This window comes from Burkholderia sp. WP9 (assembly GCF_900104795.1).
Taxonomy (GTDB): domain Bacteria; phylum Pseudomonadota; class Gammaproteobacteria; order Burkholderiales; family Burkholderiaceae; genus Paraburkholderia.
This window is the reverse complement of sequence record NZ_FNTG01000001.1, coordinates 2,934,153-3,049,495: the sequence shown is the minus strand read 5'-3', so window position 1 is coordinate 3,049,495 and position 115,343 is coordinate 2,934,153. Positions and strand designations below refer to the sequence as shown.

General features: G+C 63.8%; 97 protein-coding genes (2 of these 97 cut by a window edge). 53 read left to right on the top strand and 44 right to left on the bottom strand.

The genetic code is table 11. The features are described 5' to 3' along the window. Both BLW71_RS13490 and ilvA read right to left on the bottom strand, forming a co-directional pair. Positions 1-192, bottom strand: the beginning of a protein-coding gene (locus BLW71_RS13490) for a 5'-nucleotidase (RefSeq protein WP_091796754.1). The gene continues 711 nt to the left of window position 1, outside the view; the window shows 192 of its 903 coding nt (coding positions 1-192); it begins with the start codon at positions 190-192; its stop codon lies beyond the left edge, outside the window. Between the two features lie 23 nt (positions 193-215). Further along, positions 216-1,781 carry a threonine ammonia-lyase, biosynthetic gene (gene ilvA / locus BLW71_RS13485; RefSeq protein WP_502686827.1) on the bottom strand — a complete coding sequence of 522 codons (1,566 nt, stop codon included), beginning with the start codon at positions 1,779-1,781 and terminating at the stop codon, positions 216-218. Positions 1,782-2,242: 461 nt separating this feature from the next. Between ilvA and BLW71_RS13475 the strand changes: the two genes are divergently transcribed. The 19 genes from BLW71_RS13475 to BLW71_RS13385 all read left to right on the top strand — a co-directional run bounded on the left by BLW71_RS13475 (position 2,243) and on the right by BLW71_RS13385 (position 26,899). Further along, complete coding sequence (locus BLW71_RS13475; protein WP_091796752.1) at positions 2,243-6,337, top strand: DUF3683 domain-containing protein; 4,095 nt, start codon at positions 2,243-2,245, stop codon at positions 6,335-6,337. Positions 6,338-6,371: 34 nt separating this feature from the next. Continuing rightward, positions 6,372-6,800 (top strand): HIT family protein, encoded by a 429-nt coding sequence (locus BLW71_RS13470; protein WP_091796751.1) that lies wholly within the window; start codon positions 6,372-6,374, stop codon positions 6,798-6,800. 78 nt (positions 6,801-6,878) lie between these two features. Then, positions 6,879-7,292: a gamma-butyrobetaine hydroxylase family protein gene (locus BLW71_RS13465; RefSeq protein ID WP_091800814.1), complete on the top strand. Its 414-nt coding sequence runs from the start codon at positions 6,879-6,881 to the stop codon at positions 7,290-7,292. Between the two features lie 66 nt (positions 7,293-7,358). Continuing rightward, on the top strand, positions 7,359-8,090 hold the full coding sequence (gene ubiE / locus BLW71_RS13460) for a bifunctional demethylmenaquinone methyltransferase/2-methoxy-6-polyprenyl-1,4-benzoquinol methylase UbiE (protein WP_091796750.1): 732 nt from the start codon (positions 7,359-7,361) through the stop codon (positions 8,088-8,090). Positions 8,091-8,128: 38 nt separating this feature from the next. Beyond that, entirely contained in the window at positions 8,129-9,124 is a 996-nt protein-coding gene (locus tag BLW71_RS13455) for a Tim44 domain-containing protein (RefSeq protein WP_091796749.1), read from the top strand. A 153-nt stretch (positions 9,125-9,277) separates the two neighbouring features. Then, the gene (locus tag BLW71_RS13450; protein WP_091796748.1) at positions 9,278-9,922 is read left to right on the top strand and encodes a ubiquinone biosynthesis accessory factor UbiJ; all 645 of its coding nucleotides are present in this window, start codon (positions 9,278-9,280) and stop codon (positions 9,920-9,922) included. Between the two features lie 15 nt (positions 9,923-9,937). Beyond that, positions 9,938-11,515: a ubiquinone biosynthesis regulatory protein kinase UbiB gene (gene ubiB, locus BLW71_RS13445; protein ID WP_091796747.1), complete on the top strand. Its 1,578-nt coding sequence runs from the start codon at positions 9,938-9,940 to the stop codon at positions 11,513-11,515. 23 nt (positions 11,516-11,538) lie between these two features. Next, entirely contained in the window at positions 11,539-12,162 is a 624-nt protein-coding gene (locus BLW71_RS13440) for a class I SAM-dependent methyltransferase (protein ID WP_091796746.1), read from the top strand. Positions 12,163-12,344: 182 nt separating this feature from the next. After that, a complete protein-coding gene (locus tag BLW71_RS13435) occupies positions 12,345-12,731 on the top strand; it encodes an FmdB family zinc ribbon protein (protein WP_091796745.1) in 387 nt (128 codons plus the stop codon). 75 nt (positions 12,732-12,806) lie between these two features. Then, positions 12,807-13,460 (top strand): DUF502 domain-containing protein, encoded by a 654-nt coding sequence (locus tag BLW71_RS13430; protein WP_091796744.1) that lies wholly within the window; start codon positions 12,807-12,809, stop codon positions 13,458-13,460. A 63-nt stretch (positions 13,461-13,523) separates the two neighbouring features. Next, entirely contained in the window at positions 13,524-15,323 is a 1,800-nt protein-coding gene (aspS, locus tag BLW71_RS13425) for an aspartate--tRNA ligase (protein ID WP_091796743.1), read from the top strand. 169 nt (positions 15,324-15,492) lie between these two features. After that, positions 15,493-15,996, top strand: a complete 504-nt coding sequence (nudB, locus tag BLW71_RS13420) for a dihydroneopterin triphosphate diphosphatase (RefSeq protein ID WP_091796742.1) — start codon at positions 15,493-15,495, stop codon at positions 15,994-15,996. Next, positions 15,993-17,252 carry a cardiolipin synthase ClsB gene (clsB, locus tag BLW71_RS13415; protein ID WP_091796741.1) on the top strand — a complete coding sequence of 420 codons (1,260 nt, stop codon included), beginning with the start codon at positions 15,993-15,995 and terminating at the stop codon, positions 17,250-17,252. Before nudB ends, clsB begins: the two co-directional genes overlap by 4 nt. A gap of 284 nt (positions 17,253-17,536) precedes the next feature. Next, positions 17,537-19,105, top strand: coding sequence for a tetratricopeptide repeat-containing glycosyltransferase family protein (locus tag BLW71_RS13410; RefSeq protein WP_502686818.1), 1,569 nt, complete (start codon positions 17,537-17,539; stop codon positions 19,103-19,105). Between the two features lie 423 nt (positions 19,106-19,528). Beyond that, positions 19,529-20,128, top strand: coding sequence for a TetR/AcrR family transcriptional regulator (locus BLW71_RS13405; RefSeq protein ID WP_091796739.1), 600 nt, complete (start codon positions 19,529-19,531; stop codon positions 20,126-20,128). A 99-nt stretch (positions 20,129-20,227) separates the two neighbouring features. Next, a complete protein-coding gene (locus BLW71_RS13400; RefSeq protein WP_091796738.1) occupies positions 20,228-22,015 on the top strand; it encodes an acyl-CoA dehydrogenase C-terminal domain-containing protein in 1,788 nt (595 codons plus the stop codon). Positions 22,016-22,153: 138 nt separating this feature from the next. Then, positions 22,154-24,589, top strand: a complete 2,436-nt coding sequence (locus tag BLW71_RS13395) for a 3-hydroxyacyl-CoA dehydrogenase/enoyl-CoA hydratase family protein (protein ID WP_091796737.1) — start codon at positions 22,154-22,156, stop codon at positions 24,587-24,589. A gap of 185 nt (positions 24,590-24,774) precedes the next feature. After that, on the top strand, positions 24,775-25,974 hold the full coding sequence (locus BLW71_RS13390; protein ID WP_091796736.1) for an acetyl-CoA C-acyltransferase: 1,200 nt from the start codon (positions 24,775-24,777) through the stop codon (positions 25,972-25,974). Between the two features lie 154 nt (positions 25,975-26,128). Further along, positions 26,129-26,899, top strand: coding sequence for an enoyl-CoA hydratase (locus BLW71_RS13385; protein WP_091796735.1), 771 nt, complete (start codon positions 26,129-26,131; stop codon positions 26,897-26,899). A gap of 133 nt (positions 26,900-27,032) precedes the next feature. Here BLW71_RS13385 and fdhD read toward each other — a convergent pair whose 3' ends face one another. Beyond that, positions 27,033-27,872 (bottom strand): formate dehydrogenase accessory sulfurtransferase FdhD, encoded by an 840-nt coding sequence (gene fdhD, locus BLW71_RS13380; RefSeq protein ID WP_091796734.1) that lies wholly within the window; start codon positions 27,870-27,872, stop codon positions 27,033-27,035. Between the two features lie 149 nt (positions 27,873-28,021). On the opposite strand from fdhD, the gene BLW71_RS13375 reads away from it, so the two are divergent. Beyond that, positions 28,022-28,498, top strand: a complete 477-nt coding sequence (locus tag BLW71_RS13375) for a nitrate reductase associated protein (protein WP_091796733.1) — start codon at positions 28,022-28,024, stop codon at positions 28,496-28,498. Between the two features lie 217 nt (positions 28,499-28,715). Next, a complete protein-coding gene (locus BLW71_RS13370; protein WP_091796732.1) occupies positions 28,716-31,826 on the top strand; it encodes a sensor domain-containing protein in 3,111 nt (1,036 codons plus the stop codon). Between the two features lie 19 nt (positions 31,827-31,845). On the opposite strand, the gene BLW71_RS13365 is transcribed toward BLW71_RS13370, so the two are convergent. Beyond that, on the bottom strand, positions 31,846-32,460 hold the full coding sequence (locus BLW71_RS13365; protein WP_091796731.1) for a glutathione S-transferase: 615 nt from the start codon (positions 32,458-32,460) through the stop codon (positions 31,846-31,848). A gap of 160 nt (positions 32,461-32,620) precedes the next feature. Here BLW71_RS13365 and BLW71_RS13360 point away from each other — a divergent pair, with 160 nt between their 5' ends. Next, complete coding sequence (locus BLW71_RS13360; protein WP_091796730.1) at positions 32,621-33,553, top strand: LysR substrate-binding domain-containing protein; 933 nt, start codon at positions 32,621-32,623, stop codon at positions 33,551-33,553. Positions 33,554-33,839: 286 nt separating this feature from the next. Further along, positions 33,840-34,175 carry a DUF4148 domain-containing protein gene (locus BLW71_RS13355; RefSeq protein WP_091796729.1) on the top strand — a complete coding sequence of 112 codons (336 nt, stop codon included), beginning with the start codon at positions 33,840-33,842 and terminating at the stop codon, positions 34,173-34,175. 103 nt (positions 34,176-34,278) lie between these two features. Here BLW71_RS13355 and BLW71_RS13350 read toward each other — a convergent pair whose 3' ends face one another. Next, positions 34,279-34,674, bottom strand: a complete 396-nt coding sequence (locus BLW71_RS13350) for an acyl-CoA thioesterase (protein WP_091796728.1) — start codon at positions 34,672-34,674, stop codon at positions 34,279-34,281. 284 nt (positions 34,675-34,958) lie between these two features. On the opposite strand from BLW71_RS13350, the gene BLW71_RS13345 reads away from it, so the two are divergent. Continuing rightward, positions 34,959-36,848 carry an ABCB family ABC transporter ATP-binding protein/permease gene (locus BLW71_RS13345; RefSeq protein ID WP_091796727.1) on the top strand — a complete coding sequence of 630 codons (1,890 nt, stop codon included), beginning with the start codon at positions 34,959-34,961 and terminating at the stop codon, positions 36,846-36,848. Positions 36,849-36,971: 123 nt separating this feature from the next. On the opposite strand, the gene murU is transcribed toward BLW71_RS13345, so the two are convergent. Together murU and BLW71_RS13335 are read right to left on the bottom strand one after the other, a co-directional pair. Next, positions 36,972-37,697, bottom strand: a complete 726-nt coding sequence (murU, locus tag BLW71_RS13340) for an N-acetylmuramate alpha-1-phosphate uridylyltransferase MurU (protein WP_091796726.1) — start codon at positions 37,695-37,697, stop codon at positions 36,972-36,974. A 3-nt stretch (positions 37,698-37,700) separates the two neighbouring features. Beyond that, positions 37,701-38,792: an aminoglycoside phosphotransferase family protein gene (locus tag BLW71_RS13335; protein ID WP_091796725.1), complete on the bottom strand. Its 1,092-nt coding sequence runs from the start codon at positions 38,790-38,792 to the stop codon at positions 37,701-37,703. A 222-nt stretch (positions 38,793-39,014) separates the two neighbouring features. Here BLW71_RS13335 and BLW71_RS13330 point away from each other — a divergent pair, with 222 nt between their 5' ends. The 4 genes from BLW71_RS13330 (at position 39,015) to rsmA (ending at position 44,818) form a co-directional block, all read left to right on the top strand. Next, on the top strand, positions 39,015-41,384 hold the full coding sequence (locus tag BLW71_RS13330) for an LPS-assembly protein LptD (RefSeq protein ID WP_091796724.1): 2,370 nt from the start codon (positions 39,015-39,017) through the stop codon (positions 41,382-41,384). Between the two features lie 67 nt (positions 41,385-41,451). Next, the gene (locus BLW71_RS13325) at positions 41,452-42,813 is read left to right on the top strand and encodes a peptidylprolyl isomerase (RefSeq protein ID WP_091796723.1); all 1,362 of its coding nucleotides are present in this window, start codon (positions 41,452-41,454) and stop codon (positions 42,811-42,813) included. Between the two features lie 5 nt (positions 42,814-42,818). Then, positions 42,819-43,829, top strand: coding sequence for a 4-hydroxythreonine-4-phosphate dehydrogenase PdxA (pdxA, locus tag BLW71_RS13320; RefSeq protein ID WP_091796722.1), 1,011 nt, complete (start codon positions 42,819-42,821; stop codon positions 43,827-43,829). 158 nt (positions 43,830-43,987) lie between these two features. Beyond that, positions 43,988-44,818, top strand: coding sequence for a 16S rRNA (adenine(1518)-N(6)/adenine(1519)-N(6))-dimethyltransferase RsmA (rsmA, locus tag BLW71_RS13315; protein WP_091796721.1), 831 nt, complete (start codon positions 43,988-43,990; stop codon positions 44,816-44,818). A 50-nt stretch (positions 44,819-44,868) separates the two neighbouring features. Here the strand turns inward: rsmA and BLW71_RS13310 are convergent, their stop codons facing one another. After that, on the bottom strand, positions 44,869-45,804 hold the full coding sequence (locus tag BLW71_RS13310; protein ID WP_091796720.1) for a DMT family transporter: 936 nt from the start codon (positions 45,802-45,804) through the stop codon (positions 44,869-44,871). Positions 45,805-46,153: 349 nt separating this feature from the next. Between BLW71_RS13310 and BLW71_RS13305 the strand changes: the two genes are divergently transcribed. The 3 genes from BLW71_RS13305 (at position 46,154) to BLW71_RS13295 (ending at position 48,177) form a co-directional block, all read left to right on the top strand. Further along, positions 46,154-47,275: a porin gene (locus BLW71_RS13305; protein WP_091796719.1), complete on the top strand. Its 1,122-nt coding sequence runs from the start codon at positions 46,154-46,156 to the stop codon at positions 47,273-47,275. 87 nt (positions 47,276-47,362) lie between these two features. Beyond that, a complete protein-coding gene (gene gloA / locus BLW71_RS13300) occupies positions 47,363-47,749 on the top strand; it encodes a lactoylglutathione lyase (protein ID WP_091796718.1) in 387 nt (128 codons plus the stop codon). A gap of 29 nt (positions 47,750-47,778) precedes the next feature. Beyond that, a complete protein-coding gene (locus tag BLW71_RS13295) occupies positions 47,779-48,177 on the top strand; it encodes a hypothetical protein (protein WP_091796717.1) in 399 nt (132 codons plus the stop codon). 70 nt (positions 48,178-48,247) lie between these two features. Here BLW71_RS13295 and BLW71_RS13290 read toward each other — a convergent pair whose 3' ends face one another. The 8 genes from BLW71_RS13290 to BLW71_RS13255 all read right to left on the bottom strand — a co-directional run bounded on the left by BLW71_RS13290 (position 48,248) and on the right by BLW71_RS13255 (position 57,443). Beyond that, positions 48,248-49,150, bottom strand: coding sequence for a M48 family metallopeptidase (locus BLW71_RS13290; RefSeq protein WP_091796716.1), 903 nt, complete (start codon positions 49,148-49,150; stop codon positions 48,248-48,250). 43 nt (positions 49,151-49,193) lie between these two features. Then, complete coding sequence (locus BLW71_RS13285) at positions 49,194-49,952, bottom strand: lysophospholipid acyltransferase family protein (RefSeq protein ID WP_091796715.1); 759 nt, start codon at positions 49,950-49,952, stop codon at positions 49,194-49,196. Positions 49,953-49,992: 40 nt separating this feature from the next. Continuing rightward, entirely contained in the window at positions 49,993-50,547 is a 555-nt protein-coding gene (gene gmhB / locus BLW71_RS13280) for a D-glycero-beta-D-manno-heptose 1,7-bisphosphate 7-phosphatase (RefSeq protein ID WP_091796714.1), read from the bottom strand. Positions 50,548-50,557: 10 nt separating this feature from the next. Next, on the bottom strand, positions 50,558-52,657 hold the full coding sequence (gene glyS / locus BLW71_RS13275; protein ID WP_091796713.1) for a glycine--tRNA ligase subunit beta: 2,100 nt from the start codon (positions 52,655-52,657) through the stop codon (positions 50,558-50,560). A 20-nt stretch (positions 52,658-52,677) separates the two neighbouring features. Next, positions 52,678-53,685: a glycine--tRNA ligase subunit alpha gene (glyQ, locus tag BLW71_RS13270; RefSeq protein ID WP_091800811.1), complete on the bottom strand. Its 1,008-nt coding sequence runs from the start codon at positions 53,683-53,685 to the stop codon at positions 52,678-52,680. 217 nt (positions 53,686-53,902) lie between these two features. Continuing rightward, positions 53,903-55,513, bottom strand: coding sequence for an FMN-binding glutamate synthase family protein (locus tag BLW71_RS13265; protein WP_091796712.1), 1,611 nt, complete (start codon positions 55,511-55,513; stop codon positions 53,903-53,905). Between the two features lie 213 nt (positions 55,514-55,726). Continuing rightward, positions 55,727-56,872, bottom strand: a complete 1,146-nt coding sequence (gene mnmA, locus BLW71_RS13260) for a tRNA 2-thiouridine(34) synthase MnmA (RefSeq protein ID WP_091796711.1) — start codon at positions 56,870-56,872, stop codon at positions 55,727-55,729. A gap of 79 nt (positions 56,873-56,951) precedes the next feature. Continuing rightward, complete coding sequence (locus BLW71_RS13255) at positions 56,952-57,443, bottom strand: NUDIX hydrolase (protein ID WP_091796710.1); 492 nt, start codon at positions 57,441-57,443, stop codon at positions 56,952-56,954. Between the two features lie 241 nt (positions 57,444-57,684). On the opposite strand from BLW71_RS13255, the gene BLW71_RS13250 reads away from it, so the two are divergent. Genes BLW71_RS13250 through BLW71_RS13240 form a run of 3 tightly spaced genes read left to right on the top strand, consistent with a single transcriptional unit; the run spans position 57,685 to position 60,640 of the window. Continuing rightward, positions 57,685-58,827 carry a Re/Si-specific NAD(P)(+) transhydrogenase subunit alpha gene (locus tag BLW71_RS13250; protein ID WP_091796709.1) on the top strand — a complete coding sequence of 381 codons (1,143 nt, stop codon included), beginning with the start codon at positions 57,685-57,687 and terminating at the stop codon, positions 58,825-58,827. Between the two features lie 26 nt (positions 58,828-58,853). Continuing rightward, positions 58,854-59,186: an NAD(P) transhydrogenase subunit alpha part 2 gene (locus BLW71_RS13245; RefSeq protein ID WP_074763055.1), complete on the top strand. Its 333-nt coding sequence runs from the start codon at positions 58,854-58,856 to the stop codon at positions 59,184-59,186. Beyond that, entirely contained in the window at positions 59,186-60,640 is a 1,455-nt protein-coding gene (locus BLW71_RS13240; protein ID WP_091796708.1) for an NAD(P)(+) transhydrogenase (Re/Si-specific) subunit beta, read from the top strand. The genes BLW71_RS13245 and BLW71_RS13240 overlap by 1 nt, the downstream gene beginning before the upstream one ends. A 51-nt stretch (positions 60,641-60,691) precedes the next feature. On the opposite strand, the gene BLW71_RS13235 is transcribed toward BLW71_RS13240, so the two are convergent. From BLW71_RS13235 to BLW71_RS40885, 9 genes are all read right to left on the bottom strand, one after another. Continuing rightward, entirely contained in the window at positions 60,692-61,432 is a 741-nt protein-coding gene (locus BLW71_RS13235; protein ID WP_091796707.1) for a helix-turn-helix transcriptional regulator, read from the bottom strand. Between the two features lie 64 nt (positions 61,433-61,496). Beyond that, positions 61,497-61,880: a VOC family protein gene (locus BLW71_RS13230; RefSeq protein WP_091796706.1), complete on the bottom strand. Its 384-nt coding sequence runs from the start codon at positions 61,878-61,880 to the stop codon at positions 61,497-61,499. A 218-nt stretch (positions 61,881-62,098) separates the two neighbouring features. Beyond that, positions 62,099-63,391: a THUMP domain-containing class I SAM-dependent RNA methyltransferase gene (locus BLW71_RS13225; RefSeq protein ID WP_091796705.1), complete on the bottom strand. Its 1,293-nt coding sequence runs from the start codon at positions 63,389-63,391 to the stop codon at positions 62,099-62,101. Between the two features lie 130 nt (positions 63,392-63,521). Beyond that, positions 63,522-65,696 carry a site-specific recombinase gene (locus tag BLW71_RS13220; protein WP_091796704.1) on the bottom strand — a complete coding sequence of 725 codons (2,175 nt, stop codon included), beginning with the start codon at positions 65,694-65,696 and terminating at the stop codon, positions 63,522-63,524. A 1-nt stretch (position 65,697) separates the two neighbouring features. After that, a complete protein-coding gene (locus BLW71_RS13215) occupies positions 65,698-66,447 on the bottom strand; it encodes a PqiC family protein (protein WP_091796703.1) in 750 nt (249 codons plus the stop codon). Then, the gene (locus BLW71_RS13210) at positions 66,444-68,102 is read right to left on the bottom strand and encodes a PqiB family protein (protein ID WP_091796702.1); all 1,659 of its coding nucleotides are present in this window, start codon (positions 68,100-68,102) and stop codon (positions 66,444-66,446) included. The genes BLW71_RS13215 and BLW71_RS13210 overlap by 4 nt, the downstream gene beginning before the upstream one ends. Continuing rightward, positions 68,095-68,781, bottom strand: coding sequence for a paraquat-inducible protein A (locus tag BLW71_RS13205; RefSeq protein ID WP_091796701.1), 687 nt, complete (start codon positions 68,779-68,781; stop codon positions 68,095-68,097). The genes BLW71_RS13210 and BLW71_RS13205 overlap by 8 nt, the downstream gene beginning before the upstream one ends. Positions 68,782-68,788: 7 nt before the next feature. Continuing rightward, complete coding sequence (locus BLW71_RS13200; protein WP_091796700.1) at positions 68,789-69,541, bottom strand: paraquat-inducible protein A; 753 nt, start codon at positions 69,539-69,541, stop codon at positions 68,789-68,791. 217 nt (positions 69,542-69,758) lie between these two features. Beyond that, positions 69,759-69,968 (bottom strand): hypothetical protein, encoded by a 210-nt coding sequence (locus tag BLW71_RS40885; protein ID WP_143048331.1) that lies wholly within the window; start codon positions 69,966-69,968, stop codon positions 69,759-69,761. On the opposite strand from BLW71_RS40885, the gene BLW71_RS13195 reads away from it, so the two are divergent. The 4 genes from BLW71_RS13195 to BLW71_RS13180 all read left to right on the top strand — a co-directional run bounded on the left by BLW71_RS13195 (position 69,967) and on the right by BLW71_RS13180 (position 73,292). Further along, the gene (locus tag BLW71_RS13195) at positions 69,967-70,527 is read left to right on the top strand and encodes a cytochrome b (RefSeq protein WP_091796699.1); all 561 of its coding nucleotides are present in this window, start codon (positions 69,967-69,969) and stop codon (positions 70,525-70,527) included. The two genes, BLW71_RS40885 and BLW71_RS13195, sit on opposite strands and share 2 nt — an antisense overlap. 8 nt (positions 70,528-70,535) lie before the next feature. Further along, positions 70,536-71,099: a YceI family protein gene (locus BLW71_RS13190; RefSeq protein ID WP_091796698.1), complete on the top strand. Its 564-nt coding sequence runs from the start codon at positions 70,536-70,538 to the stop codon at positions 71,097-71,099. 67 nt (positions 71,100-71,166) lie between these two features. Beyond that, a complete protein-coding gene (locus BLW71_RS13185) occupies positions 71,167-71,736 on the top strand; it encodes a YceI family protein (RefSeq protein ID WP_091796697.1) in 570 nt (189 codons plus the stop codon). Positions 71,737-72,014: 278 nt separating this feature from the next. Then, positions 72,015-73,292, top strand: a complete 1,278-nt coding sequence (locus BLW71_RS13180) for an MFS transporter (protein ID WP_091800808.1) — start codon at positions 72,015-72,017, stop codon at positions 73,290-73,292. Positions 73,293-73,435: 143 nt separating this feature from the next. On the opposite strand, the gene secF is transcribed toward BLW71_RS13180, so the two are convergent. The 5 genes from secF to queA form a co-directional block, all read right to left on the bottom strand. Next, positions 73,436-74,386: a protein translocase subunit SecF gene (secF, locus tag BLW71_RS13175; protein ID WP_091796696.1), complete on the bottom strand. Its 951-nt coding sequence runs from the start codon at positions 74,384-74,386 to the stop codon at positions 73,436-73,438. An 18-nt stretch (positions 74,387-74,404) separates the two neighbouring features. Further along, positions 74,405-76,477 (bottom strand): protein translocase subunit SecD, encoded by a 2,073-nt coding sequence (gene secD / locus BLW71_RS13170; RefSeq protein ID WP_091796695.1) that lies wholly within the window; start codon positions 76,475-76,477, stop codon positions 74,405-74,407. A 118-nt stretch (positions 76,478-76,595) separates the two neighbouring features. Beyond that, positions 76,596-76,925 (bottom strand): preprotein translocase subunit YajC, encoded by a 330-nt coding sequence (yajC, locus tag BLW71_RS13165; RefSeq protein ID WP_013587151.1) that lies wholly within the window; start codon positions 76,923-76,925, stop codon positions 76,596-76,598. A gap of 210 nt (positions 76,926-77,135) precedes the next feature. Continuing rightward, positions 77,136-78,350 carry a tRNA guanosine(34) transglycosylase Tgt gene (gene tgt, locus BLW71_RS13160; RefSeq protein ID WP_091796694.1) on the bottom strand — a complete coding sequence of 405 codons (1,215 nt, stop codon included), beginning with the start codon at positions 78,348-78,350 and terminating at the stop codon, positions 77,136-77,138. Positions 78,351-78,459: 109 nt separating this feature from the next. Next, positions 78,460-79,518, bottom strand: a complete 1,059-nt coding sequence (gene queA, locus BLW71_RS13155) for a tRNA preQ1(34) S-adenosylmethionine ribosyltransferase-isomerase QueA (protein ID WP_091796693.1) — start codon at positions 79,516-79,518, stop codon at positions 78,460-78,462. A gap of 148 nt (positions 79,519-79,666) precedes the next feature. Here queA and recG point away from each other — a divergent pair, with 148 nt between their 5' ends. The 7 genes from recG to ubiA all read left to right on the top strand — a co-directional run bounded on the left by recG (position 79,667) and on the right by ubiA (position 87,697). After that, complete coding sequence (gene recG, locus BLW71_RS13150) at positions 79,667-82,081, top strand: ATP-dependent DNA helicase RecG (protein ID WP_286161993.1); 2,415 nt, start codon at positions 79,667-79,669, stop codon at positions 82,079-82,081. An 809-nt stretch (positions 82,082-82,890) separates the two neighbouring features. Then, on the top strand, positions 82,891-83,850 hold the full coding sequence (locus BLW71_RS13145) for a LysR substrate-binding domain-containing protein (RefSeq protein WP_091796691.1): 960 nt from the start codon (positions 82,891-82,893) through the stop codon (positions 83,848-83,850). 182 nt (positions 83,851-84,032) lie between these two features. After that, entirely contained in the window at positions 84,033-84,170 is a 138-nt protein-coding gene (locus tag BLW71_RS41640) for a hypothetical protein (RefSeq protein ID WP_177205027.1), read from the top strand. A 92-nt stretch (positions 84,171-84,262) separates the two neighbouring features. Further along, positions 84,263-85,717: a catalase gene (locus BLW71_RS13140; protein ID WP_091796690.1), complete on the top strand. Its 1,455-nt coding sequence runs from the start codon at positions 84,263-84,265 to the stop codon at positions 85,715-85,717. A gap of 23 nt (positions 85,718-85,740) precedes the next feature. Next, positions 85,741-85,965, top strand: coding sequence for a hypothetical protein (locus BLW71_RS41635; protein ID WP_091796689.1), 225 nt, complete (start codon positions 85,741-85,743; stop codon positions 85,963-85,965). A gap of 152 nt (positions 85,966-86,117) precedes the next feature. After that, positions 86,118-86,615: a Dps family protein gene (locus BLW71_RS13130; RefSeq protein WP_012431774.1), complete on the top strand. Its 498-nt coding sequence runs from the start codon at positions 86,118-86,120 to the stop codon at positions 86,613-86,615. Positions 86,616-86,833: 218 nt separating this feature from the next. Beyond that, on the top strand, positions 86,834-87,697 hold the full coding sequence (ubiA, locus tag BLW71_RS13125; protein ID WP_091796688.1) for a 4-hydroxybenzoate octaprenyltransferase: 864 nt from the start codon (positions 86,834-86,836) through the stop codon (positions 87,695-87,697). A 95-nt stretch (positions 87,698-87,792) separates the two neighbouring features. On the opposite strand, the gene proC is transcribed toward ubiA, so the two are convergent. The 6 genes from proC to BLW71_RS13095 form a co-directional block, all read right to left on the bottom strand. Then, complete coding sequence (gene proC / locus BLW71_RS13120; RefSeq protein ID WP_091796687.1) at positions 87,793-88,608, bottom strand: pyrroline-5-carboxylate reductase; 816 nt, start codon at positions 88,606-88,608, stop codon at positions 87,793-87,795. Between the two features lie 78 nt (positions 88,609-88,686). Further along, positions 88,687-89,385 (bottom strand): YggS family pyridoxal phosphate-dependent enzyme, encoded by a 699-nt coding sequence (locus BLW71_RS13115; protein WP_091796686.1) that lies wholly within the window; start codon positions 89,383-89,385, stop codon positions 88,687-88,689. Between the two features lie 37 nt (positions 89,386-89,422). Then, entirely contained in the window at positions 89,423-90,649 is a 1,227-nt protein-coding gene (glcF, locus tag BLW71_RS13110) for a glycolate oxidase subunit GlcF (protein ID WP_091796685.1), read from the bottom strand. Between the two features lie 8 nt (positions 90,650-90,657). Next, positions 90,658-91,746 (bottom strand): glycolate oxidase subunit GlcE, encoded by a 1,089-nt coding sequence (glcE, locus tag BLW71_RS13105; RefSeq protein WP_091796684.1) that lies wholly within the window; start codon positions 91,744-91,746, stop codon positions 90,658-90,660. Positions 91,747-91,895: 149 nt separating this feature from the next. After that, positions 91,896-93,389, bottom strand: coding sequence for an FAD-linked oxidase C-terminal domain-containing protein (locus BLW71_RS13100; RefSeq protein WP_091796683.1), 1,494 nt, complete (start codon positions 93,387-93,389; stop codon positions 91,896-91,898). Between the two features lie 71 nt (positions 93,390-93,460). After that, a complete protein-coding gene (locus BLW71_RS13095) occupies positions 93,461-94,876 on the bottom strand; it encodes an FAD-linked oxidase C-terminal domain-containing protein (RefSeq protein WP_091796682.1) in 1,416 nt (471 codons plus the stop codon). A 207-nt stretch (positions 94,877-95,083) separates the two neighbouring features. Here BLW71_RS13095 and BLW71_RS13090 point away from each other — a divergent pair, with 207 nt between their 5' ends. Beyond that, on the top strand, positions 95,084-95,638 hold the full coding sequence (locus BLW71_RS13090; RefSeq protein WP_091800805.1) for a cob(I)yrinic acid a,c-diamide adenosyltransferase: 555 nt from the start codon (positions 95,084-95,086) through the stop codon (positions 95,636-95,638). A 75-nt stretch (positions 95,639-95,713) separates the two neighbouring features. Here the strand turns inward: BLW71_RS13090 and BLW71_RS13085 are convergent, their stop codons facing one another. The 6 genes from BLW71_RS13085 to BLW71_RS13060 form a co-directional block, all read right to left on the bottom strand. Then, positions 95,714-96,046, bottom strand: a complete 333-nt coding sequence (locus BLW71_RS13085; RefSeq protein ID WP_091796681.1) for a helix-turn-helix domain-containing protein — start codon at positions 96,044-96,046, stop codon at positions 95,714-95,716. Between the two features lie 17 nt (positions 96,047-96,063). Further along, a complete protein-coding gene (locus tag BLW71_RS13080; protein WP_091796680.1) occupies positions 96,064-96,414 on the bottom strand; it encodes a type II toxin-antitoxin system RelE/ParE family toxin in 351 nt (116 codons plus the stop codon). Between the two features lie 188 nt (positions 96,415-96,602). After that, positions 96,603-97,676 carry a 3-deoxy-7-phosphoheptulonate synthase AroG gene (gene aroG / locus BLW71_RS13075; RefSeq protein ID WP_091796679.1) on the bottom strand — a complete coding sequence of 358 codons (1,074 nt, stop codon included), beginning with the start codon at positions 97,674-97,676 and terminating at the stop codon, positions 96,603-96,605. Positions 97,677-98,054: 378 nt separating this feature from the next. After that, entirely contained in the window at positions 98,055-99,521 is a 1,467-nt protein-coding gene (tldD, locus tag BLW71_RS13070) for a metalloprotease TldD (RefSeq protein ID WP_091796678.1), read from the bottom strand. Between the two features lie 129 nt (positions 99,522-99,650). Beyond that, positions 99,651-100,502, bottom strand: a complete 852-nt coding sequence (locus BLW71_RS13065; protein ID WP_091800802.1) for a carbon-nitrogen hydrolase family protein — start codon at positions 100,500-100,502, stop codon at positions 99,651-99,653. A gap of 129 nt (positions 100,503-100,631) precedes the next feature. Then, positions 100,632-104,828: a YhdP family protein gene (locus BLW71_RS13060; RefSeq protein WP_091800799.1), complete on the bottom strand. Its 4,197-nt coding sequence runs from the start codon at positions 104,826-104,828 to the stop codon at positions 100,632-100,634. 185 nt (positions 104,829-105,013) lie between these two features. Between BLW71_RS13060 and glnE the strand changes: the two genes are divergently transcribed. Then, positions 105,014-107,806, top strand: coding sequence for a bifunctional [glutamate--ammonia ligase]-adenylyl-L-tyrosine phosphorylase/[glutamate--ammonia-ligase] adenylyltransferase (glnE, locus tag BLW71_RS13055; RefSeq protein ID WP_091796677.1), 2,793 nt, complete (start codon positions 105,014-105,016; stop codon positions 107,804-107,806). Between the two features lie 58 nt (positions 107,807-107,864). On the opposite strand, the gene recN is transcribed toward glnE, so the two are convergent. Together recN and BLW71_RS13045 are read right to left on the bottom strand one after the other, a co-directional pair. Next, positions 107,865-109,535 (bottom strand): DNA repair protein RecN, encoded by a 1,671-nt coding sequence (recN, locus tag BLW71_RS13050; protein ID WP_091796676.1) that lies wholly within the window; start codon positions 109,533-109,535, stop codon positions 107,865-107,867. A 72-nt stretch (positions 109,536-109,607) separates the two neighbouring features. Beyond that, positions 109,608-110,510: an NAD kinase gene (locus tag BLW71_RS13045; protein WP_091796675.1), complete on the bottom strand. Its 903-nt coding sequence runs from the start codon at positions 110,508-110,510 to the stop codon at positions 109,608-109,610. 333 nt (positions 110,511-110,843) lie between these two features. On the opposite strand from BLW71_RS13045, the gene hrcA reads away from it, so the two are divergent. The 6 genes from hrcA to dnaK form a co-directional block, all read left to right on the top strand. Continuing rightward, a complete protein-coding gene (gene hrcA, locus BLW71_RS13040; RefSeq protein ID WP_091796674.1) occupies positions 110,844-111,863 on the top strand; it encodes a heat-inducible transcriptional repressor HrcA in 1,020 nt (339 codons plus the stop codon). Positions 111,864-112,042: 179 nt separating this feature from the next. Next, the gene (hemH, locus tag BLW71_RS13035; RefSeq protein ID WP_091796673.1) at positions 112,043-113,113 is read left to right on the top strand and encodes a ferrochelatase; all 1,071 of its coding nucleotides are present in this window, start codon (positions 112,043-112,045) and stop codon (positions 113,111-113,113) included. A gap of 8 nt (positions 113,114-113,121) precedes the next feature. After that, complete coding sequence (locus BLW71_RS13030) at positions 113,122-113,529, top strand: RNA-binding S4 domain-containing protein (RefSeq protein WP_091796672.1); 408 nt, start codon at positions 113,122-113,124, stop codon at positions 113,527-113,529. A gap of 521 nt (positions 113,530-114,050) precedes the next feature. Beyond that, positions 114,051-114,635 (top strand): nucleotide exchange factor GrpE, encoded by a 585-nt coding sequence (gene grpE, locus BLW71_RS13025; protein ID WP_091796671.1) that lies wholly within the window; start codon positions 114,051-114,053, stop codon positions 114,633-114,635. A 45-nt stretch (positions 114,636-114,680) separates the two neighbouring features. Then, positions 114,681-115,127 (top strand): thioredoxin family protein, encoded by a 447-nt coding sequence (locus BLW71_RS13020; protein WP_091796670.1) that lies wholly within the window; start codon positions 114,681-114,683, stop codon positions 115,125-115,127. A 153-nt stretch (positions 115,128-115,280) separates the two neighbouring features. Continuing rightward, positions 115,281-115,343, top strand: the 5' portion of a protein-coding gene (gene dnaK, locus BLW71_RS13015) for a molecular chaperone DnaK (protein WP_091796669.1). The gene runs 1,899 nt beyond the window's last position; the window shows 63 of its 1,962 coding nt (coding positions 1-63); it begins with the start codon at positions 115,281-115,283; the stop codon falls past the right edge of the window.

Here is a 115,343-nt window from a genome sequence, read left to right as displayed (position 1 = left end):
ATTCAACGCCAGCAGTTTGCGGATCAGCGGAAACGCCACGCCCGGTTTGGCGGGCACGGCAAGGCGATCGCGCTGCAATGCTTCATAGGCTTGCAGATCGCCTTCCTCGTACACGCGGTTCTCTTCCTCGAAGTCGAACAGCGCGCGCGACGAGATTGCCACCACCAGTTTGTCGACAAGCGAAAGAGCCATCTGCGCGTTTCAGTCCTAAAAGATCAGGCGAGGAATAAGCGATACACCGGGTTCTGCGTCTCTTCCCAGTTCGGATAGCCGAGCGTGGCGAGAAAGCGATCAAAGGCCTCGTTCTCGCTCACCGGCACCTGGATGCCGACCAGAATCGAGCTGTAGTCCGCGCCCTGGTTGCGGTAGTGGAACAGGCTGATATTCCAGTTCGGCGCCATCGACGAAAGGAATTTCATCAGCGCGCCCGGACGCTCGGGAAACTCGAAGCGGAACAGGCGTTCGTCATGTGCCAACGGCGAGCGGCCGCCCACCATATAGCGGATGTGTTGCTTGGAGAGTTCGTCGAACGTGAGGTCCACTGTGGCGAAGCCGTGCGCTTCGAACGCACCCGCGATCTGAGCCGATTCGCTGCGATTCCTGATCTGCACGCCCACGAAGATATGGGCGGAGTTCGCATCCGCAATGCGATAGTTGAACTCGGTGACGCTGCGCGTGCCCACCAGTTCGCAGAAACGCCGGAAACTGCCGCGCTCTTCGGGGATCGTCACGGCAAACACGGCTTCGCGCGCTTCACCCACTTCGGCGCGTTCGGCCACGAAGCGCATGCGGTCGAAGTTCATGTTCGCACCGGACGTGATCGCGATCAGCGTCTGGTTTTCGATGCCTTCGCGCTCCGCATACTGCTTGGCACCGGCTACGGCCAAAGAACCCGCGGGCTCCAGCACGCTGCGGGTATCCTGGAAGACATCCTTGATCGCGGCACATAGCGCATCTGTGTTCACGAGCAGCACGTCGTCGAGATATTCGCTGCACAGACGGAAGGTTTCTTCGCCGACCAGCTTCACCGCCGTGCCGTCCGAGAACAGACCCACTTCGTTCAGCGTAACCCGCTCACCGGCTTTCAGCGACGCGGCCATTGCGCATGAATCATCGGTCTGCACGCCGATTACCTTGATTTCCGGGCGCACCGATTTCACGTACGCAGCCACGCCCGCGGCGAGCCCACCGCCGCCGATCGGCACGAAGATCGCGTGAATCGGACCCTGATGCTGACTGAGAATCTCCATGGCGACGGTGCCTTGCCCGGCGATCACATACGGATCGTCGAACGGATGCACGAAGGTCAGGCCGCGCTCTTCCTGCAGCTTCACCGCGTGTCCATACGCATCGCTATACGATTCGCCAAACTGCACGACTTCGACGGTCGGGCCGCCGTGCGAACGCACCGCATCGACCTTCACCTGCGGCGTGGTGACCGGCACCACGATGATCGCCTTCACGCCCATGCGCGCCGCCGACAGCGCGACACCCTGCGCATGATTGCCCGCCGACGCGGTAATCACGCCACGTTCCAACGCCTCGGAAGGAATGTGCGCCATCTTGTTGTACGCGCCGCGCACCTTGAACGAGAACACCGGCTGGTTGTCCTCGCGCTTCAGGTAGACCGGATTGCGCAGCCGTGCCGACAGGTTCGGTGCGCGTTCGAGTTCGGTCTCGCGGGCCACGTCGTAGACGCGCGCGGTGAGGGTTTTTTTCAGGTAGTCGTGGGAGGCCATGCGGGTGGCGCGGTGCGCTTTGCGAGACGGGAAAGGGTCAATGATAGCGCCAACGGTGTACGCTCAGGCTTCCGGCTGATGCACCGAAGCGGCGCCGTGAAGTTTCGCCCGACCGTTCGGTCGGTCAATCGGGTGTTGCGGTTTCGTCGAGCGATTTACCGCGAAATTGCTCAAAGCCCCGGCGCAGATCTGATTTCACCCGTCAACGCGTGGTGGGATCATGCGGTAGAATTCCATTTTGGAATAAGGATCGGAAGATGCACTGGCAGCCTCGGATCGCCCACTTGATGCCCGCCCCGCGTGAGTCTTGCCCCGCGGCGGAGCGTCTCGTCCGCCACGCACGATCGTGTAGCTGTATCTGAGCGCCACGAAGCGACCGGTGTGGGTTGACCGTCGGTCGTGCTTCGCTCCCCTAGAAAATTTCCAGCATTGCGCGCCACGCGCACCGTCAGCCGGCGCCTCACCAATGAGCGCGCCGGGTTGACCCACCGAGTCGTCCAAACATGAACGCACCTCAAGTTTTCGATCCGCACGGGGCCGCCGCTGCGGTGGCCGCCGATCCCGAAGCGCGTCTGCGCGAAATTCCCTATAACTACACGTCGTTCTCCGACCGTGAAATCGTTATCCGCCTGCTAGGTGACGCCGCCTGGGCCGCGCTTGCCGAACTGCGCGCGGAACGCCGCACCGGCCGTTCGGCGCGGATGCTGTACGAAGTGCTCGGCGACATCTGGGTGGTGCGCCGCAATCCGTATCTGCAGGACGACCTGCTCGACAACCCAAAGCGCCGCGCGATGCTGATCGAGGCGCTGCATCACCGTTTGAGTGAGATCGAGAAGCGCCGCCGCGCCGATCTGACCGAACACGGCGATGAAGCGGGCGTGGATCGCGCCGCGCGCGTCGAAACGCTGGTTCAGGCCGCGCGCCGCGCCGTCGACGAATTCGCTAGCGAATTCCAGAAGACCTACGATCTGCGCAAGCGCGCGACCAAGGTGCTGGGCAAGGTCACGGAAAAGGACAACATCAAGTTCGACGGACTGTCCCGCGTCTCGCACGTGACCGACGCGACCGACTGGCGCGTCGAATATCCGTTCGTGGTGCTCACGCCGGATACTGAAGCCGAGATCGCCGGCATGATCAAGGCGTGTTTCGAACTCGGCCTGACCGTGATTCCGCGCGGAGGCGGCACGGGCTATACCGGCGGCGCGGTGCCGCTCACGCCGTTCTCCGCCGTCATCAATACCGAAAAGCTCGAACAGCTGGGCGCGGTCGAAATGACCGAATTGCCAGGCGTCGATCGTAAAGTCGCGACGATTTTCTCCGGCGCGGGCGTGGTCACGCGCCGCGTGACCGAGGCGGCCGAGCAGGCCGGCTTCGTGTTCGCCGTCGATCCGACCTCGCTGGATGCATCCTGCGTGGGCGGCAACGTCGCGATGAATGCGGGCGGCAAAAAGGCGGTGCTGTGGGGCACGGCGCTCGACAACCTCGCCTGGTGGCGCATGGTCGACCCGGAAGGGAATTGGCTCGAAGTCACGCGCCTCGACCACAACATGGGCAAGATTCACGACATCGAAGTCGCGCGTTTCGAGCTCAAATGGTTCGACGGCAATTACGCGCCGGGCGAAAAGCTGCTGCGCACGGAAGCGCTCGACATCAAGGGCCGCGTGTTCCGTAAGGAAGGTCTCGGCAAGGACGTTACGGACAAATTCCTCGCCGGTCTGCCGGGCGTGCAGAAAGAAGGCTGCGACGGGCTGATCACGTCCGCGCGCTGGGTGCTGCACAAGATGCCCGCGCATACGCGCACCGTCTGCCTCGAATTCTTCGGTCAGGCGCGCGATGCGATTCCGAGCATCGTCGAAATCAAGGATTATCTGTTCGAGACGTCGAAGCAGGGCGGCGCGATTCTCGCGGGCCTCGAGCATCTGGACGAGCGCTATCTGCGCGCGGTCGGCTACGCGACCAAGAGCAAGCGCAACGCGTTTCCGAAGATGGTGCTGATCGGCGACATCGTCGGCGACGATGCGGATGCGGTCGCGCAAGCCACCTCGGAAGTCGTGCGCATGGCCAACGGCAAGAGCGGCGAAGGCTTCGTTGCGGTCAATGCCGAGGCGCGCAAGCGTTTCTGGCTCGACCGCAGCCGCACGGCGGCAATCGCCAAGCACACCAACGCGTTCAAGATCAACGAAGACGTGGTGATTCCGCTCGACCGCATGGGCGAGTACACGGACGGCATCGAACGCATCAACATCGAGCTGTCGATCAAGAACAAGCTGCAACTGGTCGACGCGCTCGAAGCGTTCTTCCAGGCCGGCAAGCTGCCGCTCGGCAAGAGCGACGACGCCAACGAAATCCCGAGCGCCGAACTGCTCGAAGACCGCGTGCAGCAGGCTCTCGATCTGCTCAAGCGCGTGCGCACGCGTTGGGAATTCCTGCGCGACAAGCTCGATCTGTCGCTTCGTGAAGCGCAGCACTATCTGGTCGGTCTCGGTTACGAAGCGCTGGCGGAGAAGTTCGCCGACCGTGCGGACGCGCAGCCCGATGCCACCGTGTTCCATGTCACGCAGGACCGTACGATCCGCGTGTCGTGGAAGCAGGAAATTCGCGCCGAGTTGCGGCAGATCTTCAACGGCGGCGAGTTCAAGCCGATCCTCGAGGAAGCTCAGGCGATCCACAAGCAGGTGCTGCGCGGCCGCGTGTTCGTCGCGTTGCACATGCACGCGGGCGACGGCAACGTTCACACGAACCTGCCGGTCAACTCCGACAACTACGAGATGCTGCAGGACGCCCACACGGCAGTCGCGCGCATCATGAAGCTGGCGCGTTCGCTCGACGGCGTGATTTCCGGCGAGCACGGCATCGGCATCACCAAGCTCGAATTCCTGACGGAAGACGAGATCAGCGAGTTCCGCCAGTACAAGCAGCGCGTCGATCCGCATGGCCGTTTCAACGCGGGCAAGCTGCTCGAAGGCGCCGACCTGCGCAACGCCTACACGCCGTCGTTCGGCCTGATGGGCTATGAATCGCTGATCATGCAGCAGTCTGACATCGGCGCGATTTCCGAGTCGATCAAGGACTGTTTGCGTTGCGGCAAGTGCAAGCCGGTGTGCGCGACCCACGTGCCGCGCGCCAACCTGCTGTACAGCCCGCGCAACAAGATTCTCGCCACCTCGCTGCTGGTGGAGGCGTTCCTGTACGAAGAGCAGACCCGCCGCGGCGTGTCGATCAAGCACTGGGACGAGTTCAACGACGTCGCGGATCATTGCACCGTCTGTCATAAATGCGTGACGCCGTGCCCGGTGAAGATCGACTTCGGCGACGTCACCATGAACATGCGCAACCTGCTGCGCAAGATGGGCAAGAAGAAGTTCAATCCGGGCAACGCGGCCGGCATGTTCTTCCTCAACGCGACCAACCCGCAGACCATCAACCTCGCGCGCACCGCGATGATGGGCGTCGGCTACAAGGCGCAGCGCCTCGGCAACGAAGTGCTGAAGAAGTTCGCGAAGAAGCAGACGGCGCACCCGCCGGCAACGGTCGGCAAGCCGCCGGTCACGCAGCAGGTGATCCACTTCATGAACAAGAAGATGCCGGGCAACCTGCCGAAGAAGACCGCGCGCGCGTTGCTCGATATCGAGGACAACAAGATCGTCCCGATCATCCGCAATCCGAAGACGACCACCGCCGACACGGAAGCGGTGTTCTACTTCCCGGGCTGCGGCTCCGAGCGGCTGTTCTCGCAAGTGGGTCTCGCCACTCAGGCCATGCTGTGGGAAGCGGGCGTGCAAACCGTGCTGCCGCCAGGCTATCTGTGCTGCGGCTATCCGCAACGCGGGTCGGGCCAGTTCGACAAGGCCGAGCAGATCGTCACGGACAACCGCGTGCTGTTCCACCGCGTCGCCAATACGCTGAACTACCTCGACATCAAGACGGTGGTGGTGTCGTGCGGCACGTGCTACGACCAGCTAGCCGGCTACGAATTCGAGAAGATCTTCCCGGGCTGCCGGATTATCGACATCCACGAGTTTCTGCTGGAGAAAGGCATGAAGCTCGACGGCGTGAACGGCGTTCGCTACATGTATCACGACCCGTGCCACACGCCGATCAAGACGATGGACCCGGTCAAGCTCGTCAATCAGCTGATGGGCTCGGAGAAAGACGGCTACAAGATCGAGAAGAACGATCGCTGCTGCGGCGAGTCCGGCACGCTCGCGGTCACGCGTCCTGACATTTCGACGCAGGTCCGCTTCCGCAAGGAAGAGGAGATCCGCAAGGGCGCGGCGAAGCTGCGCGGCATTCCTTTGGTGGCCGAAGCCGGCGCGAACGGGATCAATCCGGCCAATGCGTCGGCCGGTTCGGCGGGCGCGCCGGACGGCTCCGTGCTGAAGGCCGGCGACGGTCCGCAGCCGAAGGGCGCCACCGACGTGAAGATTCTCACGAGCTGCCCGTCCTGCCTGCAAGGCCTGTCGCGGTACAACGAAGACGCGGGCATCGAGGCGGATTACATCGTCGTCGAGATGGCACGTCACGTGCTCGGTGAAGACTGGATGGTCGACTACGTGCAACGGGCGAACAATGGCGGAATCGAGCGCGTGCTGGTTTAATGGCACGACTGACGATTTTTGCCTGAGGACGACGATGGATTGCGTTTTTTGCCGTGAAGATGGCGGCGATGTGCTGTGGCACGACGACACCTTGCGTGTCGTCCTCGCCGACGAACACGATTACCCGGGCTTTTGCCGGGTGATCTGGAACGCGCACGTGGCCGAGTTTTCCGACCTCGACGGAAACGACCGTGATCGCGTGATGAAGGCCGTGTATGCGGTCGAGCGCGCGATCCGGCGCATCCTTCAGCCGGCGAAGGTCAACCTGGCGAGCCTCGGCAACCAGGTGCCGCACGTGCACTGGCATGTGATCCCGCGTTTTTCGAACGACGCGCATTTTCCACTGCCCATCTGGGCGCCGCGCCAGCGCACGGTGTCCGAAGCCATGCTGTCGTCGCGTCGCGCGCAAGCTACCTTGCTGCGTGAAGCGGTGCGGCAGGAAATCGAACAGGCTCTTGGTTGAGCGCCCCTGAACCTGTTGCGTCGCGCGAGGCTCCTGAAGGGCAAGAAAAGTCGCGGCGGCGTTCTCTATGAGGTCAACATGAGCGGATTGACTCCCGATACTCCGGTGCCGACCGGCGTCGTCGTCCATTCCAAATCGCGCGTACTCGAATTGCAGTACGCAAACGGCGAATCGTATCGCCTGCCGTTCGAACTGTTGCGCGTGTATTCGCCGTCGGCGGAAGTGATGGGCCACGGGCCCGGCCAGGAAACGCTGCAGACCGGCAAGCGCGAAGTGACCATTACGATGATCGAAGGCGTCGGCAACTACGCGCTGCAGCCGACATTCTCCGACGGCCACGCCACCGGCATCTATTCCTGGGACCTGTTGTACGACATGGCGGTGCGCCAGGATGAACTCTGGGGCGCGTATCTCGCCAAACTGCAGGCGGCGGGCGTCGATCGCGATACGCCCATGGTCCAGGCCGGCGCTGCGCACGGGCACTGTCACTGATACGATTCGCACCATCGCCGCACTGATGCGGCGCAACATTTCAGAATACGCGAAAGGACAAGCGCGATGAGCAAAACCCACTTCGGCTTTCAATCGGTCGACGAACAGGACAAGGCGCAGAAGGTGGCGGGCGTGTTCCACTCGGTTGCCGCCAACTACGACTTGATGAACGACCTGATGTCGGGCGGGTTGCACCGGGCGTGGAAGATGTTCACGATCGCCCAGGCCAACGTGCGGCCGGGCTACAAGGTTCTCGATATCGCGGGCGGCACGGGCGACCTGTCGAAGGCGTTCGCGAAGCAGGCCGGCGAAACCGGCGAAGTCTGGCATACCGACATCAATGAATCGATGCTGCGGGTGGGCCGCGACCGCCTGCTGGACAAGGGCGTGATCACCCCTGCGCTGCTGTGCGACGCCGAGAAAATTCCCTTTCCGGACAACTACTTCGACGTCGTGACGGTGGCTTTCGGTCTGCGCAACATGACGCATAAGGACGTCGCGCTGGCGGAAATGCGGCGCGTGCTGAAGCCGGCCGGGCGTTTGCTGGTGCTGGAATTTTCGAAGGTGTGGGATCCGCTCAAAAAGGTCTACGACGTCTATTCTTTTAAGGTGTTGCCGTGGTTGGGCCAACGCTTTGCGAAAGATGCGGAGAGCTATCAATACCTCGCGGAATCGATCCGGATGCATCCGGACCAGGAAACTTTGAAAACAATGATGGAACAAGCGGGCCTGGACGGCGTCAAATATTACAATTTGTCAGCTGGCGTGGTAGCTTTACATGTGGGGACCAAATACTAGGGTTCCTAACCCATCGATTTTTAAAGGAAAGTACGAAAATGTCCGATTCAGGTGCGTTATCTCCCCGTAAGGTTAAGCGGTCGCTGGTGAGAAGAATCGGACTGATCGCGATGGTCGGCCTGATCATGGCCGGCTCCCTCGCTTCGCTCGATGCGGAAGCTCGCCGCATGGGCGGTGGCCGCAGTATCGGCCGTCAGTCGAATAGCGTGACGCAGCAATCCGCTCCGTCGCAACCTTCCCAAAGCAATCAGGCCATGCAGCAGCGCGCGCAGCCCGCACCGGCGCCCGCGCCGACGCCGGCCGCGCAGCCTAACCGTTCGCGCTGGCTGGGACCGATCGCCGGTCTGGCGGCCGGTCTGGGCATCGCCGCTTTGCTGTCGCACTTCGGTCTGGGCGGCGCGTTTGCCGGCGCCATGGCCAACATCATCGTGATTGCGATCATCGCGATGATCGGTATCTGGCTGATTCGCCGCTTCATGGGCCGCAAGCGCGACGCGGCGCAACCGGCTTACGCGGGCAGCTCGCCGTCGTTCAATTCGAGCGGCACGGGCTACTCACCGCAGGAACCGCGTTATAACGCCCCGCCTACCGGCTCGTATCTCGAACCGCAAGGCAATCCGCTGAACACGCCGACCATCAACGCCGCGCCGGTCGTGCCGGCCGGCTTCGATTCGGAAGCGTTTCTGCGTAACGCGAAGGTCTATTTCGTGCGCCTGCAAGCCGCTTGGGACGTCGGCAACACGGAAGACATCCGCGAATTCACCACGCCGGAAATGTTCGCCGAGGTGAAGGTCGATCTGTCTTCGCGCGGTGCCGAGACGAATCAGACCGACGTGGTGCAACTGAACGCCGAGCTGTTGGGCGTGGAAGAGCGCGCCAACGAATACTTCGCTAGCGTGCGCTTCTCGGGCCTGATCCGCGAAGCGCCGGGCGCGGCGGCAGAGCCGTTCGTCGAAGTCTGGAACCTGTCCAAGGCGAACCGCCCCGGCGAAGGCTGGCTGCTGGCCGGCATCCAGCAGGTGGCGCAGCACTGAGACAACCGCGCACCGGGGCCGCGGCAGGACCACACCTCCTGACCGGGCTCCTCGCGTTGGCCGTTCGGCATAGCGAGCCGCGAAGCGAACGGACGTTACAATAGGAACCCGCGCGGGCACCTCGCTCGCGCGGGTTTTTTCTTGCCACTTTCAATGACCCTCGCCGCCAAGCCATTCGCTGCTGCTGTCAATCATCTGCTCGCCCGCGAATCGTGGGCTCGTGAGCGCCTCGCCCCCTACGCGGGCAAGACCGCGAAGCTGTCCTGTCCGCCGGTCGTGCTGATGCTGCTGGTGCAACCGGACGGCTATCTGAGCGCCGTCGCCGCTACCGAGGCGCAACAGTTCGACGTGACCATCTCGGTGCCTTCCGACGCGCTGCCCGCCTTCGTGCAAGGCGGCCAGGCGGCGGTGATGAAGCACGTCAAGATCGAAGGCGACGCCGAATTCGCCACCGTGATCGCCAAGCTCGCCGAACATCTGCGCTGGGAGCCGGAAGAGGATCTGGCGAAATTCATCGGCGACGGCCCGGCGTGGCGGGTGGCGTCAGTTGTGCGCACGGTCGGCGAACATGTGCAGCGCACCGGGCGCAACCTGCTCGACACCGCCGCCGAATATCTGCTCGACGAGAATCCGCAACTGGTGCGCCGCGCCGCGCTCGAGGACTTCAACGTCGAACTGGCCCGCGCACGCGACGCACTCGCGCGCGTGGAAAAACGCATCGAGCGTCTTGAACAGAAGGTCGAAGCCCGCGGCGCTCTTGCGCCGAGCGGCGCCGCCACGTCGCGCGGCACGCGCTAGTCACCGGGCACAACTATGCGTTTTCTGCGTTTCCTCAAGATTTTTTTCACGGTCATCCGCTTCGGTCTCGATGAGATGATGCTCAGCCGCGTCAATGACCGGCGCGTGCGTCTGTTGCTGCGTATCACGACCATCGGCCGCAAGTTCGACGCCCCGCCGGGCGTGCGTCTGCGGCTTGCGCTGGAAAGCCTCGGGCCGATCTTCGTCAAGTTCGGGCAGGTGCTGTCCACCCGGCGCGATCTATTGCCGGTGGATATCGCCAACGAACTGGCCAAGCTGCAGGATCAGGTGCCGCCGTTCGATTCGGCGGTGGCGATCGGACTGGTCGAAAAGTCGCTCGGCGCACCCGTCGACGTGCTGTTCGACGACTTCGAGCGAGTGCCGGTGGCGAGCGCCTCGATCGCGCAGGTGCACTTCGCCACAGTGAAGGCCGGCCAGCACGCGGGCAAGGCTGTCGCCGTGAAGGTGCTGCGCCCGAACATGCTGCCGGTGATCGATTCCGACCTCGCGTTGCTGCGCGACATCGCCGTATGGGCCGAGCGCCTGTGGGCCGACGGCAAGCGTCTGAAGCCGCGCGAAGTTGTCGCCGAATTCGACAAATATCTGCACGACGAGCTTGACCTGATGCGCGAGGCGGCCAACGGCAGCCAGTTGCGGCGCAACTTCGCCGGGCTCGATCTGCTGCTGGTGCCGGAGATGTACTGGGAGTTCTGCACGCCCACGGTGCTGGTCATGGAGCGCATGGTCGGCGTGCCGATCAGCCAGGTGGAAACGCTGCGCGCCGCCGGCGTGGATATTCCGAAGCTGGCGCGCGAAGGCGTCGAGATTTTCTTTACCCAGGTGTTCCGCGACGGCTTTTTCCATGCCGACATGCACCCGGGCAACATTCAGGTGAGTCTCGATCCGAAGCACTTCGGCCGCTATATCGCGCTCGACTTCGGCATCATCGGCGCGCTGTCGGACTTCGATAAGAACTACCTCGCGCAGAACTTTCTCGCGTTCTTCAAGCGTGACTACCATCGCGTCGCCACGCTGCATCTGGAGTCGGGCTGGGTGCCGCCCACTACCCGCGTCGAGGAACTCGAGAGCGCGATCCGCGCGGTCTGCGAACCGTACTTCGACCGCGCGTTGAAGGATATCTCGCTGGGCCAGGTCCTGATGCGGCTGTTCTCGACCTCGCGCCGCTTCAATGTCGAAATCCAGCCGCAACTCGTGCTGCTGCAAAAAACCATGCTGAACGTGGAAGGTCTCGGCCGTTCGCTCGATCCTGAACTGGATCTGTGGAAGACCGCCAAGCCCTACCTCGAACGCTGGATGAACGAACAGATCGGGCTGCGCGGCTGGTACGAGCGCCTGAAGATCGAGGCGCCGCAGTGGAGCAAGACGCTGCCGCAGCTGCCGCGCCTGATTCATCACGTGCTGGCCGAGCGCCACGACCACGCGCGCGGTGCAAACGACGAAATGATTCGCCAGATTCTTCTCGAGCAGAAACGCACCAACCGTTTGTTGCAAGGTTTGCTGCTGTTTGGCGTGGCGGTCGGCGTCGGCGCGGCGCTGGCGCGGGTATTTCTTGCGTTCGCCTACGGCGGTTGATTGCATTCTCAACGAGGTACTTGATGAGCGACCCGACCCAGCCTTCCGCGCCCGACTTCGAAACGCGCGATCCCAACTCGCCCGCTTTCTGGGACGAGCGATTCGAGCGCCGTTTCATGCCGTGGGATCAGGCGGGCGTGCCGTCCGCGTTTCAGGCGTTCGCCGCTCGCCATAGCGGCGCCGCCGTGCTGATTCCGGGTTGCGGCAGTGCATACGAAGCGCTTTGGCTGGCCGGGCAGGGCAACCCGGTGCGGGCCATCGACTTTTCGCCGGCCGCCGTCGCAGCGGCGCACGAGCAGCTGGGCGCGCAGCACGCGCAACTGGTGGAGCAGGCGGACTTCTTCGCGTATGAGCCGCCGTTTACGCCCGCGTGGATTTACGAGCGCGCGTTTCTCTGCGCGCTGCCACTGGCGCGCCGCATTGACTACGCACGCCGAATGGCGGAGCTGCTGCCTCACGGCGCGTTGCTCGCGGGATTCTTTTTCCTCGGCGCGACGCCCAAAGGGCCGCCGTTCGGCATCGAGCGCGCGGAACTCGACGCGCTGCTCGCACCATACTTCGACCTGATCGAAGACGAAGCCGTGCACGATTCGATTGCCGTCTTCGCGGGACGTGAGCGCTGGCTAACCTGGCGCCGCCGCGCTTGAGGGCGTAGCTGCGACGCTCCCCGGCGGCGCGGGCCGCACTTGATTCGACCGCGGCTGCCCCCACTTGACTGGGCGGCGCCTACGTCGGGCGCTCGACCCCAAAATCCGGGGGAGGGGCATCGTTTGCGGCTATAATTCAAGGCTTTGCAAGCGTTTACAAGATTTCAGTAGGGAAAAGGATCATGCCGATCTACGCTTATCGTTGCGAATCATGCGGCTTCGGGAAGGATGTGCTTCAGAAGATGAGCGACCCCCAGTTGACGCAATGTCCCGAGTGCGGGAAAGACACTTTTCGCAAGCAGGTCACTGCTGCCGGCTTTCAGTTGAAGGGCTCCGGCTGGTACGTGACTGATTTTCGCGGCGGCAATGGCGGCACGAGCGCGCCTGCCAAGCCCGACGCCAATGGCGCCTCGAATGGCGCCACCGGCGAAAATGCGGTCGCCAATAATGGCGCCGCAGCGCAAACCGACACGGCTTCGGCCGGTTCATCGAGCGCGGCCGCAACGCCGTCCGCGCCTGCTGCCGCACCGGCCGCTTCGGCGAGTTCGAGCGGTTCCGGCAGCGCCTAGTGGGACTGCCGCCCTGCGGGGCGGTGCACACGCCGCGCGTTGGGTTTCGGCCCGCGCGGCTTTCTGGCGGTACACATGACGACGAAAAAAACGACGCTCAAATCGGTGTTCCTGACTGGCCTGCTGGTGCTGGTGCCTCTGGCCATCACACTGTGGGTGCTCGGTCTGATCATCGGCACGATGGACCAGACCCTGCTGCTGCTGCCGCGCGCGTGGCAGCCGGAGCGCCTGTTCGGCTTCCGCCTGCCCGGCCTCGGGGCGGTGCTCACGCTGGCATTCATCTTTGTCGTTGGGCTGTTGACGCAGAACTTCATTGGGCAGAAGCTCGTGAAGTGGTGGGAAGTCGTGGTCGCCCACATTCCGGTGGTCGGCCCGATCTACACCAGCGTCAAGCAGGTGTCCGACACCCTGTTGTCGAGCAGCGGCAACGCGTTTCGCAAGGCGCTGCTGATCGAGTACCCGCGCCGCGGCTCCTATACGATCGCGTTTCTGACCGGTATCCCGGGCGGCGACGTGCTCAACCACCTGAAAGAAGATCACGTCAGCGTGTATGTGCCGACTACGCCGAACCCCACGTCCGGCTTCTTCCTGATGGTGCCCAAGAGTGAAGTGATCGAGCTCGACATGACGGTCGACGCTGCGCTCAAGTACATCGTCTCGATGGGCGTCGTGGCGCCGTCCGCGCCTCCGGCGCCGGTGCGCCGCACGACAGTCGAGCCTCCGCTGTAACGCGGCACGTAGCGTTTTAATGCCACGCGCCGTTCAACCAATGCAAAACGAAAGACAAACATCATGTCGATGAGATCTGAATACTGCGGTCTGGTGACCGAAGAACTGCTGGGCCAATCCGTCTCGCTGTGCGGCTGGGTGAGCCGCCGCCGCGACCATGGCGGCGTCATCTTCATCGACCTGCGCGATCGCGAAGGCCTCGTTCAGGTCGTGTGCGACCCCGACCGCGCAGAGATGTTCAAGGCGGCCGAAGGCGTGCGCAACGAGTTCTGCCTGCAGATCAAGGGCGTGGTTCGCGCTCGTCCGGAAGGCACTACGAACGCTGCGCTGAAGAGCGGCAAGATCGAAGTGCTGTGCCACGAGCTGATCGTGCTGAACCCGTCGATCACGCCGCCGTTCCAGCTCGACGACGACAACCTGTCGGAAACCACGCGTCTTACGCACCGCGTGCTGGACCTGCGCCGTCCGCAGATGCAGCACAACCTGCGTCTGCGTTACCGCGTCGCGATCGAGGCGCGCAAGTATCTCGACTCGCTGGGCTTCATCGACATCGAAACGCCGATGCTCACCAAGAGCACGCCGGAAGGAGCGCGCGACTACCTCGTGCCGTCGCGTACGAACCCGGGCCAGTTCTTCGCGCTGCCGCAATCGCCGCAGCTGTTCAAGCAGCTGCTGATGGTGGCGAACTTCGATCGTTACTACCAGATCGTCAAGTGCTTCCGCGACGAAGACCTGCGCGCCGACCGTCAGCCGGAATTCACGCAGATCGACTGCGAAACCTCGTTCCTGTCGGAACAGGAAATTCGCGATCTGTTCGAAGACATGATCCGTCATGTGTTCAAGGAAACGATCGGCGTCGCGCTGGACGAAAAATTCCCGGTCATGCTGTATTCGGAAGCCATGCGCCGCTTCGGTTCGGACAAGCCGGACCTGCGCGTGAAGCTCGAATTCACGGACCTCACGGATGCGGTCCGCGACGTCGACTTCAAGGTGTTCAGCGTGCCGGCCAACACGAAAGACGGCCGCGTCGCGGCCATTCGCGTGCCGAAGGGCGGCGAACTCTCGCGTGGCGATATCGACAGCTACACGGAATTCGTGCGCATCTACGGCGCGAAGGGTCTGGCGTGGATCAAGGTCAACGAAGTCGCGAAGGGCCGTGACGGTCTGCAAAGCCCGATCGTCAAGAACCTGCACGACGAAGCGGTCAAGGCGATCATCGAGCGCACCGGCGCGCAAGACGGCGACATCATTTTCTTCGCGGCGGATCGCGCGAAAGTGGTGAACGACAGCCTCGGCGCACTGCGTCTGAAGATCGGTCATTCGGAATTCGGCAAGGCGAACGGCCTGGTCGAGACCGGCTGGAAGCCGCTGTGGGTGGTTGACTTCCCGATGTTCGAATACGACGAGGAAGACAACCGTTACGTGGCCGCGCATCACCCTTTCACGAGCCCGAAAGACGAGCACCTCGAGTATCTGGAAACGGATCCGGCGCGCTGCCTCGCCAAGGCCTACGACATGGTGCTGAACGGCTGGGAAATCGGCGGCGGTTCGGTGCGTATTCACCGTGAAGAAGTGCAGAGCAAGGTGTTCCGTGCGCTGAAGATCAACGCGGAAGAAGCGCAAGCCAAGTTCGGCTTCCTGCTCGACGCGCTGCAATACGGCGCGCCGCCGCACGGTGGTATCGCATTCGGTCTGGACCGCATCGTCACGATGATGGCCGGCGCCGATTCGATCCGCGACGTGATCGCGTTCCCGAAGACGCAACGCGCGCAGTGTCTGCTCACGCAGGCGCCGAGCGAAGTGGACGAGCGCCAGCTGCGCGAGTTGCACATCCGTCTGCGTCAGCCGGAACCGAAGGCGTAATGGACTGAAGGCAGTCAGTGCTGTCTGAAAACGACAGCAGAAGCAACCGGAAAAGGCGCTCATGCGCCTTTTCCGTTTTTTGCGTTACAGTCGATGCAACTGTGTTCGACCGCTCGTCGAACCACTCTCCGACCTGTACCGCGCAAGCGTTGCTCCCAGTTTTTACGCCATGCCGAAACCGCCGAAGATTCCGCAATCCGTACTCGTCATCATTCATACACCCGCGCTCGACGTATTGTTGATCGAGCGCGCCGATCACGCCGGTTTCTGGCAGTCGGTCACGGGCTCCAAAGATCAACTCGATGAACCGCTCGTCGAGACGGCGGCGCGCGAAGTCGCCGAAGAGACCGGCATTGTGGTGGGCAGCGAGCGCGTGCCGCAGAGCGCGTTGTTCGACTGGCAGTATTCGATCGAATACGAGATTTACCCGGAGTTTCGGCATCGCTACGCCGAAGGCGTGATCCACAACACCGAACACTGGTTCAGCCTGCAGGTGCCCGAGCAACTCGAAGTCACGCTGGCGCCACGCGAGCACACCGCATTTCTGTGGCTGCCCTATGACGAGGCGGCATCGCGCTGTTTTTCCTCGTCGAATGCGGATGCGATCCTGCAGTTGCCTAAGCGGCTCGGTGCGCGTGCTGTCGCTGGGCATCCCACGGAGCGTGGCCGATGAGCGTCGGCGGCGCGCGCCGTTTCGCCCGACTGCGGCAAGCGCTGCTCGGCCGCCGCTATTGGCAACGCTACCGGTTCACCAGCGGTAACGACGTCAAGCTGCTGCGCTCCGGCGAAGAGTTCTTCAGCGCACTGATCGCGCGTGTCGATGCCGCGCAGAGCGACGTGGTGCTCGAAACGTATATCTTCTGCTACGACAACGCCGGGCAGGCGGTCAGCGCGGCGCTAAAGCGTGCCGCCGAGCGCGGCGTCAAAGTGCGCGTGATCACCGACGGCATCGGCACCGCGCGCTTGCCGATGTTCAACGAGTGGCCCGACGCCGGCATCGACCATCGCATTTACAACCCGCATCTTTTCGGCCGCTTCGGCTTCTCGCGCACGCATCGCAAACTCGCGGTGATCGACGATCAGTTCGCCTACTGCGGCGGGATCAACATCGTCGACGACTACGAGAACAACGGCGAGAAGCTGCCGTATCGGCGCTGGGACTTCGCTGTCGAATTGCACGGGCCGGTGGTCGGCGATATCCGCCAGGCGTTCGAGGTGCAGTGGCGCCGGATTCGCCTCGGGCATCGGCCGCTCGAGTCCATGGCGCCGGATCTCGGGCCGAACACCACGGCTTCGCTCGGCAGTCTGCGCCGTCGCCGCCGCCGTCGTAACGAGGAGTTGTGGGCGGGCGGTCAGCCTTGCGTGGCGTTCGTCGCGCGCGACAACCTGATCAATCGGCGCGCCATCGAGAAGGCCTATCTGGCGGCGATCGGGCAGGCGCGCAATGAAGTGCTGCTCGCCAATCCGTACTTCATGCCGGGGCGCAAGCTTCGGCGCGCGCTGGTGTACGCGGCGCGCCGCGGCGTGGAGGTGAAGCTCATTATCGGGCGCAAGGAATTCAAGGCGCTCGATTATGCGGTGCCGTTTCTGTATCGCTCGTTGCTCAAGGCCGGCGTGCAGATCGCGGAGTATGAGAAAACGCTGCTGCACGGCAAGGTCGCGGTGGTGGATTCGAACTGGGGGACGGTCGGCTCGTCGAACCTCGATGCGCTGAGCCTGATGCTCAACAACGAAGCCAATGTCGTGCTGGTGAACGACCCGTCGATCGACGCGCTGCGCGAGGCGATCCTCGTCGCCTTCAAGGACTCGCGCCGCATCGACGAGGCGCGCTACGACGCCCGCCCGGCCAGTGAGCGCGTGCTCAACTGGCTCGCCTACACGACCTACCGCGCGGTGATGAAGCTGCTCACGGTCGGCGGATATGACTGACTGCGTGGCAACGCGCTGAGCCACGCTCGGCAGGCTCAAGTGCAATGCTTGAGCCTTCTTGCCATGCATCGACGCACGGCATGCCACGTTTCGGAACGGTCCTAGAGACGGGCCGCCTCTCTGGCAAACATAATCTGCGCTCCTTATCGATCGGGCGACCCGGCGAATTGCACGCGCCACTCAACTCCCCCGCTCGTCAAGCCTCGCTGCCGTTTCGACTGCGCGCTCACGGCAACCGGATCGGCGGCGTAATGCTTACGCATCCGGATACGCATTCGCCAAACATGTCCACTTTCCCTTCATCGCAGGCAGTCGACCTTTCGAGTCTCCATGACGAGGCCGTGCACGCCTATCAAACAGGCCGCCACGATGTGGTGCAGACACTCGTCGAGCGGATCCTCGCCGAGGACGCGGAGCATGTCGGCGCCATTCACTTGCGAGGCCTGCTCGCGCTGGCGTCCGGCGAGGCGCACGACGCGCTGCGCTGGCTCGAACGCGCGATCCGGATTCGGCCGGAGCCGATCCTGTTCAACACGCTCTACGCGATTCGGCTGAACCTGGGAGATTTCGCCGGTGCGGTGCAGACTATTCGGCAGGGACTCGCGATCCAGCCTGACTTTGCCGCGTTCCACTACAACTTGGCGTTGACGCTGCAACATCTCGGTCATATCGAGGACGCCGCGGTGGGCTATCGGCGCACGCTCGAACTCGAGCCGGACAACTCGGCGGCGCATAACAATTTGGGTCGCGTTTGCGCGGACCTCGGCGCAATGGACGAAGCCGAGCGTCACTACCGGCGCGCGATCGAACTGGCGCCCGCCAACCTCGTCGCGCGTAATAACCTTGCTATGGCTTTGCTTGCGACCGGCCGCTACGACGAAGCGTGGCCGTATTTCGAGGATCGCTGGGTCAGTTTCAAGCTGCCCGATGGCCGCCCCGCGCCCGCGCCGGTGGAGGTGCCGCTGCCGCGCTGGTCGGGCGAGAGCGTCTCTCACATCCAGGGCGCGCAAGCGGCGGGCGCATCGGCGCAATGCCTTCTCGTGCTTCACGAGCAAGGCTTGGGCGACAGCTTGCAGTTCGTGCGCTACCTGCCGCTGGCGCTTGCGCACTTTGCCCGGGTCGGCTATGTGTGCCCGCCGGCCTTACGGCGCCTCTATGAACGGTCATTGTGTTCACGCTGGCCGGGCCTCGTGTTGCTCGACGCTGTGCCCGTCGATCTGGCGCAGTGGGACCGCCATATTCCGATGATGTCGCTGCCAATGGCGTTCGCCACGCAAGTGGCGACAATCCCGGCCGCGCTGCCCTACCTCCATGCCGACGCCCGGCTCGCCGCCGCCTGGCGCGCGCGGCTCGAAGCGCTGCCGGCCCCGCAGCTGCCGCGCGTTGGCGTCGTGTGGGCGGGCGGTCATTCCGGCATTGCCGTGGACCGTTTGCGCAGCCTCGCTGCCGCGCAAATCGCACCCTTGCTGGCGATGCCTCACGTGCGCTGGATCAGTCTGCAAAAGACCGACGATCCCGCCAAGCTTCCCAACGCCGCCGCACGGGCGCACTTGATCGACTGGACCGATGAAATCGACGACTTCGCGGACACCGCGGCGCTGATCGACAACCTCGATCTGGTGATTTCGGTCGATACCTCGGTCGCCCATCTCGCCGCGGCAATGGGCAAGCCGGTCTGGCTGCTCAACCGTTTCGCGGGTTGCTGGCGCTGGCTGTATGGCCGGGACGACAGCCCGTGGTATCCCGGATTGCGTCTTTTCACGCAGACGAGGCGCGCCGATTGGCATGACGTGCTGGCGCGGGTTGCCGTCGCTCTTATCCAGACTTTCCCACGGCAAGACAACGCGTCCTGATGCGGTGCATTCCCTTCCCGTATGGTCCTGGCGAGCGACCCTGAGCCGGCAGCCGAAGCAGCGGCAACACTGTGTCGGGCCGACGTCTCACGGAACGATCGCCGGTCGTTGCGCGCTGCGATTCACCCTGTCGCCGTGGCCTTCCTATACTCGTGATATGCCGAATCCTTCTGGATTCGCGCCGACTTGCTGCATGATATCGGCCGGCTGTACTGATCCGGGAAGCGAGCCTTTCGGTAGGCAAAGACCGCCTCAAGGCAAACGCCTCTAAAAAATCTCATTCCTCTGATTGACGGATGCCGCAGAATTGAAACCAGGTTAGAAACCGGTTTCTAATAAAGTCCTTGTTTCGCGGACGGCAGCACTCAATAATAGTACGGCCGTTCGATTTTCTTTCGGTCACATTAGAACGGTAAAAAAGCTATGCGAAAAGGCGAACAGACGCGAGCCGCAATTCTCGAAGCAGCACTTGATCTGGCCAGTCGCGACGGACTCGAAGGTCTGACGATCGGCTTGCTGGCTGAGCGCATGCAGATGAGCAAAAGCGGTGTGTTCGCGCATTTCGGGTCGCGCGAGGATTTGCAGGTTGAAGTCGTGCGCGAATATCACCGTCGTTTCGAAGACGAGGTGTTCTTCCCGAGTTTGCGCGAGCCTCGTGGATTGCCGCGCTTGCGCGCGATGATTTCCCGCTGGATCGAGAAACGCATTCAGGAAGTCACTACCGGCTGCATCTATATCAGCGGCGCCGTCGAATACGACGACCGCGCGGATAACCCGGTGCGTGAACAACTGGTGTCGAGTGTGACGATCTGGCGTGCGGCGCTCACTCGCGCGATTTCGCAAGCAATGGAAGAAGGGCATCTGCGCGCCGACACCGATCCGCAACTGATGCTGTTCGAACTGTACAGCTTCACGCTCGGTCTGCATCACGACGCGCGCTTCCTGCACTTGCCGGATGCGGTGCGTCTCACGTGGGCCGCGCTGGAAAAATTGATTGTTTCGTATCAGAGCGAAAGCCGTTAGCGGCGTCGCCGCCAACTAAGGCGGATTCAGCGGCGCAGAAAGTTCCGATCCACGGACTCAGCTAACGGCCTGGCTTCTTGTCAAACTTGGGAGAGAGTCATGGGACAGTACGCCGCGCCGCTGCGCGACATGCAATTCGTGTTGCACGAACTGCTTAACGTCGAAGCTGAAATCAAGCAGATGCCGAAGCACGCGGATCTCGATGCCGACACGATCAACGCGGTGCTCGAAGAAGCCGGCAAATTCTGCTCCGAAGTATTGTTCCCGCTCAACCACAGCGGCGACCAGGAAGGCTGCACATACGCCGGCGACGGCGTCGTGACCACGCCGAAGGGCTTCAAGGAAGCCTATGCGCAGTACGTCGAAGCCGGCTGGCCCGCACTGGGCTGCGATCCGGAATACGGCGGCCAGGGTCTGCCCGCGTTCGTCAATAACGCGCTGTATGAAATGCTGAACTCGGCGAATCAGGCGTGGACCATGTATCCGGGTCTCTCGCACGGCGCGTACGAATGTCTGCATGCGCACGGCACGCCGGAATTGCAGCAGCGCTATCTGCCGAAGCTCGTCGCCGGTGTGTGGACCGGCACGATGTGTCTGACCGAGCCGCATTGCGGCACCGATCTCGGCATTCTGCGCACCAAGGCCGAACCGAACAGCGACGGCTCGTACGCGATCAGCGGCACGAAAATTTTCATCTCCAGCGGCGAACACGATCTCGCGGAGAACATCGTTCACCTGGTGCTCGCGCGTCTGCCGGATGCGCCCAAGGGCACCAAGGGCATTTCGCTCTTCATCGTGCCGAAGTTCGTGCCCAACGAAGCCGGCGAACCCGGCGAGCGCAACGGCGTGAAGTGCGGCTCCATCGAACACAAGATGGGCATTCACGGCAACGCCACCTGCGTGATCAATCTGGACAACGCCAAGGGTTGGCTCGTCGGCGAGCCGAACAAGGGCTTGAACGCCATGTTCGTGATGATGAACGCCGCGCGCCTGGGCGTCGGCATGCAGAGCCTGGGTCTGACCGAAGTAGGCTATCAGAACTCGTTGGTATATGCGAAAGAGCGTCTGCAGATGCGTTCGTTGACCGGCCCGAAGGCGCCCGAAAAGGCGGCTGATCCGATCATCGTGCATCCGGACGTGCGCCGCATGCTGCTCACGCAAAGGGCCTACGCCGAAGGCGCGCGCGCTTTCTCGTACTGGTCCGCGCTGCACATCGACAAGGAACTGTCGCACGCTGACGAATCGGTGCGCAAGGAAGCCGCCGACCTCGTCGCGCTGCTCACGCCGATCCTGAAAGCGTTCCTGTCGGACAACGCGTTCGAAAGCACCAACCACGCCATGCAGATCTACGGCGGCCACGGCTTCATCGCCGAGTGGGGCATGGAGCAGTATGTGCGCGACGCGCGCATCAACATGATTTACGAAGGCACCAACGCGATTCAGGCGCTCGACCTGCTCGGCCGCAAGATCCTCGGCGACATGGGCGCGAAGATGAAGAAGTTCGGCAAGCTGGTGTCCGAATTCGTCGAAGCCGAAGGCGTGAAGCCGGAGATGCAGGAGTTCATCAACCCGCTCGCCGACATCGGCGAAAAGGTGCAGAAGCTGACGATGGAAATCGGCATGAAGGCCATGCAGAACCCGGACGAAGTCGGCGCCGCCGCCGTGCCGTATCTGCGCACGGTCGGCCACCTGGTGTTCTCGTACTTCTGGGCGCGCATGGCACGCATCGCGCTGGACAAGGAAGCATCGGGCGATCCGTTCTACAAGGCGAAGCTCGCCACGGCACGCTTCTACTTTGCGAAGCTGCTGCCGGAAACGGCCATGACGATCCGTCAGGCGCGTGCCGGCTCGAAATCGATGATGGAAGTCGACGAAGCGCTGTTCTAAGTCGCTGTTTTCAGGCGTCAGGCAATCCCATCAAGGCAGGCGCCGCGCGTGTCGAACTCGCGGCGTCTCTCCTCAAACACACAACGCGAAGCGTCCATCGAAGCTTCGCGACCTCGCATAACTCTCCGGAGGAACGACGTGAGCAATCTGATCATTCGCAAGGTAGCCGTGCTCGGCGCCGGCGTGATGGGCGCGCAGATCGCCGCGCACCTGATCAACGCCAAGGTGCCGGTGCTGCTGTTCGATCTGCCCGCAAAAGAAGGCCCGAAGAATGCGATCGCGCTGAAGGCGATCGAGAATCTGAAGAAGCTGTCGCCGGCGCCGTTCGGCGTGAAGGACGACGCGCAATACATCCAGCCCGCGAACTACGACGACGACATCGAGAAGCTCGCCGAATGCGACCTCGTGATCGAAGCGATTGCTGAGCGCATGGACTGGAAGCACGACCTGTACAAGAAGGTCGCACCGCATCTCGCGCCGAACGCGATTTTCGCGACCAACACGTCGGGTCTGTCGATTACCGCCTTGTCGGAAGGTTTCTCGGACGAACTGAAGGCGCGCTTTTGCGGCGTCCACTTCTTCAATCCGCCGCGCTACATGCACCTGGTCGAACTGATTCCGACCGCGACCACGCGTCCGGAAATCCTCGACCAACTCGAGTCGTTCCTGACCAGCGTGGTCGGTAAGGGCGTTGTGCGTGCGAAAGACACGCCGAACTTCATCGCCAATCGCGTGGGGATTTTCTCGATTCTCGCCGTCGTGACCGAAGCCGCGAAATTCGGCCTGCGTTTCGACGAAGTGGACGATCTGACGGGCGCACGTCTGGGCCGCGCGAAGTCGGCCACCTTCCGCACCGCCGACGTGGTCGGTCTGGACACGATGGCGCACGTCATCAAGACGATGCAGGACACGCTGAAGGACGATCCGTTCTATCCGGTCTACGAAACGCCGGCCGTGCTGGCCGAACTCGTAAAGAAGGGCGCGCTGGGTCAGAAGACCGGCGGCGGCTTCTACAAGAAGGAAGGCAAGGCGATCAAGGTGCTCGACGCGAAGACGGGCGAGTACGTGGACGGCGGCGCGAAGGCGGACGAACTGGTCGGCCGCATCCTCAAGCGCCCGCCGGCGGAGCGTCTGAAGCTGTTGCGCGAATCGCAGCATCCGCAGGCGCAGTTCCTGTGGGCGATTTTCCGCGACGTGTATCACTACATCGGCGTGCATCTGGAGTCGATCGCCGACAACGCGCGCGACGTCGATCTGGCGATCCGCTGGGGCTTCGGCTGGAACGAAGGTCCGTTCGAAGGCTGGCAGACGGCCGGCTGGAAGCAGGTCGCCGAGTGGGTGCAGGAAGACATCGCGGCGGGCAAGGCGCTCTCGAACGTGCCGTTGCCGTCGTGGGTGCTGGAAGGCCCGGTGGCCGAGAAGGGCGGCGTGCATACGAACGAAGGTTCGTGGTCGCCGGCTTCCAGGACGTTCGTACCGCGCTCGTCGCTGTCGGTGTACGACAAGCAGGTGTTCCGTGCGCCGCTGGTCGGCGAAACCGCGGCTGATCCGAAGACCTACGGCAAGACGCTGTTCGAAACCGACGCCGTGCGCGCATGGGTCGACGATCGCGCCGGCGAGAACGACGTGCTGATCGTGTCGTTCAAGAGCAAGATGAACACGATCGGACCGTCGGTGATCGACGGTCTGACGCAGGCGATCGAACTGGCCGAAAAGGAGTACAAGGGCCTGGTGGTGTGGCAGCCGACGTCGCTCAAGCTCGGCACGCCGGGCGGCCCGTTCTCCGCGGGCGCCAACCTCGAAGAAGCGATGCCCGCCTTCATGATGGGCGGCGCGAAGGGCATCGAGCCGTTCGTGAAGAAATTCCAGCAAGGCATGCTGCGCGTGAAGTACGCCAGCGTGCCGGTCATCTCGGCCGTGTCGGGCATCGCGCTCGGCGGCGGTTGCGAACTGGCGCTCCATAGCGCGAAGCGGGTCGCGCACATCGAAAGCTATATCGGTCTGGTGGAAGTCGGCGTGGGTCTCGTGCCCGCGGGCGGCGGCCTGAAGGAAGCGGCGCTGCGCGCGGCGGAAGCGGCGACGCAAGTCGGCGCGACCAACGACCTGCTGAAGTTCGTGCAGAAGTCGTTCGAAAACGCGGCGATGGCGAAGGTCTCGGCCTCCGCGCTCGACGCTCGCGCAATGGGCTACCTGAAGCCGTCCGACACGATCGTCTTCAACGTGTTCGAACTGCTCGACGTCGCGAAGAAGGAAGCGCGCGCGTTGTCGGCGGCGGGTTACCGTCCGCCGCTGCGGGTCACGCAAGTGCCGGTGGCCGGCCGCTCGGCGATCGCGACCATCAAGGCGTCGCTCGTCAACATGCGCGATGGCCGTTTCATCAGCGAGCACGATTTCCTGATCGCAAGCCGTATCGCGGAAGCGGTGTGCGGCGGTGACGTGGAAGCGGGCAGTCTGGTCGATGAAGAGTGGCTGCTGCAACTCGAGCGTCGCGCGTTCGTCGATCTGCTCGGCACGCAAAAGACGCAGGAACGGATCATGGGCATGCTGCAAACTGGCAAGCCGGTGCGCAACTGAGCGAGCGACCGCACTACGTGCATGGGACCGGAGTAAGCGCTGAAGCGCTAACTCCGGTCGACCGCGATAAGGCTGCATGGGACAGCAGTAAGCGCTAAAGCGCTAACTGCTGTCGACCGCGATAAGACTGCATGGGACCGGAGTAAGCGCTGAAGCGCTAACTCCGGTCGACAAAGGAGATTCAGATGGCAAAGCAACTGCAAGACGCATACATCGTCGCCGCGAGCCGCACGCCGATCGGCAAGGCGCCGCGCGGGATGTTCAAGAACACGCGCCCCGACGAACTGTTGGTGCACGCGATCAAGTCGGCCGTGGCGCAAGTGCCCGGCCTCGACACGAAGGTGATCGAAGACGCGATCATCGGCTGCGCGATTCCGGAAGCGGAACAAGGCCTGAACGTGGCGCGCATGGGCGCGCTGCTGGCCGGCCTGCCGAATACCGTCGGTGGCGTGACGGTGAACCGCTTCTGCGCGTCGGGCCTCACGGCGCTGGCGATGGCGGCGGACCGCATCCGCGTCGGCGAGTCGGACGCGATGATCGCGGGCGGCTGCGAATCGATGAGCATGGTGCCGATGATGGGCAACAAGCCGTCCATGTCGCCGCATATCTTCGATCGCAATGAAGACATCGGCATTGCATACGGCATGGGCCTGACAGCGGAGAAGGTCGCCGAGCGCTGGAAGATCAGCCGCGAAGCGCAAGACGCGTTCTCGGTCGAATCGCACCGCCGCGCGATCGCCGCGCAGCAGGCCGGCGAGTTCAACGACGAAATCGCCGCCTACACGATCACCGAGCGCTTCCCCGATCTCGCAACCGGCGAAGTCCGCGTGAAGACCCGCGAAGTCTCGCTCGACGAAGGTCCGCGCGCGGAAACCTCGCTCGAAGGTCTGGCCAAGCTGCGCGCGGTGTTCGCGAACAAGGGTTCGGTGACGGCGGGCAACAGCTCGCAGACCTCGGACGGCGCGGGCGCGCTGATCGTGGTGTCGGAAAAAATGTTGAAGGAATTCAACCTGACGCCGCTCGCGCGTTTCGTCAGCTTCGCCGTGCGCGGCGTGCCGCCGGAAATCATGGGCATCGGCCCGAAGGAAGCGATTCCCGCCGCGCTGAAGGCCGCCGGCCTGAAGATCGACGACCTCGACTGGATCGAGCTGAACGAAGCGTTCGCCGCGCAATCGCTGGCGGTGATTCAGGACCTCGGTCTCGATCCGGCGAAGATGAACCCGCTCGGCGGCGCGATCGCACTCGGCCACCCGCTGGGCGCGACGGGCGCGATTCGTGCGTCGACCGTGGTGCATGGTTTGCGCCGCCGTAACTACAAGTACGGCATGGTGACGATGTGCGTCGGCACCGGCATGGGCGCGGCGGGCATCATCGAGCGCCTGTGAGCGTGACCGGCCCGGTGTTCAGCCCGGCGTTCGCTTCGGTCCACACGGCGAGCTTCGGGGCGGCCCCCGGAGCGGCCCATTAGGCACCGCGCAACGGTTCGCAGGCCATCCGGCTTGCGAACCGTTTTTACATTCTGAGCAGGAGTACGAGGAGATGACGATGGATATTCTGGTCGAGCGTGCCGACGGCGTGCTGACGATTGCCTTCAACCGGCCCGACAAGAAGAACGCGATCACGGCAGCGATGTATCAGACAATGGCCGATGCGCTAGTCGAAGCGCAAGGCGACGCCGCGGTGCGCGCCATCCTGATTCGCGGCAGCGCGGGCATTTTCAGCGCCGGCAACGATCTCGAAGATTTCATGAAGACACCGCCGATGGGCGAAAACGCGCCGGTGTTCCAGTTCCTGCGCGCGATCAGTTCGGCGGAGAAGCCGGTGGTGGCGTCGGTGGCGGGCCCGGCGGTTGGGATCGGCACGACCTTGCTGTTGCATTGCGATCTGGTCTACGCCGCCGACACGGCGAGCTTCTCGCTGCCGTTCGCGCAACTCGGCCTGTGCCCGGAAGCGGCGTCGAGTCTGCTGTTGCAGCGTGTGGGCGGCTATCAGGCGGCGGCGGAAAAGCTGCTGCTCGGCGAAGCGTTCGACGCCGCCGAGGCACAACGCATGGGCTTCGTGAATCGCGTGCTGCCCGCCGCCGAAGTCGACGGTTTCGCCGCTTCGCAAGCCGCGAAGCTGGCCGCGCTGCCGGCCTCGTCATTGCGCGTGACGAAGAGCCTGATGAAGCGCGCGAGCCACCAGGAACTGCAAACGCAAATGTCGGAAGAAGCCGTGCATTTCGGCAAGATGCTGCTCGCGCCCGAAGCACGCGAGGCGTTCAAGGCGTTCTTCGAGAAGCGCAAGCCGGACTTCCGGCAGTTCGACTGAGCGACGCGCCGGAGCGCTTGAACCACTTCGGGCGCGAGCGCTGAGGCGTAGAACGGACTTGCCAGCTTGGGCGGCCTCCAGCTTTTTTGCACGGCTGGACCTTCGCCCGCTCGCAGGTCTGGCGCGTCGCCGTTCAAAGCTGCGTCGGCTGCAGCGTGTCGTAGTCGACGTAGCTCTTCTCGCGGCAGAAGCTCACCAGCCGCACGCCCGCCTTGCGGGCGATCGCAATCGCCAGCGACGACGGCGCCGAGATCGTCGCGACCATCGGCACGCCAACGCGCGCGGCCTTGCGCACCAGCTCATAGCTCGCGCGGCTCGACAGAAACACGAAACCCTCTTTGGTATCCACGCGATCGAGCACGAGCCGGCCGATCAGCTTGTCGAGCGCATTGTGGCGGCCCACGTCCTCGAACGCATAGCGGATCGCGCCTGCCGCGTCGCACCATGCGGCGGCGTGCAGGCCGCCGGTCAGCCGCGTCAATGCCTGATGCTCGGGCAGTTCGCGGGCGGCGCGCGCAATCGCATCGGGTGCGAGCCGTTGCAGGAAACCGGTGTCCGGCACGCGCTCCGGTTCCAGATCCAGCAGATCGATGCTTTCGATCCCGCACACGCCGCAACCGGTGCGCCCGGCGAGCGCGCGGCGCTTTTCCTTCAGCGCGACGAACGCCTGCTGCACGACCTGCAACTGCACTTCGGCGTGCGGCAATTCACCGTCGTCGTGCAGTTCGACCTCGATATCCTGAATGTCGCTACCGCGTTCCACGATCCCTTCGGAAATCGCGAATCCGACCGCGAACGCTTCCAGATCGCGCGGCGTGCACATCATCACCGCATGCGAAATGCCGTTGAAGACCAGCGCGACCGGCCATTCCTGACCGACGTGGTCGGTCACGGTCTCGACTTCGGCGCCGCGATGCCGGCGCACCTGGCGCTCCACCGCGCCCGGTTGCCCGCCTGTTTCCAGTTCGTCCAAGCTTGTCACTCCTTTGCCATGCCGCGCGCGCCTGAGCGGCAGGTGGGCTCGCGGGTTGCCGCCAGGCCGTGCCGCCGTCGCGCGAATAAGGTTCTAAAATACCTCAAGCTGGGCTTGAGCGTTGCCCGCCATCCACGAGGGACACTGTCATGGGACTCAACGAAGCGCCGCTTCTGTTCAACTTCGAGGTCGAGTCTTCGGAGAATTTCACTTACATCCCGATGTCGGTGCGCTTCAACCTCGACCGGTTCGGGCTGCGCATCTCGCTTCAACAATGGCAACTGCTGCCGCTGGAAGACCGCAAGCTGCTGGCGCGTTTCCCGGTCGAGGAAGACGCGGAGATCGAGCCGAACTTCGATCACGCCCTGTTCGAAATGCTGCGCACCCATGCGAACGTCGAGCCGGAGTGGTTCACGCCCGAGGAAGCGCCGGCCTGGCGCCGCACGGATAGCGTGCCGGAGGGCATCGCGCATCAGGCGCAACTGGCCGGCATGGTCGCGCCGGGTGTGGCCCGATGGGCCGAACTCGATCCGTTCAAGCGCTACGTGCTCGCCAAGCTGTCGCGCAAGCCGGAGGCCAACCACGACTTCGTCCCGGCCATGAAGGAGTTCGGTGCGGCCGGCTAGGTGCGGCCGGCTAGGTGCGACCGGCCCGGTTGCGGTCGGTCAACCGCACCGGCCACGAGTTGCCGGCCACGTTTTTTTCATTCGCCACCCTCAACCTGTTCCGAACGCTGCCGTTATCCATGGGTTGGCGCGTAAAGAAAATCCGTATCGATGCGGCCCGATGCATCGAAATCGACCGCGCGCTCCCCGCCCGCAGAACGATTGACGTTCGGAACCCATGACTCCTTTTCTATCGAAGCGGCTGCTGATCAACATCGCGGTCGTCGCCGCGGCGGTCGGCGCGAACGCGTTCGTCGCCTACACGCAGATTTGCGGCCAACGCGACGCGGACGCGCGCATGCTGCGTTCGACGAGCGTGCGCCAGAACCTCGACGCCTACCAGTCGGCGCTCGACGGCGGTCTCGCCGCGCTCGGCCGCTTCGAGGCGTCGGGCGAGTCCGCGCCGGCAGGTTCCGCTGCCGCGATGGTCACGACGCTTGCGCGTCTGGAGCGCGACCTGCGCAGTGAATTTGCCGGCGAACCCGCCATGCTCGACGCGCTCGCCAGGCTGAGCGCGGACAGTCATGCGTTGCAGCACGACATCGACGACGCGCTGCTCAGGAGCGCCGGTGCCGCGCCGAACGCCTCGCGCGCGTGGGCGGCTTCGACCTACACCCATCTCGGGCTCGGGCTGGATCGCGTGGAAGCCGCGCTGGCCTCGTTGCGCGGCGAGGAGAACCGCGCCTTGCGGGCCTCGCTCGCGGCGTCGGCAAGCGAAACCCAGCGGGCCATGTTCCTGCTGATCGTGACGATGCTGGCCGGCAGCGTGCTGCTGATCTACACGTTCGGCGTTCGCGAAAACAGCGCGCGCGAGAAGCTGCGCAGCGTGCGCGCGCTCGGCCGCAACGACGAACGCTTTCGCGGCCTGTTCGACGAACATCCGGTGCCGATGTACATCGTCGATCGGGAGACGCTGCGTTTTCTCGCTGTCAACGCGGCCGCGATCCAGCAATACGGCTATTCCGAAAGCGAATTTCTCGGCATGACGATTCGCGAGATCCGGCCGCAAGCGGAAATCTCGCGTCTCGAATCGCATTTGCAGCGCAGCGACGCCACCCAGCATGGCCGCACTATGGCGGGCATCTGGCATCACCGGCGCAAGGACGGCTCGACGATCAGCGCCGACATTTCGTATCACGCGCTGAACTTCATGGGCCGCGGCGCGTTCTTCGTGCTGGCCGACGACGTCACCGACCAGATCAACGCCGAAGCCGAAGCACAACGTTCGAACCAGATGCTCGAGGCGGTGATCGACAATATTCCGCAGCGCATTTTCTGGAAGGACATGGAGTCGCGCTATCTCGGCTGCAACATGGCGTTCGCGCGCGATGCCGGACTCGCGTATCCCGAGCAGGTGGTGGGCAAGAGCGACGCAGACATGCCGTGGCGCGACTTCTCCAGCCTGCTGGGCGACCATGACCGGGAAGTCGTGAGCACCGGCGTGCCGAAGATGAACTTCGAGGTCGATCTGGTGATCGACGGCGTGCATCGCACCACGGTCACGAGCAAGCTGCCGTTCACCGACGGCGATGGCCGCGTGATCGGCGTGCTCGGTTCATACACGGACATCACCGAGCGCAAGCGCGCCGATCTGGCCTTGCGTCTGCAAAGCCGCGCGCTCGATGCCAGCGTCAACGCGATTCTGATCACGGCGCCGTCGCCCACGGGCAATCTGATCGAGTACGTGAACCCCGCGTTCATGCGCATTACCGGCTACGACGCCGCCGAGGCGATCGGACACGATTGCCGCCTGCTACAGCGCGACGACCGCGACCAGGAAGGCGTCGCGCTGATCCGTCAGGCGCTCGCGGCGAACCGTGAGGTCAGCGCGGTGGTGCGCAACTATCGCAAGGACGGCGCGCTGTTCTGGAATCAGCTCTTCATCGCGCCGGTGCCGAATCAGGACGGGGTGATCACGCATCATATCGGCGTGATCAACGACGTGACGGACCTGATGCGCTATCAGGAGCAGCTCGAATATCAGGCCAACTACGACAGCCTGACGCGCCTGCCGAACCGCAATCTGCTGCGCGACCGTCTGCAGCATGCGTTGGTTGTCGCGCAACGGCATCACAAGGGCGTCGCGGTCGTGTTCATCGATCTGGACGGCTTCAAGAACGTCAACGACAGCCTCGGCCACAGTGTCGGCGATCGTTTGTTGAGCGTGGTTGCCGAGCGCCTCGCCCGTTGCACGCGCACGAGCGATACGGTGGCGCGGCACGGCGGCGACGAGTTCGTGATCGTGATGACCGATACCGTCGACGAACAGTCGCTGATCGCGTGGATGGAGCGCGTGCGCGTGTCGATCTCCGAGCCGGTCTGGCTCGACGGCACCGAACTGTATGTCGGCTGCAGCATGGGCGCGAGCCTCTTCCCGCAAGACGGCGAAGATGCGGAAACGCTGATGAAGAAGGCCGATCTCGCCATGTATCGCGCCAAGGACATGGGCCGCAACACGTTCCAGTTCTATCAGCCGGAAATGAACGCGAGCGCGGGCACGCGCCTGAATCTCGAGCGGCGTTTGCGCCGCGCGTTGCGCGACAACCAGTTTCTGCTGCACTACCAGCCGCAAGTGGATATCGAGAGCGGACAGATCGTCGGCACCGAGGCGCTGGTGCGCTGGTGCGATCCGGAAGTCGGCCTCGTGCCGCCTTCGTCGTTCATTCCGGTGGCGGAAGAAAGCGGGTTGATCGGGCCGCTTTCGGAGTGGGTGTTGCGTGAAGCGTGCCGGCAGAACAAGGCGTGGCAGGACGAAGGCCTGCCGCCGGCGCGTGTCTCGGTGAACCTGTCGGCGCGGGTGTTCCAGCAGCGCGATATCGCCAAGCTCGTCATGCAGGTACTGGCCGAGACCGGCCTCGCGCCGCAATATCTCGAACTCGAGTTGACCGAAAGCACCATCATGCGCAACGCCGAAGAAGCCGTGTCGATGCTCAACGAACTGCACGCACTCGGCATCGGCCTTGCCATCGACGACTTCGGCACCGGCTATTCGAGCCTCAGCTATCTGAAGCGTTTCCCGGTGGATCGCCTGAAGATCGACCGCTCGTTCGTCTCCGACATCGGCGTGTCGGGCGACGACGAGACCATCACCTCGGCGATCATCGCGCTCGCGCACTCGCTGAAATTGCAGGTGATCGCCGAGGGCGTGGAGACGTCCGCGCAACTCGACTTCCTGAAAGAGCGCGCATGCGACGAGATGCAGGGCTTTTACTTCGCGAAGCCGTTGTCGACCGACGCGATGTCGGAACTGCTGCAGGGTGGCGTAGGGCGCGAACTGGCGATGGTTTGAGCGTTCGCGCCCGGCGCGCTCACTGTGCCGGCGTGTCCAGGAAAACCGGCAGGTCTTCCGCCATGTCGGAAAACGACTGCAGGAAGGGATGGTCGGTCTTGCTCACCGTCCCTGGCAGCATCATCTGCGTGAATTGCCAGGCCACCGCCACGGTGACGTCGGCCGCATCGAACTGGTTGGCTTCGATCGGCAGCGCCGTTGCCGCGAGGTCGCGCTCGAGTTCGGCGTAAGCGGCGAACAACTGCGTGCTTACGCGGTCGATCCATGGCTCATGTTGCTTTTCCAGCGGACGCAGATTGCGCTCGTAGACGATCTGCACGGTTTTCTCGCACGCGGCAAGCGCGAGTCCAGTGAGATGGGCGGCGCGCAATGCCGCCTCGGGCCGGGTCGGGAAAAGCCGCTGGTCCGGCCCGGCGAGCGTGGCGAGGTACTGGAGAATCACCGTCGAGTCCATCACGGTCTGGCCGTTGTCGGCGATCAGCGTGGGCGCCTTGACGACCGGGTTGATTCTCGCGAACTGGTCATAGGTGCGGAACACCGAGATCGCCTCGTGCTCGAACTCCAGCTTCAGCAATTTGAGGCAGATAGCGACCCGGCGTACGTAGGGCGAATCCAGCATTCCGATCAGTTTCATCTCATTCCCGTTAGAACATCTATCATGAGGCGCCCGGCTCCGCGGGTCCCACGGTTCCCCCCGTCTGTAAGGGGCAAGGGCGCTTTGATCCAATAGATTAAGCATCTACGGGCAGCAAAAAAAGCGACAATTAACGACGATTTACGTCAGAATTTCTTACATGAAGCCAATCCCGCCTTTGACCGCGCTACGCTGCTTCGAAGCCGTCGCCCGCCTGGGCGGCGTGACGCAAGCCGCGCGCGAACTGCATGTCACGCATTCGGCGGTGAGTCAGCAAATCAAGGTGCTGGAAGATTCGATGGGCGTCGCGCTCTTCATGCGCGAGGCGCGCGGGCTGCGGCTAACCGAGGAAGGGCGGCTCTACGCGCTCGACATCCGCATGGCGCTGCGCGACATCACGCATGCCACGCGCCGTGCGCAGGCCCGCCCGCACGAAAGCGAACTGGTGATCACGACCTTGCCGTCGTTCGCTCAGCATTGGCTCGTGCCGCGCCTCGCCAGCTTTCGCGAGGCGCATCCGTACTACCGGATCCGGCTGATGACGAGTTTGCAGGTGGAGGATTTCCGCCAGGGCGTGAGCGATATCGGCATCCGCATGGGGCAGGGGCATTGGCCCGACGTCGCGCAACAGAAGCTGTTCGACGACGACATGGTGGTGGTCGCCGCGCCCCATTTCGCGCTCGCGCCGAACGGCCGCTTTCCCGTCACCGCCCTGGACGTGATGGCCTGTCCGTTAATCTCGAGTCCCGATACACCGTGGCATGACTGGTGTCAGGCGGCGCAGGTGGCGGAACCGGCCGACGGGGCCGTGGTGCTGTCGGCGAACGATTCGAATATCGTGATCGGCGCCGTGCTGCATGGCCAGGGTGTCGCGCTGGAACGGCGCAGCCTGGTCGCGAATGCGCTGGCGCGGGGCGAACTGCTGCAGATCACCGATATTCGCGTGCCCTATCGTTACCCGTACTGGCTGGTGTGGCAGCAACGCGAAATTCTCGATGCCTCGCAGGCGCATTTCGCGCAGTGGATCGAAGGGCAGGTCGACGTCTACCTGCGCGGTAGCGGGGCAGCGGTGGTGGCGAATCGTGCCGGTTAGCCCGCGCGGGTTCGCGCTGAGCAGGCCATGACGCCTGGGCTCTGATGCGTGGGCAGTGATGCGCGGGCTTCGACGCACCGCCTTCGACGCTGGCGTTTCGAAAATGCGACGCTTGCAACGACGTTTTCGAAAAGCGCCTCGTCGGATATATTGATGTTTCCCATCTCAGACCGCGCTGGGAACCACGAAGCACCGATTCACGTGGCGTTGCGCCCGCCTTTCGCTGCTTGCACCGGGTGATGGGCGTTTCGCCATCGACTATTCGCCAATCCGACTGGAGAGAACAATGACGTCGTCACCTGCAAAGAAACTGTCTGTGTTGCTGGCATCGGTTGTATTGAGCGTGGCGTGTGCCGCGCCGGCGTTCGCCCAAAGCGGCGGCGGTGGTGGCCCGGCGGGGAACGATTCCGACGCGGCGATACCGTCGGCCGCATCGAAAGCGGCTCCGTCCACCAAGGCTGAGCGCAAGGCCGCGCGCAAACAGGCGCGGGCGAAGAAAAACGCCGAGTTGAAAAAGTTGGAGGCCAACGGCTATCAGCCGTCGCGTAACGATCCGAACTATCCGAACGATATTCAGAACGCGCAGAAGAAGGCGGGAATCGGCGCGGCGGCGAGCCAGTAAGCAGGTTCAGCGCATGACGGTGCAGCCGAGGTAGAAGCCAAAGCCGAAGCCAAAAGACAACGAGGCGCTAAAAGCGCCTCGTTTTTCGTTTACCGCGAGCCGCTCAATCCAGCGCCGGCAACGCGCGCGGACGCCGGTCGCTGTCTGTCGCGACATAGGTCAGCGTGGCTTCGGTGACCTTCACGAGGTCTTCGGTCAGGCTCATGCGCTGCGCGTAGACCTCGACCTCGACGGTGACCGAGGTATTGCCCGTCTTGACGATATCCGCGTAAAAGCTCAGCAGATCGCCGACGAACACCGGCTGCTTGAACACGAACGAATTGACCGCGATGGTCGCCACCCGCCCGTTGGCGCGGCGGCTTGCCGGGATCGAGCCGGCAATGTCCACTTGCGCCATGATCCAGCCGCCGAACACGTCGCCGTGGACGTTCGCATCCGAAGGCTGCGGCACCACGCGCAGCGCGCAGTGCTTTTGCGGGAGTTGAAGAAGATCGGTCATCGGGGCACCCTTGAGAAACGTGTTGGTTCGGTCGGCTGGACCAGCGGGCGGGGCAATTCACGACAACGGTACGGCACGCACCGCGCGGCTAACGTGCCACCTACGGCCGGACAACCCATGAAAAGCGGCGCCAGCCGGCTTCTGCGACAATAGAAAGATCAGGAATTGTACGGGAAAGCGCCCAGCCGGGTCGCGCGACAAAATGCAGTGTGCCGGGTCGGCATGCGGCGGTCGGCGCGCCGCTGCGAACTCCGGCCTTTCCACACTCTCCCCAGCCGATCCCCATGCGCCGCTCACCCTCGTCCGAACCTTCTCCGATCTCCACCCAGCCGCGCAACGACTGGCAGACGATTCTTTCGCTGCTGCCGTACCTCGCCACGTATAAATGGCGAGTCGCCTTCGCGCTGAGCTGCCTGATCGGCGCGAAGGTCGCCAATCTGGGGGTGCCGATCGTCATGAAGCGGATCGTCGACAGCCTCGCCTCGGTGCAGCATCTCACCGCGCTCGGCCGCGCCAACGATTCGCCGGCCATCGTTCTGCTGGGCGGCGTCGGCCTGCTGGTGGTCGCGTATGCGGTGGTGCGGTTGTCCACGTCGCTGTTCACCGAACTGCGCGAGATTCTGTTCTCGAAGGTGACCGAGAGCGCGGTGCGCCAACTAGCGCTGAAAGTGTTCCGCCATCTGCATGCGCTGTCGCTGCGCTTTCATCTCGAACGACAGACGGGCGGCATGTCGCGTGATATCGAACGCGGCACGCGCGGCATCACGCAACTGATCTCGTATTCGCTGTACAGCATTCTGCCGACGCTCGTCGAAGTCGGCCTCGTGCTCGGCTTTTTCGTCGTCAAATACGAGGCGTATTACGCGGTGGTCACGTTCATCGCGCTCGCGGTGTACATCGTCTTCACGGTGAAAGTGACGGAGTGGCGCACGCATTTTCGCCGCACCATGAATGATCTCGATTCGAAGGCGAATTCACGCGCGATCGATTCGCTGCTGAACTACGAGACGGTCAAGTATTTCGGCAACGAAGAGTGGGAAGCGAGCCGTTACGACGAAAACCTGAAGCGCTATCGCACGGCGGCGATCAAGTCGCAGCGCTCGCTGTCGGCGCTGAATTTCGGGCAGCAGGCGATCATCGGTACGGGGCTGGTGTTCATTCTGTGGCGCGCCACGCAAGGCGTGATGGCCGGGCGTCTCACGCTGGGCGATCTGGTGTTGATCAACACATTCATGCTGCAGCTTTATATTCCGCTGAATTTTCTCGGCGTGGTGTACCGCGAGTTGAAGCAGAGTCTCACCGATATGGACCGCATGTTCACGCTGCTCGGCGCGGCGCAGGAAGTGCCGGACGTGGACGGTGCGCCCGCGCTCCGCGTGAACGGTGCGCAGGTGCGCTTCGAACATGTGAATTTCGCGTACGAGCCGGCGCGCCAGATTCTGCACGACGTGAGCTTCACGATTCCGGCGGGGACCACGACGGCGGTGGTCGGCCATAGCGGCTCGGGGAAGTCGACCCTCGCGCGGCTCATGTTCCGCTTCTACGATCTGGACCGCGCGACGGGCGGCGCGATCACCATCGACGGTCAGGATATTCGTGACGTCACGCAGGATTCGCTGCGCGCGTCGATCGGCATCGTGCCGCAGGATACGGTGCTGTTCAACGACTCGATCTATTACAACATCGCTTACGGCCGGCCGTCGGCGACGCGCGAGGAAGTGATCGCGGCGGCGCGCGCGGCGCATATCCACGAGTTCATCGAGGGGCTGCCGAAGGGCTATGAGACGCCGGTCGGCGAGCGCGGTCTGAAGTTGTCGGGCGGTGAAAAGCAGCGCGTGGCGATTGCGCGGACCATCCTCAAGAATCCGCCGATCCTGCTGTTCGACGAAGCGACCTCGGCGCTCGATTCACGTTCCGAGCGCGCCATTCAGCACGAGCTCGATCTGATCGCCCGCGAGCGCACCACGCTGATCATCGCGCACCGGCTTTCGACCGTCGTGCATGCACAGCAGATCATCGTGATGGACAAAGGGCGTATCGTCGAGCGCGGCACGCATGCGGAGTTGTTGCGCGCAAACGGCCTGTTCGCGCAGATGTGGGCTTTGCAGCAGCAGCGCGCAAGTGAGGCGCCGGAACAGGTGGAAACGGTCGATGCGGGAGGGCGTGGGCGATAGGCTTGGGTGACGCGTTTTGCGTGGCCGCCTGGCAATTGGCGCGGAGTTAAGGTCGAGAGTTGAGACCCGAACGCCGAACGCCGAACGCCGAACGCCGAACGCCAAACGCCAAACGCCAAACGCCTAGCGCCCCCCATCCAGCGCGCGCAAACGCTGATCCAGCTCGCCTAACTGCGCGGGCGTGCCGACGTTCTCCCACAGACCCTCGTACAGCTCACCGCTCGCCAGACCGCGTGCAATGGTGTCGCGATAATACGGCGTGAGCGCGCGCCGCGTGCCGTGCGGCAGATCGCGGAACATGCGGGTGTCATATAGCCCGATGTTGCCGAACGTGAAGCGCGGCTCGCCCTCGAGCGAGAGCGCGCCGTCGGCCAGGCCGAAGTCGCCGACCGGATGAAACGCTGGATTCGGCACCATCACGAGATGCATGCCCGGCTCGGGCAAGGCCGCGAGTTTTTCCGCGCGAGCATTCAGCGTGGCGTAGTCGAAGTCGGCGTACACGTCGCCGCTGACCGCGACGAACACTTCGCTCGCGCCGTTATCTTCGAGCAACGGCAACGCCTGCACGATGCCGCCCGCGGTTTCCAGCGCCTCGCGTTCGGCCGAGTAGCGCAACGCCACCTGCCAGCGCGAGCCGTCGCCGAGCGTGGCCTCGATCTGCTCGCCGAGCCACGCGTGATTGATCACGATGGTGCGAAAGCCAGCCTGCGCGAGCCGTTCGATCTGCCATACGATCAGCGGCTTGCCGCCCACTTCGAGCAAAGGCTTGGGACGCGTGTCGGTCAACGGACGCATGCGCTCGCCGCGGCCGGCGGCGAAAATCATCGCTTTCTTCAGGGACATCGTCATCGGTCAGAAGGTGTAGCCGACTTCATTCGCGCGGCCTTCGAGATCGTCGAGCAGCTTCGCGAACGGACGCAGTGGTGCATAACGATCGGCCACCTTGCGCGCATAGCCGATGAAACGCGGCAGGTCTTTCATGTAATGCGGTTTGCCGTCGCGGTAGTTGATCCGGCAGAAGAGGCCCAGCACCTTGATGTGCCGTTGCAAACCCATCCACTCCACCTGGCGGTAGAACTCGCCGAAATCGGCATCCACCGGCAGGCCGGCTTTTTTCGCCCGCTCCCAGTAGTACACGAAGCAATCCAGCTCGAACTCCTCGTCCCAGCTCAGGAACGCGTCGCGCAACAGCGAGGCGACGTCGTAGGTGATCGGGCCGTACACCGCGTCCTGGAAGTCCAGCACGCCGGGGTTGACCGCGGGGTGTCCAGGCTCCGGCACGGTTGCGATCATCAGATTGCGCGGCATGAAGTCGCGCAGCATGAACACCTGCGGCTGCGCGCGGGCGCTCGCGATCAGCAGCGCGAAGGTGCGATCCAGCACGCCGCGGGTCTTTTCGTCGGCCTCACGGCCCAGATGCCGGCCGAGAAACCATTCCGGCATCAACTCCATCTCGCGGCGCAGGAACGCTTCGTTGAAGGGCGGCAGCACGTCTTCGCGCGACGCGAGCTGCCAGCGGATCAACGCGTCGAGCGCGTCACGCATCAGCGTGCGGGCGCGGCGCGAGTCGCCAGCGCTTTGCGCTTCGGTCAGCGCGCCGAGGTACGACGCGGTGCCCAGATCCGTGACCAGCATGAGGCCGGCCTCGAAACCGACCTCCAGCACGCGCGGCACGTACACGCCGGCGGCCTCGAGCAACTGCGCGACCTGCACAAATTCGCGGCACTTTTCGGGCGGCGGGGCGTCGACGGCGATCAGGGTGGCGCGGCTTTCGCCTTCCGCCGCCTTACCGGCGAGCCGGAAATAACGCCGGAAACTGGCGTCTGACGAAGCCGGAACGAGGGTGTCGAGCTCGAGCGCATAGCGCGCCGCATGGCCTTTCAGCCAGGCTTTGAGCAGTTCGAGACGGGGATCGGTGGAGTCTTGGAGTGGGGGCAGCGTCATGAAAACCGGCGGCAAATTCAGAGGGGCAACGTCTTGCCATATAATACCCCACGACTTTTTTGACGCGGCTCACGCCGGCTTTCGCGACTTCCGCTTTACCGCCCGCCTCATCGTTCGACAGATTGTAAATATTGATGTGCAGCCGACTGTCACGGTCGGGGTGTGCAGGCGGTAGACCGTGACTGCAGAAGCTGACGGACGAGCCGATTCGCCAAACGATACATGCCGCCTAGACAGCTTTCCCAAACGATTCCCTCTTGTGCCCCAGCGCCGCGCAAAAGGCGGCTCGTCGCGGCGTTGATCGCCGTTCCGGGCCTGATGCCCGCGCTTGCGCACGCCCAGCTGGTGGGGGAAGCTGCGCAGCCGCAACCCATCGACGCGCCCTGGGGCATGCAGCTCGCCCCGCAGCTCGAAGAGCGTCCGTTGCAGCCGGGCCAGAAGCCGGCCACGTTCGTGCTCGGCGATACGACGAGCGGCACGACCGACCAGGACATGGCCGCCAAGGGTTCGGCCGAGGTGCGCCGCAATACGGTCGTGATCAAGGCCGACGCGCTGCACTATGACCAGGACACGGACATGGCCGACGCGTACGGCTCGGTCCACGTGGTCAACAACGGTAATTCCTTCGTCGGGCCGGAAGCGCATATGCGCGTGGATTCGAGCGAAGGCTTCATGACCGCGCCGAAGTACCACTTCAACGTGACGGGCGGCTCGGGCAGCGCGGAGCGCGTCGACCTGCTCGACAACGAGCGCTCGGTTTTCACGAAAGGCACCTACACGGCCTGCGCATGCGCGGACGATCCGGCCTGGTACATCAAGGGCAGCGAGTTCGATTTCGACACCGGCGCGGACGAAGGCGTCGCCCATAACGGCGTGCTGTTCTTCCAGGGCTTTCCGGTGTTCGCCTCGCCGTGGCTGTCGTTCCCGCTTTCGGGTGAACGGCGCAGCGGGATTTTGCCGCCCACGTTCTCGGTGAGTTCGTCGAACGGCTTCGAACTGTCGGTGCCGTATTACTTCAACATCGCGCCGAATCGCGATCTGACGCTCACGCCGCGTCTGATCTCCAAGCGCGGCGTGCAGTTGCAGTCCACGTTCCGTTATCTGTCGCCCACGTATTCCGGCTCGATCACCGGCGAATTCCTGCCTGACGATCACCTGACCAAGACCAACCGCTACGCGCTGTACATCCAGCACAACCAGAACTTCGGCAACGGGTTCGGCGGCTACATCTACTACAACAAGGTTTCGGACAACACCTATCCGGAAGACCTGTCGTCGTCGGTCAATCAGTTCATGAACGGCACCCAGCTCCTGTATCAACAGGAAGCCGGGTTGACCTACAACAACGGCCCGTGGTCGGTGCTCGCGCGCGAACAGCACTGGCAGACGCTCACGCCGTCCGTGGCGCCGTACGGCCGCGAGCCGCAGTTGAACGTGAAGTACGCGAAGTACAACGTCGGCGGCTTCGACTACGGCGCGGAAGCCGACTACACGAATTTCCGCATCACCACCGCGGACATGACCGAAGGTCAGCGGGTGATGTTCAACCCGTACCTGTCGTATTCGGTGGTCGGGCCGGGTTACTTCGTCACGCCGAAGGTGCAATGGCACTTTGCGTCGTACAACCTGAACCACCTGAGCGCCGCCGACGTCGCGGCCGGCACGCCGAAAAACTTTACCGAATCGATCCCGACTCTCTCCTTCGATACGGGACTGATCTTCGACCGCTCGGTGCGGCTCTTCGGTCAGGATTACATCCAGACGCTCGAACCGCGCCTGTACTACGTGTACACGCCGTATCGCAACCAGCAGTCGGCGCCGCTGTTCGACACGGCCGAGTCCGACTTCGGGCTCGCGGAAATCTTCACGCCGAACACCTTCGTCGGCAACGACCGGATCGCCGACGCGAACCGCCTGACGGCCGCCCTCACCACGCGTTTCATCGACGCGGCCACGGGCGACGAACGGGCGCGTTTCGTGATCGCGCAGCAGTATTACTTCCAGGATCAGCGGGTCACGCTGCAGTCGACCCAGACCAGCGCGCAGGCCACGCATTCGGACCTGATCGCGGGTGCGTCCTTCAAGCTCGGCGCGGGTTTCGCTTCGGAAACGGCGTTCCAATATAATGCCGACAACAACCAGTTGGTGAAAACGAGCGTCGGCTTCGGGTTCAGTCCGGCGACCGGCAAGGTGATCAACGTCGCGTATCGCTACACCCGCGCGAACACCACGCTGGACAACACGCCGATCAATCAGGTGCTGATTTCGGGGCAATGGCCGCTCGCCCACCGGGTGTACGGGGTGGGCCGTTTCAATTACGACCTCGGCGGACATCGGATCGTCGACGGTCTGGTCGGCCTGCAGTACGACGCCGACTGCTGGACGCTCGGCGCGGGGATTCAACGCTACGCGAACGGCCTGAACACCTCGGGGCAGAATCAGTCGAGCACGCGGTTTCTCGCGCAGTTGACGTTCAAGGGCTTGTCGAGCGTCGACAACGGGCTGATGACCGCATTCCGCAGCAGCGTGGCGGGCTATACGCCGTTGCCGCCGCCGCCGGCGCCGGAATCGCGTTTCACCAACTACGAATGACGCTCACCCGATCATTCATAAAATGCGAAAAGACGGGCCAGGCGCGCCCGACATCATTGGAGTATCTGTGGCAATCATGAAAAAGCTTCGCTTGGCAACGCTTGCGGCCGGTCTTGCCGCCGCGGCGTCTTTCCTGTCGGTTGCGCCGGTGCAGGCGCAGGCGCTCTCCGGCAGTGGCGGCCAGACGGTCGACACCATTGCCGCAGTGGTCAACAACGGTGTCATCACGCGGCGCGAACTCGACGAACGCATGGGCCTGATCACCCGCCGCCTGAATCAGCAGAACGCGCCGGTCCCGCCGATGGACCAGCTGCGCCAGCAGGTGCTCAACCAGATGGTGCTGGAGCGCATCCAGTTGCAGAAGGCGAAAGAAGACGGCATCAATATCGACGACGCCACCGTGCAAAGAACGCTCGAACGGCTTGCCGCGGCGAACAACCTGACGCTCGACGTGTACCGCTCGCGGATCGAGGCGCAAGGCGTGCCCTGGAGCACCTTCACCGGCGACGCGCGGACGGAGCTCACGCTCTCGCGCCTGCGCGAGAAGGAAGTGGACAGCAAGGTCACGGTCTCGGACGCCGAGGTCGCGAACTACATCGCCAGCCAGCGCGGCCCGAACGCCGGCCAGACGAGCGACCTGCATCTGCAGCACATTTTCATCAAGGCGCCGCTGAACGCGTCGGAGACCGATATCGAGGCGGCGCAGAAAAAGGCGCAGGCCCTGCTTGCCGAAGCCAAGGGCGGGGCCAACTTCGAAAAGCTGGCGAAGTCGAATTCGCAGGCACCGGATGCATCGAAAGGCGGCGATACGGGTTTCCTTTCGCCGGCCAAGTTGCCGCCTGAATTCGTCACGGCTGCCGCGACATTGCGCCCCGGCCAGATCAATCCGGATCTGATCCGCACCAACGACGGTTTCGAAATCGTGCGTCTGGTCGATCGCCGCGCCGGGCAGGGCACCAGTTCGGATGCGCCGAAGCTCGTGCAAACGCACGTGCGCCACATTCTGCTGCGCGTCGGCGACGGCATGTCGGAGCCGCAAGCGCGTCAGAAGCTGCTCGAAATCAAGAACCAGATCGCCGCGGGCGGCGACTTCGCCAAGTTCGCGCACACCTACTCGCAAGACGGTTCGTCGTCGCAAGGCGGTGACCTCGGCTGGATCAGCCCGGGCGAGACGGTGCCGGAATTCGAGCGCGCAATGAACAGCCTGCAGGACGGCCAAATCAGCGACCCCGTTCGCAGCGAATACGGCTACCATCTGATTCAGGTGCTGGGCCGCCGCGAATCCGAAGGCTCGGTCTCGCAGCAGATGGATCTGGCACGCCAGGCCATCGGTCAGCGCAAAGCGGAACAGGCCTACGCCGACTGGTTGCGCGCACTGCGCGACACTGCCTATGTGGAAGTGAAGCCCACGCTGTCGAGCACGCAATAACCGTTATGACAACCGCCGCCCAGTCCGCCCGCCCACCGCTGCAGATCGCGATCACGACCGGCGAGCCCGCTGGCGTCGGCCCCGAGCTGACGGCGCAGGCGCTCGCCGGCGCGGCGGCGCACTGGCCGCACGCGCAGTTCACCGTGCTCGGCGACGCGGACCTGCTCGCCGAACGCGCGCGCGCCGTGGGCGTCGATTGGAGCGCTTTGGTGGCGGATGGCAAGCGCGTGCGTCTGCAACACCGGCCGCTTGCGGCACCTGCTGTCGCGGGCAAGCTGGACGCGGCCAACGGCCGCTACGTGCTCGATCTGCTCGACAGCGCAATAGACGGAGCGCTGGCCGGCACGTTCGACGCGATCGTTACCGCGCCGCTGCAAAAGAGCACCATCAACGACGCCGGCGTGCCGTTCACCGGCCACACGGAGTATCTGGCCGAGCGCACGCACACGCCGCGTGTGGTGATGATGCTGGCCGGCACCGGCAAGCGCCCGTTGCGCGTCGCGCTGGCCACCACGCATCTGCCGCTCAAGGATGTCTCCGCGGCGTTGTCGATCGAAGGCGTTCTGGAGACGCTGCGCATCATCGATCACGATTTGCGGCATCACTTCGGTTTGCCGGCGCCGCGCATTCTCGTGACCGGGCTGAATCCGCACGCGGGCGAAAACGGCTATCTTGGCCGCGAGGAAATCGAGGTCATTTCACCGGCGCTGAAGCTCGCGAACGAGCAGGGCATCGACGCGCGCGGTCCCTACCCGGCTGACACGCTGTTCCAGCCGCGTTACCTTGAGCAGGCCGACTGCGTGCTGGCCATGTTCCACGACCAGGGCCTGCCGGTGTTGAAGTACGCCACGTTCGGCGAAGGCATCAATATCACGCTCGGTTTGCCGATCATCCGCACCTCGGTCGATCACGGCACCGCGCTCGATCTGGCCGGCACGGGGCGTGCCGACGCGGGCAGCCTGATTGCCGCGATCGAGACAGCGGTGTCGATGGCGCAGCACCGCCGCGCGGGCTGATCCGGCGCCACCGCACGGGCTTCTTGCGCGCGCCTGGCGCGTTTTTTACCATGTACGCTGCCGCCAGCCGCGGGCGCGGCATGGCGGGCGCCCGCGAGAAAGCGCGTCGGGCAGCAGGTTCCTTTTCTTAAGCAGTTCTCTTTCTTAGCGTTTCTTCGATGTCCACCAGCAGACAGCAACAGGGCCGGCACCAAGGTCATATCGCGCGCAAGCGTTTCGGTCAGAATTTTCTGGTCGACATGGGCGTGATCGACTCGATCGTCGACGTCATCCGGCCGCAGCGCGGCGAGCGCATGGTCGAGATCGGACCGGGCCTCGGTGCGCTCACCGAACCGCTGATCGAGCGTCTGGCGACGTCGGAAGCGCCCTTGCACGCGGTCGAACTGGACCGCGATCTGATCGGCCGCCTGAAGACGAAATTCGGCGACCTGCTCGAACTGCATGCGGGCGACGCGCTCGCGTTCGACTTCGGCTCGCTGGCCGCGCCGGGCGACAAGGCGTCGCTGCGCATTGTCGGCAATCTGCCGTACAACATTTCGAGCCCGCTGCTGTTTCATCTGACTTCGTTCGCGCATCGCGTGATCGATCAGCATTTCATGTTGCAGAACGAAGTGGTCGAGCGGATGGTGGCGGAGCCAGGCACCAAGGCGTTCAGCCGTCTCTCGGTGATGCTGCAATACCGTTACGTGATCGACAAGCAACTCGACGTGCCGCCCGACGCATTCAACCCGCCGCCCAAAGTCGATTCGGCGATCGTGCGCATGATCCCGTACGAACTGCATGAACTGCCGCCCGTCGACGAGCGTGTGCTCGGCGAAGTGGTGACGGCCGCGTTTTCGCAGCGCCGCAAGATGCTGCGCAACACGCTCGCTGCGTATCGCGATTCGGTGGATTTCGAAGCGCTCGGCTTCGACCTGCAGCGCCGCGCCGAAGACGTGCCGGTGGCCGAATATGTGCGCGTCGCGCAGATCGTGGCGGGTAAGGCCTGAGCGCCGAGCCCGAGGCTAAAGCCAGAGCCTGGCTTTGGTGAACTCGAACGCTAGGCCGTCACACGCTTTGCCGGTGCATTGACCAGCGCGATGCCGGTCAGCACCAGCACCGCGGCCATCAGAAAGCGCACGCTGAACGACTCGCCGAGCAGCAGCACGCCGAAGCTCACGCCGAACAGCGGCGTCAGAAACGAGAATACCGACAGGCGTGACGCGATATAGCGCGTCAGCAACCAGAACCACACCAGATAGCTGACGAACGCCACAATCACGGCCTGATACGCGAGGCTCACCACCGCCAGCGGCGTGACGGTTTCCACGCGCGCCTGGCCAAGCCCGAGGGCAAGCGCGAGCAGGACTACCGCCGACACCGTCAGTTGATAGAACAGCGTCTTGCTGGCGCTCGATTGAGCGAGGCGCGAGGCGCGCACCACCACGGTCGTCGCGGCCCACGCAATACCGGCCAGCACGCCGAGCGCGTCGCCGGCGACGCCCTTCAGCACCGAACCTTGCGCGGCGTGGCCATGCAGGAAGCCGTCCGCGAAAGCGAGCGCCATGCCCGTGAACGCGACGAAGATACCGAGCCACTGAATGCGCCGCATGCGCTCGCCGTCGACGAACCAGTGCAGGCCGAGCGCCGTGAAGCACGGCGCGGTGTAAAGAAAGACCGCCATGCGCGACGCACTGGTCAGCGTCAGGCCGAGAAAAATGCACACGAACTCACTGGCGAACAGCACGCCCGCGAGCACGCCGGCGCCCAGGGTGCCGTCGTCGCGAAAGAGCGGCGTGCCGCGTGAGCGCGCCCAGCCCCACACGAGCACGGCCGCGATCGCCGAGCGCACGCCGGCCTGAAAGACCGGCGGCAGCGCTATGTTGGTGCTCTTGATCGCGACTTGCTGAAGCCCCCAGATCGCGCACAGGCCGATCATCAAGAGGATGGCGAAGCTATCCGGGGCGCGACGTGCGGGCAGGGCGGAGGTGCTCATGGGCTGAGTGGAGGCGGGGACAGGTCGTACGATAGCAAACCCGTCCGCTCAGCCGCCCGATGACCCCACTGCCTACGCGTGCTTCTTACAGGCCGCAAGTTTTTTGCCGATTTCACGACGCCCGCGCAACACCCACGTCAGACTAATTTCGCACTATTGCCGTTTCGCGCTAAGGTTCAGCCACTACCGTTTCGTCAGGACATTCGCGCCGGCTGCATGCGGTGCGGTGCAAGGCTTCTCAGTACGAAGAATGCGAAGAACAGGCGGACAGCGTAACGGACTGATTCGTTGCTCCGCCGAAGCAGACTGACCCTCTCCGCGCAACGCGGGACCTGTACGAGGAAAAGCGATGAAGAACGTAGGCAGGTGGGCAGCGGGCGCAGTGCCCGCGGCGTTGGCGTCGTTGGCGTGCCAGATGGCGCACGCGCAATCCAGCGTGACGCTGTACGGCGTGGTCGATGAGAGCGTGCGCTATCTGACTCACGTCAACGCGGCCGGCGATTCGTCGATCGGACTCGGCAACGGTGGCATGACGCAAAGCCGTTGGGGCCTGAAAGGCGTCGAGGATTTGGGCGGCGGCTGGTCTACTTTCTTCAAGCTCGAAAACCGCATCTATATCAACAGCGGGCAAAGCGATCCCACGCTGCCGTTCTTCAACGAAGCGCAGGTCGGCGTGCGTTCGGACTCCTACGGCCAGATCATCCTCGGCCGTCAATACAACGTGGTGATCGAAGGCGTCACGGTGGCCGGCTACGGCAGCAACTCCTGGATCCCGTACGACTTCAGCTTTCAACCTGAAGTGACAATGACGGGCGGCATCTGGACCAGCAACCAGGTGCAATATCAGGCGAGATATAACGGCTTTACGTTCGCGGCCGGTTACGCATTCGGCGGCAACGCGGGCAATTCCTACGGCAGCCAGATCGGCGCGGCCGCGGCTTATAAACCGGAAGGGGGGCCGTTCAGCGTGGGCGGCGCGTACGAAGAGTCGAAGGACTCCGTCAACGGCGCGGCCGCGAAGACATGGACATTCGGCGGCGCGTACACTTGGAATCTCACGCGCTTTTCCGCCGGCTACATCGTCAACCAGAACGATGCGGGCTTTTCGAATTTCGCCAACGGGCCGTTCACCGCACCGGTGCTGGCAGCGCTCAAGTACACGGACTTTGCGCGGCGCCGCATGATCCTGGGTGGCATTACGCAGCAGGTCAGCAACAAGTGGCACTTCGCCGCGAATGTCTGGCGCACGTTGCAGGACGGCAAGACCGCCGCGCAGGACGGCTCAGCCTGGCAGTACCAACTGGTCGCCGACTACAACCTCTCCAGACGCACCGACATCTATCTGGAAGGCGACTATGCGATCTATCGGGGCGGTTTGATCGGAGCGCAACTGCAAGGCGTCAACGGCGTCGGGCTCGCGCAGAAGGGCACGCAGATCGGCTTGATGGCAGGCGTGCGGCATCAGTTCTGAGCATCGGTTCACGAGCGGCGCGCTCTGCAGCGGTGCGTGATTCCGGGTACATTGACGGTCTCGCTATCATGCAACAGGGAGTGCACCATGCGCCTGCTTCACACCATGCTCCGGGTCGGCGACCTGGATCGTTCCATTGCCTTCTACACCGAACTGCTCGGCATGAAACTGCTGCGCCGCGACGATTATCCGGACGGCAAATTCACGCTGGCATTCGTCGGTTACGAAGACGAGCGCGACGGCACCGTGCTCGAACTCACGCACAACTGGGACACACCCTCTTACGATCTCGGTACCGGTTTCGGTCACCTCGCCGTCGAAGTGGACGACGCCTACGCCGCATGTGACAAGATCAAGGCACAAGGCGGCACGGTCGTGCGCGAAGCGGGCCCGATGAAACACGGCACGACCGTGATCGCTTTCGTTACCGACCCGGACGGCTACAAGATCGAGTTCATCCAGAAGAAGAAATAATAGAGCAGGCCGTGGGGCGAGGTTAGACGATGAATAACAGCAATCCCTACTTCAACGAACTCGACGAGATCCACGTCGAAATCGAGGCCCTGTTCGACGGTTCCGCGGATGAAGGCGCGCTGCAAAGAATCATGGCGCGCTTCGCTCCGCAGTTCACGCTGGTCATGACTTCGGGTGCCGCACTCGATCACGCCGGTTTGCGCGAGACATTTTCGAAGCTGCGCGGCGCGCGCCCAGGCGCGCACATCACCATTCGCGACAAGGAGATCGTCGCCGAATACCCGTCAGGGGCGGTGGTGAAATATCGCGAGTATCAGCGCGACAACACCGGCAACGCGAACGTGCGGCGCTCCACGGCGGTGATGGATCTCGACGCGCACGGCAAGGTGACGTGGCGTCATTTGCAGGAAACTTTCTGCTCGGAGTGAGCGGAAGAATGTGACAAGCCGGCGCTTCAGTTTGAAACTGAAGCGCCGGTTTCAATGCGCAAGGAAGGGGCTAAAGCGTCGGCAGCAATTCCGGCGGATGCGACTTCAACGTCTGCCGCGCCTCGCGGAATTCCGGAAAAATCGATTCGACTGTTTGCCAGAAACGCGGGCTGTGATTCATTTCACGCAGATGCGCGAGTTCGTGAGCGACGACGTAATCGATGATGGAAAGCGGAAAGTGAATCAGCCGCCAGTTCAGGCGAATCTTGCCGTCACTCGAACAACTGCCCCAACGCGTGGCTGCTGAAGAAAGCGCATACGCGCGATAGTTCACGCCCAGCTTCTCCGCGTAGATCGCGAGGCGCTCGCCGAACAGGCGCTTCGCTTCGCCTTGCAGCCACCCTTGCACGCGGTCCTTGATCTGCTGCGGGTCCGCTTGCAACGGCAGCGGCACTTGCAGCGCCGCGTCGTTCGCGCTGAACGCGAGCGTGCCTTGCGGCGAGCCGAGCTTCACGCGAACGGGCTGTCCCAGATAAGGCACCTCGGCGCCATCTTTCCAGTCGACCTTCGGCAACGCGCGTTGCTCGACACGCGTTTGCCATTCGATCAGCTTCGTGAAAATCCAGCGCTGTTTTTCGGTGATCGCGGTTTCGATATCGGCGAGCGTAACCCAACGCGGTGCCGTGATCGTGAGACCCGTGCTGTCGATCGCAAAGCCGATCGAGCGTCGCGCCGAACGCTTGAGCACGTAATGCAGCGTGCGTGAGCCGATCGCGAGGCTGCGCAGCTTGCTGCCATCCGGCGCGAACAACACGGCCGGTTGCTGGCTCCCCGGCGAGCCCTGCAAAGAGCCAGGCGACGGTGCGGAAGGTGAAGGGGACGACGACGTCGACCCCGGCTCGGCAAAGAGCGGGAGATCGAGCTGCCGGTTATCGAGCGCCGCAGCGTGCTGCGGCGTAGGAGACTTCTGCATCGGATTCGGCTTCGCGCTAATACGCCTTCTAGGGCGTCGCGCGTCAGATTGGTGCGGCGGCGGAACTGCTTTCCGCCGCGCGGTACGCGGTAGGATCGATGCGACGCATTTCGGCTTCGATCCACCGTTCGACGCGCGTGTTCACTTCATCGGGCGTGAGCCCCGTCGTGTCGATCGGCTTGCCGATCGACACTGTGACTATACCCGCATATTTGAGAAACGAGTTGCGCGGCCACACGCGTCCTGCGTTGTGCGCGATCGGTACGACCGGCGCGCCGGTTGCCGTCGCGAAGCGCGCGCCACCGGTTTTGTACTTGCCTTGCTTGCCGGTCGGCGTGCGCGTGCCTTCCGGAAACATGATGACCCAAGCGCCTTCCGCCATGCGTGCCTTGCCCTGTTTGATGACCGATTCGAACGCGTACTTGCCTTCCTTGCGATCGATGTGAACCATCTTCAGCATGCCGAGCGCCCAGCCGAAGAACGGCACATACAGCAGCTCGCGCTTGAACACATAGCACAGCGGCCGGGGCATGAGCGCCGGAAACGCCAGCGTTTCCCATGCCGACTGATGCTTGGACAGCAGCACGGCGGGACCGTTGGGCAGGTTCTCCATGCCCTCGATCCGGTAGCGGATGCCGTTGAGCCAACGCACCGTATGCAGCGTCGCGCGGCACCAGCCGGCCGCCATCCAGTAGCGCTTGTCGGCGCGCATGAACGGAAACGCGATGAAGCATGCCGTCGCGTACGGCACCGTGAAGAGAACGAAGTAGATCAGCAGAAGCAAAGAACGGATGAAGCGCATCGGCGTGGTCAGTGAGGGATGGGGACGCGCGTGGCGCGCGTCACTCTTGAGCGTCGGCGAGGAAGTCGAGCGCGAAGGCACGCAGATCGTCGTGCACGATCGTGCCTTCAGGCAAGTTGCCGGCCGCGAGCGTTTTGCGACCCTTGCCGGTCAGCACCAGATGAGTCGGATGGCCGAGCGAAGCGCCCGCTTGCAGATCGCGTTTGGAGTCGCCGACCACCGGCGTATGTTCCGGATCGACTTCGAAACGTTCGGCGATCATCTTCAGCATGCCGGGCTTCGGCTTGCGGCACTCGCAGTGGTCTTCCGCCGTGTGCGGGCAGAAGAACACCGCGTCGATGCGCCCGCCGACCGCGGCCGCCATGCGGTGCATCTTCAGATGCATCGCATTGAGCGCGTTCATGTCGAACAGGCCGCGGCCGATGCCCGACTGGTTGGTCGCGATCGCCACGCGATAGCCCGCCTGATTCAGACGCGCGATGGCTTCCAGCGAACCGGGCAGGGCAACCCATTCGTCCGGCGACTTGATGAACGCGTCGGAGTCGACGTTGATCACGCCGTCGCGGTCGAGGATCACCACTTTTTTGGTCGGCATGGCGCGGTGCTCAGGCGGCGAGTCGGGAAATGTCGGCGACGCAGTTCATCTGCTGATGCAGTGCGCCGAGCAGGGCCAGACGGTTGGCGCGCAACGCCGGATCTTCGGCGTTGACCATCACGTCGTTGAAGAACGTGTCGACCGGTTCGCGCAACGCGGCGAGCGCAGTGAGCGCACCCGTGTAATCGCGTGCGGCCAGTTGCGATTGCACGCGCGGCGCGACCTGTTCGAGTTGCGCATGCAAGGCTTTTTCCGCCGCTTCGACGAGCAGCGTGACTTGCACACCGCCGGTCGCCGCGCCTTCCGACTTCTTCAGGATGTTCGAGATGCGCTTGTTGGCCGCCGCGAGCGAAGCCGCTTCAGCCAGCGACGCGAATTCGCGCACGGCATCCAGACGCGCGACGATGTCGTCCAGACGCGTGGGATTCAGCGCCAGCACCGCGTCGATCTCGCCGACTGCATAGCCGCGCTCGCGCAGCAGACCGCGCAGGCGGTCCATGCTGAACTCGTAGATCGCTTGCGTCGAATCGGCGACGTTCGGCACCGCGGCGAATTGCGCGTGAGCCGTGCGCAGCAGTTCGACCAGATCGACCGGCAGTTGCTTCTCGACGAGAATGCGCAGCACGCCGAGCGCGTGACGGCGCAGCGCGAACGGGTCTTTCTCGCCGGTGGGTTGCAGGCCGATACCCCAGATGCCGACCAGCGTTTCGAGCTTGTCGGCGAGCGCGACGACGGTGCCGGTTGCGGTGGTGGGCAACGCGTCGCCGGAGAAACGCGGCTGATAATGTTCCGAGCAAGCGAGCGCGACTTCTTCCGGCTCGCCGTCGTGGCGCGCGTAGTACGTGCCCATCGTGCCTTGCAGCTCGGGGAATTCGCCCACCATGTCGGTGATCAGGTCGGCCTTGGCCAGACGCGCGGCGCGCTTTGCAAGCGCCACGTCCGCGCCGATCAGTTCGGCAATCGCGCCGGCCAGCGCTTCAACGCGCTCCACGCGTTGCAGCGCCGAGCCCAGCTTGTTGTGATACACCACGTTCGCGAGCAGCGGCACGCGATCGGCGAGCGTCTTTTTCTTGTCCTGCTCGAAGAAGAACTTCGCGTCGGCCAGACGCGGACGCACCACGCGCTCATTGCCTTCGACGATATCGCCCGGCGTGGCCGTTTCGATATTCGACACGATCAGGAAGCGCGAACGCAGCTTGCCGTTCGCATCGGTCAGCGCGAAGTATTTCTGGTTGGTCTGCATGGTGAGGATCAGGCATTCCTGCGGCACTTGCAGGAATTCGTCCTCGAAACGGCACGCGTAGACCACCGGCCATTCAACCAGCGAGGTCACTTCGTCCAGCAGCGATTCCGGCATCACTACCTGGTCGCCGTTGGCTTGCGCGAGCAGATGCGTGCGGATGGCGGCCTTGCGGTCGGCGAAATTCGCGACCACGCGGCCTTTGTGCAGCAGCGTCTCGGCGTACGAATCCGCGTGCTGGATCTGCACGAAGCCTTCGGATAGGAAGCGATGGCCGAGCGTGGTGTCGTCGGCGTCGATGCCGAGCGCGCTCACCGGCACGACCTGTTCGCCATGCAGCGCGGTCAGGCGATGCGCCGGACGCACGAACTGCACATTGGTGCCGTCCGGGCGCTGATAGGTCATGACCTTCGGAATGGGCAGCTTGGCGAGCGTTTCGTCGAGCGCGCCTTGCAGGCCTTCGGCGAGCGTGGCGCCGGGCGCGGCGTAACGCAGGAAGAAGGCTTCGGCCTTGCCGTCCTGCGCGCGCTCCAGGTCGTTCACCGAGAAATCGGGGAAGCCGAGCGCGGCCAGTTTCTTGGCGAGCGGCGCGGTGGGCTGGCCGTCTTTATCCAGCGCGACAGAAACCGGCAGCACTTTTTCGCGCACGTGTTTTTCCGGCGCGACCGCGCGCACGTTTTTGATCGTGACTGCGAGGCGGCGCGGCGTGGCATAACGTTCGAACGACAGTTCGCCTTCGACCAGGTCGCGCGCCGCGAGGCGCTGCGCAATGCCTTCGGCGAAGGCGTCGCCGAGACGCGCGAGCGCTTTGGGCGGCAGTTCTTCGGTCAGCAGCTCGACGAGCAGGGTAGCTTGATGGGGTTGAGTCATTTCCTGGTGTTCTCGTCTCGTCAGTCTTGGTCGATCTTGCGTTCGACTTTCAGCGGCGGCGCCCATGCGGGCATCGCGGCGTCCTGTTCGTCAGTCGTGAGGCCGGGCACGCCGTGCACCGGATTGCCGAGCATCGGGAAGCCGAGCTTTTCGCGCGAGTCGTAGTAAGCCTGGGCGACCAGCTTCGACAGCGCACGAATGCGGCCGATATACGCCGCGCGTTCCGTGACCGAAATGGCGCCGCGTGCGTCGAGCAGGTTGAACGTGTGGCCGGCCTTCAGCACGAGTTCATATGCCGGTAGCGCGATCTGTGCTTCGATCATGCGCCTGGCTTCGGCTTCGTAGCTGTTGAAGATCGAGAACAGCAACTCGACGTTCGCGTATTCGAAGTTGTAGGTGGACTGCTCGACTTCGTTTTGATGGTAGACATCGCCATAAGTGAGGCGGCGCAGTTCCGGGCCGTTCGGGCCTTGCTCTTCCCACTCCGTCCAGACGAGGTCGTAGACGTTCTCGACCTTCTGCAAATACATGGCGAGGCGCTCGAGGCCGTACGTGATTTCGCCGAGCACTGGCTTGCAGTCGAGACCGCCGACCTGCTGGAAGTAGGTGAACTGGGTCACTTCCATGCCGTTCAGCCACACTTCCCAGCCGAGACCCCAGGCGCCGAGCGTGGGATTTTCCCAGTCGTCTTCGACAAAGCGCACGTCGTTCTGCTTCAGGTCGAAGCCGAGGGCTTCGAGCGAGCCGAGGTACAGGTCGAGGATATTTTCCGGCGCCGGCTTGAGCACCACCTGGTACTGGTAGTAATGCTGCAGACGGTTCGGGTTCTCGCCGTAGCGGCCGTCTTTCGGGCGGCGCGACGGTTGCACGTATGCCGCGCGCCACGGCTCGGGACCGACCGCGCGCAGGAAAGTATGGACGTGGGAGGTGCCCGCGCCGACTTCCATGTCGATCGGCTGGAGCAATGCGCAACCCTGCTTGTCCCAGTAGGACTGCATTGTCAGGATGATTTGCTGAAACGTGAGCATGAAGTGCCTTTCGGGCATGGGGCCGCGCCGTGAGCGCCGAAGCGCGCCGGGCTGGCCGTGGAGCGAAGTGCTAAACCAGAGATTTTAACGGAAAGGGAGGGGGGTGTCCGTTTTGCGGGGTCGGACGGGAGTTCAACGGTTCTCTGAATGACGAAGGGCCGCGTGGTGCGGCCCTTCGTCATTAGTGTGCGTCATAGCGCGCGCATCGGCAGGCCGATCACGTCGCCGCCAACTCCACCTTCGGCGAGAACGAATCGCTTTGCGCCACCGGCCAGTACTTTTCGAACAGCGAGTAACGGTAATTGCCGTTGAGCAGGTCGTTCGGATCGAGATACTTCAGCAAGTCCGACATGAGCCGCACCTCATGCGACGACACGCGCCGCACGATGTGATGCGCGCGCAGTTCCGCCGGATGCTTCAGCCCCGCGGCCTGAATGATTTCCTTCAGCGCATGCAGCGTGTTGTGATGAAAATTGAAAACACGGTCGGCCTTGTCCGGCACCACCAACGCGCGCTGGCGCACCGGGTCTTGCGTCGCGACGCCGGTCGGGCAACGCCCAGTGTGGCAGGTCTGCGCCTGAATGCAGCCCACCGCGAACATGAAGCCGCGCGCCGCATTGACCCAATCGGCGCCGATGGCAAGCGTCTTCGTGATATCGAACGCGGTGATCATCTTGCCGCTCGCGCCGATGCGGATGCGCTGGCGCAAGCCGATGCCCACCAGCGTGTTATGCACCAGCAGCAGCCCTTCTTGTAACGGCACGCCGACGTGGTCGGTGAATTCCAGCGGCGCCGCGCCGGTGCCGCCTTCCGCGCCGTCCACCACGATGAAGTCCGGCAGGATGCCCGTTTCCAGCATCGCCTTCGCAATGCCGAAAAATTCCCATGGGTGCCCGATGCACAGCTTGAACCCGGTCGGCTTGCCGCCCGACAGCGTGCGCAGACGGTCGACGAATTCGAGCAGACCGCGCGGTGTGGAGAACTCTGAGTGCGTGGCCGGCGAGATGCAGTCGCGGCCCATCGGCACGCCGCGCGTTTCGGCGATTTCCGGCGTGATCTTGGCCGCCGGCAGCACGCCGCCGTGACCCGGCTTCGCGCCTTGCGAGAGCTTCACCTCGATCATCTTCACTTGCGGCTCGGCGGCCTGTTTCGCGAACTTCTCCGCGCTGAAAGTGCCGTCGTCGTTGCGGCAGCCGAAGTAGCCCGAAGCGATTTCCCAGATGATGTCGCCGCCGTGCTCGCGGTGATACTTCGACATCGAACCTTCGCCGGTGTCGTGCGCGAAGTTGCCTTTCTTCGCGCCGAGGTTCAGCGCCATGATCGCGTTCGCCGACAGCGAGCCGAAGCTCATTGCCGAGACGTTGAAGATCGACATCGAATAAGGCTGTGCGCGGTCCGGTCCGACTACGACGCGAAAGTCGTGGTGATCGAGCACGGTGGGCGCGAGCGAGTGGCTGATCCATTCGTGCGAGACGGCCTTGACGTCGAGCTCGGTGCCGTACGGTCGGCTGTCGACGTCGTTCTTCGCACGCTGGTAGACGATGCTGCGCTGAGCGCGCGAAAACGGCTTTTCGTCGGTATCGCCTTCAACGAAATACTGACGGATTTCCGGCCGGATGAATTCGAACAGGAAACGGAAGTGCCCCCACAGCGGATAGTTGCGCAGGATCGCGTGACGCTGCTGCGTCAGGTCGAACAGGCCGAGCGCGACCAATGCAAGCGGCACGATGATCCAGAACCACGAGATGTGATGCGTGGCGGCGAGCGCCGCGCAGACCACGAGTAGCGCGGCTGCGCACCACATGGCGAGATAACGTCGAGAAAACATGGGGACTCCGTTGCAGTGAGGATCGTCACGGCGGGATCGCCAACGCCGTTGGCGCAGGCGGAATCCGTCGTGAAGGAAGACGGGCGACTGCTTGTCATGGCGAAGCGGGCTGCCGTTGGAAGTGCGAACGCATGAATGCCGCGACCGGGTTCAGACGTGAACGCGCGGCGCGTACGGCGACGCGCTGTATGACTCATCGATTGAAAGCATGGATCAGCGGGTGGTAAGCAATGCCGCTTGTTGCGGCTGGCGTGAGACCGGCTGGCCGGTTACCGCATGTTCGATGATGCCGCCGCCCAGGCACACGTCGCCATCGTAGAGCACGGCGGATTGCCCCGGTGTGACAGCCCATTGCGCCGTGTCGAAATTCAGCTCGAAGAGGCCTTCGCCGGCCCCCGCCGAACTGAACGTGCACGGCGCGTCCGCTTGCCGGTAGCGGGTCTTCGCGCCGCACGCGAAGCCGTCCGCCGGCGGCTCGCCCGCCACCCAGCTCGTGTTGCCCGCGGACAGCGTATGGCTCAGCAGCCACGGATGGTCGTGGCCCTGCGCAACGTACAGCGTGTTCGACGGGATGTCCTTGCCGGCCACGAACCACGGCTCGCCGCTGCCGTCCTTGCTGCCGCCGAGGCCGATGCCCTTGCGCTGGCCGAACGTGTAGAACGCGAGGCCGATGTGTTCGCCGACCACTTTGCCCTCGGTGGTTTTCATCGGGCCGGGCTTGGTCGGCAGATAGCGGTTCAGGAAGTCGCGGAACGGCCGTTCGCCGATAAAGCAGATGCCGGTCGAGTCTTTCTTCTTCGCATTGGGCAGCGCGATCTGTTCGGCGATTTCGCGCACCTTGGTTTTCGGAATCTCGCCGAGCGGAAACAGCGTTTTCGACAACTGCGCCTGATTCAACCTGTGCAGGAAGTAGGACTGATCTTTCGTATGGTCGAATGCCTTCAGCAGTTCGAAGCGGCCATTGTTCTCGCGCACGCGAGCATAGTGGCCGGTCGCGATGGTTTCCGCGCCGAGCGACATGGCGTGATCGAGGAACGCCTTGAACTTGATTTCGGCGTTGCACAGCACGTCCGGATTCGGCGTGCGGCCGGCCGAGTATTCGCGCAGGAATTCGGCGAACACGCGGTCCTTGTATTCGGAGGCGAAGTTGACCGCTTCGACGTCGATGCCGATCAGGTCCGCCACCGAAACCACGTCGATCCAGTCCTGCCGCGTCGAGCAGTACTCGCTGTCGTCGTCGTCTTCCCAGTTTTTCATGAACAGGCCGACCACGTCGTAGCCCTGTTCCTTCAGCAGCCACGCGGTAACCGACGAATCGACGCCGCCCGACATGCCTACTACGACTTTCTGCTTGCTCATAAGATGCTCACTGGGTGCTGCGTGACTTCATGGATCGTGGGTGGGCCGCTCGTGACGGCTGCCGCGATATGTACTGTTTTTACTGTTTGGGCCCGACCGAATGCGTGTGCACGAAGTCGAGCGGGAAACGCCGGCCCGCGAGGTAGTCGTCCAGACATTGCATGACGAGCGGCGTGCGGTGCCGTTCGGGACAGGCGCGCAATTCGTCGGCGCTCATCCACAACGTGCGGACGATGTCGGGGTCGAGCGCGCGCTCCGTGTCCGGTTCGCCGCCCGGGCCGCAATAGGTGAAGCGCAGGTAGGTCACCCCGCCTGCCGCGCCCTCGCTGCCGGGACGCTCGAAGTGGGTCATATACATGCCCACCAGTGCCACGGGCACGAACGGATGGGCGGTTTCCTCGAGCGTTTCGCGGATCACGGCTTCAAGCAGCGTTTCGCCCGCTTCCAGATGGCCCGCGGGCTGATTCAGGCGCAGGCCCTCGGCGGTATGTTCCTCGACCACGAGGAAGCGCCCGTCACGTTCGACGATGGCCGCGACGGTGACGTGCGGCAGCCAGGTTTCCGGTTTCATGGGTGCGCATTTTACCGTTTATGGGCTTCGCTTGCCGGGAAGCTGGCGGCGCGCGGCGCCCGGTCTTGGCCATTCGTGGCCCGCCACGACGCAGCCTGCATCCGCCAAGGCCCCCCGCATTGTCCCCGATTTCGGCGCGGCGTCCGTTTCGGTTAAAGTGAGGCGTTAGCCGTTGCACTTGCAAGCCGGCGTGCCTCGTCGGCGGATCTGTCGTAAAACAGGAAGTCGAGGAGGAACAACGATGCACATCGGAGTGCCAGCCGAGACGCGCGCGCACGAAACCCGCGTCGCCGCGACGCCCGAGACGGTCAGGAAGTATGTGAGCCAGGGCCACCGGGTCACGATCCAGAGCGGCGCCGGCACCGGCGCAAGCTTTCCAGACGATGCTTTTACGGCCGCCGGCGCGGAGATTGTCGACGCCGCGACCGCTTTCGGCGCCGATCTCGTCCTCAAGGTTCAGTCACCGACCGACGCCGAACTGCCGCTGCTGAAGCGCGGCGCGACGCTGGTCGGCATGCTCGATCCTTTTAATGCCGAAAACTCATCAAAGCTGGCGGCTGCGGGCATCACCGCGTTCGCTCTGGAGGCCGCGCCGCGCACGACTCGTGCGCAAAGCCTCGATGTATTGAGTTCACAGGCGAACATTGCCGGCTACAAGGCAGTGCTGCTGGCCGCCACGCTCTATCCGCGCTTCATGCCGATGCTGATGACCGCCGCCGGCACCGTGAAGGCGGCGCGCGTGCTGATTCTCGGTGCGGGCGTGGCCGGTTTGCAGGCTATCGCAACGGCCAAGCGTCTGGGCGCGGTGATCGAAGCGTCTGACGTTCGTCCAGCGGTGAAAGAGCAGATCGAATCGCTCGGCGCGAAGTTTCTCGATGTGCCTTACGAAACCGATGAAGAGCGCGAAGCCGCGCAAGGCGTCGGCGGCTACGCGCGGCCGATGCCGCCATCGTGGCTCACGCGCCAGTCGGCGCTGGTCCATGAGCGTGCGAAGCAGGCCGACGTGGTGATCTCCACCGCGCTGATCCCGGGCCGCGCCGCACCGACCTTGATCTCGGTCGACACCGTGCAGGCGATGAAACCCGGCTCCGTGCTGGTCGACCTCGCGGCAGGACGCGGCGCCGAGTACGAAGGCCGGCGCGGCGGCAACTGTCCGCTCACCGAAGCGGATCAGGTGGTGATCAGGCATGGCGTGACGATCGTCGGCTATACGAATCTGGCCTCGATGGTCCCCGCCGACGCGTCCTCGCTCTACGCGCGCAACCTGCTCGACTTCCTCAAGCTGATCATCACGAAGGAAGGCGCCCTGAACATCGATCTCGCGGACGATATCGTCGCGGCCACGCTGCTGGCCCGTGATGGTGAAGTCACGCGCAAGACCTGAAGCGACAACTACTCTGGAGAACGGCGATGGAAGTCATCAACCACACCGTCATCAACCTGATCATCTTCGTGCTGGCGATCTACGTCGGCTACCACGTGGTCTGGAACGTCACGCCCGCGCTGCACACGCCGCTGATGGCCGTGACCAACGCGATCTCTGCCATCGTGATCGTCGGCGCAATGCTCGCTGCGGGGCTGACTTTAGGCACGCCCGGCAAATTCTTCGGCACGCTGGCCGTCGCGCTCGCGGCGGTCAACGTGTTCGGCGGCTTTTTAGTCACGAGGCGAATGCTCGAGATGTTCCGCAAGAAAGAGCCGAAGAAGCTGATCGCAGACAAGACGGCCAAGGAGAACGCGTAATGAGTCTGAACGTCGTCACGCTGCTTTATCTGGTCGCGTCGGTCTGCTTCATTCAGGCGCTCAAGGGGCTGTCCAATCCTAAAACCGCACGCATCGGCAACACCTTCGGCATGGTCGGGATGGCGATCGCGATCCTCACCACCGTCGCGCTGATCGTCAAGCAGGCGAACGGGCTCGGCTCGAACCTCGGCCTGGGTCTCGGTCTGCTGCTGGTCGCGCTGGTGATCGGCGGCGCGGTCGGCGCGTTCGTCGCCGCGCGCGTCGAGATGACCAAGATGCCGGAACTGGTCGCGGCGATGCACTCGCTGATCGGTCTGGCCGCCGTATGTATCGCGTATGCGGTGGTGTCGGAGCCGTCCGCGTTCGGTCTGGTCGATCCGGAGAACACCGCGCCGGGCTTCCTGCCGTATGGCAATCGCGTCGAACTGTTCATCGGCACGTTCGTCGGCGCGATCACGTTCTCGGGTTCGGTGATCGCGTTCGGCAAGCTGTCGGGCAAGTACAGGTTCCGGCTGTTCCAGGGCGCGCCGGTCGTGTATGCCGGGCAGCATCTGATCAACCTGCTGCTCGCGCTCGCGATGCTCGGCTTCGGCGTGATCTTCTTTCTCACGCAGTCGTGGCTGCCGTTCATCATCATGACGCTGATCGCCTTCGTGCTCGGCGTGCTGATCATCATTCCGATTGGCGGCGCGGATATGCCAGTGGTCGTGTCGATGCTGAACTCGTATTCGGGTTGGGCGGCGGCGGGCATCGGCTTCTCGCTGAACAATCCGATGCTGATCATTGCGGGCTCGCTGGTCGGCTCGTCCGGTGCGATTCTGTCGTACATCATGTGCCGGGCGATGAACCGCTCGTTCTTCAACGTGATTCTCGGCGGCTTCGGCAACGAACCGGGCGCGGCTGCAGCGGGTGGGTCGGCTGAGCAGCGTCCGGTGAAATCCGGTTCGGCCGATGATGCAGCGTTCATGCTCGGCAATGCCGAAACCGTGGTGATCGTGCCGGGTTATGGCCTCGCCGTCGCACGTGCGCAGCATGCGTTGAAGGAACTGACCGACAAGCTGGTCGAGAAAGGCATCGAGGTGAAGTACGCGATTCACCCGGTGGCCGGCCGCATGCCTGGGCACATGAACGTGCTGCTCGCCGAAGCCGAAGTCGCCTATGACATGGTCTACGAAATGGACGACATCAACGGCGAGTTCGGGCAGGTCGACGTGGTGCTGGTGCTCGGCGCGAACGACGTGGTGAACCCGGCGGCGAAGAACGATCCGAAGTCGCCGATCGCGGGCATGCCGATTATCGAGGCGTACAAGGCGCGCACGGTGATCGTCAACAAGCGGTCGATGGCAGCAGGCTACGCCGGTCTCGACAACGACCTGTTCTACATGGACAAGACGATGATGGTCTTCGGCGACGCGAAGAAGGTGATTGAGGATATGGTGAAAGCGGTCGAGTAAAGCTGCTTGAAATGAGTTCGCGGTTTGCCTCGCCACGGCAAACCGCGCTCGTCACTTCGGCTTCGCATTCACATGCCGCAACAGATCCGCAAGCCGTCTGCCTTCCTGATCCGGATACTGTTCGCGCACCTGAAGATTCTGGATCTTCTCCAGTCCGAAATTGCGGAAATCCCCGCGCAGTTCGCACCATGCGCCGAGCGTCCAGCGCGCGCCCCAGTAGGCGAGCGCAAGCGGCCAGACACGGCGCTCGGTCGCCGCGCCGTTCACATCGACGTAAGCAAAGCTCACCACGTGCCGCGTGTCGATCGCGCGATGCAGCGCGTCGAGTTGCGCGGAAAAATCCCCCTTGATGTGAAACGACGGCGCGAAGACCGCCAGCCTTTCCAGCGCCGCGCGTTTGTCGGCGGGCATGGCCGAGGCGATTTTGGCGAGCGCCCCGCGCGCGCCGCCCGCGAAACCGGTGCCACCCCACGATTCGAGCATGCGCGCGCCCGCGGCGAGCGCGGCGAGTTCGTCGGCGGTGAAGGTGAGCGGCGGCAAACTCGCCGTGCGGCTCAAGCGGTAGCCGATGCCGGCTTCGCCTTCGATCGGCACCCCTGACAGTTGCAGATCGCGTACATCGCGATAGACCGTGCGCAGCGAGATGTTGAGCCAGTCGGCGAGCTGCTGCGCGGTGGTCAGACGCCGTCCGCGCAGCAACTCGGCGATCTGGAACAGGCGGTCGGCGCGGCGCGTCATCGTGGGCGTTGTGTAGAAGAGAACGGGGACAGTCCCGCGATGATAGCGCCGCATGCCGCGCTCCGGTCAGCGTCGGTGCGCGGCGCGTGGTGGCCACCGCGCAACGACGTCGAGTTGCTTAGCCGTTGGTCCGCGAATGCAGGCCGAGGCGGTTGCCCTCGGTATCGGTGAAGAACGCGATATAGCCGATGTCCTGCGGCAGCTTGATCACCGGGCCGTCGGTTTTGCCGCCGGCTTTCTCGACTCGCGCGAGCACGGCGTCGACGGTCGGCTGCGCGTTCAGGTAGACGAGCACGCCGTCGCCGGTCGGCGTCATCGACGGACTGTGGACGATCGCGCCGCCGGTGGCCGGTTCTTCATAGCCGAACACGGCGATCGGCTGGCCTCCGATGTCCTGCACGTTCAGTTTGACGTCGAGCGCGGCTTCGTAGAAACGAACGGCGCGATCGAAATCGACGGACGGAATCTCGAACCATGCAACAACTTTGGATGCTGCGGACATGTCACTCTCCTATGGATGGCGGGTAAGCCGTGCAAAGCGCCGGATGGCGTGAGAGGGAGTGTGCGGCGGTGCTACTGACAGCGTGGTGTCAGTAGGGGTGGCAGGAGCGAGCAAAGAAGTGGCGGGGCTAAAGCATACGGCAGGCGAAAAAAAGCCGCGAGGCCGGTTCACGGCTCGCGGTTTTTATCGCCTTGCAGCGGTGCTGGAAACGATCGGTCTCAAGCCGCCGGCGTATCGGTTTGCGGCCGCTGCCGCACGCTGCCCGCAATCAGGTCGAAACGGAACAGGCGGCATTCGAGCGCGCCGTTAAAGAGCGGCGTCTTGGTCGATTCACGCAGGCGCAACTGTCCCGGCAACTTGCGATCCGACGTCAGGATGAACGCATGCCAACCGGTGAAGCGTTGCTTGAGCGCGTCGCCGAGCGAATGGAAGAATTCGCTATCCGGCGTTTCTTCCTGAGCGCGGCGAAAGCCCTCATCTTCGCGGCTCTCACGATTGCCCCGGCCTTCGCGTAGCTCGCCGCGCGCGTTACGTCCGCGCACTTCGATCCGTTCGCCATAGGGCGGGTTGGCGACGAGAATGCCCGCGGCGGAACTGGGCGGCGTCATGTTGCGCGCGTCGATCTGCTTGAGCGGAATTGACGGCAGGCCGGCACGCTGGAAGTTGGCGCGCGCCTTGTCGAGCATGTCGCCGGAAATATCGCTGCCAAAGATCTGCAGATCGGCACGCGAGTTACGCGCGGCATGTTTCGCGTCGAGCGCGGCGGCCTTGAGCGCTTGCCAGGTCTTGGCCTCGTATTGCTTGAGCTTTTCGAAGCCGAAGCGGCGTTCCGCGCCCGGCGCGATATTCAGCGCCACCTGCGCGGCTTCGGCGAGGAACGTGCCGCTGCCGCACATCGGGTCGTACAGCGGCGTGCCGGCGGTCCAGCCGGTCAGACGCAGAATGCCCGCGGCCAGATTCTCGCGCAGCGGCGCCGCGCCCTTGTCGAGGCGCCAGCCGCGCTTGAAGAGCGGATCGCCCGAGGTGTCGAGATAAAGCGTGCAGTCGGTGGCGGTGAGAAACGCGAACACGCGCACGTCGGGCATGGCGGTGTCGATGCTCGGACGCGCGCCGCTGACTTCGCGCAGACGGTCGCAGATCGCGTCTTTCACACGCAGCGTGGTGAATTCCAGGCTGCGCAGCGGCGATTTGATCGCGGTGACGTCCACGCGCAGCGTTTCGTTTGCGGAGAACCACTGTTCCCAACGCTGTTCAACCGCGAGCGCGTAAATGTCCTGCTCGCTGCGATACGGGCGATGCGCGATTTTCAGCAGCACGCGGCTCGCGAGGCGCGAATACAGGTTGGCGGCCATGCCGGCAGCCCAGCCTCCGCGGAAATGCACGCCGCCCGGCACTTGTGCGCCGGCCGTGAACGGCGCGCCGTTCAGGTGCTGGGCGGCAATTTCGGCGAGTTCAGCCGCGAGCGAGGCTTCAAGGCCGCGTGGGCAAGGGAGGAAGAAATCGAAGGACATTGAGGTTGCCGGAAGGCGTTGAATAAGGCGCTATTGTACGCGGTCGGGCTGAGCCGCCATGCGCGATCGTCTGGCGGCAAGCCGCGCCCGCTTGCGCGGCGGCGCGGCGAGCGCTTGCCGGCGCGAGCCGCTAGCGGACTGCGCGGGCCGCGTTGGCCGTTTTTGCCGGCCAGACCAGCTCCAGCGGATGCCGGAATACCCGTTGCCAGATCGCGCCGCGCAGCGAGCGCACCGCGTTGCGTCGCAAGTCGCGCGATTTCACCGCCATATAGAAGGCGAGCGCGAAACTCACCGCCACATTGAGTATCGCCATGCTGCCGACACCCGCCACTGCCCACCACAACTCCGGCAGCTTCAGAGCGTCCTTGCCGAGCACGCCGAGCGCGACGCCGATCGAACCGGCGCTGAGCGTTACGTGCCGCACTTCGAAGGAGAACGCGAACGCGGTGAGAATCGCCGGCACCAGGCCGAGCATCAGCCCGAGCGTGATATTGCCGACGACTCCGGCCACATTCGCGCGGCAGAACCGTGCGATCCGGTTGGCGCCGGCCGCGCCGAGCGTCAGGCGCAGACGGCGGTTGTAGGCGAGGGCGTCGGCGACGCGATGCAGCACGAACCAGTTGTCCGCCCAACCCGCGAGCAGGCTGGACGACCACAGCAGCACGCCGGTCAACGCGGCATAGAACGGCGTGGGCCCCCAGAGCGAGAAGGAATGCAGCGTGGCGTGCGCCTTCGCCGGTGAAATGATGTCGGCGTGAAACAGCGCGTGCCACAGCAGTTGCACGCCGAGGCTCACGGGGAACACCAGCAGCACGTTGCCCAGCACCGCGGCGGCCTGGGTGCGCATCAGCGCGGTCACCGAACTGACGAAACTGTCGACCCCTGCCGGCGTGCCGACACCGTCGAGTTCCCGCGCGAGCGTCGGCGCGGTCATGGCCGGCTGCTTGGTGGCGAGCGAGAAATGCAGAAAGTGCATCAGCAGGAAGCTGGCCGCGTAGTTGATGCCGGCGAGCAGCCCTTCGAACATCGCCTGAAAATGCGCGCCCGTAATGGCGAATTTCACGCATACCGTGACGACGGTGACGAGGCCGCCGCCGGCCGCCATGCGCAGCATCTTCAGATATTCGGTGCGATCGCGGGCGATGTAGTGCTCACCCGTATCGGCGCTGTATTCGACGACCTTGCGCGCCAGCAGAGAAAAATTGCTGCGCATGAGATGCGCGACGCTCTGGCTCGCATGATTCGCGTCGACGAGTTCGGCGGTAAGACGCGCGCCGGCGTGCGGATCGTCGTGCGCCATCCATGCATTGAGCAGATGCTCGGCGCGCACGATCCGCATGCGCATCCGTTCGACCTGGAACACGATGTCGACGCTCACGCCGTTGCGATAGAGGTGCGCGAAGACGTTGTCGGTCGCGCCGCGGCATTCGTCGAGCAGCAGCCGCAGATAGTTGACCTCGTGCAGCAGCGGGTCTTGCGGGGCGCCCGCCACGAACGCCTGATGCGCGGCTTCGACGGCGAGCATCGCACGCGTGAGCCGGTAGAACGGCTGCTTTTCCATCGCGACGCGCATGTCGCTGGCCTCGTGGGCGTCATGGCCGTCGCGTCCACGGTGCGCGTGATCGAAGCCGTGCTCGTCCGGATCGGCTCCGCCCAAACGGCTGCGCACGGTTTGCGACAGGCCCGTCGAGCTGATCTGGCAGGTCAGGTTATGCAGCGCGGCCAGCAGGTCGAGCGAAAACGGCGTGGCGTCGCGTTGTTCGTCTTCGTCCGCCGCGTAGTCGAAAAGCGCGTGAATGCGGATCAGCAGATCGGTGGGAAGCGCGCCGATCCATTCGGCGTCCCGCTCCGAGCTGAACATGAGCGTGACGATCGCGGTGAGGTCGCGCCGGTTCGGCGCGGGCGGAATCAACGCTGCTTCGAGCCGCTCGAACAACGCACCGAAGAAGCCCGAATGCACGGGCATGCCGGCGTCGCACAGCAGCGAAAGGCCGTCGCTCTCGCGCAGCAGAGCACGCAGAATGCCGGCGACGTTGGCCTTCCAGACGGGGTTGCGATCCAGCACATGCAGGAGGTAGCGGATTCGCGTGTGCGCAGGGATCGAGTGGCTAGCGGTGTCTTCAGCGGTGGCGCCGGATTGGACCACGCGGCCCCGGCGAATCCAGTGAGCGAGTTCGATCAGCCACTCACTGCGCTCCGGATAGGGGGCAGTGCGGTCGGCGATCGCCAGCAGCGAATCGAGCTGGTGACCGCCGTCGCGCGAAGCGCGCCATTTCCTGATGAGTCGTTTGAGCGAGTCGAACACTTCAGGCGCCGGCTCCCGCAGCGCTGTCCGCTGAAGGACACGCCGGCACTGCCGCGCTCACAGTCGCTCCTTTGGCCGAGGAAGAGGTCGCCTTGGCGCCTTGACCTTGCGGAGCAGCGGCAGCCATGGCCTGTACCGCTGAAGCCACCTGCACGGAAATCCGCTGCAGCGCGCGCCGATGCCCGTCGACCAGCGCGTCATACCCGCCGCTCACCGGTTCGCTGACCACGCTGCGGCACGTCATCACCGTGTTGCTGCGTACCGCGCGAACGCTCCACACCGCGTCGATCAACGCATGCGAACCCGGCCATGACTCGAAGCGCTGCACGTTCATGCTGACCCGATACACCGGCGTGGCATCCGGGTGCGCGGTGCCGAACACGTCGATCGTGTTGAGCTGCTGCGTCAGACTCGTCGACAACGCACGCCGGATCTCGTCGCCGGGCAGTGAGGCCCAGCGCTCTTCCTCGAGCACTTTGACCTGCGTCGGTCCGGTTTGCACGACCAGTTGATTCTTCGACACCTGCGGCGGCACGTCGATCGGCGCGACTTCGATCAGCCACGCGGGCGCAGCCGCCGTGCGGGCGCTGACCGGCGCGGCGGCTCCGGCAGCGCTATCCGCTCCCAGCGTATAAAAGCGGCTCGACGGCGACGAGCACGCCGCGAGCGTCACCAGTCCGGCCAGAGCGCCGGCAAGAACGGCGCCGCGCGCGAACCCGCGCGGCGGGCGAGGAAGCCGGGCAAGCATCATGGTTTATCTCCTGTTTTACCGCGCAACAGCGATTCGGGATGGCGCTCCAGATAATCCGACAGCGCATTGAGCGACTGCAACGTGCGCGTCAGTTCCTGCAGCGCCTGATGAACATCGGACTGCAACGGCGAGTCCTGCTGCAACGTCGCCTCAGCCGAACCGAAGGTTTGCTTCGCCGCCGCGAGCGTATCGCGGGCCTGCGGCACCACTTCCTTGTCGAGTCGCGTGAAGAGCTGATCGGCATTCTTCAGCGCACTGTTGAGGTTGTTGCCGATCTGGTCGAACGGCACCTTGTCGAGCTTCTTCGCGATGTCGGCGACCTGGAGCTGCAACTCGTCGAGCGTGTTCGGAATGGTCGGCAGTTCGAGCGGATCGCTCGCCACGTCGACGGTTGCCGGCGGCGCCTTCGGGAAGATGTCCACCGCCACGTACAACTGGCTCGTAATCAGATTGCCGGTGCGCAACTGGCCGCGCAAACCGTGTTTGACGAGCTGTTGCAGCATGGTTTGACCCGCGAGGCTGCCCGGTGCCGGCGCGGTTTCGCGGAAGCGCCTGCCGAGGCGGTCCGGATAGAGGTTCATCGTGACCGGCATGGTGAAGCTGCGCGTCTTCGGATCGTAGTCGATGCCGATGTTGGTCACCTGCCCCAGCACGATGCCGCGGAAATCGACCGGTGCGCCGATCGACAGGCCACGCAGCGACTGGTTGAAGTTCATCACCACGCGCAGCGGCACGCCGTCCGGCTCGCGCATCGCATCGGCTTCATCCGAACCGAGGCGGAAGGTCATGTTGTTCGGCGCCTGCGCGCCCACGCCTTGCCCCGGCGGCGACTGGAACGACAGGCCGCCCACGATCACCGTGGCGAGCGACTGCGTGTTCAGCTTGAAGCCGCTGGAATCGAGCCGCAGATCGACGCCGCTCGCATGCCACCAGCGCGAATTGGTACCGACGTACTGGTCGAACGGCGCGGACACGAAGACCTGCATGGTCACGCCGGTGCCGTCCTTGTCGAGCGAGAAGCCGACCACCTGGCCGACCTGCACGCGCCGGTAGAAGATCGGCGAGCCGATGTCGATCGAGCCGAGCGAGTCGCCGTGCAGCACGAACTGGTGACCCTTCTGGTCGCCGGTAATCGGCGGCGGCGTTTCAAGGCCGACGAAGTCCTTCTCGGTATCCGGCGAGTGCCCGGCGTCCGCACCGATATACGCGCCCGAGAGCAGCGTGGTGAGACCCGACACGCCGCTCGCGCCGACGCGCGGCCGCACCACCCAGAAGCGCGAATCCTTGACCGCGAAGTCTTCGCCTTCCTTGGTCAACTGCACCTGCACCAGCACGTGCGACAGATCTTTCGACAGCGTGATGGTCTTCACGGAGCCGACGTCGACGTCCTTGTACTTCACCTTGGTCTTGCCCGGTTCGAGCCCCTCGGCGCTGACGAAGCTGATCGTGATGGTCGGGCCTTTCGCGGTGACCGATTTGATCACGAGCGCGATGCCGATCAGCGCGGCGATCAGCGGAATCACCCAGACGAGAGACGGCAGCCAGCGGCTGCGCGGTTCGATTTCCGGGTCTGGGAGTTGGGGCGGCAGCTTCGGTCCGTTCGAATCGTTGCGCGGCGCATCGGAGGCGGGCGTCGGTTCTTGCGGGCTAGTCATGTTTGAGGTCCTGAGGTTTTTGGGTATTGCGCTTCACGCCGCCTTGCACGCCGCCTTGAACGCCGCCTTCCACGTGATCCCAGATGAGCCGTGGGTCGAACTGCATGGAGGCCAGCATGGTCAGAATCACCACCGAGCCGAAGGCGATCGCCCCCGGGCCGGCCGTAATGACGGCAAGCGATTTGAAGCGCACCAGCGCGACGGTCAGCGTGACGACGAACACGTCCAGCATCGACCAGCGCCCGATCCGCTCGACCATCCGGTAAAGCGTGATGCGCTGGTCGGGCCGCCAGCGCGAACGGCGCTGCGCCGTGATGGTGAGCAGCACCAGCACGCTCAGCTTGAGCATCGGCACCATGATGCTGGCGATAAACACGATCACCGCGAGCGGCCAGTCGCCCGAGGTCCAGAAGTAGACGACGCCGCTCATGATGGTGTCGTCTTCGGAGCCGAGCAGCGACGCCGTGTGCATCACCGGCAGCAGGTTCGCGGGAATATACAGGAGCGCGGCGGCAATCAGCAGCGCCCACGTGCGCATCAGGCTGTCGGGGTTGCGCGAGTGAAGGTGCGCGCCGCACCGTGAACAGTGCTGCGCCGTGACGGAGCGAATGCGCGGCTCGACGCGTCCGCACGCGTGGCAACTGACGAGGCCCGCGCGTCTCGCGGTGATGTATTTCATGGCGTGCTCATCCTCGACGTGGCACCGGCGGCACCGGCGGCAACGCGGTTGGCTCCGCGCCACGCACGTCTGGCGGAGCGGGCGGTCCGGCGACCGAGTTGACGGCGGCGGCCGCGCTGTCGGCGGAAGTGCGCGGCAGCGGCCGTTGGTCGCGGGCGCCCAGTTCGTCGGCGAGGTCCCACAGAATGCGCGGATCGAACGTGACCACCACGGCGAGCATCAGCGTGAGCACGCCGAACGCAAACAACGCCGCCTCGGGAATCACGCGCGCGAGACTCACCATCTTCACGATGGTGATCAGTATCCCGAGCATGAAGACTTCAATCATGCCCCACGGGCGCACGAATTGAATGGCGCGCAGCACCCGGTTGAAGGCGCGCGGCACATAGCCGGCGCGTAACGGAATCAGCACATAGAGCAGTGCGACGAGTTCGGTCAGCGGGAACAGGATGGTCGAGCAGAACACCATGACCGCGACGATCTGCATGTCCTCGTCCCACAGCGCGACGAGCGCGCCGAACAGCGTAGTCTGCGACGTGATGCCGTTGGTTTCGAGTTCGACGATCGGGAAGCCCTGCGCGATCAGGAAGGTGATCAGCGCGCCCAGCGTCATGGCGCTGATGGCGTCGAGCTTGCGGGAGACGCCGCGATAAAGCGTAGCCCCGCAGCGCGGACAGCGCGCGAGCGTGCGCCCGACAAGCCGGGGTTTGTGGAACAGCGTATCGCACTCATGGCACGCGATCAGGTTGTCATGTTCCATAGGGCAAAGGGCTGACAGTGTGAGGGGAAGCGTGCAATGCCCGTTTCTTTGGCAGGTCTGATGAAAGTGTGGAGCAATAGTACCAAAGGCGCCCCGCCGTCGCACCGGCTGTTGCGCCGAGGTCGGATTGTGACGATTGTGAGCCAGGGCGCACGACGGCGGGCGGTTAATCCTACATTGCATCCGTCTAGCTCTGACAGCCTCCGTCCCTAATTGTTCAATGCGTGCGGCATGGGCGCTGAAACTCCGCGTGGGCGGCCTCCGGCAACGCTCTGCCAGTTTTTTCCGGTTCGGGTAGCATGGCCGCCTTGGCGCGTGTCGCCGCAGGCATTGTCCGTTCAGATGAACCGATGCCTTGCGCATCGGCATCCGGAATATTCACGCGGACTGCGCCGTTAACCTCTCTTAGCTTGCGTTGACCTGTCATGGCACTCAATCCTTCATTCAGTAGCCGGGAATCGTATTCGCCGACTGCCATTGCCCTGCATTGGCTGATCGCGCTGCTGATCGTATGCGGCTTCGCGCTCGGCTGGGTGATGACCGATATCCCGGGCTTCACGCCCACCAAGCTGAAGTATTTTTCGTGGCACAAGTGGATCGGCGTGACGGTATTCGCGCTCGCCGTCCTGCGCATTCTGTGGCGCGCCACGCACGCGGCGCCCGTGATGCCCCGCCGCATGCCGGTCTGGCAGCGTGGCGCGGCGCATCTCGTACACGTGTTGCTGTACGTGCTGATGATCGCGATTCCCGCTTCGGGCTACCTCTATAGTTCGGCGGCCAACGTGCCGGTGGTGTACCTCGGGCTGATTCCGCTGCCGCGCCTGATCGCGCCGGACCCGCACCTCAAGGAACTGCTGAAGAACGTGCATATCACGCTGAATTACACCCTGCTCGTGCTCGTCGCGCTGCACGTCGCGGCCGCGCTCAAGCATCAATGGCTGGATCGCGACGGTCTGCTTTCGCGCATGCTCCCTTTCCTCAAATAAGGACAACCATGAAGGTTTCGTTTTATCGCTACATGCTCGCCGCCTTTGCCGCGGCCTCGTTGACCGTGGCCGGCAGCGCCATGGCGCAAGTCGACGTCGCGAAGAGTTCGGTGACGGCCACGTCGAAACAGATGAATGTGCCGGTGGAAGGCAAATTCGGTAAATTCACCGCGCAGGTCAAGTTCGATCCGGCAAAACCGGCCGACGGCAGTGCGCAGTTCAGCATCGACGTGGCCAGCTACGATCTCGGCGACGAAAGCTACAACGACCAGGTGCGCGGCAAGGACTGGTTCGACGCGAAGACGTATCCGAGTGCCACTTTTGTCTCGAGCGCGATTGCGCCGGCCGGCGGCAACCAGTTCAAGGTGACCGGCAAGCTGACCATCAAGGGCAAGTCGCAGACCGTGGTGGTGCCGGTCACCGTGTCCCAGCAGGGCGCGGTGCAAACCTTCGACGGTTCACTCCCGATCAAGCGCTCGCAGTTCGATATCGGCACCGGCGAATGGAAAGACACCTCGGTGGTCGCCGACGAAGTGGTCATCAAGTTTCATATCGTTGCAGCACATAAGTGACGTTCGCCGCGCCGCTCGGGCGGGGCAGCTTTTTTCTGGAACCTGGGAGCACGAATTGAAAACATCCATGTTGATCGCCATCGGCGCGCTCGCTTCTTCTTTCTCATTGGGCGCGTTCGCGGCGGCCGATACCTATCAGCTCGACCCGACCCACACGTATCCGAGCTTCGAGGCGGATCACTTCGGCGGTCTTTCGGTGTGGCGCGGCAAGTTCACCAAGAGCTCCGGCACGGTCACGCTCGACCGTTCGGCTAAAACCGGTACCGTCGACGTGACGGTCGATCCTGCTTCGATCGACACCGGCAACAGCAAGCTCGACGAGCATCTGAAGACGGATGCGCTGTTCGATGTCGCCAAATATCCTTCGGTGACGTACAAGGGCACCGAGATCAAGTTCGACGGCGACAAGCCGGTCGAAGTGATCGGCAATCTGACGATGCACGGTGTCACCAAGCCGCTGAATCTGAAGATCGAGTCGTTCAAGTGCATGCCGCATCCGGTGCTCAAGCGCGAGGTGTGCGGGGTGGAAGCGAGCGCCCATTTCAACCGCGCTGACTACGGCATGGATTTCGGCGCCAAATACGGCTTCAATATGGATACCAAGCTGCATATTCAGGCCGAAGGCATCAAGCAATAAATGCTTAACCCGTCTGCCGCGTGCGGGTATTGAATCGCACGACCGTTGCGTCGCAACAAAAAAACCGCTTCGTTCGCTTTGGCGACGAAGCGGTTTTTTATTGGCCGCCTGAGACGCCGAAAGCCTTATGCAGCGGCATAGCGCAATTTCGCACTCGCGCCGTATTAATTTTTCGGGTACATAGAGCGCAGGCACCGCACTGGTTGTGCGCGCATCCAGTCGGGCATTCAGGGCGTCACGCCCACATGAATAATATTCCGCGCGAATTGGAGATCTGCATGAACGCAACGACAGCAGCAAGCCTCACGGAGAGCCGGCAAAGTTCGTGGCGCGCGGTGGTCGCGGCCTCGATCGGCAACGCGCTGGAATGGTTCGATCTGGTGGTGTACGGATTTTTCGCGGTGGTCATCGCGAAGCTGTTTTTTCCGGCCGGTAACGACACGGTGTCGCTCCTCCTCACCCTCGGCACCTTCGGCGTGTCGTTCTTCATGCGGCCGCTCGGCGCGATCGTGATCGGCGCCTACGCCGACCGCGCCGGCCGCAAGGCGGCGCTCACACTCTCGATCCTGCTGATGATGGCCGGCACGTTAATCATCGCGGTCCTGCCGACCTATCAGAGCATCGGCCTCGCCGCACCGGTGATTCTTGTATTGGCCCGTCTGATGCAAGGCTTTTCGGCCGGCGGCGAGTTCGGCAGCGCCACCGCCTTTCTCGCGGAACACGTGCCGGGGCGGCGCGGCTTTTTCGCGAGCTGGCAGGTGGCGAGTCAGGGGCTCACCACGCTGCTTGCCGCCGGCTTCGGTGTACTGCTCACCGGCAAGCTTTCGCCTGAGCAGATGGCCTCGTGGGGTTGGCGTGTGCCGTTCTTCTTTGGCCTCCTGATCGGGCCGGTCGCCTGGTACATCCGCACCAGGCTCGATGAGACGCCCGAATTCCTCGCCGCCGAAACGACCACGACGCCGCTGCGCGATACCTTCACCAGCCAGAAATTGCGCCTTCTGATCGCGATCGGCGTGGTGGTGCTCGGCACGGTATCGACGTATCTGGTGCTGTTCATGCCAACCTTCGGCGTGAAGCAATTGGGACTGGCGCCTTCAGTCGCGTTCGCGGCGATCGCACTGACCGGCGTGATCCAGATGGTGTTCTCGCCGCTGGTCGGCCATTTGTCCGACCGGCACGGGCGCACCACGATCATGCTGATCTCGGCGTTGCTGCTGCTCGTGCTGATCAACCCGGCCTTCGCGTACCTGGTCGCGCATCCGACTTTCGGCACCTTGATCGCCATGCAGATCGTGTTCGGATTTCTGATGACGGGTTATTTCGCGGCGCTGCCGGGTCTGCTCTCGGAGATGTTTCCGGTGCAAACGCGTACGACCGGCATGTCGCTGGCTTATAACATTGCCGTGACGATTTTCGGCGGCTTCGGGCCGTTCATCATTGCGTGGCTGATCAGCGCGACGGGTTCGAAGACCGCGCCGAGTTACTACCTGATTTTCGCCGCGGTGGTGAGCCTCGTCGCGCTGATGGCGGCGCGGCGCAAGCTCGGGTTCCGCTGAGGCGTATGCTTGCCGTTGCCGCAGCGGATGGGCGCGGCGCGGTGGTGAAGCAGGGCGACGGTAAGGCAGGGCGGCGGTAAACGCAAAAGGCCGGTTCATCATGAACCGGCCTTTTGCATTCCGAGGTCTGACCTAAAACAGGATCAGACTTGCGCGCCCGCGTTCGGATCGTCCGCGTCGCTGCGTTCCTTCTTGTCCTTGATCAGATCTTCGCGCTTCACGCCAAACCACATGGCGAGCGCGGCGGCGACGAACACCGACGAGTAGATACCGAACAGAATACCGACCGTCAGCGCGAGAGCGAAGTAGTGCAGCGTCGGGCCGCCGAACAGGAACATCGAGAGCACCATCATCTGCGTACAGCCGTGGGTGATGATGGTCCGCGACATCGTGCTCGTGATCGCGTGGTTGATCACTTCGATCACGCTCAGCTTGCGTTCGCGGCGGAAGGTCTCACGAATCCGGTCGAAGATAACAACCGATTCGTTCACCGAGTAACCGAGCACCGCGAGCACCGCAGCCAGCACGGAGAGTGAGAACTCCCACTGGAAGAACGCGAAGAAGCCGAGAATGATCACCACGTCGTGCAAGTTCGCGATCACGCCGGCCACCGCGTACTTCCATTCGAAGCGGAACGACAGGTAGATCACGATGCCGACCACCACGCAGGCCAGCGCGAGCAGGCCGTCGGTGGCGAGTTCCTTGCCGACCTGCGGGCCGACGAACTCGACACGCTGCAGTTGCACCTGCGGCGTTTCGGCCTTCAGTGCGGTCATCACCTGATCGCTCTGTTGCGCGGACGTATAGCCCTGCTTGAGCGGCAGACGGATCAGCACGTCGCGCGAGGTGCCGAAGTTCTGCACCTGAGCGTCGGCATAACCGAGCTTGCCTAGCGTGCCGCGCACCGGTTCGAGCGGCGCGGCGCCCGGATACTGCACTTCGATCACCGTACCGCCGGTGAACTCCACCGACAGATGCAGCCCGCGATGCAGCAGGAAGAACACAGCAGCAAGGAACGTCAGCAGCGAGATCGCGTTGAAGATCAACGCACGCTGCATGAACGGAATGTCTTTGCGAAATCGGAAAAATTCCATGGTCTTGTTCTCCGGGACTCAGCGGGATGAACCCGGTTTCTGCGGCGTATTCGACGTATTCGACGTAGTCGACGAACCCGGCGCGTTGCGGCGGCGTACGGTCGGCTTGCCGGCGCGAGCCTGCGCGACCGCAGCTCTCGCCTTCGACGGCTTGGCGGCGACCGCGGCGACGGCTTGCGCCGTGTCGGTCGCGGCGTCTTCGCTACCGAGGTAAGCCGCCGAGCCCGCGGGCGCCGTATCCGGACGCCACACCTGACCGATGGCCAGCGACTTCAGCTTCTTCTTGCCGCCGTACCAGAGGTTGACGATGCCGCGCGAGAAGAACACGGCCGAGAACATCGACGTGAGAATGCCGATACAGTGCACGATCGCAAACCCGCGCACCGGGCCCGAGCCGAACGCGAGCAGCGCGATACCGGCAATCAGCGTGGTGACGTTCGAGTCGAGAATCGTTGCCCAGGCGTGCGCGTAGCCGTTCTGGATCGCCAGTTGCGGCGGCGCGCCGTTGCGCAGTTCTTCACGCACCCGTTCGTTGATCAGCACGTTCGCGTCGATCGCCATACCGAGCGCGAGCGCGATAGCGGCGATACCCGGCAATGTGAGCGTGGCCTGCAGCATGGACAGCACGGCGATCAGCAGCAGCAGGTTGACCGACAGGCCGATCATGGAGATCACGCCGAACAGCATGTAGTACGCGATCATGAAGACGGCGATCGCCGCGAAGCCCCACACCACCGAGTGGAAGCCCTTCTTGATGTTGTCCGCGCCGAGGCTCGGGCCGATCGTGCGTTCTTCGATGATGTCCATCGGCGCGGCCAGCGAACCGGCGCGCAGCAGCAGCGCGAGGTCGGCGGCGCCTTGCGGCGTGGCCTGGCCGGTGATCTGGAAGCGGTCGCCCAGTTCCGACTGGATGGTCGCCACCGTCAGCACTTCGCCCTTGCCCTTTTCGAACAGCACCATGGCCATCGGCTTGCCGATGTTGTCGCGCGACACGCTGCGCACCGCGCGGCCACCGGCCGAATCCAGGCGGATATTGACCGAGGGGCGCTGGTGTTCGTCGAAGCCCGCTGACGCGTCGATAATCCGGTCGCCCGTGAAGATGATCTGCTTCTTCAGCAGCACCGGCGTCTGGTTGCCTTGCGTGAACAGCTCGTCGCCCGGCGGCACCGGATCGGACGGATTCGGATGCGTGTTGACCGGATCGGCGAGGCGCGCTTCGAGCGTTGCCGTACGGCCGATGATGTCCTTCGCCTTCGCCGTGTCCTGCACGCCCGGCAGTTCGACCACGATGCGGTCGGAGCCTTGCTGCTGGATCACCGGCTCGGCCACGCCGAGTTCGTTCACGCGGTTATGCAGCGTGGTGATGTTCTGCTTGAGCGCGGCGTCCTGCACGGCTTTCTGCACCGTCGGCGTGAACGTGCCGACGAGTTGCACGCTGCCGTCCGGGCTCGCTTGCGAGGCCCACTGGAGTTCGCTGATGCTGCGGCTCAGTTGCTTCGATGCGTTGTCTGCGGTCGCCTGGTCGGCGAAATTGATCACCACCGTCTGGTTGACGCGGTTCACGCCGCCGTCGCGGATATTGTTGTCACGCAGCAGCGTGCGCGCGTCCGAAGCGTCCGAGTCGAGCTTCTTGTTGAGCGCGCCGGCCATGTCGACCTGCAGCAGGAAGTGGACGCCGCCGCGCAGATCGAGACCGAGGTACATCGGCAGCGCGTGCAGGGCGGTCAGCCAGCGCGGCGACGCGCTTTGCAGATTCAGCGCCACGATGAACTGCGGGTCGGTCGGGTCGCTGTTCAGCGACTTCTGCAGCAGGTCCTTCACGCGCAGTTGCGTGTCGGTGTCCGGCAGACGCACGCGGATGTTCGCGTTGGTCGACGCGTTGTCGAACGTGACGTCGTCCGGCTTGATCTGATTCGCGGCGAGCGCGGCTTCGACAGCCGACAGCGTGGTCGAGTCGAGCTTGACCGTTGCCTTGCCGCTCGACACCTGCACCGCCGGCGCTTCGCCGAACAGGTTGGGCAGCGTGTACACGAGGCCGATGACCAGAGCCACCAGCATCACGGCGTATTTCCAGAGGGGGTAACGATTCATGAGTGGTCCAACGGGAAGGTTGGCTTGGAAGCGATGCGTCCGGCGATGAGCGCGGGCGATTCAGCGCTGGATTGCATGAATCGCGGGCGAGGCCGCGCCGGACGCGAGAGAGCAGGCCTTACAGCGACTTGATCGTGCCCTTCGGGAGAATCGTCGTGACCGACGCTTTTTGCACGGTGATTTCCGTGCCTTCCGAGATCTCGACGCCGACGTAAGCTTCACCCACCTTGGTCACCTTGCCGACGATGCCGCCATTCGTCACCACTTCATCGCCCTTGGCCATGGCGGCGAGCATGTTGCGATGTTCCTTCTGGCGCTTCATTTGCGGGCGAATCATGATGAAGTACAGCACGCCGAACATCAGGATCAGCGGCAGGAAGCTCATCAGGTTCGACTCAACGCCACCTGCTGCGGTGCCTTGGGCGAAGGCATTGGAAATGAACGACACGTTGGTCTCTCCGTTATAAGTCAAAACGATCAAAAAAATCAGCCGGTTATTCTACCACCGGCCTGACGCGCGTCGGCGCGGCGAATCGGCTTTGGGATCAACCGTTTAAAGGCTGGTTTGCCGTTTTTAGCGCCGTTCGCGAAAGTCGATTGTAAGGTTTTCCCGGCGAGGCCGACGGATTCTTCCGCTGAATCCGCGGTCCCCGCGCCGTCACGGCGCCTCGGCGGTGCCGCGCGCGCGGTTCTCGTGAAAGCGTTTGCGGAAGGGCTCGAACATTTTCGCGTCGATCGAATCGCGAATTTCCTGCATCAGTTCGAGGTAGTAGTGCAGGTTGTGGATCGTGTTCAACTGCGCACCGAGGATTTCCCCTACACGATGCAGATGGTGCAGGTAGCCGCGAGTGAAATTTCGGCAGGTGTAGCAGCCGCATTGCTCGTCGAGCGGGCGCAGCGAATTCTTGTGCGTGGCGTTGCGGATCTTGATGTCGCCAAACCGCGTGAAAAGCCAGCCGTTGCGCGCGTTGCGGGTCGGCATCACGCAGTCGAACATGTCGACGCCGGCGGCGACGCCCGCCACCAGGTCTTCCGGCGTGCCAACGCCCATCAGATAGTGCGGCTTGTTGGCCGGCAGCTTCGGGCCGATGTGGTTCAACACGCGCATCATGTCTTCTTTCGGTTCGCCGACCGACAGCCCGCCGATCGCCAGACCGTGGAAATCCTTCTCCGCGAGCCCTGCCAGCGACTCGTCGCGCAGGTCTTCGAACATGCCGCCCTGAACGATGCCGAACAGCGCGTTCGGATTGCCCAGCCGGTTGAATTCGTCAATGGAGCGCTGCGCCCAGCGCATCGACATGCGCATGGAATCGGCCGCTTCCTTGTGCGAAGTCGGCACGTTGTTAGTCGCGTACGGCGTGCATTCGTCGAACTGCATGACGATGTCCGAATTCAGCACTTTCTGGATCTGCATCGACACTTCGGGCGACAGGAACAGCTTGTCACCGTTGATCGGCGACGCGAACGTCACGCCATCTTCGGTGATCTTGCGCAGATCGCCGAGCGAAAACACCTGGAAGCCGCCCGAATCGGTCAGGATCGGCTTTTTCCAGCCCATGAAGCCGTGCAGGCCGCCGTGCGCCTCGATGGTTTCAAGGCCTGGGCGCAGCCACAGATGGAAAGTGTTGCCGAGAATGATCTGCGCGTGCATTTCCTCCAGCTCGCGCGGCTGCACCGCCTTCACGGTCCCGTACGTGCCCACCGGCATGAAGATCGGCGTTTCCACCACACCGTGATTCAGCGTGACGCGGCCGCGGCGGGCCTGGCCGTCGGTGCCGAGCAGTTCGAATTTGAGGCCGTTTTCGGGGCGAACGTGATCGCCGAGATAAGCGCCGTGGTCGGCGCGCGTGCTAACGGTGTGACCGTCGGTCATGAAATAACTCCTGTGCTACCGGAAAACAGTCCGGCGCAAATAATGAATGCCGCCGGAAGGGTTCTCGGCGGCTCCTGGAACTGCGAATTTTAAACGGCTGGTCTTGGGCTCAAACGTCGCGCCGGGTGAGCAGCATCGCGTCGCCATAGCTGAAGAAGCGGTAACGCTGCTCGATCGCATGGCGGTAAGCCTCGCGAATGGTTTCAACGCCCGCGAAAGCCGACACCAGCATCAGCAGCGTCGACTTGGGCAAGTGGAAATTGGTCACTAGCCGGTCAACCACGCGGAATTTATAGCCCGGCGTGATGAAGATGTCGGTTTCCGTGCTGGCGGCGGCGAGCGGCCGGCCCGCGGCTTCGGCGTCGCGCGCGGCGGCTTCGAGCGCGCGCATCGAGGTCGTGCCCACCGCGATCACGCGGTTGCCGCGTGCGCGCGTCGCCGCGATCTGGTCGGCGAGCGCTTGCGGCAGGTGATACCACTCGCTGTGCATCTTGTGCTCGGCGAGGTTTTCCACCCGCACCGGCTGGAACGTGCCCGCGCCGACGTGCAGCGTCAGCGTCGCGCGCTGCACGCCTTTTTCGTCGAGGCGTGCGAGCAGCGCCTCGTCGAAATGCAGGCCCGCTGTGGGCGCGGCGACCGCGCCGGGATTTTGCGCGAACACTGTCTGGTAGCGGGTTTCGTCGGTCGAGTCGGGATCGTGCTCGATGTACGGCGGCAGCGGCAGACGGCCGAACTGTTCGATCAGCGTCAGGCAGTCGTCCGGAAAATGCAGCGTGTAGAACGGCTCGACGCGTTCGCCGATCGTGACGTCGAAGGCATCCGCCAGCCGGATCGTGGTGCCGGGCTGCGGGCTCTTGCTCGCGCGAATCTGCGCGAGCGCTGTGCGCTCGCCGGTGAGGCGCTCCACCAGCACTTCGATCTTGCCGCCACTGGCCTTCTGGCCGAGGAACCGCGCCTTCAGGACTTTGGTATCGTTAAAGACAAGCAAATCGCCGGGCGCGATGCACTCGGGCAACTCGGCAAAGCGGCGGTCGATCAGGCGCGCCGCGCCGGTGGCGTCGGCCGGATTGTTCACCTCGAGCAGACGGCTGGCGCTGCGCTCGGGCAGCGCGACTTGGGCGATCAACTCGGGGGGCAGATCGAAATCGAAATCGGAAAGCGTCAACATGCGAACGACTGGAAGCGAATTGAGACTGAATTGAGCCGAAGCCGGAGCCGGGCGGCTATGATTGCGGGACGCCGGAGCGGCCCGCGAGAGCGCGCGCCGTATGGCGGCGAACCCTTTGACAGCCGATATTGTACTTGCGAAGCAGCCCATGCCTTTGTCCGACCGCCGATTGCCCTCCGTTGCCGATGAAGTGAGCGCCGAACCCAGGCGCCGCGTCTCGCGGGGCAAGGCGGTGGCGGCGGGGAGCGACGCGGGCCAGGGTGTTGGCGCGGATGTCGAGTTGAGCGCTGAAAAAGCCGCGCGGCAACGCGATGAATCGGATCGCAAGATCATTGACGAAATTGGCGGGCAACGCGTAGGCAAGCTCGCTGACACATCTGGCGGCGCGCACGCCGACAGCCTTGCCGAGCTGCCCACCGGCATATTCGGCGACAAACCTGCTGGCAAGTCCGGACCCAAGGCCGCTGCGAAATCTTCCACCAAGTCCTCCGCCAAGCCCGCCGAAAAAACCGCCGACAAGCTTGCCAAGCTCGGCCTCACGCGCGACATCGACCTGGTGCTGCATCTGCCCATGCGTTACGAGGACGAGACCTCGCTGACGCCGATCGGGCATCTGCTGCCGGGCGGCATTGCGCAGACCGAAGGTGTGGTCTTCGACAACGAGATTGCCTATCGTCCGCGCCGTCAGTTGCTGGTGAAGCTGCATGACGACGCCGGCGACGAACTCGTGCTGCGCTTCCTGAACTTCTACGGTTCGCAGGTCAAGCAGATGGCGATCGGCGCGCGGCTGCGGGTGCGCGGCGACGTGCGCGGCGGTTTCTTCGGCATGGAGATGGTGCATCCGGCGGTGCGCGTGGTCGACGAAGACACGCCGCTGCCGCAGGCGCTGACGCCGGTGTATCCGAGCACGGCGGGCGTGACGCAGGCCTATCTGCGCAAATCGATCGATAACGCGCTTTCGCGTACGTCATTGCCGGAGTTGTTGCCTGAGGCCGTTGCGCGTACGTGGTTGCAGCCGCTCGGCGTGCCGTCGCTGATGGAGGCCGTGCGCACGCTGCATCATCCGGGTGTGCAGTCCGATGAGACGGCGTTGATCGATGGCACGCATCCGGCCTGGGTGCGTATCAAGTTCGAAGAACTGCTCGCGCAGCAGATGTCGCTCAAGCGCGCACACGAAGAGCGCCGCACGCGCGCGGCGCCGGCCATGCCGCGTCGCAAGCTGGGTGACGAATCCGCGCTGGTCGCGCGCTTGCTGAAGGCGTTGCCGTTTTCGCTGACGGCGGCGCAGGAGCGTGTGGGCGGCGAGATCGCGCTCGACCTGACTCAGCCGCATCCGATGCAGCGGCTATTGCAGGGCGACGTCGGCAGCGGCAAGACAATCGTCGCCGCGCTGGCCGCGGCGCAGGCCATCGACGCCGGCTATCAGGCCGCGCTCATGGCGCCGACCGAAATTCTTGCCGAACAGCATGCGCGCAAATTGCGAGGCTGGCTGGAGCCGCTTGGCGTGAGCGTCGCGTGGCTGGCCGGCAGTCTGAAGACCAAAGAAAAGCGCGCCGCGATCGAAGCCGCCGCGCTCGGCACGGCGCAACTCGTGATCGGCACGCACGCGATCATTCAGGACGCGGTCGAATTCGCGCGGCTTGGGCTCGTGATCGTCGACGAACAGCACCGTTTCGGCGTGGCGCAGCGGCTTGCGTTGCGCGCCAAGGCGCAGAACGCCGCCGACGGCGCGCGTGACTTCCAGCCGCATCAACTGATGATGTCGGCGACGCCGATTCCGCGCACGCTCGCCATGACGTATTACGCCGACCTCGACGTGTCGACCATCGACGAATTACCGCCCGGGCGCACGCCGATCCTGACCAAGCTCGTGTCCGACGCGCGGCGCGAGGAGGTGATCGGGCGCGTGCGCGAGGCTGCGTTGACGGGGCGTCAGGTGTATTGGGTGTGTCCGCTGATCGAGGAAAGCGAGACCTTGCAGTTGCAGACCGCGGTCGAGACTTATGAAACGCTGGTGGCCGCGTTGCCCGAGCTGAAGGTTGGCCTTGTGCACGGGCGACTTGCGCCGGCTGAGAAAGCGGCGGTGATGGATGCGTTTACTCGCAACGAGGTGCAGTTGCTGGTGGCCACGACGGTGATCGAAGTGGGCGTGGATGTGCCGAATGCGTCGTTGATGGTGATCGAGCATGCCGAGCGGTTTGGGCTTGCGCAGTTGCATCAGTTGCGTGGGCGGGTGGGGCGTGGGAGTGCGGCTTCGGTTTGTGTGCTGCTTTATACGGGGCCTTTGTCGATGACTGCGCGCGCGCGGCTTCAGACTATGCGCGAGACGACCGATGGGTTTGAGATCGCCAGACGGGATCTGGAGATTCGCGGACCGGGGGAGTTTTTGGGGGCGCGGCAGTCGGGTGCGGCGATGCTCCGGTTTGCGGATCTTGAGAATGATCAGTGGCTCATTGAGCCTGCGCGGGAGGCGGCGGCTGAGTTGCTGGAGAAGTATCCCGAGGTGGTGATGCAGCATCTGGCCAGGTGGCTTGGGGCTCGGGAGCAGTATTTGAAGGCGTGATGTTGGTGGCTTTTTTTGCCTGCGCGGCGCGTTTGTGGCCGGTTTGGGGTTTGTTGGTCTTTCCTTGCTTTCTTAGTGGTCTATTGGCGTTGCCCCTGTGCGGGGCGGCACCTACTTTCTTTGCCGCGGCAAAGAAAGTAGGCAAAGAAAGCCGCTTTGAACCGCTAGCCCATAAGCGGGTCCCCCGCACAGCTACGGTAGTGGTGCATCTGGAATCGGTGCCCTCGCACATTCGGCGCTCGTGACACGGCCGTCATTCTTCCGGCGGCGCTGCGCGCGCCGTGGTGGTCGTTCATCTGGCGGTGATGCGTTTGTTCGCGGGCGTTTGCCCGTTAGGCGCTGTCGTGGCATACCGCCGCACCTCGCCCCACTCGCCACGCTTGTCGGCACTTCGTCGACGCGAAGCGGAGGACCCGCAAACACGATCAAACCACTTGTTTTATGGCGCACCGTTCTGGCGAGCGCGCAGCGCGAGGCAGGATGTATGACGGCCTTGTCACGAACGCCGAATGTGCGAGGGCACGGATTCCAGATGGGCCACTACCGTGGCTGCGCGGGGGACCCGCTTAAGAGTTGGCGGTTCAAAGCGGCTTTCTTTGCCTACTTTCTTTGCCGCGGCAAAGAAAGTAGGTGCCGCCCCGCACAGGGGCAACGCTAATGGACCACTAAGAAAGCAAGGAAAGGCCAAAGACCAAAGACCCATAACCCAAACCCCAAAAGCCCCCCACACAACCCCAGGAGGTTGGCGAACCGACCCTATAGGTGTATAACTAGAACCTATCAAACTCATCGCACTGATTGGTCCCCCAATGACGCTCACCGAATTGAAATACATCGTCGCGGTTGCCCGCGAGCGGCACTTCGGCCGGGCCGCCGAAGCGTGTTTCGTCAGCCAGCCGACCCTGTCGGTCGCCATCAAAAAGCTCGAAGACGAGCTCAACGTCCAGATCTTCGAGCGCGGCACCAGCGAAGTGAGCGTCACGCCGATCGGCGAACAGATCGTCACGCAAGCTCAACGTGTCCTCGAGCAGACGCTCGCCATCAAGGAAATCGCCAAACAGGGCAAAGATCCGCTGATCGGGCCGCTGCGCCTCGGCGTCATCTACACGATCGGGCCGTACCTCTTGCCCACGCTCGTCAAGCAGATGATCAAGCGCGTCCCGCAAATGCCCTTGATGCTGCAGGAAAATTACACGCTCAAGCTGATCGAACTGCTCAAACAAGGCGAAATCGACGTCGCCATCATGGCCCTGCCTTTTCCAGAAACCGGCCTGATGCTGCGCCCGCTGTACGACGAACCCTTCGTGGTCGCGCTGCCGTCCGGTCACGCCTGGGAAAATCGCCCGAAAATCGACGCCGACGATCTGAAGCAGGAAACCATGCTGCTGCTCGGCAGCGGCCACTGCTTCCGTGACCACGTACTGGGCGTCTGCCCGGAACTGATGCGCTTTTCGCAAAACGCGGACGGTATTCAGAAGACCTTCGAAGGGTCGTCGCTGGAAACCATTCGCCATATGGTGGCGAGCGGCGTCGGCATTACCGTGCTGCCGCGCATGTCGGTGCACGAAGTCAAGCCGCACGCCGGCGGCATCGACGCCGGCCTGCTCAGCTACGTCGCCTTCGACGAACCCGTACCGGATCGCCGCGTCGTGCTGGCCTGGCGCAAAAGCTTCACGCGCATGCCCGCCATCGACGCGATTTGCGATGCTATCAGCGCCTGCGATCTGCCGGGCGTCAAAAAGCTCGACTTGCCGGTCGCCGTCAACTAACGGTCACACCCGCTTCCAGGCCGGTTCGCCGCGCATCTGCGGCAGCCGGCCCGGCGCCCGTCATGGGTGTCGATAGCTGCAGCGCCTATCGAATAGATAAAATTAATCAAACACGATTATTCGATAGTGTTGATATAGTTTCCTCCATGGATCGCCCGATCCCACAAGACCTGGAGGAAATCATGACGCAACTGAACCCGCAGCCCGCTCAAGCCCTCGCCGCACAACCGGTCGTCGCGTCCGGTGGCTTTGCCGTGTCGATGCTCAGCATGCGCACCGTCGCGTTGTCCCTGCTGGTCGATCGGGCCTTGTCCGCATGACGCATCACGCACAACGCATGAGCCTCTGACATCAGTGCGCCGCGCGCCTCTCCCCCCATTCTGTTTCGATAAAAGCCATTCAGGAGTCACGCATGTCCGAACGTAAGCTCACCAATGCCGCCGGGGCACCCGTCGCCGACAACCAGAATTCGATGACCGCCGGCGCGCGCGGCCCGGTTGTTCTGCAAGACGTCTGGCTGCTGGAAAAACTCGCCCACTTCGATCGCGAAGTGATTCCGGAGCGCCGTGTCCACGCCAAAGGTTCGGGCGCTTTCGGCACGCTGAAGGTCACGCACGATATCTCGCGTTTCACGAAGGCGAAGGTGTTCGCGCAGGTCGGCAAGGAAACGCCGCTTTTCATGCGCTTTTCGACGGTTGCCGGCGAGCGCGGCGCGGCCGACGCCGAACGCGACGTGCGCGGTTTCTCGATCAAGTTCTACACGGAAGAAGGCAATTGGGACGTGGTCGGCAACAACACGCCCGTGTTTTTTATCCGCGATCCGTTGAAGTTTCCTGACTTCATCCACACGCAAAAGCGCGACCCGTACACGAACATGCGCAGCAATGTGGCCGCGTGGGATTTCTGGTCGCGTCATCCGGAGTCGCTGCATCAGGTGACGATCCTCATGAGCGATCGCGGCATTCCACAAAACTACCGTCAGATGCACGGCTTCGGCTCGCACACGTACTCGTTCATCAACGCGGCCAACGAGCGTTTCTGGGTGAAGTTCCATTTCAAGTCGATGCAAGGCATCGAGAACTTTACCGACGCCGAGGCCGCACAAGTGGTCGCGCAAGACCGCGAAAGCGCTCAAAGCGATCTGCTGACGAACATCGAGCAGGGCAACTTCCCGAAATGGCGCTTCGCCATTCAGGTGATGCCGGAAGCCGAAGCCGCAACGTATCGCTTCAATCCGTTCGACATCACGAAAGTGTGGTCGCAGAAGGACTATCCGCTGATCGACGTGGGCACGATCGAGTTGAATCGCAACGCGGCCAACTATTTCGCGGACGTGGAGCAGGCGGCGTTCACGCCGGCCAACGTGGTGCCTGGGATCGGCTTCTCGCCGGATCGTCTGTTGCAGGGTCGTCTGTTCTCGTATGGCGACACGCAGCGCTATCGGCTCGGTGTGAACCACCATCAGATTCCGGTGAACGCATCGCGCGTGCCGAGCCCGCATTCGTTCCATCGCGACGGCGCGATGCGCGCGGACGGCAATCTCGGCGGCAATGTGAATTACGAGCCGAACCGGTTCGGCGACTTCGCGCAGGACGCCAACGCGTCCGAACCGCCGCTCGCGGCGGGCGCGGTGGATCGCTACGATCATCGTCTCGACGACGATTACTACACGCAGCCCGCCATGCTGTTCGCGCTCTTCGATACGGCTCAGCGCGAGCGTCTGTTCGGCAACATCGCACGCCATATCAACGGCGTGCCGCAGGAGATCGTCGCGCGGCAGATCGAACATTTCCGCCGCATCGACCCGGCTTATGCACAAGGCGTGATCGCGGCGCTGGCCGACCTGGCGGAAGGCAACAACAAGTAAGCCGCCACGCAGCAGTTCAAGTGATGCAGCAAAGCGGGACGCATCTGCGTCCCGCCGGTATCGATACGAACCGAAGGAGCACGATCATGATGCAGATGATGATGGCCACATTGGGCGGCACGCGAGCCGCGCGCGGCGCGCAACAGCAGTACGCGTTGATGGCGCGTAAGGCCGTGGGTTTTGCGATCGTCACGAGCGGGTTCGCGGTGATCGCCGCGCAGGCGCTGCAACACGCGCTGGGCGGCTGATAGAAGGCGTGCCGTGGTTGCGGCAAGTGGCCACGCGTCATACGGGCGCAGCAGCTTTCTAAGCTAAACTGTCGGGCGTTCGTTATGTCGAGTTTGCTATCCGCAAACCGTCACTTGCCGACCGGTTCGTATCACTCTTCGAAGGAGTCATCATGGCCAAAAAAGAAGCCGCAGCAGCCGTACAGCACGTCAATATCGGGATCAGCGACAAGGATCGCAAGAAGATTGCAGAAGGGCTGTCGCGCCTGCTCGCCGACACCTACACGCTGTATCTGAAGACCCACAACTTCCACTGGAACGTGACGGGTCCGATGTTCAATACGCTGCACCTGATGTTCGAAACGCAATACAACGAGCTGGCGCTGGCGGTCGATTCGATCGCTGAACGGATTCGCGCGCTGGGCGTGCATGCGCCGGGCAGCTACAAGGAATTCGCCAAGCTGTCGTCCATTCCGGAAGCGGATGGCGTACCGGCTGCGGAAGAAATGATCCGCCAGCTGGTGGAAGGTCAGGAAGCCGTGGTGCGCACCGCACGCGCGATTTTCCCGTCGACGGAAGCCGCCAACGACGAGCCGACCGCCGACCTGCTGACGCAACGCATGCAAACGCACGAAAAGACCGCGTGGATGCTGCGCTCGATGCTGGCGTAAGCGGTGCGCGCAGCGGGCGTTTCGCCCGGGTTTCAGCGCGGTGCTTCGGTTCGGCGCCGGCGTTGAAACGTGATGCAAAGCAAGGCAAACAAAGCCTCCCAGCGCGGGAGGCTTTGTTTTTTGCGCCGCCGACTTGTCGGACTTGCTCACGCGGCGGCGACCCGCCGTCCGCATCCCGTAAAATAGCCGCACTGTCTCGCACTTCACCGATTCCGCCCATGTTCGCCCGACTTCCCCTGTATCTGCGCCTCGTGCGCATGGACAAGCCGATCGGCAGCCTGCTGCTGCTGTGGCCGACGCTCAACGCGCTGTGGATCGCGTCGGACGGTCGTCCGTCGTTGCCGCTGCTGGTGATCTTCACGGTGGGCACGGTGCTGATGCGCTCGGCGGGTTGCGCAATCAACGACTACGCCGACCGCGATTTCGACCGTTATGTGAAGCGCACCGAGAATCGTCCGATCACGTCGGGCAAGATCAAGGCGTGGGAAGCGGTGGCGCTCGCCGCCGCTTTGTCGTTGCTGGCATTTCTGCTGATCCTGCCGCTGAATACGCTGACCAAGGAACTCTCGGTGGCGGCGCTTTTCGTCGCCGGTTCGTATCCGTTCACCAAGCGGTTCTTCGCGATTCCGCAGGCTTATCTGGGCATCGCGTTCGGCTTCGGCATTCCCATGGCGTTCGCCGCGATTCAGAACCACGTGCCGATGCTCGCTTGGGTGATGCTGCTGGCCAATGTATTCTGGTCGGTGGCGTATGACACCGAATATGCGATGGTCGACCGCGACGACGACATCAAGATCGGCATCCGCACGTCGGCGCTGACGTTCGGCCGCTTCGACGTGGCCGCGATCATGCTCTGCTACGCGGTGACGCTGGGGATCTACGTGGGTATCGGCCTGATGCTCGGTTTCGGCGTGCTGTATTGGCTGGGTTGGGCGGCGGCCGCGGGCTGCGCGATCTATCACTACACGCTGATTCGCCATCGCGAACGGATGGCGTGCTTCGCGGCGTTCCGGCATAACAACTGGCTGGGCGGCGCGCTGTTCGCCGGTATCGCCGCGCATTACGCGGCGGCGTGGGTTTGATTTTCCCCAAGGGCTTTGGGTTTCTTCGTCGCTAGCGCCGCGGCGGCTTGAATCGAACCGCTGCGGCGTTCAGTTCCAATGCGCTGCTTACGCGCTTACTGCTGGCCGAGTTCGTCGCCCATTTCTCTCGCACGGGCGTTGGCGGCGAGTGCGCCGCGCACGATCGCATCCTTGATTCCGCTCGCCTCGAACGACGCCAGCGCCGCCGCCGTGGTCCCGCCTTTGGATGTCACGCGTTCGCGCAGCAGGCTCGGCGGCTCATCGGAATTCGCCGCCAGTTGCGCCGCGCCGGTGAAGGTCGCCACGGCCAGCGCGCGGCCTTGCGCTTCATCCATGCCGAGTTGGCGCGCGGCTTCCTGCAACGCCTCGATGAAATAAAACACGTAGGCCGGCCCGCTGCCCGAGATTGCGGTAACGGCGTCGATCTTCGCTTCGTCGTCGAACCAGACCGTTTCGCCGACCGCGCCGAGCACTTGCGACGCGAGCGCGCGGCCCGCTTCGTCCACACCTGCGGTCGCCACGAGACCCGTTACGCCCATGCCGATCAGCGCCGGCGTATTCGGCATGACGCGCACGATACGGTTGTGGCCGTTCAGCCAGCGCGACATGTCGCCCATGCGAATACCCGCGACGATGCTCACAGCCAGTTGCGACGCGTTCAGATGCGGCGCCAAAGACTCCGCGACGCTCTTCAGGATTTGCGGCTTCACTGCCAGCACGACGGCGTCGTAGGCGGCGAGCGCGGCATCCGCCGCGGCGCCGGTCTTGATGCCAAATTGCTGCTCATTGCGCTTGCGTGCGTCTTCGTTGGGATCGATTGCGTAGAGGTCAGCGGGCGCGACGCCACGCTTGATGAGGCCGCCGATCAACGCGGCAGCCATGTTGCCCCCGCCGATAAAAGCAATTTTCATGATGTTCCGAAGGAAGTGCAGTGAAGAGCCCAGCAGCCGGAAAAGGCTCGTGAGGCTCAGTTAGAGCGCAGTTAGAGCTCAGTTAGAGTAATCTCGCGCGCCGAAGATCGCGGTACCCACGCGCACGATCGTCGCGCCTTCCAGCACGGCGGCCTCGAGATCGCTCGACATGCCCATGGACAGTGTGTCGAGTTCGAGTCCGTCGTCGCGCAGACGCTCGAACAACTCACGCAACTGCCGATGCGGCACGCGTTGCTCGTCGATGCCGCCGGCCGGTTCGGGAATCGCCATCAGGCCGCGCAAATTCAGCTTCGGCAGGGCGGCGATCGCGTGCGCGACTTCCACCGCCTCGGGAATGCTCACGCCGCTCTTCGACGCCTCGCCGCTGATGTTGACCTGCAGACACACGTTCAGCGGCGGCAGGTTGTCCGGGCGTTGCTCGGAGAGCCGCTGCGCGATCTTCAGCCGATCGACCGAGTGTACCCAGTCGAAGTGCTCGGCGACGGGCCGTGTCTTGTTCGATTGCAAGGGTCCGATGAAATGCCATTCGATCGTGGCGCGCAGATCGGCGAGCGCCTCGATCTTGGTGATGGCTTCCTGCACGTAGTTCTCGCCGAACGCGCGTTGGCCGGCTGCGTAGGCGGCGCGCACGTCTTCGGCGGGGAAAGTCTTCGAGACCGCGAGCAGATGGATCGAGCGCGTATCGCGTCCGGCCACGTGCGCGGCCATGGCGATGCGCTGCCGCACCGCTTCGAGGTTGTGAATCAGATCGGGCATGACGGATCCGGAAGTCCAGCGAAAGTCGATTACCCGATTATACGGACAGCATGTGCTCGACCAGTTCGATCCAGTGCGCGACCGGCGTGGAGGTGCCGCTTTGCAGATGCGCAATGCAGCCCACATTCGCCGACACGATCACCTGCGGCTCCTGTGCTTGCAGCCGCTCGAGCTTCTGATCCCGCAACGCATACGAGAGCTTGGGCTGGGTCAGCGAATAGGTGCCGGCCGAGCCGCAGCACAGATGGCTGTCAGCGGGCAGGCGCACTTCGACACCCAGCGCGGTTAGCAGATGCTCGACCTTGCCGCGTATCTGCTGACCATGCTGCAACGTGCAGGGCGGATGAAACGCGACCGTATGAACCGAGCGGCGCCGCGTGACCGAGACCAGCGGTTCTTCGAACTCAGGCAGGATCTCCGCGATGTCGCGCGTCAATTCCACCACGCGGCGCGCTTTTTCCGCATACGCCGGATCGTGGCGCAACAGGTGCGCGTATTCCTTGACCGTCGCGCCGCACCCGGACGCATTCATCACGATCGCCTCCACGCCCTGTTCGACGTACGGCCACCATGCGTCGATGTTCGCGCGCAGGTCATCGAGCGCGTCGTCGTTGTAGCCCAGATGCAGACGGATCGCGCCGCAGCAGCCGGCGTCCGGCGCGATCAGCGTTTCGACGCCGAGTGCGTCGAGCACGCGCGCGGTGGCGATGTTGACGTTCGGCATCATCGACGGTTGCACGCAGCCCGCCAGCAGCAGCATCTTGCGTGGATGTTTCGCGGTCGGCCATTCGAGCGGACGCTGGCGCGCCGGCACCTTGTCGCGCAGCTTCTTGGGCAGCAGCGCCCGAAAATGCTGACCGATGCGCATGGTCGGCGTGAACAGCGCGCTGTTCGGCACGAAGCTCGCGAGCAGCCGGCGCGTCAGGCGCTGACCGAGCGGCCGCGTGACTTTTTCTTCGGTGAGCTTGCGGCCGATTTCCACCAGCCGGCCATATTTCACGCCGGATGGGCAGGTCGTTTCGCAGTTGCGGCAGGTCAGGCAACGGTCCAGGTGAACCTGAGTGCTGCGCGTGACGGGCGCGCCTTCCACCATTTGCTTGATCAGGTAGATCCGTCCACGTGGACCGTCGAGTTCGTCGCCCAGTATCTGATACGTCGGACAGGTGGCCGTGCAGAATCCGCAGTGCACGCAATTGCGCAGAATGCCTTCGGCTTCGTCGCCGTCCGGCGTGTTGCGAATGAAGTCCGCGAGGTTGGTTTGCATCGCGTCGCTCAGAAGTCGGGGTAGAGACGGCCGCGATTGAAGATGCGGGCCGGGTCGAAAGCGGTTTTCAGGCCGCGATGGATTTTCATCATCGGCGCGGGAAGAGGAGTGAATACGCCCGCGCCGCGGTCGTAGCCGTGGCCGGTGCGGAAGATCGTGGCGTGGCCGCCGGCCTGCTTGGCGCTGATGCGCACGGTTTGCGCGTCCGTATCCGTAATCCACCAGCGCTGGGCGCCGCCCCATTCCATGAGCTGCGCGCCGGGCAGTTGCAGCGGCTCCGTAATGGACGGCAACGCGAGGCGCCAGAGCGCGGCTTTCGGCGGAATGGCGGCGAAGAACGAGTCGGTCTGTTCGCGCAGTCCTGCCCAGAAGCGTTCGGCTTCGACCGCGTCGACGACTTCGCCGCCCAGCGATGTGCGCGCCGACTTGACCGCCGCCTCGGCGCCCGCGAGGCGCACGGCCAGCGTGCCATGACGCCAGGCACTCGCGGTAATCGGCAGCGGCCGGCCGCCCCATTCGTTGAGCTTGCGGACCGCGTCGGTGCCGTTCATGTCGAATTTGAGCGTGGCTTCGGCCTGCGGCAACGGCAGCACCTTGATCGACAGTTCGAGAATCAGCCCGAGGGTGCCGAGCGAGCCTGCCATCAGGCGCGAGACGTCGTAGCCGGCGACATTCTTCACCACCTGGCCGCCAAAATGCAGCTTTTGACCCTGGCCGTTCATGATCACGGCGCCGAGCACGAAGTCGCGCGCGGCGCCGGCCGCGGGCCGACGCGGACCCGCGATTCCTGCCGCGATGCAGCCGCCGAAGGTGGCCTGTGACCCGAAGTGCGGCGGTTCGAAAGCGAGCATCTGATGGTGCTCGGCGAGCGTGGCCTCGATCTCCAGCAGGGGCGTGCCCGCGCGCGCGGTGATGACCAGCTCTGCCGGGTCGTACGCGATGATGCCGCGATAAGCGCGCGTGTCGAGGATGTCACCTTCCAGCGTCTGACCGTACCAGTCTTTGGTGCCGCCGCCACGGATGCGCAACGCGTGCCCTTCGGCGCTGGCCGAACGCACACGTTCCGACCACCCGGCGACGATGTCGTCCTCTTCCATGGTGTCCTGCTTCGTTGTGTTTCGGTTGATTGTACCGGGCGGGGGCGCTCTGGCAACCAGGAGCGGACCCGCATCGGGTAATCAGGGTGAAAGCAGGCAAAGCGGCGCGCGCGCGGGCTATGCGCGATGCGTCGGCGGGCGGGGTAATGCTAGAAACGCGGCAAGTCCGGATGCGGCAGCAAGCCACCGCGCACGTGCATCTTGCCGTACTCAGCGCAGCGCGCTCGGGTGGGAATGCCTTTGTCGGGGTTGAGGAGGCCGGGTGCGTCGAAAGCGCGTTTTACCGCGTGGAACGCGTCGCGCTCCTCGGGCGAGAACTGCACGCACATGGAATTGATCTTCTCGATGCCCACGCCGTGCTCGCCGGTCACCGTGCCGCCCAGTTCCACGCACGCTTCGAGGATGTCGCAACCGAATGCTTCGGCCCGGTGCCACTCGTCCTGATCGTTGCCGTTGAACAGGATCAGCGGATGCATGTTGCCGTCGCCCGCATGGAAGACGTTGATGCAGCGCAGGTTGTAAGTCTTCTCCATGGCCTCGATGCGCGTCAGCAGCGGACCGATACTGCGGCGCGGCACGGTGCCGTCCATGCAGTAGTAGTCGGGCGAAATGCGCCCGGCTGCCGGGAACGCGTTTTTGCGCCCCGACCAGAAGCGCAGACGTTCGTTCTCCGAGCGGGAAATCTGGATGCGCGTCGCGCCGTGTTCGCGCAGGACCGCGGTCATGCGCACGATTTCGTCGGCGACTTCTTCGGGTGTGCCGTCCGATTCGCACAGCAGGATCGCCGCCGCGTCGAGATCGTAGCCCGCGTTGACGAATTCCTCGACGGCGCGGGTGGCCGGCTTGTCCATCATTTCCAGACCCGCCGGGATGATGCCCGCCGCGATGATGCCGGCCACCGCGTCGCCGCCTTTCACCACGTCGTCGAAACTCGCCATGATGACCTGTGCGGTTTGCGGCTTCGGGATCAGCTTGACGGTGACTTCGGTGACGATCGCAAACATGCCTTCGCTGCCGATCAGCACGGCCAGCAAATCCAGGCCGGGCGCATCGGGCGCGAGCGAGCCGAATTCGACGATTTCGCCCTCCATGGTGACGGCGCGCACGCGCAGCACGTTGTGTACCGTCAGGCCGTATTTGAGGCAGTGAACGCCGCCGGAATTCTCCGAGACGTTGCCACCGATCGTGCAGGCAATCTGCGACGACGGGTCCGGCGCGTAATACAAGCCGTAAGGCGCGGCGGCCTCGGAGATGGACAGATTGCGCACGCCGGGCTGGACCGTGGCGGTTCGCGCGTACGAATCGACTTCCACGATCTTACGGAAGCGCGCGAGTGAGACCACCACGCCGTGACGGATCGGCATGGCGCCGCCGGACAGGCCGGTGCCGGCACCGCGCGGCACGATCGGCACGTCGAGACGGTGGCAGATCTGCACGATGCGCTGCACCTGCGATTCCGTTTCCGGCAACGCGACCGCGAGTGGTAGACGCCTGTAGGCCGCGAGACCGTCGCACTCGTAGGCGACGGTGTCTTCTTCCCGATACAGCAAACAATGGGTCGGCAATACGGCCATCAGCGCCTGCACGACTTCGCGCTGGCGCTGGGCGAGTACTTCGGCCGTCAGTTCAGCGGGTGCGTTCATGTGACTTGTCTCCTCGTGCCTTTCAAGTCCCACGCGGCTGCTTGTCTTATGCAGCCGCGCCTGCAGACGCCTCAAGCTGCCCAGGTGAAGATCTTTCCCGGGTTCATCAGATTGTGCGGATCGAGCGCATGCTTGATGGAGCGCATGGTGTCGACCGCGACTTCACCGTGTTCTTCGAGCAGGAAGCCCATCTTGTGCAAGCCGACGCCATGCTCGCCCGTGCAGGTGCCGTCCATGCGCAGCGCGCGTTGCACGATGCGATGGTTCAGGCGCTCGGCTTCGACCAGTTCTTCCGGCTTGTTCGGATCGATCAGGATCGCGACGTGGAAGTTGCCGTCGCCGACATGGCCGACGATCGGGCAGGGCAGCGGCGAGTCCTTCAGGTCCTGTTCCGTTTCCTCCACGCATTCCGCGAGGCGCGAGATCGGCACGCAGACGTCGGTCGTGACCGCACGGCAACCGGGCTTCAGTTGCAGCATGGCGAAATAGGCGTTGTGGCGCGCGTTCCACAGACGGCTGCGATCTTCCGGCCGCGTGGCCCATTCGAAACCTTCGCCGGCATTTTGCGCGGCGATGTCCTGGACCAGTTCGGCCTGCTCTTTCACGCCGGCCTCGGTGCCATGGAATTCGAAGAATAATGTGGGCGCTTCACGCAGCGTGAGATTCGAGTGGCGGTTGATCGAGCGGATAGCGAGCGAGTCGACGAATTCGACGCGCGCGATCGGCACGCCGATCTGGATCGTTTCGATGACCGCGCGGACCGCGTCGCCCATTGACGGGAACGCGCACACCGCGGCGGACACCGCTTCCGGTTGCGGATACAGGCGGACTGTAATTTCCGTAATCACGCCGAGCGTGCCTTCCGAGCCGACGAACAGACGCGTGAGGTCGTAACCCGCGGACGACTTGCGGGCGCGGGTGCCGGTTTTGATCACGCGGCCATCGGCCAGAACCACGGTCAGCCCGAGCACGTTCTCGCGCATCGTGCCGTAGCGTACGGCGTTAGTGCCGGACGCGCGCGTGGCCGACATACCGCCAATGCTCGCGTCCGCGCCCGGGTCGATCGGGAAGAACAGGCCCGTATCGCGCAATGCCTCGTTCAACTGCTTGCGCGAGATGCCGGGCTCGACGGTGACCGTCAGGTCTTCGGCGTTGATTGACAACACCCGGTTCATTTCAGACAGATCGATCGATACGCCGCCCTGTACCGCGAGCAAATGCCCTTCCAGCGAAGAGCCGTTACCGTAAGGGATGATCGGGACGTTGTACTGGCCGCACAGTTTGACGATGTTTTGCACGTCTTCGGTGGTGCGGGCGAACACGACGGCGTCAGGCAGTTGGGGATCGAACGGCGACTCGTCGCGGCCGTGATGCACGCGCACGGCTTCGGATACGGACACGCGGTCGGAGAACGCGGCTTTGAGCGCGCTCAGCAACTCGGCGGGAAACGGCCGGCGCAGCGGGGCCGGCGGCACGGGATGATTCACGCATGTCTCCTGATAGGTGGGGCAATGCTGGTTTGCAGCATCTGTTTCATTTTACGCCGATCGTCCACGGGCCGGCGTTGGAGCAGGCGGGCGCTTCTATAATGGCGGCGACTTCACGATGCGCGCAATATGGATAAACGCGGTGCCCGATGAGCCGCGTTGGGATACATGGGGCCGCGCATCGTCACTGAATGCATGGGAGATATGATGGGCAACCGCTTGAGCAAGATCGCTACCCGAACGGGCGACGACGGCACTACGGGTCTCGGCGACGGCACCCGTGTGCGCAAAGACAGCGCACGGATCGCCGCGATCGGCGACGTGGACGAACTCAACTCCAACCTCGGCGTACTGCTGTGCGAAACCTTACCGGACAAGGTTCGTGCGGCGCTGGTCGCGATTCAGCATGACCTGTTCGACCTTGGCGGCGAGCTATGCATTCCCGGCTATACGATGATTACCGACGGGCATCTCGCCCAACTCGACGACTGGCTTGCGGACTACAACGCCGACTTGCCGCCGCTTAAGGAGTTCATTCTGCCCGGCGGCTCGCGCGCGGCTTCGCTCGCACATGTGTGCCGCACGGTATGCCGGCGCGCCGAACGGGCAATTGTTGCGTTGGGGGAATACGAGGCCATCAACGCCGCGCCGCGCCAGTATGTGAACCGGCTGTCGGATCTATTGTTCGTGCTTGCGCGCGTGCTCAACCGTGCGGACGGCGGCACTGACGTGCTGTGGCAACACGAGCGCGGCGCAGGCTAGAGTCGAGCCGTGGCGATACGTGTATGACAGCGCGATGTTGCATGCAACACCATACGCATTGGCGATCCATACACGTTAGCCGACCGCCAGCGTGACCGGCTTGCCGATCCGGCTCATCATTTCCACCAGCGTATCGATAGTGAACTTGGTGGTCTTCTTGTTGACCACGTCGGACACGCGCGGGCGCGACACCATCAGGATCTCGGCCGCCTCGGCCTGTTTCAGATGATGCTGTTCGATCCACGTGGACAGTTCTGTCATGAGTTGCTCCTTGAGCAGCCGCGTGTCGTTGATCTGTTTCTGCGACGCCGCGTGCAGCCGCTTCGCCTCTTCAGCGGAAAAGCCGAGCTCGAGGAACAGATTGGCGCCGGGCCGGGTTACGTGACGAATTTTGGTGTCGATCGTCATTGTTAGTTTTCCTATCGTTAATGGTGGTGTGAGCAGAGGTGGTGTGACCTGATTGCGCGATACCGCGTTTCGGCAATCTTCCTGTCATGCGGACCCAGCTTCTGACTTTTCTTCTGGAAGCAATGCAGCACGTACAGTGCCTCCACGAACTTGGTCACGTACATGACGCGATAAATGCCGTCTGCCTCCCTGATACGAATCTCGCGCGTTCCGGGGCCGATCGAGTCAAACGGCTTCCAGTCGTCAGGGTCGAGGCCTGCCTGAATTTTGCCGAGTTGAAACCCCGCTCGACGACGCATTTCCTCGGGAAAAGCGAGTAAATCGCTATAGCTGGAGCCTAGCCAGCGAATTTCTTTTTCCTGCTCCATAGCCGCCTTTCATGTACAAAATCTTATACGCAACCTTCATCCCGGTCAAGTCGCATTCGACCCGGCCATAGGTTGTTAAGGTACAGAGGCGGTTAAGGGAGCACCATTCGTCCGTTCGGCTAACAAAAAACCCGGCTCACCATCGAGCCGGGTTTTTCCGTGCATCCGCTGCTCCAATCAGTGTGGGTTCAGTTGCCGCTGCCACGCGCCACACGACGTTGCTTCACTGCGTCGGCGAGGCCCTCCAGCACGGCGACGCTTTCGTCCCAACCGATGCACGCGTCGGTAATGCTCTGGCCGTACGTCAGCGCGCAGCCTTCCTGCAGATCCTGGCGGCCCGCCACCAGATGCGATTCCACCATCACGCCGACAATCCGTTCGTCACCCGAAGCAATCTGGCGGCCGATATCCGCGCACACCGGAATCTGGTTCTCGTGTTTCTTCGAGCTGTTCGCGTGGCTCGCGTCGATCATCAGACGCGCGGCGAGACCCGCCTTGCCGATGTCCGCGCACGCGGCGTTCACGCTGTCCGCGTCGTAGTTCGGCGTCTTGCCGCCACGCAGGATGATGTGGCAGTCCTCATTGCCCGCGGTCGAAACGATCGCCGAATGGCCGCCCTTGGTGACCGACAGGAAATGGTGCGGCTGCGAAGCGGCCTTGATCGCGTCGACGGCGATCTTGACGTTGCCGTCCGTGCCGTTCTTGAAGCCGACCGGGCACGACAGGCCCGAAGCCAGTTCGCGGTGCACCTGCGATTCCGTGGTGCGCGCGCCGATCGCACCCCACGAGATCAGGTCGGCGATGTACTGCGGACTGATCATGTCGAGGTATTCGGTGCCGGCCGGCAGGCCGAGTTCGTTGATGCGCAACAGCAACTCGCGCGCGGCGCGCAGGCCGTCGTTGATCTTGAAGCTGTTGTCCATGTGCGGGTCGTTGATGAGACCCTTCCAGCCCACCGTCGTGCGCGGCTTCTCGAAGTACACGCGCATCACGATTTCAAGTTCCCCGGCAAAGCGCTTGCGCTGCTCGACCAGCCGCCCCGCGTACTCCATCGCGGCCTTCGTATCGTGAATCGAACACGGTCCGATGATGACGATCAGGCGATCTTCCATGCCGTGCAGAATGCGATGCATCGCGGTGCGCGAGTTGTAGATCACGTCGGACACCGTTTCGTCGCAGGCGAATTCGCGGATCAGGTGAGCGGGCGGCGTGAGTTCTTTCAACTCGCGGATGCGGACATCGTCGGTATTGTGCGGGGGCATGGTGTTCTCCAGTCGGTTCGTAGCGTGTTCGCGCGGGCAGTCAGGATTGCGATGAAGCAGCGATGCCAGAGCGGACAATCATCAAAAATAAAGTTTTAAAGACATGAGGCGAAAAAAAACCGCCAGGCTGGCTGGCGGTTTTTCGGGAATTCTCGGTGTTCTGCGTGCACTAACACCCCTCTCGATCCGCCAGCGGTCTGAGATGCCAAAAAAAGTAAAAATAAAACTTGGCGGACATGACGAATGAGGTCAAAGGTCAAAAAGGGTGAGTGACTTTATAACCCGGGCAGGCTGCGCTTGCAAGCCGCGAGGCGTAAAAATGCGGGAAATCCGCATACTTCGCGCAATGTATGCACGAAGTATGCGTTTGCTGCGAAATCAGGCAGTACCGCCGACCGTCATCTTCTCGATGCGCAGCGTGGGCTGGCCGACGCCCACCGGAACGCTTTGGCCTTCCTTGCCGCACACGCCGACGCCCGAATCGAGCTTCATGTCGTTGCCGATCATGGTCACGTATTTGAGCGATTCCGGGCCGCTGCCGATCAGCGTCGCGCCCTTCACCGGGTACGTGACCTTGCCGTTTTCGATCATGTACGCCTCGGACGCCGAGAACACGAACTTGCCGTTCGTGATGTCGACCTGGCCGCCGCCGAAGTTCACCGCATACAGCCCGTTCTTCACGGAAGCGAGGATTTCCTGCGGATCCTTGTCGCCGTTGAGCATGTACGTGTTGGTCATGCGCGGCATGGGCAGCGCCGCGTACGACTCACGGCGCGCGTTGCCCGTAACCGGCATTTTCATCAGACGCGCGTTCAGCGTGTCCTGGATATAGCCCTTCAGAATGCCGTCTTCGATCAGCGTGGTGCACTGGGTCGGATTGCCTTCGTCGTCGATATTGAGCGAGCCGCGGCGGTTCGGCAGCGTGCCGTCGTCCACCACGGTCACGCCCTTGGCGGCGACCTGCTCGCCGATGCGCCCCGCGAATGCCGACGAACCTTTGCGGTTGAAGTCGCCTTCGAGACCGTGGCCGATCGCTTCGTGCAGCAGCACGCCGGGCCAGCCCGGTCCGAGTACGACAGTCATCGCGCCGGCCGGCGCCGGACGCGCGTCGAGGTTGACCAGCGCCGCATGCACAGCGTCGTCGACGTAGCCCGACAGCACGTCGTCGGTGAAATAGCCGTAGTCGAAGCGGCCGCCGCCGCCGCCGCTGCCGATTTCGCGGCGGCCGTTCTGCTCGGCGATCACCGTGACCGACACGCGCACGAGCGGCCGGATGTCGGCCGCGAAGCCGCCGTCGCTGCGTGCGACCAGCACCACGTCGTATTCACCGGCGAGGCCGGCCATGACCTGCTGGATGCGCGGATCCCGGCCGCGCGCCATCTTTTCGATGCGCTCGAGCAGCTTGACCTTGGCGGTGGCGTCGAGCGAATGCAGCGGATCGGCCGGCAGATACAGATCGCGCCCGGCAATGCCGGTCAGCGACGAGGCCACCTTGATCTTCTGCTTGCCGCCGCCTGCCTTGGCGATCGAGCGAGTGGCGAGCGCCGCCTGGCGGATCGCTTCGGGCGACAGGTCGTCCGAATAGGCGAAAGCCGTGCGGTCGCCCGACACGGCGCGCACGCCGACGCCCTGGTCGATGCTGAAGCTGCCGGACTTCACGATGCCTTCTTCAAGACTCCACGCTTCGCTGCGCGTGTACTGGAAATACAGGTCGGCGTAGTCGATTTTGTGCGTGAAGATTTCGGCGAGCGTGCGGGTGAGCAGGGCTTCGTCGAGACCGTAGGGCGTCAGGAGAATGTCCTTGGCGGTGGCGAGATTACGGATACCGGGTTCGATGATGTTCATGCGAAGTATGTTCTGCTCGATACGAAGGATTCGGTTAGCGCGTCTGTCACTCACCAGATGAGTCCAGGGCGCCGCACTTTCAATGTCACACGAGTGGGTTGATCAATGTGGTCAGGGGAGTCAACTCAATCAACTGAGTACGCGATGACGCCAGGCGGGCAGACTCTGTCGCACTTCGTCGATACGCGCACGCTCGAGATTGCCGGCGACCACGCCTGCGCCTTCGTCGCGCACCGCGACGATTTCGCCCCACGGGTCGATCAGCATGCTGTGGCCCCAGGTACGGCGGCCATTTTCATGTTTGCCGCCTTGCGCCGCGGCCAGCACATAGCACTGGTTTTCGACCGCCCGGGCGCGCAGCAGCATTTCCCAATGCGCGCGGCCGGTCGTGTATGTGAACGCCGACGGCACGACGATCAGCGCGCAGTCGCCCATGCGCCGGTACAACTCCGGAAAGCGCAAATCGTAGCAGACCGACAGGCCGACACGGCCGAACGGCGCTTCGAAGCTGCGGACTTCGCCGCCGGGGCAGATGGTGCGCGCTTCGTCGAACGATTCCTCGCCCTTTTCGAAGTTGAACAGGTGGATCTTGTCGTAGCGCGCGGCCTCGTTGCCTTGCGGATCGAACACCAGCGTGGTGTTCAGCACGCGCGACGCTTCTGGTGACATCAACGGCAGCGTGCCGCCGATCACCCAAACCTGGTGGCGGCGCGCGGCGTCGGCGAGAAAGCGCTGGATCGGGCCGTCCTGATAGGGTTCGCGCACGGCGAGCTTGTCCGTGTCCTTGAAGCCCATGAAGCAGAAGTACTCAGGCAGCAGGACGAGTTGCGCGCCGCCGGCGGCAGCCTCGGCGATCAGGCGCCCGGCTTCGGCGAGATTACGATCGCGATCCGGGGTGCTCACCATTTGCAGCGCGGCGACCCGGAAGACGCTTTCCAGGGAACCGCTGGAGACGGTTGAAGAGACGTGTGTTTCGCTCATGAGCGTTTCGGAAAACTCCCGGCAAGGCGGCGGCGCGAACCGCTTGCGCCGCATACGTCGTTCAAGGCTGGCTGGGACCGATCGTGCCGTACGGCGCCTGTCTGACCGGGCAAAGGGTCGGAGACAGGCTCAGTGCGCTTCCACGGTCGAAGCCGGAGCGTCCATCTTACCGCGATCGCTCTTTACCCGCTCGACGTGCGGTTTCGACCACGAACCGGTGATCGCATACTCGCGGGCGAAGGCGTGCGAGACCGACTGGGTGAACGCCAGATCGGCCACCAGCGCGCCCAGCCCGAGCAGCGGATTGATGACCGTCGCGGCGATCACGGCGGCGCCGGCGCTGACCGTCGGCACGACCTGAACGTGCAGATCCTGGGTCTCCTGGGCGAGATCGACCGAACCCTTCATCTCGACGCGCGCCGGGGCGGTGACCATCTCGAAGTTTTCGGTACGGCCAATGCCGTTGTGAATCTGCGCCGTGCCGGTGACGTGCTCGAACGGCAGGCCTTCGCCGATCACGTCGCGAAAGTTCAGGGTGGCGAAGCGCGCGAGACTTTGCAGGCTGAGCACGCCCAGCAGCTTGGCGACGCCCGGATCGACCTTGAGGATCTGGCCGTGGCGCAGATCGACAGCCAGATTGCCGTTGAAGGTCGGATAGTCGATCCTGGTCGGGCCGCCTTGCCACATCATCTTGCCTGAGAGCGAGCCGCTGCCCGCCTTGAGCGTGCGCGGCTGGCCGAAGCGTTCCAGCAGCGCGCCGGCGTCCTTGATGTCCAGCTTGAAATCGAACACGGTGCGGCGCGGCGTGGCTTCGTCGGCGCTGCTGCCGAGCTCGGTCGAGGTCCGCCAGTTGGCGGTCGCGGTCAGCGTGGCGGCGGGGTTGGTGATGTCGAGCTTGTCGAGTTGCCAGACCGGCACGCCGTCTTCGTCGAAGTTGTGCGCGTCGACTTCGAGACGGCCAATGTTGTGGTCGCGCACGATCAATTCGTTGACCACCAGGTCGATGGACGGCATGTTCTGCGCGGGCGCCGAGATCGCCTGGCCGAGCAGATCCTTGTCGGTGGCCGACGGAATCACCACGCGGGCAAAGCGCGCCTGCAGCGTGCCGGGCGAGTCTTTGGTCGGGCCAGGCAGCCAGGACACGTGGCCGGACACCTGATTCGACGCGATGTTCGCCTGCCATGTGCGATCCGCATGCGACGCGCCCACGATCACGCTGTCCCAGTGACGCTTGAGCAGCGTCAGCGTGTCGATGTGCACCGCAAAGCGGCTCGGCAGGAATTGCGCGACGACCGGATTCGGCGCGGGCGGTGTCGCGGTGGCCGTGGCGGGCGCGGGCGCATCTTTACTGCGTAATTGCGTGGCCAGCGCGCGCCACGCGTCCGCGTCGAATGCGTCCAGGTCGACGGCGGCGATCACGCCTTCCGACGGCAGGTCGGCGGGTCTGTTCACGCCCACCGCGCCGCGCACGACCGTGGGCGGCGTTTTCGGCTGATAGCGCAGCAGATAGGCGGCGGCGATCGGGCCGAAGGTGAGATCGGCGCGCTCCAGTCCCGTTTCGCCCGGCGTGGTGGACGGGCCGACGGCGAAGCGCAGCGGCATCGGCGTGCCGACGGGCTTGTTGAACGGCGCGGGGAAGTCGAGCGCGAGGCCGGTCAGATCGGAGTTCGCCGTCACTTCGGGCAAACGTCCCTTGGCGCCGCGCACGTTGAGCGCGTACGGCGCGCTGCCGCTCATGCGCGTCAGTACCTGCGCGGTCGGGCCATGCAGGTTGAGTCCGCGTGCCGCGTCGACGGCGATATGGCCGCCGAGGTCGAGCGCATACGTGCCGTCCTGCTTCAGACCGCCATTGGCATGCATATCGCCGCCGAGGAATTGCCCGGAGAGCCGGTCCACTTGCGCCGTGTGCTCGGTGAAATGCACCTTGCCCTTCAGTTGCGACAGCGGCGGCACGTTCTCGACGCTCAGGCGGTTGTTCTGGAAGCCGACCGCGCCTTCCACGGCGATATGCGGCTTGGGCGTGCGCGGCACCGTCAGTTTGAGCGCGAGCGACGCGGGCCCTTCCGCGCGCACCTTCTCGGTCTCGTGCTTCGCCATGATGCCGAGCGAACTGGCGTTTACATAGTCGAGCATGTCGGCGAGCGGACCATGGCCATCGCCTTTGATGACGAGGCTCGACGCCTTGGTGCCGAGGTCGTCGATCCGGCCGTTGACGCCGGTGAGCGCGACCTGCTTGTAATGCGCCCGGTCGATGTCGAAGCGCATCACGTTCTGCTTGAGCTCGAACACGCCGTCGATGCCGTCGAGCGCCGGCCACACGTTCGGCGTGCCGTTCTTCATCTTGCGCGGCGGGTAGGGCGTCGGATCGAACTTGCCGCCCTTGAACGGCGCCACGATATGGAACTGCCCGGCGCTCGGGTCGCGCGAATAGGGGAACTTGGTCAGATCGCCGTGCACCTCGATCGTCGCGCCGTGCGACATGCCGGCCTGCAAACCGTGGCCCAGATAGATGCGCAGCTTTTCGCTGATGCTGGTCGGCAGATAGCGGGTGATGCGCGTCACCTTCGCGCGCTGGAAGTCGGCTTTCAGATCGAGCGAGCCTCGCCCGTGGCCCGGGTTACTGTAGTCGGCGCTGGCGGTGGCTGCGACGTCGGCGTTCGAGACGCCGAAATCGGCCAGCTTCACGGTGAACGCAGGGCGGTTCTCGCCCGGTGCTTTCGGCGTAATCGTCCAGTCGGCGCGGCCGTGCAGGCGGTCGAGCTTCAAGCGCGGGTCGTCGAACACGCCCGGCAGCGTAATGGCGACGTTGGAGGTGTCGAGCAGGGCGGTGCCGTGGTTTTCGTCGGCGTCCACGCTGCCCCACAGATTCTCGATACCGGGGATCCCCGCGCGCGGGTGATTCAGCGGCGTGAGCCCCGGCGGCGGTTCCTGCGCGGCGACGCTGATGCCTTGCAGATCGCCCTTGAAGCGATAACGCTCGATCGGCTCGGCGCCGCTCGGGCGATGATCGCTGCCCGCTTCGCCGGACTCCGGCTTGCCGCGCTCGACTTCGATCAGATAGTTGGCCACCAGACCGCGTGGGTTGTAGCGCACCAGATTGTTCAGGAGGCGCCCCGGCAGCGGCAACGCACGGCTGAATTCGGCGAGGACGCCGAGGTCGACGCGATCGCCGCTCACGCTGACGAGTTGTCCATGCTGCTGCGAGGCGGTCCGGAAGCGTCCGTTCAGCGTGTCGAACGCGAGCATGCGCGTGAGCGGCGTGCCGTCGTCGAGCGGCGGCTGGCCGAGTTCGGCGTGCAGCTGGCTCAGTTGCAGCCTGTAGTCGCCCTGTTCGGCCTCGAGGTGCCACGAAAAGTTGGCCACCGGCACTAGCAGCTTCGGTTGGGTCGGACGTACCCGCATGGCGACGTCGGCGCCGGCGAGCTGTCCGCCGGCCGACTTCATGCGGCCCTCGGCGAAGTCGATCCAGATCGCGTTGTCGATCCGGCCGGCATACATCTCGAACGGGGAATTGACGTAACGCGCGAGCGTCGGCAGATCGACCGGGCCGGTCGAGACGTACACCTGGCCCGTCCAGTTGATCGGCTTGCCGATTGCTGAGAGCGGCGCGTGTCTGAAATGGGTGCGGAAATCGAGCGGACCGTGCAGGACATGCCCTTCGGCGGGCGCCTGTAGCGCCAGCCGGTGATCGTAGCCGTCGTTGAGAATCGCGATCCGGATATCGCGCAGAGCGAGCTCGGGTGCGTCACGCTGCGCATCGCGCCAGCGCAGCACGCCGCCGCGCACCACGATCGCCTGTTGACGCAACAGCCAGGTGGACAGGACATCGTTGCCGCTGTGGCGCGTCGGCACCGGCACGCCCGCCACCGAGAGCACGCCGTCGCTGCTGCGCGACACCAGCACGTCCGGCTGATCGACGATCAGGCTGGAGAGCGCCGGATGAAACTGCCAGAGCGATTTCCACGAAAGCGTGGCGGTGGCGTGCGGAATCGTCAGCGCGGTTTTGCCTTCGTGATCGCGGATCACGAGGTTGGTAACGTCGAGGCCCGGCTGGAAGCCGCTCCAATATGGCGCGAGCTTGCCGATGGTGAACTGCGCATGGAGCTTTTCTGAAACGATCGCCTCGATGCGCGGGCGGAACGAGTCGGCGCGCGGCAGCACCACATAGCGCAATGCGAGAAACAGACCCGTGGCAACGAAGTAGAGGACGAGCGCGATCGCGAGGACCACGTGAAAGGTCCGACGCAGCACGATGTGGTCGCTTCCGCTCACAGGCCGGACCTGCCCGGTTTCGTGAGGGTCGGCGGATTCGTTTCGCTCGGACATGCTGCGGCGGGTGGGCGTATGGTAGTTTTGCGAATTAACGACGAAATGTAACACACGGAATAGCGTGGGCGGACTTCCTGCAAACCCTGTCTGCGCGCCGTCTCGCGACCTGCGCGAGGCTGTCGCGCCGTGTGCTGCTGCGAATTGAACCAAGCTGATCAAGCAACGAGCGAGCCAGACCCTTGATGACAGACGCCACTCTCCTGAGTTCCAGCTATTCACACTACGCGGCGCGCGCCGCGGCGGCCCGCCCGCAACTCGTCGCGCAGGTGGCGGCGCTCGCTTCCTTGCCGCTGACCCGAGACCGTATCGATGCCCGTTTCGACGCGTTGTGCGCCGAGGCAGCCGGCGCGACCGGTGCGCCATTGAGTGAGGATGCACTCAAACGGGCGCTGCGCCAGTTGCGCACCGAGGTGTTTTGCGCCGTGATGGAGCGCGATCTCGCCGGCGCGGCGGATGTCGCCGAAGTCACCGGCACGATGACCGATCTGGCCGAGACGACGATCCAGCGCGCTCTCGCCGTCCTGTCCGCCGAACTCGAAGCGCTATACGGCGAGCCACGCGGACCGCACGGCGAGCGGCTCGCGCTCGGCGTGGTAGGCATGGGCAAGCTCGGTGGCCGCGAACTGAACGTGTCGTCGGATATCGACTTGATCTTCATTTATGAAGAGGACGGCGAGACTGCGGGCGGCCAGCGTTCTCCGATCGCCACCCAGGACTTTTTCACACGCCTCGGCAAACGCCTGATCGGCGCCCTCGCCGAAGTCACCGCCGACGGCTACGTGTTCCGGGTCGATATGCGGCTGCGGCCGAACGGCGATTCGGGGCCGCTCGTATGCAGCCTCGGTATGCTCGAAGAGTATTTCTACGTGCAGGGCCGCGAGTGGGAGCGCTACGCGTGGATCAAGGGCCGTCTCGTGTCCGAAGGCACGAGCGACGCGGCGCAGCGGCTACAGAAACAGCTCGACGCGATCGTTACGCCGTTTGTCTACCGCCGCTATCTCGATTTCGGCGTGATCAGCGCGATTCGCGCGCTGCATCTGCAGATTCGCCAGGAGGCGCAGCGTCGCGCGTCCATGCGGCCCGACAAGGCCGACGACATCAAGCTCGGGCGCGGCGGCATCCGCGAAATCGAATTCAGCGCGCAGGTATTCCAGTTGATCCGTGGCGGCCAGGACGCGGGCTTTCGCGTGCGGCCGACCCTCGCCGTGCTGCGCCATGCGGCGACGCACGGGCTGATCGACACGTCGGTCTGCGTGAAGCTCTCGCAGGCTTATCGTTTCTTGCGCGAACTCGAACACCGTCTGCAATACCGCAACGACGCGCAAACCCATGCCATGCCGGTCGCGCCAGAGGAGCGCGCGGCGCTCGCCCACGCCATGGGCTGCGACGATTACGCCGCGCTGATGGCGAAGCTCGATGAGCATCGCGAGTTCGTCGAACAGCAGTTCGATCAGATTTTCGCCGACAAGGTGAACGGTCGCGACGGCTGCGGTGCACCCGAAGACGGCGCTGCCGCATGGGTCTGGAGCAGCGCACTCGCCGACGACAGCGCCGACGAAGTCCTGCAGGCGCGCCTGATCGAACTCGGCGTGGCCGAGCCGGGCGAACTGCTCGCGCGGCTGCGCGCGGTATGGCAGTCGTCGCGCTACGCGGGGCTGGCCGAGCGCAGCCGGCAACGCTTCGACATCGTCGCGCAACGCGCGCTCGAAGCCGCGCGCACGCTGGAGCCTGCCGCGCGGCGCGGCGATACGGTGGCGCGCTTCTTCGACCTGCTGGAAGCGGTCAGCCGGCGCGGCGCGTATCTGGCGCTGCTGACCGAATATCCGCAGGCACTGCACCGCGTGCTGTCGGTGCTCGGCGGATCGCGTTGGGCGGCCGGTTATCTGATCCGCCATCCGCAATTGCTCGACGAGTTGCTCGACGACGAAGCGATGGATAGTCCGTTCGACTGGCCCGAATTCAAGCGCACCTTGCGCCTGCGTCTGGCCGCCGCCGACGGCGTGGAACAGCAGATGGATCTGCTGCGCCACGCGCACCAGGCCGAGGTGTTCCGCATTCTGCTGATCGATCTGGCCGGCAAGCTGAGTGTCGAGCATGTAAGCGACCGGCTGTCCGAACTCGCCGACGCCGTGCTCGACGTCACGCTCGAAGCGGTCTGGAAGCAGTTGCCGAAGCGCCATCGCGAAGTGCCGCGTTTCGCGGTGATCGCGTACGGCAAGCTGGGCGGCAAGGAGCTGGGCTACGCATCCGACCTGGACGTGATCTTTCTCTACGACGACACCGACGACGCCGCAGCCGACGTCTACTCCACCTACACCCGGCGCCTCATCACCTGGCTTACGACAGCGACCGGCGCGGGCACGCTGTTCGACGTCGACTTGCGGTTGCGGCCGAACGGCGAGTCGGGCCTGCTCGTGACCGATCTGGATGCGTTCCGCCGCTACCAGTTGCGCGAGGGCGACGCGGCCAATACGGCGTGGGTATGGGAACACCAGGCATTGAGCCGCGCCCGTTACTGCGCGGGCGACGCAGAGATCGGCGCGAAATTCGAGGCCATCCGCGAACAGGTGCTGACCACGCCGCGCGAAGCGGCACCGCTCGCCAAGGAGATCGTCGAGATGCGCGAGCGCGTCGGGGCGGGGCATCCGAACCATACGGCGCTGTTCGATCTCAAGCACGACCGCGGCGGGATGGTGGATATCGAATTCACCGTGCAGTACTGGGTGTTGCTGCACGCGGCGAGCGACCCCGAGCTGATCCGCAACACCGGCAACATTGCGCTGCTGCGGGAAGTGTCGCGCTTCGGCCTGATGAGCGAGGCGGAAGCGGAGACGGTCGGCGCGGCATATCGCACTTACCGCAAATTGCAACACAAGCTGCGGCTGGACGGCATGGAGAAGGCGCGCGTCGAGCCGGCGCTGGTGGCCAACGAGCGTGAAGCCGTGCTCGGGTTGTGGAAGCGCGTGTTCGGGTGAGGGCGCGCGGATTGATCGGCTCGCGGCGACGGGGGGATGCCCCCCGGCTGATCAGCAATTAGGCTGCCAGCATTTCCTTCGCGTGCTTGCGGGTGGTCGGGGTGATCTCCAGGCCGCCGAGCATCCGTGCCACTTCTTCGATGCGGTTCGCCTTGTCGAGCGAAGTCACGCTGCTGACCGTGCCGCCTTTGCCATTGCCCGCTTTGGCCACCTGGAAATGGTGGTCGCCGCGCGCGGCGACTTGCGGCAAATGCGTGACGCACAGCACCTGGCGCTGCTGGCCGAGCTGATGCAGAAGCCGCCCGACTACTTCGGCGACGCCGCCGCCGATGCCGGTATCCACTTCGTCGAAAATGAGCGTGGGTGTCGGGCTGGCGGCGCTGGCGATTACCGCTAACGCGAGGCTGATACGCGCCAGCTCGCCGCCCGAGGCGACCTTCGCGAGCGGCCGCAGCGGCACGCCTGCATGACCGGCGACCCGGAACTCGACCTGTTCGAGCCCGTGCGCGCCACCTTCGGGCAGCGGCACCAGCGCGACTTCGAAGCTGCCGCCTTTCATCGACAGTTCCTGCATGCCCGTGGTGACCGCCGCGCCCAGCGCCTTGCCAGCCTTGGCGCGCGCCTTCGACAGTTTCTTTGCCTCGGTCAGGAAGGCTTCTTTGGCTTTGGCCTCGGCGGCGTGCAGGCTGTCGAGGTCCGCGGCGGCGTCGAGCGCGGCCAGTTGCGCGCGACGCGCCTCGTGTTCTTCAGGCAGCGTTTCCGGCTGCAGACGGAATTTTCGCGCGGCCGAATGCAATGCATCCAGACGCTTTTCGACCTGCGCCAGCCGGTCCGGGTCGAGTTCGAGCTTTTGCGCGTAATGGCTCAACGAATAAGCCGCTTCCTGCAACTGGATTTCGGCCGGTTCCAGCGCGGCCAGCACGTCGTTCAAGGCCGGATCGATCTCCGCCAGATCGCGCACCTTCGACACGATCGAGGCCAGATGCGTGATCATGGCCTCGTCCGATTCGGACAGCGCGCCGAGTGCGCCTTGCACGCCGTCGATCAGATTGGCCGAATGCGACAGCCGCCGATGCTCGGCGTTGACCTCTTCCCACTCGCCCGGCTGCGGCGCGAGCTTGTCCAGTTCGGTGAGCTGCCAGGCGAGGCGCTCGCGTTCCAGTTGCAGTTCACGGTCACGCGTCTGCGCATGCTCCACCGCCTGAACCTTCTCGCGCCATGTGCGCCATGCCCGCGTGACGATGGCCGCCGTGTCGGACAGGCCGGCGTGGGTGTCGAACAGTTCGCGTTGCGCGTCGGGGCGCATCAGCAACTGGTGCGCGTGCTGGCCATGAATATCCACCAGCATTTCGCCGACCTCGCGCAACTGCGCGAGCGTCGCCGCCGTGCCGTTGATGAAGGCGCGCGAGCGGCCGTTGGCATCCACCACGCGCCGCAGCATGACGGTGCTGCCGTGATGGCCGTCGGCGCCGATTGTGCCGAGCGCCTGCTCGTCGAGCCAGTGCTCGACCTGCGCATGCGTTTCGAACTCCGCGGTGATGTCCGCGCGGCTTTCGCCCGTGCGCACGACGTTCGCATCGGCACGGGCGCCGAGCGCGAGCGCCAGCGCGTCGATCAGGATCGACTTGCCGGCGCCGGTTTCGCCGGAGAAAACAGTGAAGCCGCTGTCGAATTCGAGATCGAGCGCGGCGACGATGACGAAGTCGCGTATCGAGAGGTGGCGAAGCATGGAGGTCGTCTGGTGAGCTGGGTAGTCAGGGTTCGGCAGCGGCGGCGTTCGCGTTCCGGGTGTCCTTGCCGCTCAGGGCTTGGGGTCTTCTTCGTGCGACGGGTATTCGTTCCAGTGCAGCTTCTTGCGCAGCGTGGCGAAGTAGCTGTAGCCGACCGGATGCAGCATCGGCACCGTATGACGCGAGCGGCGCACTTCGATCGTGTCGCTCAGTTCGAGCGAGGTGAACGACTGCATGTCGAAATTGACGTTCACTTCGCGGCCCGAGACGATCTGGATGCTCACCTTGGAATCGTCCGGCAGCACGATCGGACGGTTCGACAGCGCGTGCGGCGCGATCGGCACCAGCACGATGCCCTGCAACTGCGGATGCAGAATCGGCCCTTGCGACGACAGCGCGTAAGCGGTCGAGCCGGTGGGCGTGGCCACGATCAGGCCGTCCGAGCGCTGGTTGTACATGAAGCGGCCGTCCACCGAGACATGCAGTTCCGCCATGCCCGAGAAGCCGCTGCGGTTGACCACTACGTCGTTGAAGGCCAGTGCGTGATAGATCGGGTTGCCGTCGCGCATGATGCGCGCTTCGAGCAGCACCCGTTCTTCGCGCTCGAAATTGCCGGACAGCATTTGCGGCACGATCTCGCGCATGTCGGAGATCGGAATGTCGGTAATGAAGCCGAGCCGCCCATGGTTGATGCCGATCAAGGGCGTGCGATACGGCGCGAGCTGTCGGCCGATACCGAGCATCGTGCCGTCGCCGCCCAGCACCACGGCCACGTCGGCGCGCGCGCCGATCTCGGCGGGACGCAGCGCCGGGTAGTCGGTGACGCCGATCTCGGCAGCGGTGTCGGCTTCGAACACGACCTCGAAGCCGCGCTTCGCGATGCACAAGGCGAGCGCGGTCAACGGCTCGGCGATACCCGGCGTATTGTTGCGCCCGACGAGCGCGACGGTCTTGAACTGGCTGGTCACTTGCATGCCGGCATTACACCATAGGTAGGGCCTGAAAAGAACCGTAGACAGACCCGGTGACGGGCCGGCGCGCGCGGGCCGCCAGCGCCTCTCGCGATTATCGTTAGAATGGTGAAGCCTTGATGACATGCGCGCCGGCTAAAGTGCGGCGGGGTGCCGCCAGCCGGGCCGCCCGGAAGGCGGCCCGCAAGGTGCTCCGCAACGCGCCGGACTGAACGCCGGCCAATGATGTGCCGGACCGAAGGCAACGTGCCGCAGCGGCAAGCGGTGGCGCGTTCGTCAGGGATGGGCGCCCCTAGCGCTCGCGGTAGTCGTGCCATTGAGCTAAAATTTTCCGTCATGCTAGATCCTCGCGCACAAACCCTCCTCAAAACGCTGATCGAGCGCTACATCGCCGAAGGTCAGCCGGTCGGCTCGCGCACGTTGTCGCGCTATTCGGGCCTCGAATTGAGCCCCGCCACCATCCGCAACGTCATGTCCGACCTCGAGGACCTGGGGCTCGTGATCAGCCCGCACACTTCCGCGGGCCGCATTCCCACGCCGCGCGGCTACCGCCTGTTCGTGGACACCATGCTGACGGTGGAGTCCGCCGCGGACGAAGAAGCCGTGATGCGTACCGTCAAGACCACGCTGAAGGCAGGCGAACCGCAGAAAGTCGTTGCTGCCGCGGCGAGTGTGCTGTCCAACCTGTCGCAGTTCGCCGGCGTGGTGCTCACGCCGCGGCGCAGCCACGTGTTCAAGCAGATCGAGTTCATGCGTTTGTCCGACAAACGCATTCTGCTGATCATCGTCACGCCGGAAGGCGATGTGCAGAACCGCATCATGGCGACCCAGCGCGATTTCTCGCCGTCGCAACTGGTCGAAGCCTCCAACTACATCAACGCGCACTTCGCGGGCCTCTCGTTCGACGACGTGCGCCGCCGCCTGCGCGAAGAAATCGACGAACTGCGCGGCGACATGACCACGCTGATGCACGCCGCCGTCACGGCCAGCACCGACGAAGCCGACACGGGCGAGACCGTGCTGATTTCCGGCGAGCGCAACCTGCTCGAGGTTGCCGACCTCTCGTCGGATATGGCGCGCTTGCGCAAGCTGTTCGATGTGTTCGACCAAAAGACCAGTCTCCTTCAATTGCTCGACGTGTCGAGTCACGCGGCGGGCGTGCAGATTTTCATTGGCGGCGAGTCGAATCTCGTGCCGATCGAGGAAATGAGCGTGGTCACCGCGCCTTACGAGGTGAACGGCAAGATTGTCGGCACCCTGGGCGTGATCGGACCGACCCGCATGGCCTACAACCGCGTGATTCCGATTGTGGACATTACCGCGCGCCTGCTTTCCCTCACGCTCAGCCAACAGTAAATAGCTTTCTTTTCGACTCCTCGCCGCGCCGGTTCCTGCCGCAAATAATGCGTCACGGCGCGCGGCTTGCCAATTGGCCGAATGGCCAGGGGTGTCCGGCGGACCGGTGCATGAAGCACGCCGCTATAATGGTTCCCACTTGAACCGCCACTCCGCCTAACCGGTTACTTCTGCTGCCTATGCGCTTCGACCTCGAGCGGCCTTCACAGAACGCCACATCACACCGCGTCGCCGTGCTCCTGATCAATCTCGGCACGCCCGACGCGCCGACGCCGCGTGCGGTTCGCCGCTATCTCGCGCAGTTTCTTTCCGATCCGCGGGTGGTCGAAATTCCGGCGCTGCTCTGGCAGATCATCTTGCGCCTGTTGATTTTGCCGTTCCGCGGCCGCGCCTCCGCCAAGAAATACGCCACAGTGTGGATGCCCGAAGGCTCGCCGCTGCGCGTGTACACCGAGAAGCAGACGGAAGCCTTGCGTCATCTGCTGCAACTGAACGACTACACGGTGCTCGTCGATTACGCGATGCGTTACGGCACGCCGGGCATTCCGGCCATGCTGAACCAGCTCAAGCTGGCGGGCGCCGAACGCGTGCTGCTGATGCCCATGTATCCGCAGTATTCGTCGTCCACCACGGCCACCGCGTTCGACGACGCCTTTTCGGCGCTCAAGCGCATGCGCAATCAGCCGGAAATCCGCACGGTGCGCCAGTACGCCGATCATCCGGCCTACATTGCGGCGCTCGCCGCGCAGGTGCATCACTATTGGCATCAGCACGGCCGGCCGGATTTCGCCTCCGGTGACAAGCTGGTGCTGAGTTTCCACGGCGTGCCCAAGCGCACGCTGGATCTTGGCGACCCGTACCACGAGCAATGCCAGCAAACCGGCGCGCTGCTGATGCAGGCACTCGAACTGACGCCGGTGGAATGCCGCATCACGTTCCAGTCGCGCTTCGGCAAGGCCGAGTGGCTGCAGCCGTACACCGCACCCACGCTCAAGGAGCTGGGCTCGGCGGGCGTGCGGCGCGCCGATCTGTTTTGTCCTGGCTTTACGGCCGACTGCCTTGAAACCATCGAGGAAATCGGCATGGAAGTGCGCGACGAATTCCTGCACGCGGGCGGCCAGGAATTCCATCGGATTCCCTGCCTGAACGCCTCGCAGGCGTGGATTGCCGCGCTAGGCGAAATCGTCGCGCAGAATTTGCAGGGCTGGCCGGTGCAGGCGCTACCGGTGCCGCACACGACAGGAGCTTGAGCAGGCTCATGAATTACAGGATTTCAACGGAAGCGGGCGCCAAGTTGCGCATCGACAAATGGCTGTGGGCGGCGCGCTTCTTCAAGACGCGTTCGCTCGCGGCGGCGGCCGTCGAAAAAGGACATGTGCGCATTGACGGCGCCAGCGTCAAGCCGGCCAAAGACGTGCGGGTCGGTGACCTGGTCGAGATCGAGATCGAACGGATCGTGTGGCAAGTGGAGGTGCTGGGCATGTGCGACGTGCGCGGCCCGGCGAGTGTCGCGCAAACGCTTTATGCGGAAACCGAAGAGAGCAAGGTGAAGCGGCAGGTCGAACAGGAGCGGCGCAAGACGTATCGCGAGCCGGCGGCCGCATTACACGGCAGACCGACCAAGCGCGACCGGCGCACTATCGACAAACTTTCAGGTGGGGATTGAACAGCTGTTCCATGGTCGCGTGCACGCCACCATATTCGGTAGTGTGATCGTTGACAGCCCCGGACATGCAGATGGTCGTGGTGCCCGCAATCAGAACCAATGCGACCACCGAGATTGCAAAGGTCAGTTTCACGGTACTCCCCTCGGGAAGGTTCAGGATAAAGACGGGCGAATCGGGTGAAATTGCAAGATATCGGAAAGGCTTACGTCAGATTAGGGTTAACGCGTCTTTTCCGATGCTTTGTTGGAGCATAGGCCACTTGCCGCCCGCACTCAATCTCAATCTGATTGCGTCGCATTAATGGTTGTAACCAGGCATTTCCGCTGCCCGGCCGTGGTGCGAAAAGATCCGGGAGAACCGCTTGAAATGGTTCTTTCCGGCCTCATCTGCCGTGTTGATTTGCGGTGACTCGCGAAGTTGTCTGTCGCGATTTTGCAACGCACAAACCGCACCAGGCTTGATGCGCTGCCGCCGCCCTCGGCTTTTACCTCGCTTTCACTTTTTAACGACTTTCAGCGACATGGAAAACACGCAAGAGAACCCGACGAGCCAGAATTCCAAGCCCGCCGACGAAACCGCGCGCCAGGCCGCCGAGGCCGCGGCACCTCAGCAGGAAGCCGCTGCGAACGCGGCGACCGACTCGCCGGCAAGCGCCGAGCAAGCGGCACTGGCCGAGGCTCAGGCAAAGATCGCCGAGTTGCAGGAAAGCTTCCTGCGGGCCAAGGCTGAGACTGAAAACGTGCGCCGCCGCGCTCAGGAAGACGTCGCCAAGGCTCACAAGTTTGCGATCGAGACTTTTGCCGAGCATCTGCTGCCGGTGATCGACAGCCTCGAAGCAGCTGTCGCCCATTCGACCGACGATCTGCCGAAAGTGCGCGAAGGCGTCGAACTCACGCTGCGCCAGCTCACTGGCGCGCTGGAAAAGGGTCGCGTCGTCGCCCTGAATCCGGTTGGCGAGAAGTTCGACCCGCATCGCCATCAGGCCATTTCCATGGTTCCGGCCGACCAGGAGCCGAACACCGTGGTGGCCGTGCTGCAAAAGGGCTTCGTAATCGCCGATCGCGTGCTGCGACCGGCACTCGTGACCGTCGCGGCCCCGAAGTAAGCGCGACGAGGCGTTCAGAAGCCGTTTAGTCTGGCAGGCGTCGCCATGGCCAATATTCCCGTCGACGCCACCGCGTTCGCGGCCTTCGAGATGCAGGCGCTGAGCGCGGAGTCATTCGACGCCGGGCTCGCCGGAGCGGGCGATGAACTGGCCGTGGTGTTTTTCTGGGGTCTCGACTGCTTTAACTGCGAGATTGCCAAGAAGGCCATGCTGGCGCAGCCGGACGCGATTCGCGCTCTCGGTCTCAAATGGTTTCACAGCAACGTTTACGAGCATCGCGAACTGGGGCGGCGCTTCACGCTGCACGGCGTGCCCACATGGTTCTTTTTTTACCGCGGCAAGCGGCTCGGCCGGGCAACCGGCTGGCATGGCCTCGGGCAGTTCCAGGCCGCGGTTGCGGCCGCACGGGAAAAAATCCGGGTGGCTGGTGCTGCAAAAACCGCCGGCCCGCAAGCCGATGGAACAATTTCGGGCGAAAGTTCGCCCGATTGAAAAAAATTAAAGACCGCATCGTAAAAGAGGTCTTGAAAACGATGCGGACGCACTTATGTTGAGTGCAGGTAGGAATTGAGAGCGGATCGCCTTACCGCCAGCAGGGCAAACAAGGCGCTTCCCGCAGCGATCAAAGTCAGGAGATTAGTAAAAATGGGCAAAATCATCGGCATCGACCTCGGCACGACCAACTCGTGCGTGGCGATCATGGAAGGC

Bases quoted from the DNA above. Each gene is read 5' to 3' on its own strand.
- BLW71_RS13475 (WP_091796752.1), top strand. From the start codon at position 2,243: ATGAACGCACCTCAAGTTTTCGATCCGCACGGGGCCGCCGCTGCGGTG.
- BLW71_RS13470 (WP_091796751.1), top strand. From the start codon at position 6,372: ATGGATTGCGTTTTTTGCCGTGAAGATGGCGGCGATGTGCTGTGGCAC.
- BLW71_RS13465 (WP_091800814.1), top strand. From the start codon at position 6,879: ATGAGCGGATTGACTCCCGATACTCCGGTGCCGACCGGCGTCGTCGTC.
- ubiE (WP_091796750.1), top strand. From the start codon at position 7,359: ATGAGCAAAACCCACTTCGGCTTTCAATCGGTCGACGAACAGGACAAG.
- BLW71_RS13455 (WP_091796749.1), top strand. From the start codon at position 8,129: ATGTCCGATTCAGGTGCGTTATCTCCCCGTAAGGTTAAGCGGTCGCTG.
- BLW71_RS13450 (WP_091796748.1), top strand. From the start codon at position 9,278: ATGACCCTCGCCGCCAAGCCATTCGCTGCTGCTGTCAATCATCTGCTC.
- ubiB (WP_091796747.1), top strand. From the start codon at position 9,938: ATGCGTTTTCTGCGTTTCCTCAAGATTTTTTTCACGGTCATCCGCTTC.
- BLW71_RS13440 (WP_091796746.1), top strand. From the start codon at position 11,539: ATGAGCGACCCGACCCAGCCTTCCGCGCCCGACTTCGAAACGCGCGAT.
- BLW71_RS13435 (WP_091796745.1), top strand. From the start codon at position 12,345: ATGCCGATCTACGCTTATCGTTGCGAATCATGCGGCTTCGGGAAGGAT.
- BLW71_RS13430 (WP_091796744.1), top strand. From the start codon at position 12,807: ATGACGACGAAAAAAACGACGCTCAAATCGGTGTTCCTGACTGGCCTG.
- aspS (WP_091796743.1), top strand. From the start codon at position 13,524: ATGTCGATGAGATCTGAATACTGCGGTCTGGTGACCGAAGAACTGCTG.
- nudB (WP_091796742.1), top strand. From the start codon at position 15,493: ATGCCGAAACCGCCGAAGATTCCGCAATCCGTACTCGTCATCATTCAT.
- clsB (WP_091796741.1), top strand. From the start codon at position 15,993: ATGAGCGTCGGCGGCGCGCGCCGTTTCGCCCGACTGCGGCAAGCGCTG.
- BLW71_RS13410 (WP_502686818.1), top strand. From the start codon at position 17,537: ATGTCCACTTTCCCTTCATCGCAGGCAGTCGACCTTTCGAGTCTCCAT.
- BLW71_RS13405 (WP_091796739.1), top strand. From the start codon at position 19,529: ATGCGAAAAGGCGAACAGACGCGAGCCGCAATTCTCGAAGCAGCACTT.
- BLW71_RS13400 (WP_091796738.1), top strand. From the start codon at position 20,228: ATGGGACAGTACGCCGCGCCGCTGCGCGACATGCAATTCGTGTTGCAC.
- BLW71_RS13390 (WP_091796736.1), top strand. From the start codon at position 24,775: ATGGCAAAGCAACTGCAAGACGCATACATCGTCGCCGCGAGCCGCACG.
- BLW71_RS13385 (WP_091796735.1), top strand. From the start codon at position 26,129: ATGACGATGGATATTCTGGTCGAGCGTGCCGACGGCGTGCTGACGATT.
- BLW71_RS13375 (WP_091796733.1), top strand. From the start codon at position 28,022: ATGGGACTCAACGAAGCGCCGCTTCTGTTCAACTTCGAGGTCGAGTCT.
- BLW71_RS13370 (WP_091796732.1), top strand. From the start codon at position 28,716: ATGACTCCTTTTCTATCGAAGCGGCTGCTGATCAACATCGCGGTCGTC.
- BLW71_RS13365 (WP_091796731.1), bottom strand. From the start codon at position 32,460: ATGAAACTGATCGGAATGCTGGATTCGCCCTACGTACGCCGGGTCGCT.
- BLW71_RS13360 (WP_091796730.1), top strand. From the start codon at position 32,621: ATGAAGCCAATCCCGCCTTTGACCGCGCTACGCTGCTTCGAAGCCGTC.
- BLW71_RS13355 (WP_091796729.1), top strand. From the start codon at position 33,840: ATGACGTCGTCACCTGCAAAGAAACTGTCTGTGTTGCTGGCATCGGTT.
- BLW71_RS13350 (WP_091796728.1), bottom strand. From the start codon at position 34,674: ATGACCGATCTTCTTCAACTCCCGCAAAAGCACTGCGCGCTGCGCGTG.
- BLW71_RS13345 (WP_091796727.1), top strand. From the start codon at position 34,959: ATGCGCCGCTCACCCTCGTCCGAACCTTCTCCGATCTCCACCCAGCCG.
- murU (WP_091796726.1), bottom strand. From the start codon at position 37,697: ATGACGATGTCCCTGAAGAAAGCGATGATTTTCGCCGCCGGCCGCGGC.
- BLW71_RS13335 (WP_091796725.1), bottom strand. From the start codon at position 38,792: ATGACGCTGCCCCCACTCCAAGACTCCACCGATCCCCGTCTCGAACTG.
- BLW71_RS13330 (WP_091796724.1), top strand. From the start codon at position 39,015: ATGCCGCCTAGACAGCTTTCCCAAACGATTCCCTCTTGTGCCCCAGCG.
- pdxA (WP_091796722.1), top strand. From the start codon at position 42,819: ATGACAACCGCCGCCCAGTCCGCCCGCCCACCGCTGCAGATCGCGATC.
- rsmA (WP_091796721.1), top strand. From the start codon at position 43,988: ATGTCCACCAGCAGACAGCAACAGGGCCGGCACCAAGGTCATATCGCG.
- BLW71_RS13310 (WP_091796720.1), bottom strand. From the start codon at position 45,804: ATGAGCACCTCCGCCCTGCCCGCACGTCGCGCCCCGGATAGCTTCGCC.
- BLW71_RS13305 (WP_091796719.1), top strand. From the start codon at position 46,154: ATGAAGAACGTAGGCAGGTGGGCAGCGGGCGCAGTGCCCGCGGCGTTG.
- gloA (WP_091796718.1), top strand. From the start codon at position 47,363: ATGCGCCTGCTTCACACCATGCTCCGGGTCGGCGACCTGGATCGTTCC.
- BLW71_RS13295 (WP_091796717.1), top strand. From the start codon at position 47,779: ATGAATAACAGCAATCCCTACTTCAACGAACTCGACGAGATCCACGTC.
- BLW71_RS13290 (WP_091796716.1), bottom strand. From the start codon at position 49,150: ATGCAGAAGTCTCCTACGCCGCAGCACGCTGCGGCGCTCGATAACCGG.
- BLW71_RS13285 (WP_091796715.1), bottom strand. From the start codon at position 49,952: ATGCGCTTCATCCGTTCTTTGCTTCTGCTGATCTACTTCGTTCTCTTC.
- gmhB (WP_091796714.1), bottom strand. From the start codon at position 50,547: ATGCCGACCAAAAAAGTGGTGATCCTCGACCGCGACGGCGTGATCAAC.
- glyS (WP_091796713.1), bottom strand. From the start codon at position 52,657: ATGACTCAACCCCATCAAGCTACCCTGCTCGTCGAGCTGCTGACCGAA.
- glyQ (WP_091800811.1), bottom strand. From the start codon at position 53,685: ATGCTCACGTTTCAGCAAATCATCCTGACAATGCAGTCCTACTGGGAC.
- BLW71_RS13265 (WP_091796712.1), bottom strand. From the start codon at position 55,513: ATGTTTTCTCGACGTTATCTCGCCATGTGGTGCGCAGCCGCGCTACTC.
- mnmA (WP_091796711.1), bottom strand. From the start codon at position 56,872: ATGAGCAAGCAGAAAGTCGTAGTAGGCATGTCGGGCGGCGTCGATTCG.
- BLW71_RS13255 (WP_091796710.1), bottom strand. From the start codon at position 57,443: ATGAAACCGGAAACCTGGCTGCCGCACGTCACCGTCGCGGCCATCGTC.
- BLW71_RS13250 (WP_091796709.1), top strand. From the start codon at position 57,685: ATGCACATCGGAGTGCCAGCCGAGACGCGCGCGCACGAAACCCGCGTC.
- BLW71_RS13245 (WP_074763055.1), top strand. From the start codon at position 58,854: ATGGAAGTCATCAACCACACCGTCATCAACCTGATCATCTTCGTGCTG.
- BLW71_RS13240 (WP_091796708.1), top strand. From the start codon at position 59,186: ATGAGTCTGAACGTCGTCACGCTGCTTTATCTGGTCGCGTCGGTCTGC.
- BLW71_RS13235 (WP_091796707.1), bottom strand. From the start codon at position 61,432: ATGCGGCGCTATCATCGCGGGACTGTCCCCGTTCTCTTCTACACAACG.
- BLW71_RS13230 (WP_091796706.1), bottom strand. From the start codon at position 61,880: ATGTCCGCAGCATCCAAAGTTGTTGCATGGTTCGAGATTCCGTCCGTC.
- BLW71_RS13225 (WP_091796705.1), bottom strand. From the start codon at position 63,391: ATGTCCTTCGATTTCTTCCTCCCTTGCCCACGCGGCCTTGAAGCCTCG.
- BLW71_RS13215 (WP_091796703.1), bottom strand. From the start codon at position 66,447: ATGATGCTTGCCCGGCTTCCTCGCCCGCCGCGCGGGTTCGCGCGCGGC.
- BLW71_RS13210 (WP_091796702.1), bottom strand. From the start codon at position 68,102: ATGACTAGCCCGCAAGAACCGACGCCCGCCTCCGATGCGCCGCGCAAC.
- BLW71_RS13205 (WP_091796701.1), bottom strand. From the start codon at position 68,781: ATGAAATACATCACCGCGAGACGCGCGGGCCTCGTCAGTTGCCACGCG.
- BLW71_RS13200 (WP_091796700.1), bottom strand. From the start codon at position 69,541: ATGGAACATGACAACCTGATCGCGTGCCATGAGTGCGATACGCTGTTC.
- BLW71_RS13195 (WP_091796699.1), top strand. From the start codon at position 69,967: ATGGCACTCAATCCTTCATTCAGTAGCCGGGAATCGTATTCGCCGACT.
- BLW71_RS40885 (WP_143048331.1), bottom strand. From the start codon at position 69,968: ATGACAGGTCAACGCAAGCTAAGAGAGGTTAACGGCGCAGTCCGCGTG.
- BLW71_RS13190 (WP_091796698.1), top strand. From the start codon at position 70,536: ATGAAGGTTTCGTTTTATCGCTACATGCTCGCCGCCTTTGCCGCGGCC.
- BLW71_RS13185 (WP_091796697.1), top strand. From the start codon at position 71,167: ATGTTGATCGCCATCGGCGCGCTCGCTTCTTCTTTCTCATTGGGCGCG.
- BLW71_RS13180 (WP_091800808.1), top strand. From the start codon at position 72,015: ATGAACGCAACGACAGCAGCAAGCCTCACGGAGAGCCGGCAAAGTTCG.
- secF (WP_091796696.1), bottom strand. From the start codon at position 74,386: ATGGAATTTTTCCGATTTCGCAAAGACATTCCGTTCATGCAGCGTGCG.
- secD (WP_091796695.1), bottom strand. From the start codon at position 76,477: ATGAATCGTTACCCCCTCTGGAAATACGCCGTGATGCTGGTGGCTCTG.
- tgt (WP_091796694.1), bottom strand. From the start codon at position 78,350: ATGACCGACGGTCACACCGTTAGCACGCGCGCCGACCACGGCGCTTAT.
- queA (WP_091796693.1), bottom strand. From the start codon at position 79,518: ATGTTGACGCTTTCCGATTTCGATTTCGATCTGCCCCCCGAGTTGATC.
- recG (WP_286161993.1), top strand. From the start codon at position 79,667: ATGCCTTTGTCCGACCGCCGATTGCCCTCCGTTGCCGATGAAGTGAGC.
- BLW71_RS13145 (WP_091796691.1), top strand. From the start codon at position 82,891: ATGACGCTCACCGAATTGAAATACATCGTCGCGGTTGCCCGCGAGCGG.
- BLW71_RS41640 (WP_177205027.1), top strand. From the start codon at position 84,033: ATGACGCAACTGAACCCGCAGCCCGCTCAAGCCCTCGCCGCACAACCG.
- BLW71_RS13140 (WP_091796690.1), top strand. From the start codon at position 84,263: ATGTCCGAACGTAAGCTCACCAATGCCGCCGGGGCACCCGTCGCCGAC.
- BLW71_RS41635 (WP_091796689.1), top strand. From the start codon at position 85,741: ATGCAGCAAAGCGGGACGCATCTGCGTCCCGCCGGTATCGATACGAAC.
- BLW71_RS13130 (WP_012431774.1), top strand. From the start codon at position 86,118: ATGGCCAAAAAAGAAGCCGCAGCAGCCGTACAGCACGTCAATATCGGG.
- ubiA (WP_091796688.1), top strand. From the start codon at position 86,834: ATGTTCGCCCGACTTCCCCTGTATCTGCGCCTCGTGCGCATGGACAAG.
- proC (WP_091796687.1), bottom strand. From the start codon at position 88,608: ATGAAAATTGCTTTTATCGGCGGGGGCAACATGGCTGCCGCGTTGATC.
- BLW71_RS13115 (WP_091796686.1), bottom strand. From the start codon at position 89,385: ATGCCCGATCTGATTCACAACCTCGAAGCGGTGCGGCAGCGCATCGCC.
- glcF (WP_091796685.1), bottom strand. From the start codon at position 90,649: ATGCAAACCAACCTCGCGGACTTCATTCGCAACACGCCGGACGGCGAC.
- glcE (WP_091796684.1), bottom strand. From the start codon at position 91,746: ATGGAAGAGGACGACATCGTCGCCGGGTGGTCGGAACGTGTGCGTTCG.
- BLW71_RS13100 (WP_091796683.1), bottom strand. From the start codon at position 93,389: ATGAACGCACCCGCTGAACTGACGGCCGAAGTACTCGCCCAGCGCCAG.
- BLW71_RS13090 (WP_091800805.1), top strand. From the start codon at position 95,084: ATGGGCAACCGCTTGAGCAAGATCGCTACCCGAACGGGCGACGACGGC.
- BLW71_RS13085 (WP_091796681.1), bottom strand. From the start codon at position 96,046: ATGACGATCGACACCAAAATTCGTCACGTAACCCGGCCCGGCGCCAAT.
- BLW71_RS13080 (WP_091796680.1), bottom strand. From the start codon at position 96,414: ATGGAGCAGGAAAAAGAAATTCGCTGGCTAGGCTCCAGCTATAGCGAT.
- aroG (WP_091796679.1), bottom strand. From the start codon at position 97,676: ATGCCCCCGCACAATACCGACGATGTCCGCATCCGCGAGTTGAAAGAA.
- tldD (WP_091796678.1), bottom strand. From the start codon at position 99,521: ATGAACATCATCGAACCCGGTATCCGTAATCTCGCCACCGCCAAGGAC.
- BLW71_RS13065 (WP_091800802.1), bottom strand. From the start codon at position 100,502: ATGAGCGAAACACACGTCTCTTCAACCGTCTCCAGCGGTTCCCTGGAA.
- BLW71_RS13060 (WP_091800799.1), bottom strand. From the start codon at position 104,828: ATGTCCGAGCGAAACGAATCCGCCGACCCTCACGAAACCGGGCAGGTC.
- glnE (WP_091796677.1), top strand. From the start codon at position 105,014: ATGACAGACGCCACTCTCCTGAGTTCCAGCTATTCACACTACGCGGCG.
- recN (WP_091796676.1), bottom strand. From the start codon at position 109,535: ATGCTTCGCCACCTCTCGATACGCGACTTCGTCATCGTCGCCGCGCTC.
- BLW71_RS13045 (WP_091796675.1), bottom strand. From the start codon at position 110,510: ATGCAAGTGACCAGCCAGTTCAAGACCGTCGCGCTCGTCGGGCGCAAC.
- hrcA (WP_091796674.1), top strand. From the start codon at position 110,844: ATGCTAGATCCTCGCGCACAAACCCTCCTCAAAACGCTGATCGAGCGC.
- hemH (WP_091796673.1), top strand. From the start codon at position 112,043: ATGCGCTTCGACCTCGAGCGGCCTTCACAGAACGCCACATCACACCGC.
- BLW71_RS13030 (WP_091796672.1), top strand. From the start codon at position 113,122: ATGAATTACAGGATTTCAACGGAAGCGGGCGCCAAGTTGCGCATCGAC.
- grpE (WP_091796671.1), top strand. From the start codon at position 114,051: ATGGAAAACACGCAAGAGAACCCGACGAGCCAGAATTCCAAGCCCGCC.
- BLW71_RS13020 (WP_091796670.1), top strand. From the start codon at position 114,681: ATGGCCAATATTCCCGTCGACGCCACCGCGTTCGCGGCCTTCGAGATG.